Source organism: Streptomyces sp. NPDC021225 (genome assembly GCF_044332865.1).
Lineage (GTDB): Bacteria > Actinomycetota > Actinomycetes > Streptomycetales > Streptomycetaceae > Streptomyces.
In genome coordinates this window covers 1-115343 of the sequence record NZ_JBIRPV010000008.1, presented here as the reverse complement: position 1 = coordinate 115343, position 115343 = coordinate 1, and the positions used below count along the sequence as shown (strand labels likewise).

Here is a 115343-nt window from a genome sequence, read left to right as displayed (position 1 = left end):
GCCGGCAGCGCCGCCGTGTCGTCGTCGCCGTCCTCGCCGAGCAGTTCGGCCCATAGGTGGCCGGCGAGCGCCGCCGGGGTCGGGTGGTCGAAGGCGAGGGTGGTGGGCAGGGGCAGACCGGTGGCCTGAGTCAGTTGGTTGCGCAGGTCCACCGCGGTCAGCGAGTCGAATCCGAGGTCCGAGAAGGCCCGGTCGGCCTCGATCGCCTCGGCACCCGTGTGCCCCAGCACCTCGGCGACCTGGCCGCGGACCAGATCCAGCAGGACATGGGAGCGCTGAACTGCGGGCAGGCCCAGCAGCCGTGTCCGCAGTTCGGCCGCCGTGCCCGTGGCGCCGGCAACGGTGTCCCGGCCGGCCGCCGCGGCCTCCAGCGCCGTACGGGCCTCGGGCAGCGCGGCGAACAGCGCGCTCGGGCGTACGGCGGCGAACGCCGGGGCGAACCGGTCCCAGGCCACGTCCGCGAGCGTCACGGCGTCCTGTTCGCCGTCCACCGCCCGGCCCAGCGCGGCCACGGCCAGCCGTGGTGGCAGGGCGGGCAGTCCGCTGAGTCGCAGATGAGCCGCCATCCCGTCGGTCGGAGCGGCAGGAGTGGCCCAGGCGCTCCACGCCACCGAGGTGGCCGCGGCCCCGCGCGCCCGGCGCCGGTCGGCCAGCGCTTCGAGGGCGGCGTCGGCGGCCGCGTCGGTGGCCCGTCCCGTCACGCCCCACACCCCCGCGACCGAGGTGAGCAGCACAAAGGCGTCCAGGGGCCGGTCGCCCAGCAGTTCGTCGAGGTGTGCCGCCTGCGCGATCCGGTCCGCCAGCGCCGCGGCCGGCTCCTCGGTCGCAATCGCGTCGATCCGGTCGGTGGCGCCGGGCGGGGCGGGCGACAGGTCGGGCTGTCCGGCGTGCACCACCGCGTCCGGCGGGAACTCGTCGAGCAGCGCCGCCAGGGCGCCGCGGTCGGCCGGGTCATACGCCCGCGCGGTCACCCGGACGCCCGACTCGGTGAGTTCGGCGAGCAGTTCGGCGGTGGCGGGCGCGTCGGGGTCCTGCGGGCCGGTCAGCACCAGATGCTCGGCCCCCTCCCCGACCAGCCACCGGGCGAGCTGTCCGGCCGTAGCGCCCGTGCCACCGGTCACCCAGACCGTGCCCCGCGGCCGCCACCGCCCGTCGGCGACCGGCGCCGCGGCCCGCACCAGCCGGCGGCCGAAGACCCCGGTGGCGCGCACCGCCACCTGGTCCTCGGCGGGGTCGCCCGCGCCACCGGCCAGGACGGCCGCGAGCCGGGCACGGGCCCGTTGGTCGAGGGAGCCGGGCAGGTCGACGAGACCGCCCCAGCGCTCCGGGTGTTCCAGCGCGGCCACCCGGCCCAGGCCCCACACCGCGGCCTGCCCCGGATCCGCGGCGGCGTCGCCGCGGCCCACGCGGACCGCGCCCAGGGTGGCGCACCACAGCGGTGCCTCGATACCCGCGTCGCCCAACGCCTGGATCAAGGCGAAGGTCGGCGCGGTGGATTCGGGCCCGGTCCGCCCGAGGGCGAGCAGGGACAGCACACCCGCGAACCGCTCCCGCATCTCCCCGAGCCGCCCGGCCAGGACGGCCCGGTCGGCGTCCGCCACCTCGATGCTTACGGTGTCCGGCCCCATCGCCTCGGCGACGGCCGCCACCCATTCCTCATCGACCGTCCTGGCCCCGTCGATGCCGGGGACGACCAGCAGCCAGGTCCCCTCCGGGGCGCCGGTCGGCGTTCCGGCGAAGGCCGGCCCGGTCAGCGGCGTCCAGCTCACCCGGTAGCGCCAGCCGTCCACGACGGACTCGTCGTGGCGGGACCGGCGCCACGACGAGAGCGCGGGCAGTACCGCGGTCAGCGAGTCTCCGTCCACCTCCAACGTGGCCGACAGCGACTCCAGGTCCTCCCGCTCCACGGCCGACCAGAACTCAGCGTCCACCGGGTCGGCCGCCACGGGCCCCGCCGTGTCCGGCGCGAACTCGGGCCAGAACCGCTCGTGCTGGAAGGCGTACGTCGGCAGGGTGGTCCGGCGCGCACCGGACCCGCTGAAGTACGCGGCCCAGTCCACCGGCACGCCGTGCACATGCAGCGCGCCCAGCGCCGCCGTGATCTCGGGTTCCTCGTCGCGGTCCGCGCGCAGCAGCGGCACCACCAGCGGTTCGGGCCCCTCGTCGGTCAGCGTGTGCCGGGCCATCGCGGCCAGCACCCGGTCAGGGCCCAGCTCGACGAAGGCGGTCGCGCCCGCGTCCCGCAGGGTGCGCACTCCGTCGCCGAACCGCACCGGCTCCCGCACCTGGCGCACCCAGTAGCCGGGGGAACACAGCTCCTCGGCCGTGGCCTGTCGGCCGGTCAGGTTGGAGACGACGGGGATCCGCGGCTCCTGGTACGCCAGTTGTCCGGCCACTGCGGCGAACGCGTCGAGCATCGGTTCCATCAGCGGCGAGTGGAAGGCGTGCGAGACCCGCAGCCGCCTGGTCCTGCGCCCTCGGGACTCGAGTTGCCCGGCGATCCGCGCCACCGCCTCCTCGTCACCGGCGATCACCACCGCGGTGGGGCCGTTGACCGCCGCGACGGAGACCAGAGCTTCGTGTCCGGCCAGCAGCGGGGCGACCTCGTCCTCGGTGGCCTCCAGCGAGACCATCGCGCCACCGGCGGGCAACGCGTCCATCAGCCGTGCCCGCGCCGCCACCAGCCGGCACGCGTCGGCGAGCGAGAACACCCCGGCGGCGTGGGCCGCCGCCAGTTCCCCGATGGAGTGCCCGGCGAGCAGGTCCGGGCGTACGCCCCACGACTCCAGCAGCCGGAACAGGGCCACTTCGACGGCGAACAGGGCGGGCTGGGTGTATCCCGTACGGTCCAGCAGCTCCGCCGCGGCCGTCCCGGCGTCGGCGAACATCACCTCGCGCAGCGGACGGTCCAGCTCCGTGTCCAGATGGGCCAGCACGTCGTCCAGCGCCTCGGCGAAGGCGGGGAAGCGGTCGTAGAGCCGCCGCCCCATGCCGGGCCGCTGGCTGCCCTGGCCCGAGAAGAGGAACGCCGTCCTGCCACCGGGGGCGCGTACCACCCCGCGCGCCGCCTCCGTTACCCGGTCGGCGGTGGCCAGCAGCAGCGCGCGGTGGTCGAACGCCGGGCGGCCGAGGGCCAGTGTGTACCCCACGTCCATGGGGGACGGCCGCGGGGCGCTCATGTCAACGAAGGAGGTGAGCCGGTCGAGCTGCGCGTTCAGCGCCGCCTGGCCACGGCCCGAGACGAGCCACGGCACCACGGCCGGGATCGGCCCGGGCTCGTGCGGCCCGGAGGGTTCGGCCACGGGCGCCTGCTCGACGATCACATGGGCGTTGGTGCCGCTGACGCCGAAGGCCGATACACCGGCCCGCCACGGCCGGTCCGTCCGCGGCCACGGCGTGGCCTCGCGCACCAGCGACACCGCGCCCGACGCCCAGTCGACGTGGGAGGACGGCGTGTCCACATGCAGTGTCCGGGGCAGCACACCCTGCCGCATCGCCATGACCATCTTGATCACACCGGCCACACCGGCCGCGGCCTGCGTATGGCCGATGTTGGACTTCACGGTGCCCAGCAGCAGCGGTTCCCGGCGCTCCCGGCCGTAGGTGGCGAGCAGGGCGTGCGCCTCGATGGGGTCGCCCAGGGTGGTGCCGGTGCCGTGTGCCTCGACCGCGTCGACGTCACCCGGCGTCAACCGCGCGTCGGACAGGGCCTGCCGGATCACCCGCTGCTGCGCGGGGCCGTTGGGCGCCGTCAGCCCGTTGGACGCGCCGTCCTGGTTGACCGCGGTGCCGCGTACCACGCCCCAGACCTCGTGTCCGTTGCGTACGGCGTCCGAGAGCCGCTCCAGGACCAGCACCCCGACGCCCTCGGACCAGGCGGTGCCGTCGGCGGCGTCGGCGAAGGCCTTGCACCGGCCGTCCGGGGCAAGTCCGCCCTGCACGCTGAACTCGGTGAAGGAGTCCGGGCTCGACATCACGGAGACGCCGCCGGCCAGGACGAGCGAGCACTCGCCGCGCCGCAGCGCCTGGGCCGCCCAGTGCAGCGACACCAGCGAGGACGAGCAGGCGGTGTCGACGGTGACGGCCGGTCCTTCGAGCCCCAGGGTGTACGACAGCCGGCCCGACATCACGCTGGCCGTGTTGCCGGTGGCCACGTGTCCGCGCACATCGGCGGTGGCCTTGCGCAGCACGCCCGCGTAGTCCTGTCCGTTGGTGCCCACGAAGACGCCGGTGTCGCTGCCCCGAAGCGTGGCGGGGTCGATCCCGGCCCGTTCCAGCGCCTCCCACGAGGTTTCCAGCAGCAGCCGCTGCTGCGGGTCCATGGCGAGGGCCTCGCGCGGGGAGATGCCGAAGAACGCGGCGTCGAAGTCGCCCACGTCGGGCAGGAAGCCGCCCTCCCGCGTGGCGGAGGCTCCGTCCGTGAGCGCGTCGAGGTCCCATCCCCGGTCGGTGGGGAACGGGGAGATGCCGTCCCCGCCGTCGGCGAGCAGCCGCCACAGGTCCTCCGGCGACGCCACGCCGCCGGGGAACCGGCAGCTGATGCCGACGATGGCCACCGGGTCGTCGTCCACGGGCGGTGTCGCCGAGTGCGCCGGGGGCGCGGAGCTGTCAGCCGCCGCGCCGAGCACCTCGGCGAGCAGGAAGTCCGCCAGCGCGTACGGCGTGGGGTAGTCGTAGACCAGGGAGGACGGCAGGGTCAGCCCGGTCTGCGCCGACAGCGCGTTGCGCAGCTCGACCGTGGTGAGCGAGTCGAAGCCCAGGTCCCGGAACGCCTGGTCGGGGGCGATGGCCGCGGTGTCGCCGTGGCCGAGTACGGCGGCCACCCGGCCGCGCAGCAGGTCGAGCACGTACGCGCCCCGCTCGGTCTCGGGCAGGCTCGTCAGCCGGCCGCGCAGCGTCGGCTGGTCCGACGGCGTGCCGCCCCGGCCGGTGTCCGTTGTCTCCCGGGCGCGCCGTACCTCCGGCAGGTCGGCCACCAGGGGCGCGGGCCGTGCCGTGGCGAAGGCGTCGAGGAAGCGGTCCCAGTCGATGTCGGCGACGGTCAGCACCCGCTCGTCGCGTTCGATCGCCTGCCGGAGCGCGGCGACGGCCAGCCGCGGGGGCATCGGGGTGAAGCCGCCCCGGCGTACGCGGCCCTCCAGCGCCGCGCCGTCGGCCACCATCCCGGCCTCGGCCCACGGCCCCCAGGCGAGGGACGTGGCGGCCGGACCGCGGTCCCGGCGGCGCTGGGCCAGGGCGTCCAGATAGGCGTTGGCCGCGGCGTAGTTGCCCTGCCCGGGGGCGCCTATGGTGCCCGCGACCGAGGAGAACAGGACGAACGCGGCGAGATCGTGGCCCTCGGTCAGCTCGTCGAGGTTGCGGGCGGCCTGTGCCTTCGACCGCATCACGGCGGTGAACCGGTCCGGGGTGAGTGCGTCCACCACCCCGTCGTCCAGCACACCGGCGGTGTGGAACACGGCCGTCAGCGGGGTGTCGGCGGGGATCGCGTCCAGCACGGCCGCCAGGGCCTCGCGGTCCGCGGCGTCGCAGGCCGCGACGGTGACCCGGGCGCCGAGCTCGGTCAGCTCCTGGACGAGCGCCTCCGCGCCCGGCGCGCGCGGCCCCCGGCGGCTGAGGAGCACCAGATGCGCGGCGCCCTCGGCGGCCAGCCAGCGGGCGAGGTGCCCGCCGAGCGCGCCGGTGCCACCGGTGATCAGCACGGTGCCGGTCGGGGTGAACTCTCCTGCCTCGGCGGCCGGTTCGGCCGGGTCGTGGGTCAGCCGCCGTACGTAGGTGCCGGAGGCGCGCACCGCCACCTGGTCCTCGTCGGCGCCCCGGCCCAGCACCCCGGCGAGTCGGCGTACCGCCTTGGGGTCGGGCTCGGCGGGCAGGTCGACGAGGCCGCCCCAGCGCTCCGGGTGTTCCAGCGCGGCCACCCGGCCGAGACCCCACACCGCGGCCTGCGCCGGGGCATGGACCGGCTCCGAGCGGCCGATGGACACCGCACCCCGGGTGAGACACCACAGCGGGGCCTCGATGCCCGCGTCGCCCAGGGCCTGGACCACCGTGGCGGCGTGGGCCGCGGCGGTGGCCGGATCCCCGTCGTCCCCGGGCGTGTTGTGCGCGGGCAGCGCCAGGACTCCGGCGAACCCCGCCTCTTCGCTGTCCGCCCGCCGCAGCAGCAGTTCGGCCAGCGTGGCCCGGTCCCCGTCCGCGGGCTCGACCAGCACGGTCGGTACGCCGAGGCCGTCGAGGACGGAGCGCGTCCAGCCGTCCTCGGCAGCTCCGGGCGGCGCCACGACCAGCCAGCGTCCCGAGAGCGCGGGCGCCCGGGTGGCGTCGCCGGTGACGGGCTTCCAGGTGACGCGGTAGCGCCAGCTGTCGGTGGCCGAGCGGTCGCGGCGCTGCCTGCGCCAGGTCGACAGCGCGGGCACCATCGCCGTCAGGACGCCGTCGTCCAGGTCGAGGACCGAGGCCAGCGACTCCAGGTCGGCCCGCTCCACGGCCGACCAGAACTCGGCGTCCTCGGCCCCCGCCGCGTCCGGCGCGCCGTCGCCGTCCGCTCCGACCGCGGTCTCGGGCCAGAAGCGGCGCCGCTGGAACGCGTAGGTGGGCAGGTCGATCCGGTGTGCCCCGGACCCGGCGAAGAACGCCGTCCAGTCCACGGCGACGCCGTGGGTGTGCAGCCGTGCCAGCGCCGAGACGATCGCGGACACCTCGGCACGGCCCTTGCGCAGCACCGGGAGCAGCGCCGTCCGCGGCCGGTCCGCGAGGCTCTCCTGGGCCATCGCGGTCAGCACCCCGTCGGGGCCCAGCTCCAGGAAGGCGGTGACGCCCTGCCCGGCCAGCCACTCCACGCCGTCGGCGAACCGCACGGTGCGGCGCACATGCTCCACCCAGTAGTCCGGCGAGCACACCTGCTCGGCCGAGACCGGCCCGCCGGTCAGGTTCGACACCAGGGCGATGCGCGGGGCCTGGTACGAAAGCCCCTCCGCCACCCGCCGGAACTCGGCCAGCATCGGCTCCATCAGCGGCGAGTGGAAGGCGTGGCTGACGGTCAGCCGCCGGGTCTTGCGGCCCTCGTCCGCGAACCGCGCGGCGATCCGCTCGACCGCGGACTCGTCGCCGGCCACCACCACCGAACGCGGCCCGTTCACCGCCGCGATCGACACCCCCTCGGCCAACTCGGGGACGACCTCGTCCTCCGCCGCCTCGACCGCCACCATGCACCCGCCCGGGGGCAGCTCCTGCATCAGCCGGGCCCGCGCCGCCACCAGTGCGCACGCGTCCGCCCGCGACAGCACCCCCGCCACATGCGCGGCCGCGATCTCGCCGATCGAATGACCCGCCAGGTAGTCCGCCGTGATCCCCCAGGATTCGACGAGCCGGTACAGCGCCACCTCGACGGCGAACAGGGCGGGCTGGGTCCAGCCCGTACGGTCCAGAAGCTCCGCGTCCGCCGAGCCCTCCTCGGCGAACAGCACCTCGAGCAGCGGCCGTTCGAGGTGGCCGTCCAGGTGTGCGCATACCTCGTCCAGGGCCTCCGCGAACACCGGGAAGGCCTCGTACAGCTCCCGGCCCATCCCGGCCCGCTGGCTGCCCTGGCCCGAGAAGAGGAAGGCGGTCCGGCCGCCGGCCGCGCCTCCCTGGACGAGGGAGCCGTGCGGGGCGCCGTCGCGCAGCGCGGCGAGGCCGCTCAGCAGCTCCGTGCGGTCCGCCGCCACGACCGTGGCGCGGCGCTCCAGCGCGGAGCGGGAGGTGGCCAGGGAGAAGGCCACATCCGACAGGGGCAGTTCGGGCCCCGCCTCCAGCAGCGACAGCAGCCGGGCCGCCTGGACGCGCAGGGCCTCGTCGCCACGGGCGGAGAGGGTGACGGGCACCGGGGTACCGGGGGTGTGTTGCTCGACGGGCTCCGCGTTCTCTGTCGCCTCGGGGGCCTGTTCGAGCACGGTGTGGGCGTTGGTGCCGCTGAGGCCGAAGGAGGAGACGGCCGCCCGCCGGGGACGCCCGGTGGCGGGCCACTCGACCGGTTCGGTGAGCAGCTCGATGGCACCGGCCGACCAGTCCACATGGGAGGAGGGCCGGTCGACGTGCAGGGTGGGGGGCAGCAGTCCCCGGCGCATCGCCATGACCATCTTGATCACGCCGGCCACGCCGGAGGCCATCTGGGTGTGGCCGATGTTGGACTTGACCGACCCGAGCAGCAGCGGGCGTTCGCGGTCCTGCCCGTAGGTGGCCAGCAGCGCCTGGGCCTCGATCGGGTCGCCGAGCGCGGTGCCCGTGCCATGGCCCTCGATCGCGTCGACCTCTCCCGCGGTCAGCCGGGCGTTGGCCAGGGCCTGCTGGATCACGCGCTGCTGCGCCGGGCCGTTGGGGGCGGTCAGCCCGTTCGACGCGCCGTCCTGGTTGACCGCGGAGCCACGGACGAGCGCGAGGACCGGGTGGCCGTTGCGCCGGGCGTCGGACAGCCGCTCGATCAGGACGAGGCCGACGCCCTCGGCCAGGCTCATGCCGTCGGCCGCGTCGGAGTATGCCTTGCACCGGCCGTCGGTGGCCATGGCTCGCTGCCTGCTGAAGCCGACGAAGGCGCTGGGGGTGGCCATGACGCTGACGCCGCCCGCCAGGGCGAGGGAGCTCTCCCCGTCGCGCAGCGACTGGCAGGCCAGATGCAGCGCCACCAGCGAGGAGGAGCACGCCGTGTCGAGGGTGACCGCGGGGCCTTCGAGTCCGAACACATAGGACACCCGGCCGGACAGCACGCTGGACAGGGTGCCGGTGATCATGTGGCCCTCGGAGCCCTCGGCGGCCCCCCGCACACCCGTGGTGTAGTCCTGGTAACTGGCCCCGATGAACGTCCCGGTGTCGCTGCCGCGCAGCGTGGCCGGGTCGACGCCGGCGCGTTCGAACGCCTCCCAGGCGGTCTCCAGCAGCAGCCGCTGCTGGGGGTCCATCGCCACGGCCTCGCGCGGCGAGATCCCGAAGAACGCGGCGTCGAAGTCGGCCACGTCGTGCAGGAAGCCGCCCTGGGTGGAGTACGTCCTGCCCTTGCGGTCCGGGTCCGGGTCGTAGAGGGCCTCGGCGTCCCAGCCTCGGTCCACCGGGAAACCGGTGATGGCGTCCCCGCCGCCGACGACGAGATCCCACAGCTCCTCGGGGGATCCGATGGAACCCGGGTACCGGCAGCTCATGCCGATGATGGCGATGGGCTCGTCGGGCGCGGCGGCCGCGACGGCGGGCGCGGACCCGGCCGGGGTGTCCTGGTCGGTGGCGATCCGGGCGCGCAGATACGCGGCCAGGGCGGCCGGGCTCGGGTGGTCGAAGACCAGGGTGGTCGGCAGCGTCAGCGCGGTGGCGGCGGCGAGCCGGTTGCGCAGGTCCACCGCGGTCAGCGAGTCGAACCCGATGTCGCGGAAGGCCCGTTCCTCCGTGAGGGCCTCCGGCGACTGGTGTCCCAGGACCGCGGCGGCCTCGGTGCGGACCAGGTCCAGCAGCTGCCGGTCCCGCTCGGCGTCGGGCAGGGCCAGCAGCCGCGCGGCGAACTCACCGCCGGCACCACCTGTCGGCTCGGCGGTCTCCGCCCGCCGCCGTGCCTCGGGCACCTCGTCGAACAGGTGCGTCGGCCGCACCGAGGTGTAGACCGGGTAGTAGCGCTCCCAGTCGACGTCCGCCACGACCAGCGCGGTCTCGTCGTCGTCCAGGGCCTGCCGCAGTCCGGCCAGGGCCGGTTCGGGGTCCATGAAGACCAGGCCGCTGCGGCGGATCTGCTCCGGGTCGACCCGGCCCAGCCGGGTGTCGTCGGACCAGATGCCCCAGGCCAGTGCCGTGGCGGGCAGCCCTCGGGCGCGGCGGTGGTCGGCCAGCGCGCCGAGGAAGGCGTTGCCGGCCACATAGGCGGCGTGCCGGCCGCTGCCCCAGGTCCCGGCGGTGGACGAGTACAGGACGAGCGCGTCGAGTTCCTCGTCGTCGAGCAGCTCGTCCAGGTGCCGGGCGCCGACCACCTTGGCGCCGACGACCTCGGCGAACTCGGCCATGGTGGTCTCGTCCAGGCTGTGCAGCGCGATGGTCGCGGCCGTGTGCACGGCGGTACGGACCGTGCGTCCGTCGGCCTTGAGCCGCGCCAGCACAGCGGCGAGCGCCTCGCGGTCCGTGACATCGCACGCCACGACCTCGGCCTCGGCGCCCAGCTCGGCCAGTTCGGCCACCAGGGCGGGCGCGCCGGGCGCGGCCATGCCCCGCCTGCTGGTCAGCACGATGTGCTCGGCGCCCTGCCCGGCCAGCCAGCGGGCCAGATGCGGCGCCAGGGTCCCGGTGCCGCCGGTGACCAGCACGGTCCCGCGCGGGGTCCAGGGCGTGTCCGGTTCCGTGTCGCCCGCGGGCGCGCGTACGACACGCCGGGCCAGCACACCGGAGGAGCGGACCGCCAGTTGGTCCTCGCCGGTGGCCCCTGCCAGGACCGCGGCCAGCCGCCGGGCGGCGCGCCGGTCGAGGGTCTCGGGCAGATCGACCAGGCCGCCCCAGCGGTCGGGGTGTTCGAGCGCGGCGGTCCAGCCGACGCCGTGCACCTGGGCCTGGACGGGGTTCGCCACTCGGTCGGAGCGCCCGGTGGACACCGCCCCCCGGGTGAGGCACCACAGCGGCGCCTCGATGCCGGTGTCGCCGAGGGCCTGGATCAGGGCGACGGTCAGGGCGAGGCCGGCCGCCAGCGCGGGGTGGCGGCTGTGCGGCTCCTCGGCTGCCGCGAGCAGGGACACGACCCCGGCGAAGCCCGGGGAGCCGTCCTCAGGGGGCGAGTTGACGTCGTCGAGGCGCGCCGCCAGCACGGCACGGTCGGCGCAGGATTCATCCAGCGCCAGCCGTCGTACGGCAGCCCCGTGTTCGCCGAGCGCGGCCGTAACGGCGTCGGTGGCGGCCTCGGACGCACCGTCGGCGGTGACGACCAGCCAGGTGCCGGACAGGGACGCGGTGGGGACGCCGCGCAGCGGGCGCCAGGCGACCCGGTACCGCCAGCCGTCCACGGTGGCCCGGTCCTGGCGCCGCCTGCGCCAGGACGACAGCGCGGGCAACACCGCGGCCAGCGAGGTCTCGTCGATGTGCAGGGCGGAGGTCAGTGAGGCGAGGTCCTCCCGCTCGACCGCGGTCCAGAAACGGGTGTCCTCCGGGCCCGCCCGGCCTTCCGGGTCCGGCCCGGCGGGCAGCGCCCAGAAGTGCTCCCGCTGGAACGCGTAGGTGGGCAGCTCGACCCGGTGTGCTCCGTGGTCCGCGAACATTCCCGGCCAGCCGACCGGCACACCGCGCACGAACGCCTGGGCCAGCGAGGTGAGGAAGCGGTCGAGACCGCCGTGGTCGCGGCGCAGCGTGCCGCAGACGACGGCGGGGCAGCCGACGGCATCCACCGTCTCCTGTATCCCGACGGCGAGCACGGGGTGGGCGCTGATCTCGATGAACGCCCGGTGTTCCGCGGCCAGGAGGGCACGGATGGCCGGTTCGAAGCACACGGTCCGGCGCAGGTTGCGGTACCAGTAGTCGGCGTCCATGCCCGTGGTGTCGAGCCAGTCACCGGTCACGGTGGAGAAGAACGGCACGTCGCAGGCGCGCGGGCGCAGCGTCGCCAGCCGCTCCAGCAGCTCCTCGTGGAGCTCCTCCACATGGGCGGAGTGCGAGGCGTAGTCCACGGCGATCCGCCGCACCCGCACGTCCTCGCCCGTCACCTCCTCGACCAGGCCGTCCAGCGCCTCCCGGTCGCCGGACACCACGACCGACCGGGGACCGTTGACCGCGGCAATCGACACCCGGCCGTCCCACCGCTCCAGCCGGGCCTCCACCTCGCCGACCGGCAACGGCACCGACGCCATGCCCCCCGCACCGGCAAGCCGCCGTGCGATCGCCTGACTCCGTAGCGCCACGACCTGGGCACCGTCCTCCAGGGACAGCGCACCCGCCACACACGCGGCGGCGATCTCGCCCTGGGAATGGCCGACCACCGCGTCCGGCTCCACACCGCAAGAGCGCCACATCGCCGCGAGCGACACCATCACCGCCCACGACACCGGCTGCACCACATCCACCCGCTCCAACGACGGCGCGCCTTCGACCTGCCGCACCACATCCATCAGCGACCAGTCGATGAACGGTGTCAGGGCAGCGGCGCACTCCCCCAGCCGCTCCGCGAACACCACGGACTCGGCCAACAGCCGGGCCCCCATCCCCGCCCACTGTGAACCCTGCCCGGGGAAGACGAACACCGACTTCCCCTCCACATCGGCAACGCCCCGCACCACGGCGGCCGACGAGGCGCCCTCGGCGAGCGTCTCCAGTTCCCGCCGGAGATCCTCGGTGCGCTCGCCGACGACCACGGCCCGGTGTTCGAAGAGGGACCGCGACGTGACCAGCGAATACGCGATGTCGGCGGACGCCGTGTCGGGGTGGCCGTCCAGGTGGGAGAGCAGGCCTGCGGCCTGCTCCTTCAGCGCGGCGGCACCGCGGGCCGACAGCACCCACGGGAGGGCCCCGACGTCCCGTCGCGGCTCCTCGGCGGGGGTCGGCGGCGGCTCGGTCGCGGGCGCCTGCTCCAGCACGGCGTGCGCGTTGGTGCCGCTCACCCCGAACGAGGAGACGGCACAGCGGCGCGGCGCCCCGGTGTCCGGCCAGGCGACGGGGTCGGTCAGCAGCGCCACCGTGCCGGGCGACCAGTCGATGTGCGACGACGGTCGCTCGGCGTGCAGGGTTTCGGGCAGCAGCCCGTGGCGCATCGCCATGACCATCTTGATCACGCTCGCCACCCCGGCCGCGGACTGGGTGTGCCCGATGTTGGACTTCACCGAGCCGAGCAGCAGCGGCCGGTCCGGGGCGCGCTCCTCGCCGTAGACCGCCTGGAGCGCCTGGACCTCGATCGGGTCGCCCAGCGATGTGCCGGTGCCGTGCGCGTCGATGGCGTCCACGTCACTCGCGGACAGCCGCGCGTTGGCCAGGGCCTGCCGGATGACCCGTTGCTGGGACGGCCCGTTGGGCGCGGTGAGGCCGTTGGACGCGCCGTCCTGGTTCACCGCCGAGCCGCGGACCAGCGCCAGCACCGGGTGTCCGTGGCGCCGGGCGTCGGAGAGCCGTTCGACCAGCAGGATGCCGACGCCCTCGGCGAGGGTCATTCCGTCGGCGGCGTCGGAGAACGCCTTGCACCGGCCGTCCGCGGCCAGCGCCCGCTGACGGCTGAAGGCGAGGTACGGAGCGGGCGTGGCCATCACGGTCGCGCCGCCGACCAGGGCGAGTGAGCTCTCTCCCTCGCGCAGCGACCGGCACGCCAGGTGCAGGGCCACCAGCGACGACGAACACGCGGTGTCCACGGTGACGGCGGGGCCTTCGAGGCCGAACACATAGGACAGCCGGCCGGAGAGCACGCTGGGGCTGCTCCCGGTGACCATGTGGCCCTCGGTGCCGTCCGCCACCCCGGTGCCGTAGTCCTGGTAGGTCGATCCGATGAAGGTGCCGGTGAGGCTCGAGCGCAGCGACCTCGGGTCGATGCCCGCCCGTTCGAAGCTCTCCCAGGCCGTCTCCAGCAGCAGTCGCTGCTGTGGATCCATGGACAGCGCCTCACGTGGCGAGATGCCGAAGAACGCCGGGTCGAACTCGCCAGCGTCGTGCAGGAAACCGCCCAGTGTCGAGTACGTCCTGCCCGCCCGGTCGGGGTCGGGGTCGTACAGCGCGGCCGCGTCCCAGCCGCGGTCGGTGGGGAACTCCGAGATGGCGTCCGTCCCCTCGGCCACGAGCCGCCACAGCTGCTCGGGGGAGCGCACGCCGCCGGGGAAGCGGCAGCTCATCCCGATGATGGCGATCGGCTCGTCGCCATGGGCCGAGGAGAGCGCCACGGGCCCGGTGACGGCGGCCCCGGTGCCGAGGAGCAGGGTGCGCAGATGCCGCGCCAGCGCCACGGGGCTCGGGTAGTCGAAGGCCGTGGTGCTCGGCAGGCTCAGCCCGGTCAGGGTGACCAGCCGCTTGCGCAGCTCCACCGCGGTCAGCGAGTCGAACCCCAGGTCGCGGAAGGCACGCTCTTCGGGTACGCCGTCGGCGGAGGCATGCCCGAGCACGGCGGCAGCCTCGGCGCGGACCAGGCTGGTCAGCAGCCGTTCCTGCTCGGCCTCGGCGCGCCCGCGCAGCCGCCGGGCCAGCTCCGATCCGCCGTCCGCGTCCGAGGCCGCGGACCGCTCGCCCGCCTGCGCCCGCGCCTGCTCCCGGGCCTCGGGCAGGTCGCGGAGCAGCGGGCTCGGCCGTACGGAGGTGAAAACGGGCAGATACCGGTCCCAGTCGACGTCGGCGACGGTCACGGTCGCGTCGCCCTGCACCACGGCGCGGCGCAGTTCGGCGATGGCCCGCTCGGGCGCCAGGAACCGCAGACCGTGCCGCTTGAGCCGGTCCGCCATCGCCTCGTGGGTGGCCATACCGGACTCGGCCCAGGGGCCCCAGGCCACGGAGGTGGCCGCGAGTCCGCGGGCGCGGCGGTGTTCCGCCAGCGCGTCCAGGTAGGCGTTCGCCGCGCCGTAGGCGCTCTGGCCGCCGCTTCCCCACACGCCGGCGAGGGAGCCGAACAGCACGAACAGATCCAGGTCACGGTCGCCCAGCAGGGCGTCCAAGTGGGCGGCCCCGGCCAGCTTCGCGGCGACCGCCTCCTCGAACTCCGCGCGCCCCATGCCCTCCAGCGGTGCTGCCGAGGCGACACCCGCGGTGTGTACGACCCCGGTGAGCGGGGAGTCGGCGGGAAGGTCGGCGAGAGCGGCGGCCAGCGCGTCGCGGTCGGCGGCGTCGCAGGCCACGATGCGCACCCCGGCGCCCAGGGCCTCGAGTTCGGCGCGCAGTTCGTCCGCGCCGGGGGCCTGGGCGCCCCGGCGGCTGGTCAGCACCAGGTGTTCGGCGCCGGCGCGCGCCAGCCACCGGGCGACCTCGGCTCCCAGGGCGCCGGTGCCGCCGGTGACCAGGACGGTGCCACGGGCGGTGAAGTCGCGGGGGGCGGGCAGGCCGTCCACCGCGCGATGGGCCAGCCTGCGGGCGGACACTCCGGTGGCGCGGATCGCCACCTGGTCCTCGGCGCGGTGGTCGGAGGCGGGCGCGGCGGGTCCGGCCAGCACGCTCACGAGCCGCTGGGCGGCGGGTCGGTCGAGTACCTCGGGGAGGTCGACCAGTCCGCCCCACCGCTCCGGGTGTTCCAGGGCGGCGGCCCGCCCCAGGCCCCAGATCGCCGCCTGGAGCGGGCTGGTGACCGGGTCGGACGGCCCGGTGGACACGGCGCCCCGCGTGGCGTTCCACAGCGGGGCCGTGACACCGAGGTCGCCGAGCGCCTGCACCAGGGCGACGGTGAGCGCCAGGCCGACGGGCAGCGCCGGATGGGCGGGGTCGGGGCGCTCGGCGACGGCGAGCAGTGAGAGCACGCCTGACACCTCACCGAAGCGCACACCGTCGGTGGTGCCGTCCGCTCCCCGAACGTCTCCCTGAGCGTCCGCGAGCCGCGCGGCCAGGACGGCTCGGTCGGCGCACGCTTCGTCCAGGACCACCCGGTGGACGCGGGCGCCGTGCTCGCGCAGCGCGTCCGCCACGCCGTCCTCGAACCGATCGTCGTGCGTATCGTCCGCCGTGACGACCAGCCAGGTGCCGGCCGGCACCGGTGGCGCGGACACGCGCAGCGTCTTCCACTCCACCTGGTATCGCCAGGAGTCCAGCACGGCCTTCTCATGCCTGTTCTGACGCCACGAGGACAGCGCGGGCAGGAGGGCGTAGAGCGACGCGTGGTGTTCGTCCTCCAGTCCGAGTACGGTGGCCAGTTCCTCGGCGTCCCTGCGTTCGACCGCGCTCCACAGCCGCTCGTCCGCCGGATCCGCGACCGCCTCCGGGCTGGTGCGCGCGGCGGTGTCGGGCCAGTAGAAGTCGTGCTGGAAGGCGTACGTCGGCAGGTCGACACGGCGCGCGCCGCGGCCGGCGAAGTACCTGGGCCAGTCCACGCGCACCCCGCGGACGTGCAGCCTGGCCAGGGCCGTCGCGACGGTCAGGTCCTCGGCGCGGTCGGCCCGCAGCGCGGGCACCGCCTCGGCCGCGGAGTCATCGCCGAGTGTGTCCTCGGCCATCGCGGACAGGACGCCGTCCGGGCCGAGTTCGAGGAGGGTGGTCGCGCCCGCGTCGCGGAGGGTGCGCACGCCGTCGGCGAAGCGAACCGTCCCGCGCACGTGCTCCACCCAGTAGTCCGGGGAGCAGATCTGTTCCTCGCCGACGAACTCGCCGGTCACATTGGACACCATCGGGATGGTCGGCGCGGCGTAGGCCAGGCCGCGCGCCACCTCGCGGAAGCCGTCGAGCATGGCGTCCATGCGGGGCGAGTGGAAGGCGTGGCTGACCCGCAGCCGCTTGGTCTTGCGGCCCAGGTCGAAGAAGTGGGAGGCGACCTCGAGCACGGCCGCCTCGTCACCGGAGAGGACCAGCGCGGTCGGGCCGTTCACCGCGGCCACCGCGATCTCGTGGCCCCGGCCGGCCAGCAGCGGCGCCACCTCGTCCTCGTCGGCCTGCACGGACACCATCGCCCCGCCCGCGGGCAGGGCCTGCATCAGCCGGGCCCGCGCGGCCACCAGGGCGCAGGCGTCCGGGAGGGTCAGCACACCGGCGGCGTGGGCCGCGGCCAGCTCGCCGATCGAGTGGCCCGCGACACAGCCGGGTTCGACGCCCCAGGAGAGCATCAACCGGAAGAGCGCCACCTCGATGGCGAACACGGCGGGTTGCGTCCAGCCGGTCCGGTCGAGCAGTTCGGCTTCGGGCGTGCCCTCGTCGGCGAACAACACCTCGCGCAGGGGGCGGTCCAGGTACGGGTCCAGCTCGGCGCAGACCTCGTCCAGCGCCCGGGCGAACACCGGGAACCCCGCGTACAGTTCCCGGCCCGCTCCCGGCCGCTGGCTGCCCTGGCCGGAGAAGAGCAGCGCCGGCCGGTCCGCGCCTCCCGCCTCGCCCTCGACCACGGCGGGGTCGGGGCGGCCCTCGGCGAGCGCGGCCAGCGCGCGCAGCAGCCCGGACCGGTCCTGCGCGACCACGGCGGCGCGCTGCTCGAAGACCGTGCGGGTGGTGGCGAGCGAGAGCGCCACATCGGTGGCGTCCAACGCGGCGTCGGCCTCCACGCGGGACGCCAGACGGGCGGCCTGGGCCCGCAGCGCCGCGCGGCCGCGGCCGGACAGCAGCCAGGGAACGGCGCCGCGGCCGTCGGTCGGCTGCATGGGCTCGCCGGGCTCGGGGCTCGACGGCGCGGGCTGTTCGACGATCAGGTGGGCGTTGGTGCCGCTGATGCCGAACGAGGACACGCCCGCCCGGCGCACCCGGTCCGTCGACGGCCACTCCACCGCCTGAGTGAGCAGTTCGACCGCGCCCGCTTCCCAGTCCACATGCGACGACGGCGCGTCCACGTGCAGTGTGCCCGGAAGCACACCGTGCCGCATCGCCATCACCATCTTGATCACACCGGCCACGCCCGCCGCGGCCTGGGTGTGCCCGATGTTCGACTTCACCGACCCGAGCCACAGGGGCAGTTCCCGATCCTGCCCGTACGTGGCCAGCAGCGCCTGCGCCTCGATCGGGTCGCCCAGCGTGGTGCCCGTGCCGTGCGCCTCCACCGCGTCCACATCCGAGACGGACAGCCCCCCGCTCGCCAGCGCCTGACGGATCACCCGCTGCTGGGACGGACCGTTCGGAGCGGTCAGGCCGTTGGACGCGCCGTCCTGGTTGACCGCGGAACCCCGGACCACGGCGAGCACCTCGTGCCCGTTGCGCCGCGCGTCCGACAGCCGCTCCAGCACGACCACGCCCACGCCCTCGGACCAGCCCACGCCGTCGGCCGAGTCCGAGAACGCCCTGCACCGCCCGTCCGGCGACAGCCCCCGCTGCCGCGAGAACTCGATCAGCGACGCCGGTGTCGACATGACCGTGGCGCCGCCGGCGAGCGCGAGCGAGCATTCGCCCTCCCGCAGCGCCTGCGCCGCCAGGTGGATGGCCACCAGCGATGACGAACACGCGGTGTCCACGGTCACCGCCGGGCCCTCCAGGCCCAGCGTGTACGACACCCGGCCCGAGGCCACGCTCGGGGAGGTTCCGCTGCCCAGGAAGCCCTCGAAGCCGCCGCCGCCCGCGAGGACGGTGCCGTAGTCGTTGTACATCACCCCGGTGAACACACCGGTCCGGCTGGAGCGCAGCGACACCGGGTCGATCCCGGCCCGCTCCACGGCCTCCCAGGAGGTCTCCAGCAGCAGCCGCTGCTGGGTGTCGGTGGCCAGCGCCTCGCGCGGGCTCATGTTGAAGAAGGCGGCGTCGAACTCGCCCGCGTCGTACAGGAATCCGCCGCCACGCGTGTAGGTGGTGCCGTGGTGGTCGGGGTCCGGGTCGTAGAGCGTCTCCAGGTCCCAGCCGCGGTTGACGGGGAGCCCGGAGATCGCGTCGGTGCCTTCGCTGACCAGCCGCCACAGCTCCTCGGGGGAGCTGACGCCGCCCGGATAGCGGCAGCCCATTCCCACGATGACGACGGGGTCCTCGGCAGCCGCGGCGGAATTCGGCCGTGCCGGGTCGGGGTCAGCCGCGGCACGGCTGCCGAGGAGTTCGTCGAGTACGTGGCGGGCGAGCGCGGTGACCGTGGGGTAGTCGAAGACGGCGGTGGCGGAGGTGCGCAGCCCGGTGGCCGCGCTGAGCCGGTTGCGCAGCTCGATCGCGGTCAGCGAGTCGAACCCCAGGTCCTGGAAGGCGCGGGCCGGATCGACGGCCTCGGGTCCCGAGTGTCCGAGCACGGCGGCGACCTGGGCCCGGACCAGCTCCACCACGGTCCGGGTGCGCTGGTCACCGTCCAGCCGGGCCAGCCGCTGCGCCAGCCCGGAGGCGGTGCCCGACCCCGCCACCACCGATCGGCGGTGGGGCCTGCGGATCAGCCCGCGCAGCAGATGCGGTGGGTCGGCGAGGGCGCGGAGCGCGGCCAGGTCGAGCCGTACCGGCAGCAGGACGGGGTGGCCGCTCGTGACCGCGGTGTCGAACAGGGCCAGGCCCTGCTCGGGCGAGAGGGCGGGGGTGCCCATGCGGGCCAGTCGCCGCAGGTCCGCCTCGGTGAGCGAGCCGGTCATCCCGTCCGAGAGGGCCCACGGCCCCCAGGCGAGGGACTGGGCCGGCAGGCCCTGGGACCGCCGGTGGCGGACGAGCGCGTCGAGGAACGCGTTGGCCGCCGCGTAGTTGCCCTGGCCCGCGGTGCCGACGGTGCCGGCCAGCGACGAGAAGACGATGAACGCGGCCGGCTCCGGCCCGCCGGTCGCCCGGTGCAGGGCCCAGGCCGCGTCGACCTTGGGCCGCAGCACGGTGTCCATGCGCTCGGCCGTCAGCGAGCCGATCATGCCGTCGTCGAGTACTCCGGCCGCGTGGACGACCGCGGTCAGCGGATGCTCGGCGGGGACGCGCGCCAAGACGGCGGCCAGCGCGGCGGGGTCGGCCGCGTCGCAGGCCACGACGGTCGCGTCCGCGCCGAGATCGGCGAGATCCGCGACCAGGTCGGCCACGCCCTCGGCCGCGCCGCCGCGGCGGCTGAGCAGCAGCAGATGGCGTACGCCGCGCTCGGCGGCCAGATGGCGGGCGACCAGGGCACCCAACCCGCCCGTGCCGCCGGTGATCAGGACCGTGCCCTCGGGGTTCCAGCCGGGCGCCGGGTCGGCCGCGGCTCGCGTGGCCGCGGTGTCCGGCGCGGGCGCGGTGACCCGGGCGAGCCGCGGCGCCAGCATGGTGCCTTGGCGGACGGCCAGTTGGGGTTCGTCTGCCGTCAACGCGCTCAGGGGCAGGGCGGCCGAGGAGTCCTCGGGGTCCAAATCCACCAGGGTGAAGCGGCCGGGCGCCTCGGCCTGCGCGGAGCGCACCAGGCCCCAGACGGCCGCTGCCGCGAGGTCGAGGGCCGCATCGCCGCCTTCGCCGTGAGCCTGCCCGGGCGCGGCCTCGTCGCGGTCGGCGGCCACCGCCCCGCGGGTCACGAACACCAGCCGGGTCCCCGCGCGCTCCTCCTCGGCCGACCAGGCGCGCAGCAGGTCCAGCACACGTGACGTCAGCGCGCGGACCGCGTCGGCCATCTCGGCGGCGGCGTCGCCCACGAGCGGGACCAGCACCGTACCGGGCAGCGGGGCGCCGGATCCGGTCGGGGCGGCCGGGTCGTCATGGACCTCCGCCTCGGTGCCGGAGTTCCGAAGGGCCTCGGCGAGCCCCAGGTCGTCGGGGCCGAGGACCACCACGGGCCCGGGTGCGGCCCCCGCCGGCGTCCCGTCCGTCGCCGGGGCGGGCAACGGTGTCCAGGCCACGCGGAACAGCGAGTCCCGCCCGGCCGCGGCGCCGTCACCCGGGCGGCCGGCCGGCAGGGCGCGCAGCGTCAGCGCCTCGACCGAGGCGACGGGTTGGCCGGTGGGATCCGCGACCGCGATCGACAGGCTGTCATCATCGGCCCGGGACATCCGTACCCGTACCTCGGACGCGCCGGTCGCGTGCAGGGACACGCCCTCCCAGGAGAACGGCAGGGCGGTGCCCCGGCCGTCGGGGTCCGGGTCCCGGCCGGGGGCGGCGAGCATCGCGTGGAGGGCGGCGTCCAGCAGGGCGGGGTGCAGCCCGAACGAGCCGTCCGGGCCCTGCGCGGAGGGCGGCAGCGCCACTTCGGCGAAGGTCTCCTCGCCGCGTGTCCAGGCGGCGCGCAGCCCCCGGAAGAGCGGCCCGTAGGCGAGGCCGTCCGCCCCCAGCCGGTCATAGAGGCCGTCCAGCGCGAGGGGCCGCGCGTCGGCCGGGGGCCACTGGACGGCGTCGAAGGCGATCCGGTTGGCGCCGCTGGTGAGCACACCGGTCGCGTGCCGGGTCCAGGGCAGCTCGTCGCCGCCGTCGCCGTCGCTGTCGCCGTCGCCGTCGCCGTCGCCGTCGGGCCGGGAGTAGAGGTTGAGGGTCCGCCGGCCGGACTCGTCCGGGCCGCCGATCCACATCTGCACCTGGACGCCGCCGTGTTCGGGCAGGGCCAGGGGCGCGGCGAGGGTGAGGTCCTCGACCCGGTCGCAGCCGACCTCGTCACCGGCGCGGATGGCCAGCTCCAGGAACGCGGTCGCGGGCAGGATGACGGTGCCGTGCACGGCGTGGTCGGCCAGCCAGGGGTGGGACCGCAGGGAGAGCCTGCCGGTGAGCAGGAAGCCGTCGGAGTCCGCCAGGGACACGGCGGCGGCCAGCAGGGGGTGGTGCGCTGCGCCCATGCCCGCGGCCCGCACATCGCCCGCCGGGGTGAGGACGCCCTTGGGCCAGTACCGGCGGCGCTGGAACGGGTAGGTCGGCAGGTCCACCCGGCGGACACCGGTCCCGGCGAAGTAGCGGTCCCAGTGGACCGGGACGCCGCGTACGTACAGCTCGGCCAGGGCGGTGGTGAGCGTCGCGGGCTCGGGGCGGCCCGGCCGCAGCAGCGGGACGGCGGCGCCGGGCTCGCCCGCGGCCCCGTCGGTGGCGGTGTTCTCGAGGCAGGTCCGGGTCAGCGCGGACAGGACGCCGTCGGGGCCCAGCTCCAGATAGGTGTCGACGCCGTGTCCGTGCAGCCAGCCGATGCCGTCGGCGAACCGCACCGCCTGGCGTACGTGGTCCACCCAGTAGTCGGCGGACGTCAGCTGTCGCACGGTCGCCTGGACACCGGTCAGGTTCGACACGACCGGCACGACCGGTGCCTGCGGCGACAGCCCCGCGACCACGGCGCGGAACTCCGCGAGCATCGGTTCCATGCGGGGCGAGTGGAAGGCGTGGCTGACCCGCAGCCGCTTGGTCTTGCGGCCCTCGCCCGCGAAGTGCGCCTCGATCTCGGCCACCGCGTCCTCGTCGCCCGCCACCACGACGGCCGAGGGACCGTTGACCGCCGCGAGGGAGACGTGGTCGGTCCGCCCGGTCAGCAGTGGCGCCACCTCGGACTCGGTGGCCTGTACGGACACCATCGCGCCGCCGGCCGGGAGCTCCTCCATCAGCCGGCCGCGCGCCACGACCAGGCGCGCCGCGTCGGCCAGGGAGAACACCCCGGCCGCGTGGGCGGCCGCGATCTCCCCGATGGAGTGTCCGGCCAGGAAGTCGGGGGTGATGCCCCAGGACTCGACCAGGCGGAACAGGGCGACCTCGACGGCGAACAGGGCGGGCTGGGCGTATGCGGTGCGGTCCAGCAGGGCGGCTTCGGGGGTGTCCTCGGCCGCGAAGAGGACCTCGCGCAGCGGGCGGTCGAGCTCGGCGTCCAGGGCGGTGACGGCGGTGTCCAGCGCCTGGGCGAACACCGGGAAGCGCTCGGCCAGTTCGCGTCCCATGCCCAGCCGCTGGCTGCCCTGCCCGGCGAACAGGAACGCCAGCTTTCGAGTGGCGCGCGCGGTGCCCCTGACCAGGCCGGCGGGGGCGTCGTCGGAGGCCAGCGCGGACAGTGCGGCGGCCGCGGTGGCCCGCTCGCCCGCGGTGATGACGGCCCGGTGCTCGAAGCCCGCCCGGGTGGTGGCCAGCGAGAAGGCGAGGTCGGCGAGGTCGGCCCCGGGGGCCGTGTCGAGGAGGGTACGGATCCGGGTGGCCTGCTCCCGCAGCGCCTCGGGGGTCCGGCCCGACACCGGGAGCGGCACCATGCCCGGGTCGAGCGTCGCGACGGGTTCGGGTGTCTCGGCGGCGTGCGGGTCCTCCCCGGCCGCCGTGTCGCCGGGGCCGGTCGGCTCGTCCTCCCCGTCCCCGTCCGGCGCCGCGGCGGGGGCCTGTTCGATGATGGTGTGGGCGTTGGTGCCGCTGATGCCGAACGAGGAGACCCCGGCCCGGCGCGGCTCGCCCGTCGCCGGCCAGGGGGTCGGCTCGGTCAGCAGTTCCACGGCGCCGGACGCCCAGTCCACATGGGTCGAGGGCCGGTCGATGTGCAGGGTGCGCGGCAGCACCCCGTGCCGCATCGCCATGACCATCTTGATGATGCCCGCGACGCCCGCCGCGGCCTGGGTGTGCCCGAGGTTCGACTTGACCGACCCGAGCAGCAACGGGCTCCGGTCGCCGCGGTTCTGGCCGTAGGTGGCCAGCAGGGCCTGGGCCTCGACCGGGTCGCCCAGCGTCGTGCCGGTGCCGTGTGCCTCCACCGCGTCGATCTGGTCGGCGGACAGCCGGGCGTTGATCAGCGCCTGCTCGATCACGCGCTGCTGGGAGGGGCCGTTGGGCGCGGTCAGCCCGTTGGACGCGCCGTCCTGGTTGACGGCCGTGCCCCGCACCACGGCCAGCACCTCGTGGCCGTTGCGCCGGGCGTCCGACAGCCGTTCCAGGACGAGCACGCCGACGCCCTCGGCCCAGCCGGTGCCGTCCGCGGAGTCGGCGAACGAGCGGCAGCGGCCGTCGGCCGACAGACCGCCCTGGCGGCCGAACTCGATGAAGGTGGCCGGGCTCGACATGATGGTGATGCCGCCCGCGAGCGCCAGCGAGCACTCCCCCGCGCGCAGCGACTGGGTGGCCAGATGCAGGGCCACCAGCGAAGACGAACACGCCGTGTCCACGGTGACGGCCGGTCCGACGACACCGAAGGTGTAGGAGAGCCTGCCGGACATCACGCTGGTGGTGTTGCCGGTGAGCTGGAAGCCCTCCACGCCGTCGGCCGGGCCCACCCGGTAGTCCTGCGCCATCGCGCCCACGAACATCCCGGTCCGGCTGGAGCGCAGGGTGCCCGGTTCGATTCCGGCCCGCTCGAACGCCTCCCAGGCCGCTTCCAGCAGCACCCGCTGCTGCGGGTCCATCGCCAGCGCCTCGCGCGGGGAGATGCCGAAGAAGTCCGCGTCGAACTCGGGAGCGTCGTGCAGGAAACCACCGGAGACGGCCGTCCCGGCCAGCTCGCCGAGGTCCCAGCCCCGGTCGGCCGGCAGACCGGAGATGCCGTCCTCACCGGACTCGACCATGCGCCAGAGGTCCTCGGGGCCGGTCACCCCGCCCGGGTAGCGGCAGCTCATCCCGACGATGGCGATGGGCTCCTGTGCCGCGGCCTCGATCTCGCCCAGCCGGCGGCGAGTCCGCCGGAGATCGGCGCTCGCCCGCTTGAGATAGTCCCTGAGCTTCTGTTCGTTGTCCATCTCACTCAACCCGTCTCGACGCAGGCGGCAGGCAAACCGCAGGGCAGGGGAGCGGATTCGGCGCGGCCGAACCCACCGGACACACGCGGCCGGGGCCGGGGCCACCAAGGGCGGGTCCGCGGCCGCCCGGCTTCCCCCCACATGGGAAGCGGCGGCCGCGGCCCCTCGGTGGTGGCCATGAGCGATGGCGAACCAGGCTCCCGCAGCCCAGTGTCATCACGGGCCGGCGAGGAAACCCCTAGTCATCCGGGACCGGTGTCCAGGGAACACGACGGTGCCCGGTGGCGCTCGGCGCGCCACCGGGCAACTTATGCGGAGGTGTTCACCAGCTCGTGGCCGACAGCAGATCTCCGTAGTCGCGTTCGCGGGAGGCCTGGCTGAGGTCGGACTCCACCATCATGGCCATCAGTTCACGGAAGTCCACGGCCGGCTCCCAGCCCAGCTCGGTGCGGGCCCGTGTGCTGTCGGCACACAGCGTCTCCACCTCGGCGGGGCGGACCAGGGTCGGGTCGATGGCCACGTAGTCCTCCCAGTCGAGGTCCACGCACTCGAAGGCGATGCGCACGGCGTCGCCCACCGAGTGGATGCGGCCGGTTCCCACCACATAGTCGGACGGCTCGTCCTGCTGAAGCATCAGGTGCATCGCGCGGACGTAGTCCCCCGCGAAGCCCCAGTCGCGCACCGCGTCCAGGTTGCCCAGGAAGAGCTTGTCCTGGAGCCCGAGCTTGATCTGGGCCACCGCCAGCGAGATCTTCCTGGTCACGAACTCCGCGCCACGGCGCGGCGATTCATGGTTGAACAGCATGCCGGACACGGCGTACATCCCGAAGGACTCGCGGTAGTTGCGGGTGATGAAGTGCCCGTACGCCTTGGCCGCACCGTACGGGCTGCGGGGGTGGAAGATCGTCGTCTCCCGCTGCGGTGTCTCGGTGACCTTCCCGAACATCTCCGAGGACGACGCCTGATAGAAGCGGATCCCGCCGCCACCGCCGCCGCGGGACTTGTCCAGCCCGCTCACCATGCGGATCGCCTCGAGCATCCGCAGCACGCCCATGGCGTTGACCTCGGTGACGAGTTCGGACTGCTGCCAGGACATCGGCACGAACGAGATGGCGCCGAGGTTGTACACCTCGTCCGGCTGAACCGCGTCGACGGCCGCGACCAGGCTCGCCTGGTCCATCAGATCGCCGTCTATAAAGGTGACGTCCGAGGCCAGTCGGCTGATCCTCAGCTTTCTTGGATTCGCCTGGCCCCTGATCAGTCCCCAGACCTGATAGCCCTGAGCGATCAGGTGCTCGGCCAGATAAGATCCATCCTGGCCGGTTATTCCGGTGATCAGCGCACGCTTGGACATAAAGGACCCCTTCCACGACCGCGGAAACACCGTCGAGTGGTTTTTTCGCGCAGTGGGCGGCACAGGGAATTCGACGCATTCCACTGCTTGAGGCACACCCGCAATGGCCATGGGTCGGTTGCCCGGTTCCGAATGCGAGGTTGTCTAGCCCAACCTTCACAGCCGCTCAGGAATCATGTCAAGGAACCGGCTGTACGCTAGGGGATTTCCGAGACTTGAAGCGCCTCTCCAGGTTCACCATTTCTCATGTTCTCGCAGGTAGCAAGGGGATACTGACCAGTTTCGGCCCGCCGATGATCGTATTCCGTTTCCACCCACCGAGACTCCTTCACACCGCGGCCGCGCCCCCGCTCTTACACTGCCCGCCCCGCACACAACCGGTGACCGACGCGGGCACTCGGGCAAGAACGGTCACCACAAGGCGACATACGGGCAGCGGGTCGGAGCAGGGTTCGGATATACACTTAGAACTGCGCCTAACACCCGTCACTCGATCCCCTAGCGATATCACCAGTTGACCTTCGCGGGGGTAGCGCGAAACATATCCGCCGTTTCCTCGATCCGCTCGGGGAAACGGATCACTGAAAGCAAACTTAAAGCATGGTCAATTGACGTCGCCGAGGCCGCACATCAGGTCCGCGCCCTGAGCATTTCATGGGCAAGGTCCCTCGCGTCGTCGCTGAAACGACCGAAAGAGGTGACTCCTCTTGACCCTCTCCAACACCATTCCGGTGACACACCCGGCACCCGGTCAGAGAGACGCAGGGAACCGGGCCCGAGTGTCCACGGGCGAGTACGGCACGGGCATGGCCACTCTGGATCCGGACCTCCGGGTCCAGGCGGGAAACGACGACTTCTTCCGCTACTTCGCCGGATCCTCGGCGGAGCTGTGCGGCCGGAACCTGTTCGAGTTGCTGCGTCCCAGCTCGCCCTCCGTCCTCCGCGAACACTTCCTGCGGCTGCACGACGGCCGGCGCACCCGGTTCACCGAACGGGTCGTGGGATACCGCTCCACTGGGCACCCGTTCTCGGGGGTGCTGACCGCGACCGCCGTCCAGGGCTCCTCGGACGGGCTGTCGGCCATCGTCGTGCTGGTCAAGCCGGACAACCAGTCGCCGGAGGACGAGCCCCGCGCCCAGCGCCGTCTGCTGCTCTCACCGCTGGAGGCCCGGATCCTGGAGGGGGTGGCCACCGGCGCGTCGACCGTGCAGATGGCCTCCAAGCTCTATCTCAGCAGGCAGGGCGTCGAATACCACGTGGGCTCGATGCTCCGGAAGATGAAGGCCCCGAACCGCGCCGCCCTGATATCCCGGGCGTACTCGGCGGGCATGCTCACCGTGGGCACCTGGCCGGCCCGGGTCGTCTCGGACTTCGTGAAGTAGGCCGGCCGTCCCTCTTGTCACCCGGCGGCGGACAGCCGCTCACGCCACCAGTCCACGGTCGCCTCGACCTGCTCGTCGAGTGGGGTGGCCCGTCCTGCGAACTCTGCTTCGTAAGCGCTCGAATCGACCACGAACGGCCGGTCGAACTGATAGCGGATCTCCTTCAGTTCGCGGAGCAGCGGGGAGAAGACCGATGCGAGACCCAGTACGGCCGGCGACAGCCCGCGCACCGCGACCGGCCCCGTTCCCGACCGCGCGGCGAGGAGACCGACCATCTCCCGGACGGACAGCGCGGGCTCCGTCGGCACGTGCCAGGCCCGCCCCCAGGCCCGTTCGTCCCCCGCGACCTCGACCAGGGCCCGGGCCACATCGGGGAGATAGCTCCAGCTGTGCGGGGCGTCCGGGTCCCCGAGCGTGGAGACCGGTTTGCCGCGCAGCAGTCGAGGCATGACACGGGCCGCCAGGTGTCCGCCGTCGGTCACGCCGGGCCCGAAGAAGTCCGAGGGCCGCACCTCGACCGCCTTGATACGGCCCTGCTCGTGCAGTGCCAGCGCCTGCTCCCAGACGGCGGCGCGCACGCGCCCCTTGGGACCGGTCGCGGCGAGCGGCAGCGCCTCGGTCATGGGGCCGTCCACCGGGCCGTAGCCGTAGAGGTTGCCCAGCATGACCAGCACGGCCCCGGTCTCCTCGGCCGCCGCGCAGACCGACGCGGCCAGCGGCGGCCAGTCACGCGTCCAGCGGTGGTAGGGCGGTGCGGCACAGCTGTGGATCGCGGCCGCGCCCCGCGCGGCCGCGATCAGTCGCTCCGTGTCCGCCGCGTCCAGCGCCACGTGCTCGATGCCCGGCTCCGGGCTTCGGCCGGACCTGGTGACGACCCGTACCGAATGACCCTGTTCGACCAGCAGCCGGGCGGTGGCGGCTCCGGCGGGCCCGAATCCCATCACGACATGAAGGCTCACACACGCACACTAGCGCGAGCGCGTGTTGCCTTCGCGCCCGCGTCAGCCGGGAAGCGGGGGCGTGGTCGCACGGCCGGGGCGTACCACGTTGGTGAGCGGACTCCCCTGTTCCAGGCGGGTGATGTTGGCCGCGATCTCCGTGGCCCGGGAGGCGAAGGTCTCCTCGGTATGGCCGGAGTTGTGCGGTGTCATCACCACGTTGGGCAGGGTGTGGAACGGCAGGCGGCTCGGCGCGTGCGGAGGGCCCGCCCACCACACGTCAAGGGCCGCGCCGGCGATGGTGCCGGCCGACAGCGCCTCGTACAGGGCCTCCTCCTGGACCACGGGGCCGCGGGCGACATTGACGAGGAGGGAGTGGCGGCCCATCGCGGCCAGTTCGGCCGGTCCGATCAGTCCGCGGGTCGCGGGGCCCAGCGGAACGGTGACCACGACGACGTCGGACTCGGCCAGCAGTTCCGGGAGCCGGTCCGTGCCGCCCACCCAGTCGGGTCGCAGATCCGCCGGCAGGGGGGCCGATGGATCGCGGCGCACGGCCCGCACGCCCAGGCCGACCGCCTGGCACAGCCGGGCGATCTCCGTCCCCGTCTCCCCGAAGCCGATGACGCCGACGCGCCGCCCCCGCAGGGTGTCCCCGAAGGGCAGCGTGGGGTCGACGGCGACGTTCCGCCACCGCCCGGCGCGCAGCTCCCGATCGGCGGTGAGCACGCGCCGGGACAGCATCAGCACGCACATCAGGACGTGTTCGGCGATCGATCTGCCGTGGTGGTGGGTGTTGGCCACGGTCACCTCCGGCCCCAGCGCCTCCAGGGGGATGCCGTCGTAGCCCGCACCGACCACGTGGACGAGACGGAGCCGTCGGGCCCGCCGCGCGTCGTCCTCGCCGAGCTGTGAGCCGACGTACACGTCGACGTCGGCGATCGCGCCGGCGATCCGCTCCGGGTCCCAGTCGGAGGCCTCGAGCCACTCGTGCCGGCCGTCGGTCAGTGCCCTCAGCCGCTCGGTGAACCTGCTCAGGATGCGGTGGTTGAGCATGATGCGCATGGCGCGGTCACCACCGGGGCGTCTTGGGCTCGAAGGCGGGGTCGAAGCGGCGCATGTAGCCGGTGTCGTCGCGGTCGCGCAGCCCGCAGTCGAGGTACTGCTGGTGCAGCCGGGCGAGCGCGTCCCGGTCCAGCTCCACGCCGAGCCCCGGGGCGGTGGGCGCCTCGACCCGCCCTTCGGTGAACCGCAGGACTCCTGGGGCGATCACGTCCTCGTCCGGCTGCTTCCACGGCCAGTGTGTGTCGCAGGCGTAGGTCAGCCGTGGCGTGGCGGCGGCCAGATGGGTCATCGCGGCGAGACTGATGCCCAGGTGGGAGTTGGAGTGCATGGACAGGCCGAGGCCGAAGGTCTCGCAGATCGCGGCGAGCTGTGCGCAGCGTCGCAGCCCGCCCCAGAAATGGTGGTCGGACAGCACGATGCCCACCGCGCCCTGGGCGACGGCGGGGGCGAGGTCGTCGAAGGAGACGACGCACATGTTGGTCGCCAGGGGGGTGTCGGTCTGCCCGGCCACGGCCGCCATGTTGGCGATGGACTCGGTCGGGTCCTCCAGGTACTGGAGGGTGCCGTCGAGTTCGCGCGCGACGTGCAGCGAGGTTTCCACGCTCCACGCGGCGTTCGGGTCCAGCCGCAGCGGCAAGTCGGGGAAGGCCGCCCGCAGGGCGCGTATCGCGGCGATCTCCTCGTCAGGGGGGAAGACGCCGCCCTTGAGCTTGATGGACGAGAAGCCGTACTGGTCGATCATGCGACGGGCCTGTTCGACCAGTCCCTCCGGGTCCAGCGCGGCGCCCCAGTCGTCGTCCGGCTGGTCCGGGTGTCCCGCCCACTTGTAGAAGAGGTAGGCGCTGTACGGCACGCTGGGGCGCACGGCGCCGCCGAGGAGGTCGCTGACCGGCCGTCCCACCAGCTTGCCCTGGATGTCCAGGCAGGCCACGTCGAACGGGGAGACGACCCGGTCCACCGTGCTGCTGCCGGTGACCATGCCGGACATGCCGTCCCCTCCGGAGGTGTCCGAACCGAGCGCGCGACGGGTGCGCAGCAGCAGGTCGTTCAGGCTCCAGACGTCCATGCCGACGACATCCTCGGCGGTCCGGCGCAGCCGCTCCAGGTGCACGGTTCCGCCGTAGGTCTCGCCGACGCCGGTGACGCCGCCCTCGGTGGTGACTTCCACGATGGAGCGCAGCGCGTACGGCTCGTGCACTCCCACCGTGTTGAGCAGGGGGTAGTCCCGGAACGCCACCGGGGTGACGGTGACGTCGGCGATGCGTTCAGCCGGCCTGGCCATAACACCATCCTCATATGTAGCTGGTGTCTTCATTTGTAAACAGGTGGCGATATGGCTGTCAATGCGTCGGTACCGGCGTGACAAGCGTGCCCTCGGTCATGAAGTGATGCAGATTGCGGAACGTGAGCTCGCCCATGGCCTCACGTGTCTCGTGTGTCGCACTGGCGATATGCGGCAGCAGCACGACCGTGTCGAGGTCCAGCAGGGCCTTGGGAACGTGGGGCTCGTCCACGAACACATCGAGCGCCGCGCCCGCTATTCCGCCGTTCACCAGGGCGTCCACCAGTGCCGGCTCGTCGATGACACTGCCCCGCGAGACATTCACCAGGTAGCCCCGAGGGCCGAGCGCCTCGAGCACCTCCGCCGAGACCAGGCCCTGGGTGGCGCCGCCCCCGGCGACCGCCACGACCAGCGCGTCGCATTCCGCGGCAAGCTCGGTGGGCGAGGACACCCGGCGATAGCGCACATCCTCGACGGGCGTGCGCGAGAAATAGAGGAGCTCCACGCCGAAGCCCTCCAGCCGCCGCGCGATGGCACGGCCGATCCTGCCGAGCCCGAGGACGCCCACGCGTTTCCCGCTCACCTTGGCCGCGAGGGGGAAGGCGTCCGAGGCCCATGCGCCGCGGCGGACGAAGCGGTCGGCGGCCGACAGGCGGCGCATCACATCGATCAGGGCGCCGACGGCGAGGTCGGCCACGCAGTCGGTGAGCACGTCCGGGGTGTTGCTGACATCGATGCCACGCGCGCGGGCCCGGGAGACGTCCGTGGTCTCGTAGCCGACCCCGAAGTGGACGATCGCGCGGAGCGCGGGCAGGGCGTCCATCAGGTCGTTCGACACTCCGATCCGCGCGCTGGTCACGGCGGCCACCACCTCGCCGGCATGGTCACGCAGATAGGCGGCGGGGTCGGGCAGATCCGCGAGTTTCACGGTGTGATGGTGCTCGGCCAGCGCGGTCTCCAGGGACGGCAGCAGCGGACACACCTGAAGAACAGTGCCGTCAGTGCCGTCGTTGCCAGTTGAGGACATGGGGCCACTCCCGTTCTTGTGGAATGGCCGGGAGCGTATGGCCGATTTCGATGCCTGTCTAAGACTCAAAGTGTATTGATCAATACCTTCTCCGCATCATGTGAGCAGCTGGGGGCCTCGTCCCGACCTGGTCAGCGTTGTCAAACGTCGCTTTGGTCAGATCTCTTGACGCCCCCGCACCTCAGCCTTAGCTTCGGCGTTTACAAATGCAGACCGGGTACGCATGTATGGACAGCCATGTCGACAATCGCGTCTCGGGCGGCACCACTTCAGCCCCTTCGGAGATACGCCGACGATGAAGTCCTCCGTACGCTCCATCCCGCGCCGAGGACCGGGCCGGGTTCGCCCGGTCCTCACCCTCCTGACCTCGGGCGCGATGCTGCTGACCAGCGCGTGCGCCGTGGCGAACAGCGACGCCGCGGGTGACGCCGGCAGCGCGGACGGCCGCACCCTACGTGTGGTACTCACCCAGGAACCCCCGACCCTGGAGCCCTGCGAGTCATCGACAACCGCGACCGGTGTCGTGGTCCGCTCCAACATCACTGAACCGCTGATCGAACGGGACCCCACCTCGGGCAAGCTGGAACCCCTGCTGTCGACCGGCTGGCGGCAGACGAAGCCCACGACATGGACCTTCGACATCCGCTCCGGTGTGACCTTCCAGAACGGGCAGCCGTTCACGGCGAAAGACGCCGCCTTCTCCATCGACCGCGCCGTCAACTCCGACCTCGCCTGCAATGTGGACGGCTATGTCTTCGGCGACGAGAAGCTCGTTGTGCGCGCCGTCTCCCCCACCCGGCTGACCGTCACCACCAAGAAGGCCGATCCCATCCTCCCGCTGCGGCTCAGCTTCATCGAGATCGTGCCGCGCACCACCGACTCCAGGGCCAAGGTGCGCATACCGATCGGCACCGGTCCCTACGCCGTCAAGGAGTGGCAGACCGGTGTCTCGATCTCCCTGGCCCGCTACGACAAGTACTGGGGGAAGGCCCCCGCCTACCCCCGGGCCACGTATGTCTGGCGCAGCGATGCCAGTGTCCGAGCCGCCATGATCAACAAGGGCGAGGCCGACATCACCACCTCGCTGGACCCCATGGACGCGACCAAGGAGAACTCGGTCGCCTACCCCAACAACGAGACGACCGCCCTGCGTCTTGACGGCCGCGAGGCACCGCTCGATGACATCCGGGTGCGCAAGGCGATCGGCATGGCCATCGACCGCGACGGCATCATCGATGCCCTACTCGATGGGAAGGCCAAGCCCGCCGCGCAACTCGTCCCACCCGGTGTGGTGGGCCACAACGACGACCTCGTCCCGCCCTCGTACGACGCGGCCAAGGCCCGTGCGCTGGTCAAGGAGGCGGCCGCCGACGGCGTCCCCGTCAAACGGCGGATCACCCTCGTCGCACGCAACGGCCAGTTCGCCGGAATCGCGGAGACGGCCGAGGCCCTCCAGTACGAGATGGCACAGATAGGGCTGAACGTAAGGATTCGCATGGCGGACACGGCCACCAGTCTTCAGTACCAGTTGCGTCCGCTGCCCCGCGGTGTGGGGCCGATCGCGATGCTGGTCCAGCACGGCAACCAGGCCGGGGACGCGGCCTTCACCACCAGCCAGTACCTGCTGAGCGACGGCCCCCAGTCCACGTTCGGCACCAAGGAGCTGGACCGGCGCATCGACGCGGCGAACGCGCTGTCCGGCAAGGCCCGTGAGAAGGCCTTCGCCGATCTGCTCGCCTATCAGAACAAGGAAGTGGCGCAGTTCGCCTACCTGGCCCACATGCGCGGACTGCTGGGTCTGTCGCCGTCGGTCCAGTACCGGCCCAACTCCGCCACCGGAGACGAGATGCGGCTGGCCGAGGTCAGCCCTGCGAAGGCGGGGAAGCACTGATATGACCTCCTTCCTGGGCAAGCGCATCATCTCCAGCGCGATTCCCCTGGTGTTCGTGGTGCTGGGCGTGTTCTGCCTGGCGCGCCTGACCGGCAACCCGGTCGACCTCTACCTGCCGCTGAGCGCCACCCCGCAGCAGCGCGCCGATTTCTCCGCCGCGCACGGCTTCGACGACTCCATCCCGGTGCAGCTGTGGGACTACCTCACCCAGGCCGTGCAGTTCGACTTCGGCACGTCCCTGCGCACCGGGCAGTCGGCCGCCACCATGGTGCTCGACGCGTTCCCCGTCACCCTCCAACTCGCCGGCATGACCATGCTGCTGGCGATCCTCGGCGCGCTGCTGATCGGCAGCCTCGCCGCCTACCGGCCCAACTCGCTCATCGACCGGATCGCCGGTCTGCTGTCGATGATCGCGGCCAGCATCCCCGACTTCTGGTTCGCGATCATGGGTGTGCTCGTCTTCGGGGTGGGCCTGGGCTGGCTGCCGACCTCCGGCACCCTGGGCGGCCCCGAGGTGTGGGTGCTGCCGATCGCCACCCTGCTGATCCGCCCGTTCGGCGTGCTGGTGCAGGTGGTCCGCGGCAGCATGGTCGGCGCGCTCTCCGCGCCCTATGTCAAGGTCGCCCGCAGCAAGGGGGCCGGCGCCGGGCGCGTCGTGTTCGGGCACGCCCTGCGCAACGCCGTCACGCCCGTGCTGACCGTCGCCGGGGATCTCACCGTCGGTCTGGTCAACGGCGCGGTGATCGTGGAAACGATCTTCGGTTGGCCGGGGATCGGCAAACTCATGATCGACTCGATTCTCCAGCGCGACTTCGCCGTGCTCCAGGCCGCCGTCCTGATCACCGCGGTGACGATCTTCGCGCTGAACATCCTCGTCGACGTCTGCCACGCCTTGATCGACCCCCGAGTGCGCCAGGCGGTGCCGGCGTGAGCGAAGGAGCCACCATGACCGACCCCGTCGACCGTCCCGCCGACGCTGTTGACCGTCCCGCCGGGGAGACCCCCGCGCCGCGCACCCGTCCGCCCCGCTGGTGGCTGCTGCTCGGCAGGGACCGGGGCGCGGCCGTCGCCGCCGTCATCCTCTCCCTGGTGTTCCTGGTGGCGCTGTTCGGCCGGCTGTTCATCGGCGACCGGGCGACCCGCCAGGACCTCCGCGCCTCGCTGCGCCCGCCGTCCCTCGACCACGGCTTCTACGGGCTGCTCGGCACGGACGTGCTGGGCCGCAGCGTGGTGGCCCGGCTCATCGAGGCCGCCGGGACGACGCTGTACGTCGCGGTGCCCGCGGTGCTGTGCTCGCTGCTGATCGGCTCCACGCTGGGGATGTGGGCCGGCTACCACGGGGGCTGGCGCGAGAACATCGCGATGCGCGTCGCCGATGTCATCCTCAGCTTCCCGTCCCTGCTGATCGCGGTGGTCGTGCTCTACGTCTTCGCGCCCAGCGCGCTGAACATCGTGCTGATCCTCGCCGTCGCCCGCATCCCCGTCTATCTGCGCACCGCCCGCGCGGAGTCGGCCGAGCTGAGAAGCCGCCTGTTCGTCGACGCGGCCCGGACCTTCGGCACCCCGAGTTGGCAGATCATCTACCGGCACATTCTGCCGATCGCGCTGCCGACGCTGCTGACGGTGGCCACGCTCGACTTCTGTTTCGTCATGCTGACCGAGTCCAGCTTGAGTTTCCTGGGCATCGGGATCCAGCCCCCCGATGTGAGCTGGGGGCTGATGGTGGCCCAGGGGCGCCAGTACCTTCAGACCGCCTGGTGGATCGCCGTACTGCCGGGCATCGCGATCGTACTCACCACGGTGTCGGCCACGGTGCTCGCCGCGTGGGTGCGCCTGGCCACGGATCCCGCCCAGCGCTGGCGTCTGACGCTGCCCAAGAAGCGGCGCGGGGCCCGGGCCACTGTTCCCTCGGAGGTCATCGCATGAAGCCGTCAACCCTGTCCGCGCCCACCGCGGCCGGTCATGCCGCGCTCGAGGTCGAGGGGCTCCGCGTCGAGCTGCGCACCCCCTCCGGCACGGTCCGCGCCGTCGACGACGTCAGCTTCAGCGTGCACAAGGGGCGCACGCTGGCGCTGCTCGGCGAGTCCGGCTGCGGGAAGTCCATGACCGCGCTGTCCATCGTCGGACTGCTCGACCCGGTGGCCGAGGTGACGGACGGTTCCGTGCGGGTGTCCGGCACCGATGTGCTGCGGCTGAGCCGGGCGGGCCGCAGAAAGCTCGCCGGACCCGGTCTTTCGATCGTCTTCCAGGACGCGCTGACCGCGCTCAACCCCGTGCAGCCGGTCGGCAGGCAGCTCGCCGAGCCGTTCCGCATCCACCGCGGGATGTCGCGGCGCGAGGCCGGGGAGAAGGCGATCGAGCTGATGACCCGGGTCGGGATCCCCGAGCCGCGACTGCGGGCCCGCTCGTACCCGCATCAGTTCTCCGGGGGGATGCGCCAGCGGCTGCTGATCGCGATGGCCGTGGCCCTCGACCCCGATGTGCTGATCGCCGACGAGCCCACGACCGCGCTCGACGTCACCGTGCAGGCGCAGATCATGCGGCTGCTGCGGGACCTCCAGACCGAGCGGGACATGGCGATCGTCCTGATCACCCACGACCTGGCGGTGGTCGCCCAGCGCGCCGACGACGTGGTGGTCATGTACGCGGGCAACGTGGTGGAGACCGGCCCGGTGCGGGAGGTGTTCGCCCGCCCCCGCCACCCCTACACCAAGGGGTTGCTCGACTCCGTTCCCGAACACGCCGTGAGGGGCCGCCCGCTGCCCGCCGTACCGGGCAGCCCGCCCGAGCTCAGCGCGGTCCCGCCCGGCTGCGTCTTCCAGGCCAGATGCCCGCTGGCCAGGGAACGCTGTGCCGAGGAACGTCCTCAGCTGGTGTCCGTCGGCGCCTCACGCTCGGCCGCCTGCCACTTCTCCGAGGAGCTCGACCGTGACTGATACATCGGGGATCCACGTCACCGAAACCACCGCCACACACCCACGGGGTCCGGCCGGCTCCCCACCCCTGCTCGAGGTCAAGGGCGTCACCAAGTCGTTCGGCCACGGGCGCCGGCGCCTGACCGCGCTGGACGGAGTCGACGTACGGCTCGAGCGCGGCGAGACCCTGGGCCTGGTGGGCGAGTCCGGATGCGGCAAGTCGACCCTGGCCAGGGTGGTGCTCGGGCTGGAGCGGCCCGACTCGGGCACGGTGCGCTTCAACGGCACCGATCCGTTCACCCTCAAGGGCAAGGAGCTGCTGGCCTGGCGCCGCCGGGTACAGATGGTGTTCCAGGACCCGTTCGCCTCGCTCAACGCCCGGATGTCCGCGGCCGACCTCATCGGTGAGCCGTGGCGCACCCATCGCGACATCGTGCCCACGGCAAAGGACCGGGAACGACGGGTGCGTGAGCTGCTGTCCCTGGTCGGACTGCGGGAGAGCGACGCCCACCGCTACCCGAACGAGTTCTCCGGCGGGCAGCGGCAGCGCATCGGCATCGCGCGGGCGCTCGCGCTCGACCCCGACCTCATCGTGTGCGACGAACCCGTGTCCGCGCTGGACCTGTCGGTGCAGGCCCAGGTGCTCAATGTGCTCTCCGAGCTGCGCGAACGGCTCGGCGTCTCCTATGTGTTCATCTCCCATGACCTGTCCGTGGTCAAGCACGTCTCCGACCGGGTGACGGTGATGTACCTGGGCAAGGTCATCGAACACGGCCGCACCGAAGACGTCTTCGACCGGCCCCTGCACCCCTACACCGCCGCCCTGATGTCGGCCGCGCCCACGCTCGACGTCTCCGGGCAGACCCGCGACGAGGAGATCCAGCTGCGCGGGGAGATCCCCTCCCCGTTCGACATTCCGTCGGGCTGCCGCTTCCGCACCCGCTGCTGGAAGAGCGAGGCCCGGTGCGGCGACCACGCTCCCCTGGCGGTCACCCGCGAAGGAGCGGCGGACACCGGGCCGGAGGCGCACGAGGCCCTGTGCCACTTCCCGCTGGGCATCGGGACGACGGGAGCATGAGCCTGCCGGAGTTCACCCTGCTCTTCATCACCGTGGCGATCGGGTCGCTGCTCCAGGTCGCCATCGGCTTCGGCCTCGGCCTGCTCGCCGCCCCGGTGATCGCGATACTGGACCCCTCGCTCACCCCGGTGGTGGTCCTGCTGCTGGCCACCGGGGTCACGGCCGCGGTCGTGGCGCTGGAAGGCGGACACGCGGACATACGAGGAGCGGGGTGGGCGCTGGTCGGCCGGGTGCCGGGCGTCGTGGGCGGCGCGGCGCTGGTCGCCGTGCTGCCCGCCCGGCACCTCGCGTTCCTCGTCGCCGGCGTCGTCCTCCTGGGCGTCGCGGTGAGTCTGCGCGGCTTCGTACCGCGACCGGGACGGCGGTCCGTGCTGCTGGCCGGCCTGGTGTCGGGGGTGATGGGCACGGCCACCTCCATCGGAGGGCCACCGATGGCCATGGTGTGGCAGCGCTTGAGCGGCCCGAAGCTGCGCTCCACGATGAGCGGTTTCTTCCTGGCCGGCTCCGCGATGAGCCTGGCCTCGCTGGCGGCGACGGGAGCCGTGCACAAGGACAGCCTGCGGTACACCGCCCTGCTGGCCCCGGCCGCGGTGATCGGTGTGCTGCTCGCCCGCCCGCTGTCCGGCAGACTCGACATGCGGCGCACCAGGGCCGCCGCCATGGGGCTCGCGGTGGCGAGCGCGACCGTCCTGGTGATCCAGCAGTTCCTCTGACCCCCACGCGGGCGCCGGCGTGACACGCGCGGGCGCCCGCCGCGTTCTGGCCTCAGGACGCGGTGGCGGCCGCCGCCGCGCGTCCTGTCTGCCGGCCGGAGAACAGACAGCCGCCGAGGAAGGTGCCCTCCAGGGAGCGGTAGCCGTGGACGCCGCCTCCGCCGAATCCCGCGACCTCCCCGGCCGCGTAGAGACCGGGTATGGGGGTTCCGGTGCTGTCCAGGACACGGCCCGAGAGGTCGGTCTGGAGGCCGCCGAGCGTTTTGCGGGTGAGGACGTTGAGGCGCACGGCGATCAGCGGCCCGGCGCCGGAATCCAGGATCTTGTGGGCCGGGGCGGTGCGGCTGAGCGAGTCGCCGGGGTAGCTGAGCGCGTTGCGGATGCCCATGACCTGGATGTCCTTGGTGTACGGGTTGTCGATCTCCCGGTCCCGGGCGTCGATCTGCCGTTTGAGGTCGGCCAGGTCGATGAGGCCGTCCCCGGTGAGCCTGTTCATGCCCGCGACGAGTTCGGGGAGCGTGGAGGCGACGACGAAGTCGGCCCCCCTCTCCTTGAACTTCTCGATCGGCTCCGGGGTCTGCCAGATCCGCGACAGCAGCTTCCAGATGTTCTTCTCGGTGAGGTCCGGGTTCTGCTCGGAGCCGGAGAGCGCGAACTCCTTGGCGATGATCTTCTGGGTGGTGACGAACCAGGAGTAGTCATGGCCGGAGTCGGTGATCGACTTGAGGGTGTGCAGGGTGTCGTACCCGGGGATGTCGGGCGTGTTGAAGCGCTTGCCGGTGGCGTCGAACCACATGGACGACGGGCCGGGCAGGATGCGGATGCCGTGGCCGGGCCAGATGGGGTCGTAGTTTCTGAGGCCCTCGGTGTAGTGCCACATGCGGTCGGGGTTGACGATCCGTCCGCCCGCCTTCTCGGTGATGGCGAGCATGCGGCCGTCCACATGCGCGGGCACGCCGGTGACCATGAACTTCGGCGGGGTGCCGAGTCGGGCCGGCCAGTTCTGCCGTACGAGGTCGTGGTTGGCGCCGATGCCGCCGGAGGTGACGATCACGACAGGGGCGCGGAGTTCGAACTCGCCCACCACGGTGCGGGAGCTGGGTTTGCCGCGCGCGGCGTCGCTCGGCTCCAGGACCGCGCCGCGTACGCCGGTGACGGCGCCGCCGGTCGTCACGATGCCGTCGACGCGATGCCGGAACTTGAAGGTCACCTTGGAGCCCGCCGCCGCGTCCCGCACCTTCTTCTCGAACGGCTCGACGACGGCCGGTCCGGTGCCCCAGGTGACATGGAAGCGGGGCACCGAGTTGCCGTGCCCGTCCGCGAGTCCACCACCGCGCTCGGCCCAGCCGACGATCGGGAACCAGCGCACGCCCAGGCCGTACAGCCAGGACCGCTTCTCGCCGGCGGCGAAGTCCACATACGCCTCGGCCCACTTGTACGCCCAGTGGTCCTGGCCGGCCGGGTCGTCGATCCCCCGGTCGAAGCCGGCCGTGCCCAGCCAGTCCTGCCAGGCCAGTTCACGCGAGTCCTTGATGCCCATCAGCCGCTGCTCGTCGGAGTCCACGAAGAACAGGCCGCCGAAGGACCAGAACGCCTGCCCGCCCAGATTGCTCTCCGGCTCCTGGTCCAGGAGCAGCACCTTGCGTCCCGCAGCGGCCAGCTCGGCTGTCGCGACCAGCCCGGCCAGCCCGTGGCCCACCACGATCGCGTCCGCGTCCGCCGACGCCGCGGGCGCGGCGAAGGCCGGGACCGCCGCCTGGGCGAGCGCCGCGCCGGCGAGCACGCCGCCCGCCACCGTCAGGGCATGGCGGCGGGTGAGTCCGGCGGGGGGCTCCGAGCCGGGCCCGTGCTGCGCTGCGGAGCTTGCTCTGAGGTTCTCCATGGGCTGCCTTCCGGAAGGGGTGCCGAGGGCGCGGGAGATGTGCGTGGGACTACCGAGGCGGCAGGGTGTTACCGACGGTAGCCCAGGGGGTGTCCGGCCGCCAGAGTGCTGCGTCACGCACCGGCCGCCACAGCGGACGGTGACCTGTCCGTCGCGCTCCGTCGACGGAAAGGCGGGGATTCCGGCCACCGCGGCAGGAGCAGTGTGACGCCAAACAAAAGGGGTACCTCGACCTAAAAGCCCTTTATGGGCTCCCCTTGTCGATACGCCATGAGGTAGGCCTTATGTCGGGACGTGGCCGGAACGATGCGGGTGAGCGGGGGGCGCCGGGTGACTGGGCGCCGATGTCGCAGGGGCGCCCGGACGGGCTGCTCACCTGCGCCGGATGGGACGGTTCCGTCCAGTGGCGGAACGGCGACCGGCTTGAGCGGTTGTTCGAGGAGCGCTGCGACCGGATGCGCGCGCAGGGGGACGGGGACCGGCTCGCGGTGGACGCCGGTGAGGTGGCCCTGACCTACGCGCAACTGGACGCCGAAGCCAACCGGCTCGCCCGTTTCCTGATGGCCGAGGGCATACGGCCGGGCGACCGGATCGGGCTGCTGCTCGACGAGGCGGTGGACGCCTACACCGGGATGCTGGCCGTGCTGAAGGCGCACGCCGTGTATGTGCCCCTCGACGTCGGGTTTCCGCCGGATCGTCTGTCGTACATCGCTTCCGACGCCTCCCTGCGCATGGTCCTGTCGCTCTCCCGGCTCGCCGAACGGGCGGAACGTCTCGCGGACGGCGTCGGGCTGCTGTGTCTGGACCGGGCGCGGGCGGGGATCGCGGCGCAGTCCCCCGAGCGCCTCGATCCACTGTCTGTCGGGGACCCGGCCGACGACCTCTGCTACGTCATCTACACCTCCGGATCCACCGGCCGCCCGAAGGGGGTGGCCATCGGACACCCCGCGGTGTGCAACTTCGTGTCGGTGGCCTCGGAGGTCTATGGCATCAGGTCCGAGGACCGGGTCTACCAGGGGATGACCATCGCGTTCGACTTCTCGGTCGAGGAGACATGGGTGCCCTGGATGGCCGGTGCCACCGTGGTGCCCAGGCCCCAGGGGCCGAGCCTGCTCGGTGCCGAGCTGGACGCCTTTCTGCGCGAACGGCGGATCTCGGCCCTGTGCTGCGTTCCCACCTTGCTGGCCACGCTGGACGAGAACACCTCAACGCTGCGGTTTCTGCTGGTCTCCGGGGAATCCTGCCCGCAGGACCTCGTCACCCGCTGGTGCCGGCCCGACCGTCGCTTCCTCAACGTCTACGGCCCGACCGAGGCGACCGTCACGGCCACCTGGACCCTGCTGGCCGCCGGCCGGCCGGTGACGATCGGTGTCCCGCTGCCGACGTACTCGATCGCCGTCCTCGATCCGGAGCGGGACACGGCCCTGCCACCGGGCACGATGGGCGAGATCGCGATCGGCGGCATCGGGCTGGCCGGCGGCTATCTCAACCGGCCCGAGGTGACGGAACACGCCTTCGTGCCGGACTTTCTCGATATCCCCGGCAACCCCTCCGGCAGGATCTACCGCACCGGGGACCTGGGCAGGATCAACACACACGGCGAGATCGAGCACCACGGCCGGATCGACACCCAGGTCAAGATCCGTGGATATCGCGTCGAGCCGACCGAGATCGAGTCGGTGCTGCTGCGCATGCCCGGAATCGCCCAAGCGGTGGTCAGCGGCCAGGAAACCACCCCGGGGAACATGGAGCTGTGCGCCTACTACACCACCTGCGAGGGCATGGCCGTGGACCCCGAGCAGGCCGTGGCGCACCTGCGGGAACGGCTGCCCGGCTATATGGTCCCCGCCTATCTCGAACACCTCGCCTCGATACCGACGCTGCCCGGTGGCAAGGCCGATCGCCAACACTTGCCGAAGCCGACCGGCCCGCGCCGGCTCACCGCGCAGGGCGACTACACGGCGCCGCGCACCGCTGCCGAACGGGCGCTGGCCGAGCTGCTGGCCGGGGTCCTCCAGGTCGAGCGGGTCTCCGTGGACAGCCACTTCTTCGACGACCTCGGGGCCAACTCCCTGCTGATGGCACGCTTCAACGCGGCCGTCCGCGAGCGTCCGGACCTGCCCGGTGTGTCGATGAAGGACGTCTATCTGCATCCCACGGTGCGCGGTCTCGCCACCGCCCTGAGAGATGTGCCACCCCCCGCCCGGACCGTGCCGGACCGGGTACCGCGGCAGCCGGACGCTCCGGCCGTGGGCACACCCCGGTACATGCTGTGCGCGATCCTTCAGGGCCTGGTGTTCCTGGGGTACGCGTGCCTGGCCGCGGTGGCGCTGGACGTGGGAACCGGCTGGATGGCGCGGGGGCAGGGGTGGTTCGGTGTCTACGAGCGCGCGGTCGCCCTCGGGGCCGCGGCGCTGGTCTGCGCGGCGCTGCTGCCGATCGCCGCCAAGTGGACTCTCATCGGGCGGTGGAAACCGACGCGCATCCGGCTGTGGAGCATGGCCTACTTCCGCTTCTGGTGTGTCAGAACCCTGGTCGGCGCCAACCCGGTGGCCCGACTGGCCGTCGGAACGCCGCTGTTCACGCTGTATCTGCGGGCGCTCGGGGCCAAGATCGGCCCACGCACCCTGATCTTCACCCGGTGGGTGCCGGTCTGCACCGACCTGCTGACCGTCGGGGCCGACACCGTGATCCGCAAGGACACCTTCCTCAACGGTTACCGGGCACGCGACGGGGTCATCGAGACCGGCCCGGTGTCCATCGGCCGCGCCGCCTTCGTCGGCGAGCGCAGCACGCTCGACATCGGCACCCGCCTCGGCGACGGAGCCCAGCTCGGCCATGCCTCCTCGCTGCACGAAGGCCAGTCGGTACCGGCCGGGCAGTGCTGGTACGGCTCGCCCGCCCAGCCCGCGCCGGACGGGTGCGACTACCTCACCGTTCCGCCGGGGCGCTGCGGCCGGCTGCGGCGCGTGTGCCACTGCCTCGTACTGCTGCTGGTGCTGTCGACCACCGTGGGCGTGGCGGACGTGGCCGTCGCCGCGCTGCTGGATTCACGGCCCGCGCTGATCCACACGGTCACCGGAGCGGTCGGCCCGGGACACTGGGCGTACTACGCCGAGGGGCTGGAGATCGCGGCGGCCACGGTCTTCGGCCTCGCCCTCCTGGGGTCGGTCCTCATCCCGGCCCTCTCGCGCATGCTGTCCCTTCCCCTCAGGCCGGACACGGTCTACCCGCTGTACGGGGCGCGGTTCGCACTTCAGCGCACCGTCGCCCGGCTGGCCAATATCCGCTTCCACATCGCCCTGTTCGGCGACAGCTCGGCGATCGTGCACTACCTCAAGGCCCTCGGCTACCGTCTGGCACCGGTCCAGCAGACGGGGACCAACTTCGGCGCGATGCTCAAACACGAGGTGCCCACGCTCAGCCGCGTCGGCACCGGGAGCATGGTCTCCGACGGGCTGTCCATCGCGAACGCCGAGTTCTCCAGCACCTCCTTCCGCACCGCACCGGCCGTCATCGGCAACCACAACTACCTGGGCAACAAAATCGTCTATCCGGCCGGCGGCAGGACCGGCGACAACTGTCTGCTGGCCACCAAGGTCATGGTCCCGGTCAGCGGTCCGCTCAGGGAGAACACCGGGCTGCTCGGCTCGCCCCCCATCGAGATTCCTCGCTCCGTCGAGCGCGACCGCCGCTTCGACCACCTCACCACGGGACCTGAGCTCCGGCGCCGCCTCGCCGCCAAGAACCGCCACAACGCCGTGACCATGGCCCTGTTCCTGGCCGTGCGATGCCTCTACATCTATGGCCTGCTGCTGATCGCCATGCTCCCGCTGGCCAACAGCAAAGGGCTGTACTGGCTGGAGACATTCGGCACGATCCTGCTCGAGCTCGTCTTCACGGTCGCCTTCTTCGTCGCGGTCGAACGGGCCCTGCTGGGCTTCGGCCAGCTGCGGCCACGGTTCTGTTCCGTCTACGAGCGGCCCTTCTGGCGACACGAGCGGTACTGGAAGGTGCCGACCATCCACTACCTCGCCCTCTTCAACGGCACCCCCTTCAAGCCCGCCATCTGGCGGCTGCTCGGCGTCCGCATGGGACACCGGGTCTTCGACGACGGCTGCCGGATCCTGGAGCGGACCCTCACCCGGGTGGGCGACGACTGCGTCCTCAACGCGGGCAGCATCATCCAGGCACACTCCCTCGAAGAAGGTGTCTTCAAGTCCGACCACGTCGTCGTCGGCAACCGCTGCACGATCGGCACCAGCGCCTTCCTGCACTACGGCGTCGTCATCGGCGACGACGCCCGCATCGACGCCGACTCCTTCCTGATGAAGGGCGAACACGTACCGGCGCACGCCGAGTGGCGCGGCAACCCGGCGGTCGAGAGCGCCCTCCCGCCGGGGGGACAGGGGCCGTGAACCGGCCTCGTCCTCCCGGGCGGGAAGGCGTCTCCCGCAAACCCGCTGGTCAGCTGCCGCGCAGCACCGTCGAGACCTTGTTGCCCGCGTAGTCCTCCAGTACGGCGACGACCTTACTGGTGGAGCTGGACATGGTCACCGTCATCGCCGCACGGGTGGTGCGGCCGCGGACGATATACGGCTTGCCGCCCGACCCGTACGTCGTGGCGAACGACTTCGGCTGCCCGTCCTCCAGGACGGTCAGCGTGTGCCAGTCCGGAAGGGTCGGGCGGGAGAAGGTGAAGGTGTTCCCCGCGATCTTCACGGCTGAGGCGGGGTAAGCGCCGACCTCGGCGTCGGCGAACGTGCCGCGCACGCCGGTCGCCGTGCCGTCTTCGGTCTTCACGGTGAGAAGGTACTCGTCCCCGTTGACGGGTACGCCGGTCAGGGTCGCGCCCGTCTGCTTGCCCGGCACCGTGACCTTCTTGGTGAAGGGCTTGGACGAATCGAGGCCGCGGACCTCCACGGTGAGGGGCTGACCGGTCTGCCTCGGGGTCCACGCCGCCTTCAGCGTGCCGTCGGCCGCCGCCTTGGCGGTCACGCCGGACGGGGCCGTGGACAGGTCGAAGGACACCGTCGCGGGCTTGCTCCGGGACCCGTCGGGGCCGACCGCGACCAGCTTGAGCTTCCCCGATGTGGCGGTGAATCGCTTGACGTAGAACACGTCGTCGTAGATGCCGCCGAGGTAGGTGTCGTCCAGGTAGACGTCGTAGCGGCGCACCGTGTCGTAGTCGCTTCGCTGCCAGGACAGGAACAGCTCGTCGCTGTCGGGCAGCAGCTGGTCGATGCGCAGCTTCTCGGGCTTGGCCGGGGTGCGGTCCACGCCGTCGTGCAGCGCGAGGGCGCCCAGGTTGACCTGGTAGTTCTCGATCGGCTGCGCGCCCGCGGCCACGACGAGGCCGAGGGAGGCGATGCGCTCGCCGGCGTAGTCCGACAGGTCGGCGGAGACGGTGCTCCAGCCGTCGGTGCGCTTGCCGGTGCCGGTCAGCGGCACCTGCACCACCTTGTCGGGGTCGGAGGCCAGCACCAGAGCGAGCCGGAGCTGGGAGTCGTCGTCCGCCGAGGGCTTGTTGTAGGTCAGGGAAAGTGTCGACTCCGCCTTGACGCTCAGGTCGGTCTTGTACAGGCGCACGGTGTTGTCGCTGTCGAGCTTGCCGCTGAGGACCAGGGAGCTGCCGCCGTTGTAGGCGCCGATCTTCTGGTACGAGAAGCGGCCGGCGGGCGTGTACTCGGGGCCGTAGTCGAAGTCGGCCTTGAGCGGCGAGCTCGCGGCGTCGACCCACCACTGCCAGGTCACCGGGATGTCCTGGAGGTTGATGTTGCCCCATTCGGCGTCATTGGAGAGCTTGCCGTCGCTCCAGGTCGACAGGCCGTGTCCGGTGTTGAAGGACGTCGCGAAGGTGCTGCCCTTGATGACCGAGCGTTCGGCGATGTACTTCGATATGCCCTTCCAGCTGCCCTCCGGCGTGGTGGACCCCTGGGACGACCCGGTCCACCAGCGGCGTTCCCGGTCGAAGACCGTCGACTGGGCCTTGTCGTCGGTCTTGTTGGCGTAGTCGGAGGAGACGAAGTCGGCTCCCAGCGTGGCGATGGCGTTCATGGGACTGCCGTCGGCGCCGAGGTTGTTGTCGAGGTTGTACGGCTGGTCGAACTGGTACATGCCGGCCTCGACACCGGCGAACACGCTCTTGCGGGGGTCGAGACCCACGCTCTCGGCGTAGCTCTTGGACCGGGTGAGCTTGGACTTGTCCCACCAGTAGTTGAGGAAGACGGAGTCGGACACGTCCCCCACGGCCTTGTCCCGGACGAAGGGAGCGTTCACCGAGTTGAACTCGTTCTGGTACGAGACCCGGCCCGTGGAGTTGTCGATCGAGTCGTACCACTGCACATACATGCCGCCGTCGCGCAGCTGCTTGAGGAACTGCTTGAAGGCGGGGATGTCGGCCGGGGCGACCGAGTCCTCCTGGTTGAAGAAGTAGCCGTCGAAGCCGTAGTACTTGGCGACCTCGACGAGCTTCGCGGCGGCCGGGAAGCCGCCGTCGGCGTCCCGGACGAGCAGTTCGGAGTACGCCTGGTCGCCGCGGTCGTTCGGGGAGAAGAAGATGCAGCCCAGCGACCGCACGCCGTTCGCGTGCGCGGCGTTGGTGTAGCCGGGGTTGGGCAGGTTGACCGCCCCGAACTCGAACCACTTCTCCTTCCAGTCGAGATTGGGGTCGTAGTAGTTCACGGGCACGCCCTCGGTGGGCATGCCGTGCCAGGAGGCGTACACGTCGGAGTACTGCCAGTAGTTGAAGAGGTACTGGCTGAACTCGTTGGTGTACGGGTGGCTCTCGAAGAAGGCGTTGCCGTAGTCGCCCGCGAGGGTGAGCTGCTGGGTGCCGGCGGGCAGCGCCGGGTTGCGCTGGGTCTTGGCGTTGGGGGCGATCCGGGTCTGGAGCGGCACCTTGGCGCGCAGCAGCTCGGCGTCGGTGTCGTCCGCCGGGTTCCACCGCAGCAGATCGGTGGAGGAGTAGCCGTGCTGGTAGGGCTGGTTGGCTCCGACGGCGCTCTCTCCCGGCCAGGGGAGGGTGTCACTGGCCAGGGCGGTGCCGGCGCCCAGGGTCAGGGCCAGTGCCGCTGCCAGGACACTGGTACGTGCACGGGCCGAGGCCCGTCTTCTGGTGTCGTGTGGTCGTGCCATGCCTTTCCTCGCTTTCCCTAGTGTGGTCCGGCCTGGGTTGCAGGGCCGACAACCTGGGTGGTGTCGGCCAGGGGGGTGGCGTACGGGCGGATCGTGGTGCCCAGATCCATCACGTACAGGTCGGTGCGGGCCTGGGCGGCGGTCGCGCCCTCGGCGAAGCAGCGCTCGGCGGGCAGGTCCCAGGCGACGGTGACGCGGGTGCGCGGCGGGACGGTGACCCGGCGGAAGGCGAGCAGTTCGCGTCGCCGGGGCAGCACCGCCCCGCCGGTGCGGTGACCGAACAGCGGCGTGATGACCTCGGCTTCGGTGGGGGCGGGGTTGGTGACGTCCACCTCGACGCGCACCGATCGCCCGGACACCTCGGCGGTGAGGCGGTCGAATCCGACGCTGGTGTAGCGCAGCCCGAACCCGAAGGAGAACAGCACGGGGTCGGGCGCGTCCCGGTAGACGCCGGCGGCTGAGTGACGGTCGTTGTAGCGCACCGGCACCGCGCCGGGGTGGCGGGGCGCGGTGAACGGCAGCAGGCCCACCGGTTCACAGCCGCCGAGCAGCGCGTCGCTGATGACCTCGGCGCCGTGCGGGCCGGGGTAGCCGGCCCACAGCACGGCATCGGCATGGTCCGTCACGGCGGTGAGCACATGCGGCCGGCCCGCGATGACCACCGCGACGACGGGGCAGTCGGACCGGGCGCGCACGGCGGCCACCAGGTCGTCCTGGCCGCCTGGCAGGGACACGTCCGCGAGGTCGACACCCTCTCCGGCGGTCGCCACGGAGGCGGGGCCCGAGACGGCCCCGTTGGCGGCGAAGCCGTCGTCGTAGGCGCGGTGGCTGGTGCCGCCGAGGGCGAGGATCACGACATCGGCGCCGCTCAGGTCGGCCTGCGAGGGCAGGCCGGGCGGGCACACGAGCTCGGCGTGGGGCAGCGCCTGACGCAGCGCGTGCTCCAGCGGTACGGCCGACCGCTCGGGGAGTGGCGGCACGTAGTCGCCCAGCATCGCGGTGACCTCGCGGGCATTGGGGCCGGCGAGCACCACCTTGGTGAGGGAGCGCGGGGCCAGCGGCAGCAGCCGGTCCGGGTTGTGCAGCAGGACCAGGGACTGCCGGGCCAGGCGCCGGGACAGCCGGTCCGTCGTACGGAAGGCCGGCTCGAGCCGCTCCCGCCCGGCCGGCGGGGCCTGTCCTTCGGCGCCGTTCGCCTCCTCCGGCAGGAGGCCCAGGCGGTGTTTGAGGGTGAGCACCCGGCGGCAGGCGGCGTCCACCAGCTCGGCCACCCGGGTGTCCTCGGCGGCGGCCGACTCCAGCAGCGCGAAGGACTCGTCCCACAGCGAGAGATCCACGCCCGCCTCGAGGGCGGCCACGGCCGCGGCCGTCGGGCTTCCGGCCATCGCGACCAGCCGGTCCACGGCGAGGCCGTCCGCCATGACGATGCCGTCGAACCCGCACTCGGCGCGCAGGAAGCCGGTGAGCAGCTCGCGGTTGGCGCAGCAGGGCACGCCGTCGATGTCGTTGTAGGCGGCCATGAAGCCCAGCGCCCCCGCCTCCACCGCCGCCCGGACGCTCGGCAGATGCAGTTCGTGCAGGTCGCGGCGGCCGATGACGGCGGACTGGCCGTTGCGCCCGCCGACCGCCTCGCCCTGGGCCGCCAGGTGTTTGAGCACCACGGCGACGCCGCCGGCGCCCCGCGGGCCGCCCGGCCCGCCCTGCATTCCCGTCACCACGGCGCGGGTGAGTTCGGCGGCCAGCAGCGGGTCTTCGCCGAAGCACTCCTCCGCCCGCCCCCAGCGCGGGTCGCGCAGCAGGTCGAGCGCCGAGACCAGGGCCAGATGCACGCCGCTCGCCGCGAGTTCCGCGGCCACCGCCGCCGCGGCCTCGGTCAGCGAGTCGGGGTCCCAGCCCGCGGCGACGGCCAGGTTCGTGGGCAACAGCGTCCCGCCGAGGGCCTGGTGGCCGTGGGGTGCCTCTTCCGAGAGCAGCACCCCGATCCGGTGGCGGCCGACCCGGGCCACCTCGTTCTGGACCAGGGCCGCGACCTCGGCGCGCTCCTCGGGGCGGATGCCGTCGGCCCACGAGCGGCCCGACCAGGCATCGGCGCGGAACAGCCCGTACAGCGCCCCGAGGCCGCCCCATCGGTCGATCTCGGCGCGGGCCCGGTCGGTGAGCCGGAAGCCGCCCCGGGGGGCGCGCTCGACGGCCTGCCAGCCGTACAGCCGCTGGTTGAGCTGGCCGACCTTCTCCCGCGGGGACAGCTGGGTGAGGACGCGTTCGACGGCGGCGGGCGCGGGGGCGCCCGCGTGTTCAGTGTTCGGCATGCGTGTGAGTCCGGTTGAGTACTTCCGCGTCGCTGACCGAGCTGTAGAAGGTGCGCCCGGTCGGCTCGGCGTGGACGAGGGATTCGATTCCGCGCGCGCTGAGGGCGCCCGGGTCGGCGGCGGTGGCGGAGGTGACCAGGGCGGGGCGCGCCCCGGCGCGGGCACGTCGCATCCACGCCTCGAACACACCGCCGCCCGGGGACAGTTCGGCGCGGGAGACGGGGACGTCCTCGCCGTCGACCGGGACCACGACGGCCTCTCGGCGAGGCGCGGGGCGGGGCCGGTCCCGGAGCTCCTCGGCGAGTGCGGCGAAGCGCCGTCCGATCGGCTTCACCCGGCCATCGGCGTCGATGAGGCCCAGGCTGTGCTCCAGATCCGGGAAGTCCCCGAGCCTGCGTTCCACGTCGTGCGAGCACCACCAGGTGACTCCCCACAGCGCCTCGCTGTCGGCCGCCGCCCGTACCGTCTGCTCGCAGAAGTCGGGCGCCTGGTCCTCGGTGAGGTGGTTGAGCGGGGCCCCGACCTCCTGGAGCCACACCGGGCGGGCGGGGTCGAGGGCGAAGGCGCGTGACAGCTCGACCAGATACGCGGCGTGGTGGACGCTCTCGTGGGACATGGGGCCATAGCCCTGCGCGGTCCCGTTGAAGATCCACGAGTGCACCACGCTCATCTGGCCGTGCCGGCTGGAGTGGGCCGGGACGAAGGCGTGGTCGTCGGCGTACCAGACGGCGTCGTATTCGGCGTTGAGCCGGAAGTGGCGGGGGTCGCGCGGCCCGGTGCCGTGCAGGGCGTCCAGCCAGGACGTCACCTGCTGTGTCGTGGCGGACATCCGGTTGGGGTGCACCGCCGAGGTGAACTGGTTGACCTCGTTCCCCAGGGTCAGTCCGAGGAAGTTGGGCAGGTCGTGCAGGTGCTCCTCGAACGCCTCGACCAGCAGGGCCTGGGCGGCGATGGCATCGGGGTCGCTGAACATGCTGCGCCGGTGCCAGTTCGCCAGCCAGCTCGGTACGAAGTCGAAGCCGGACAGGTGTCCTTGCAGCACATCGACACTGGCGTCGAGACCGGCCTCTCCGGCGATCTCCACGGACTCGCGGATGTCCTGGAGTGCGCGGCGGCGGATCAGGGTCCGGTTCGGCTGCACCACGGGCCACAGCGGCAGGATGCGTACATGGTCGATGCCCAGGCCGGCCAGGGCCTTCATATCGCGGCGGGTGACCTCCCGGTCGGGGGCCAGCCAGGAGTAGAACCAGTCCTGAGAAGGCGTGTAGTTGACTCCAAACCTCAGCATTTCAACCTTTCAGGCCGCCGGCTTCCAGCCCGCGGAAGAAGTAGCGCTGCAAGACGGCGAAGAACACCACGATGGGAACCAGGGCGATGATGGTGCCGGCCGCGATGAGGCGCGGGTCGTCGTAGAAGGTGCCGCGCAACCGGTTCAGGCCGACGGTGAGGGTGTAGTTCTGTTCGTCCGACAGGACGATCAGAGGCCAGAGGAAGTCATTCCACGAGCCGACGAAGGCGAAGATCGCCACCACGGTGATCACGCCCTTGACCTGGGGCACGGAAACCCGGATGAACCGCTGCCAGGCGTTGGCACCGTCGACGATGGCGGCCTCTTCGAACTCCGAAGGGAGGTTGCGGAAGGCGTTGCGCATCAGCAGCACGTTCAGTGCCGCCACCAGGGTCGGCAGGGCGACCCCGATCAGCGTGTTCACCAGCCCGGCGGTCCTGATCGTGAGGAACTGCGCGATCAGGACGGTCTCCGAGGGGACCAGCAGGGCGGCCACGACGACCGCGGTCGCCAGGCCCCTGCCGCGGAAGCGCAGCTTGCCCAGCGCATAGCCGGCACAGGTGGCCCCGACAACGTTGCCAACCACGGCCATGGCCGCCACCGCCAGGGAGTTCAGCAGATAGCGCGGCACAGGAACGCGGTCGAGCACCGTGGCGAAGTGGTCGAGCGTGGGGTGTTGGGGGATCAGCTCGGGCGGCCGGGTGTACAGCGGTTCGCCGGCGCCTTTGAGGGACAGCGAGAGCTGCCACACCAGCGGTCCCGCCAGGAGCACGGCCATGAGCAGGAGGACGAGGTAGCGCGCCACGGAGCCCGGCCGGGCCCTGCGCCGCCGGGCGGCCGTGGTGTGCGAGCGGGGAGAGGTCTGAGCCATCAGGAACTCCTCCGCTTCCGCTGCATGACGAGTTGCACCAGCAGCAGCGCGCCGAGGATCACGAACATGAAGAGACTGATCGCGCCCGCATAGCCGGTGCGCGCCTGGAGCCCCGTACCCTCGCGCTGGATCAGCATGGTCATGGTGAGATCGCCTCCGCCCACTCCCCCGGTGCCGCCGGTGAGGACATAGATCTCACCGAACACCCGGAAGGCCGCCACGGAGGACAGCACGGCGATGAGTGACATGGTCGAGCGCACCCCGGGAACCGTGACGTTGAGGAAGGTGCGCACCACACCGGCGCCGTCCATCGCCGCCGCGTCGTACAGGCTCTGGTCGATGTTGGCCAGGGCCGCGAGGTAGATGACCATGTAGTAGCCGAGGCCGGTCCACACGGTCACGAACATCGCGCTGAAGAGCAGCAGCCACCGGTCGCTGAGGAAGGGCACCGGCTCGGCGACCATGTGGAGCGTGCTGAACAGCGCGTTCACCAGGCCCCGCTTGTCGAGCATGTTCGTCCAGATCAGCCCGACGACCACCGGCGACATGATGACCGGCAGATACATGGTGGTGCGGAAGAATCCCGAAAGCCGTCCCGCCCCGCTCACCAGCGTGGCGAGGATGAGCGGGAGCACCACCATGCAGGGCACCACGCACACGGTGTAGAGCGTGGAGTTCAGCAGGGCGATGGTGAAGCGCTCGTCGTCGAACATCCGCTGGAAGTTCTCCCAGCCGACGAACTGCCCCTGCCGCAGCAGGGTCGAGTCCGTGAAGGCCAGGCCCAGGGTGTTCGCGAACGGCACCATGACCATGAGCACGATGACGGTCAGCCCGGGCAGCAGAAACAGCCACGGGGTCAGGATCCAGCGATGCGTTGCCAGGACGGTCCCCCTGCGGCGAGGCGGGCGGCCGCCTCGCTTCAGGGAGGTCCCACGCTGAACGGAGACGGTCACTTGTTGGCGTCCAGGCGCTCGTTGGAGTAGCGGACGGACTCGTCCAGCGCCTTCTTCACCGACTTCTTGCCCAGCAGCGCCTGGGCTATCTGCTCACGCAGCGTCTGGCTGTCGGCCGCCCCGGAGAACGCCGGCGGCCACCACACGACCGCCTTCTTCACCTGGTCGGTGCTCTCCAGCCGCACCTTGGTGGCCGGGTCCCCGTCGTCCTTGGTGAAGTACGGGTCGTCCAGTGTCCCGGCCGACGAGGGGAACACCGACGCCTTCTTGGCGAAGGCGAGCTGATTGGCGGAGTTGGTCACATACTTGGCGAAGGCGACGGCCAGCGACTGGTTCTTGCTGCCCGCGTTGACGACCAGGGACTCGATGTACATGTTGGGAGCGCTGTTGCTGATCCGCGGCCCGATGCCCAGGTTCTTGTAGATGTCGGGCGCGGTGGCCTTGAGGTCGCCCAGCGTGTAGGAGCTGCCGGGCAGATAGGCCAGGCGGCCCGCCTTGAACTCCTCGACCTCCTTCGTCTGGAGGTTGTTCAGCGCCTCCTCGTCCATGCCCTTCTTGTCGTACAGCTTGCGGAACCGCTCGACGTACTCCACGCCCTTGGCGTCGTTGTAGGTGAACTTCTCGCCGCGCTCGTCCATGAGCGGCACGCCGTACTCGCCGAAGGTCTCGATGGCGGGCATCCTGGCAATCATCATGGTGTCCGAGCACTTCTCGGCCATGGTTTCCGCCTGGTCGAACAGCTCGTCGTAGTTCGCGGGCAGCTTGTCGGGGTTCAGCCCGCACTTCTTGAACAGGGCCTTGTTGAAGAACGACGGCCCCGTGTTCAGGTACCACGGGTAGCCGTACGTGCCGCCGCCCAGGCCCTTGAACGTCATGGCTTCCCAGGCCTTGCCCAGGTACTTGCCTTTGGCCTTCGCGTCGGCCTTGTTGAGGTCGAGCAGGACGCCCGCCTGCGCCAGGGTGTACGCGGCCTCCGGCCCCATGTCGACGACGTCGGGGAGGGAGCCCGCCGCGGCGTCCGCCGACAGCTTGTCCTGGTAGCCCTCGGCGGGCTGGTCCACCCACGTGATGTCGGTGCCCGGGTGGGCCTTCTCGAAAGCGGCGATGAGGTCGTTGAAGTACGAGGTGAACTTGTCGTTCTTCAGGTTCCAGGTCTGGAAGGTGATCTTGCCGGACAGCTTTCCGTCCGATGACTTGCCCGTCGAGTCGCCGCCGCCACCGCCGGTGACGCAGGCGGACAGCATCAACGATCCGACAGCGAGCCCCGCGGTGAACACGGCCCGTCTTCTCACTGACTTCATGGGTCTTCTCCTCATATGGGGTGTCTGGTGGCGCCTTCGTGTCAGGTGGCGATCCGCAGGGTCGCCACCTGGAAGGGGCCGAGATTCAGGGCCGCGCCGTCGGCGGGACGGCGGGTGCCGGCCGGCGTCCGGGGCAGCGCCGTGGGCAGGCCGTCCTCGACGGCGCCATCGGCGTCGTTCGCGGTCGGGAGCTCTCGCTCCAGCAGGTCGGTCTCCCATACGACGGCGTCCGCGCCGAGCTCCGCGCAGGGACGGAGCAGGGCCTGTGCCCGGCTTCCCTGCGTCTCGTAGACGCGCACCACGAGATCGCCCGAGCCGTCGTCGGCGAGTTTGACCCAGTCGACGATCGCGTGGCCGGCCAGCGGCTCGAGCGCCACGAGGGGTTCCAGCGGCGGGAGCGCCGCGATGTCGGGCGCGTTGAACGACGAGGCGGCCTCCACCGTGGCGGGCACGTCGGCACCGGGGAGCAGCGCCCAGCGGAAGTGGTGGCGGCCCGCGTCGGCGTCCGGGTCGGGGAAGCGGCTGCCGCGCAGCAGCGAGAGCCGGACCACGGTGGAGTCGCGGTCGGCGCGCGTGTCGGCGCCGTACATGGTGTCGTTGAGGACGGCCACGCCGTAGTCGGCGTCGGCCACCTGGATGTAGCGGTGCATGGCGGCCTCGAACATCGCGTCCTCCGCCGCGGTGTTCACCAGAAGCGGCCGCTCGACGTATCCGTACTGCGTCTCGAACCGTGCCGTTCGGGCCATGACGTGGACCGGCAGAGCGACCTTGAGCAGCCGCTCACGCTCCTGCCAGTCGACCTCGCACTCCGTCTCGAACCGCCCGGTGCCCGCCCTCAGCCACATCGTCAGCGTGACCGTCGACGCGCCGAACCGCCGGACGACCTCGACGCCGGCATCGGGCCCGTCCTGGACCACCGTCCGGCTGGTGACATCGTCGACCACCTGGAAGTTCCGCAGGGCGTGGCGGTCCACGTCCCACGCGTCCCACCGCACCGGCTCGTCGCGGAACAGCTGAAGTACGCCCACGCGCCCGCCGGGCGGCACCACCTCCCGGCGACCGCGCAGGTCGCGCAGCGAGGTGACGTGGCCGTCGGCGTCGACGACGACCCGCAGCAGGCCGTCGTCCAGAACGGTGGCACCGGCCTCGCCGTCGGAGACCCGGGCGGGTTGCGGCTCCCCCGCCGGGTCGGCGGCGCGCGCGCACACGAACGGAGGGAGCGGCCCCGCCGTCTGCCCTGCCGTCGGAGTGCCGAGCGCCTCGGTGGCCTGGTCGATGAGCTCGCGCAGTCGGGCCTCGGTGGCCTCGTAGGTGTCCCGGGCCTCGCGGTGCACCCAGCTGATCGAGGTCCCCGGGAGGATGTCGTGGAACTGGTGCAGGAGCACGCTCTGCCAGATCTCGTCGAGGCTCTCCTGCGGATAGGGCGCTCCCCGCAGGACCGCGGCCGCGGCGCCGAGGTACTCGGCCGCCCGGAGCAGCGACTCGCAAGTCCGGTTGTGCCGCTTCATCGCCACCTGGGACGTCAGGGTGCCCCGGTGCAGCTCCAGGTACAGCTCTCCCCGGTGGACGGGGGCCAGCGGCCGCGCGGCCGACTCGACCTCGCGCAGTTCCGCCTCGGCGTCCTCGAAGAACTCCGCGGGAGTCCGGGACACCACGCGCGGCGCGCCTTCCAGGTCGGCGAAGCGGCGCAGCCGTTCGGCCATCTCCCGGGTGGGGCCGCCACCGCCGTCGCCGTAGCCGTAGGGCAGCAGCGAGTGGGAGGCGATCGCCTTGTCCTTGAAGTTGGTGACCGCGTGGCGCAGTTCGCGGGCCGTGACCTCGGCGGCATAGGTCTCCGCGGGCGGGAAGTGGGTGAAGATCCGGGTGCCGTCGATGCCCTCCCACCAGAAGGAGTGGTGCGGGAAGGTCGTGGTGTCGTTCCAGGAGATCTTCTGGGTCAGGAACCAGCGGGCCCCGGCCCGGCGCGCCAACTGCGGCAGCGCGCCCGAGTAGCCGAACGAGTCGGGCAGCCACACCTCGCGCGCCTCGATGCCGAAGCGGCTGAGGAAGTACCTCTTCCCATAGGTCAGTTGGCGCACCATGGACTCGCCGGTGGGTATGACGCCGTCCGGCTCCACCCACATGCCGCCGACGGGCACCACCCGCCCCCGCTCGACATGGTCCCGCAGCCGCGCGAAGAGTTCCGGGTAGTGCTCTTCGAGCCAGGCGAAGTGCTGTGCCGCCGACATGGTGTAGACGAGGTCCGGGTCGGCGTCCAGCAGGGCGAGGGCGTTCGAGACGGTCCGGGCGAGCTTGCGCACCGTCTCACGCAGCGGCCACAGCCACGCCGAGTCCATGTGCGCGTGCCCCACCGCGGTGATCCGGTGGGCGGTGGAGTGCGCGGGGGCGGCCAGAAGCGGGGCCAGCACGGCGCGCGCCCGGCGGGCACCGGCTTCGGCCTCCGCCTCGTCGTAGACGTCGAGGGCCTGCTCGATCCCGCGGAGCAGCCGCCAGTGGCGCGGCTCGTCCTCGGTGAGTTCGGCGGCCAGGCCGCCGAGCACGTCCAGGTCGGACAGCAGGGCGTGCACCTCCGGCGAGAACGCGGCGGTCTCCGCGCGCCGCAGCCGGAACTGGTCGAACGGCTCCCGCGCGCCCTTCTCGCCGTGCTCGGTGACGACGAAGGGCGGCAGGCCCAGCAGGAGCGGGTTCGCCGCGGCCTCCACGTAGAGCACGAAGCGGCCGTCCGGGTCGAGCAGCCCGGGGGCGGCATCGCCTCCGGCGAGCCGGATCGCCGTCTGCCGCGGGTGCAGGCCCTTGACGATGGTGCCGTCCGGGGTGAAGACCAGGCCCTCGCAGTGACCTCCGACGGAGTGGTCGAACCACCCCAGGTCGAGCAGCAGGTCGACCGGTCCGGGCGTCCCGGGCCCGACCTGGCCGCGGACGCGGAACCAGGTCGTGGACCACGCCGGCCCCCATGCGTCGCCCAGGGCGAAGGGGCGGTAGTCGGGGCGGCTGCGGCCGGGCTCCGACGCCAGCCCGAGGGCGTGGCGGGGGCTCACCGGCTCGCCGTCGTCCCCGACCGCCCATGCCTCGATCTCGACGTCCCCCAGGTGGCTGTGGACCTGCGGAAGGATCCGTTCCCGGCGCACGCGGTCGAGCCGCTCAAGCGTCCTGCTGAAGTGATTGTGCATGCGTTGTTCTCTCCACGGAGGAGCGGCGACAGGCCATGTAATACGTTTTAGTAGTGGTGCGAGTGGCGGCAGACTAATACGTTTTAGAAGCGCGGTCACCGCGGCGCATCATCACGTTTATGTAAAGTCCACGTGGGCCACGATGGAGGATCCATGCCAGCGAAGAACCACCCCACGCCAGGAGCGGGGGCAGACTCGGGCTCCCCCGGCCGCCCGCACACCGGGGAACCGCCGCCCCGGCTGCGCAGCACCGACATCGCCCGGCTCGCGGGGGTCTCCGTCTCGGCGGTGTCCATCGCGATCAACGGTCGCCCCGGCCTCAGCGACGCGACCCGCAAGCGCATCCTCGACGTCGCCGATGAGCTCAACTGGCGCCCGCACCTGGCCGCACGCGCGCTCAAGGGCGCGACCAACGACGTGGTCGGCATCGTCATCGCCCGCCCCGCACGCACACTCGGCGTCGAGCCCTTCTTCGCCCAGTTCCTCTCCGGTCTCCAGTCCTGCCTGTCCAACCGGGGGATCGCCACCCAGCTGCTCATCGTCGAGGACACCGAGGCCCAGATGGCGGTCTATCGGCGCTGGGCCGCCGAGAACCGGGTCGACGGGGTCGTCCTGCTCGACCTCGCGGTCGACGACGTCCGGCCACAGCTCGTCGCCGACCTGGGCATCCCCGCGGTGGTGCTGGGAAGCCACGGGAACCCCATGCCGATGACCAGCGTCTGGGTGGACGACCACGCCGCGGCGGTCAGCATCCTGGACCACCTGGTCGGCCTCGGACACCGGCGTATCGCCCACGTCAGCGGCACCGTGTCCTACCAGCACACACAGCGCCGCCTCCAGGCCATCGCCGAAGTGCGCGAATCCGTCGGCATCGACGTGACCTCCATCGCCACCGACTACTCCGACGCCCAGGGCGCGTCGGCGACCCGCCGTCTGCTGGAAGCGGACCCCCGCTACACGGCGATCGTCTACGACAACGACGTCATGGCGGTCGCCGGGCTCGGCGTGGCCACCGAGATGGGCATCGCCGTTCCCGACGAGGTCTCGGTGGTGTCCTTCGACGACTCCGTCCTCACCACCATGGCGCGGCCCACGCTCACCGCGCTCACCCGCGACACCTTCGCGCTCGGCACCCTCACGGCCACCGAACTGCTCCGCGTGATGGCCGAGCGACCCGAACCCCGCGCCGTGCAGGCCCCCACCCCGCAGCTCGTCGTACGGCAGAGCACCGCCTCTCCCGCCGAGGGGGCAGCGCCCCGGTAGGCCGGCCGCCGCAGCTGGTCCGCCCCGTCTGCGGCGACGGCGAGAAGCGGCTTCACCCTCCGCCTCGGGTCACTTCGCCCCGGCCTTCCACCGCCGGTCGTCGCCGCCTCGGTCCGGCAGCAGGAACAGCCCGTCGCCCCAGTACGGTGTCACCACGTGGCCCGGGGCGATCTCCGGGCGGACCACACCGCGGGAATCGACGGCGAAGCGCAGGTTCCGGCCATTGCGGCTGTGGACCGCGGAACACTCCCAGATGCCGACGCCCTTGTCCGTGGCACCCCGGCTGTCCAGGCAGAAGCCGGGGTCGGCGAGCGACTGGACGACACCGCGCGCGGTGTCCACGCGCCAGCGCTGAGTGGCGGACGAGGTGCAGGGCGCGGTGATGACATCCGTGCCCAGGTCCATCACACCGTCGCGGATGTCGAGGCACCGGCCCGAGCCGACGTTCACCATCTGGGCATACGTGCCGTTCGGGGGATGTGCCGCGGGCGGCTTGGCCGTCGGCTTCGGCTTCGGTTTCCGCGTCGGCTCGGACGCGGTCCTCGTTTTCGGGGGCGCCGGTCGTGCCGTCTTCGACGAGGACGGCTTCGGGGTCCGAGTCGGGCGCGGCGACTTCGTCTTCGACGTCGGGGAGGGGGACGGCGTCTCCGAGACCATCACCTCGGCGGCCGTCGGCGAGGGCGGCGGCGTGTGGACGCCGCTCGCGGCTCGCACTTCCTCCGAACCGCCCGAGATCAGCAGGTAGACCAGCAGCGGTACCGCCGCCGCCCCCAGGGCCGTCGCGCCCAGCGCGACCCGCCGGGAGGGCCACCAGCTCGAGAGTCCGTCGGCGCCGACCCCGGCCCGCTCGCCCGTGTCCGCCCGGACGTACGCCGCGCCACCCCACAGGAGCAGTCCCTCCGCCAGCGCCGTACGGGGAGTGTCACGCAACTGCGACTGCTCCTCGTACGCGGCGGCGCAGTGCCCGCAGTGGACCATGTGGTTGTGCAGATCCGCGCTCTGGCGCCGGGTGCTGGGTCGCACCGACTGCTCGATCAGCCGCTGGAAACCCTGACAGCGCTGATCGCCGGAGGCGGCCAGCCGGGCTTCCAGCAGGGACTGGCGCAGTCGCCATAACGCCGGTTCGATGCCGTATGCCACGTCCTGCGCGGACAGGCCCAGCAGATGGGCCGCGCGCTCCTGGGGCTCCTGCTCGACGACGCAGTGCCAGACCAGGCCCTGCCCGCGGACCGGAAGTTCCTGGAACGCCGCGAGCATCGGTGGCTGCGGGACCTCGGGAGCCGCCCCGCACGCATACGTGACCAGGTCGGTGTCGAGACGGGCGGCGCGTTCGTCCGCGGCCCAGGCGGCGGCCACGCGACCGGTCAGCAGCAGGAGTTGGTGGCGCCAGGGGCCGTCCGGTTCCTCGCCGCGGACCGTGTCGCGGGCCGCGAGCGCGAACGCCTGGGCGGCGAGCTGCCGGGCCGCGTTCTCGTCGGCCGTGCACACGCGCGCATAGGCGAGGACCGCGGAACGGTGACGTGTGCGCAACTCGCGCAGGGCCGGATAGGCGGCCGGGGAGCCCGTCCGCAGCCACTTGGTGAGCTGGACATCGGACATCTCGCCGAGGCCATCCTCGTCGGCCTCGATGTCGCCGTCGTCCCGCGCCGCCCGGGTCATCCCGTGCCTCCCTCGAACCCTCTGCCACTGCCCGGCGGGCACGTCTGAGAGTTGAGAGGTACCGGCCGGCTAGGGGTGAACCATAGCGGTGCGAAACATCGCGCAGGAAAGGGGTACCGCTGGGTAACCGGAATCAACCGACGGACCATCAGCTCTCGCTCATCCGGGTGAACTTTCCGGGTGCGGCATGACCACCACGGACCGCCCCTATCGGACATCCCGCGAAGAAACCGCGCTCGTCACAGCCCGGGCGGCAACCGAAACGTGATCATCACCAGCGGCGGAAGCGGAGTTCTCATCTAATAGACTCCCAGGGTCAGTTGATCTTCCTGACACCCCCGTACCCTTCCCCATCTCCCCTCAGGAGAGCCCCCTATGCTGGCTGACGCCGTCGACAACCGGCTGGCCCGAAATCCCGTCGCGATCGTGGGGCTGGCGGGACTCTTCCCCCGGGCGATGAACGTGCGGGAGTTCTGGAACAACATCGTGGCCGGCACCGACTGCACCGAGGAGGTCCCGGCCACCCGGTTCAGCGTCGCCGACTACTTCGACCCCGACCCCTTCGCCGAGGACAAGACCTACTGCCGGCGCGGCGGTTTCCTGCCCCCGTTCCGCTTCGACCCGCGCGAGTTCGGCATCCCGCCGAACACGCTGGACGCCACCGGGCTGATCCAGCTGCTCAGCCTCCATGTGGCCAGGGATGTGCTGCGGGACGCCGGCTGCGACACCTCCGCCTGGTACAACCCGGCGCGGACCGGGGTGGTGCTGGGAGTGTGCGGCGGGAGCTCGAGCATGATGCCCCTGGCGGCGCGGCTCCAGACACCCGCGCTCAAGGCGGCGGTCCTGAGCTGCGGTCTGAGCGAGCGGGACGCCGAGGAGATCGCGCGCCGGTACACGGCGGCCTTCCCGCCCTGGACGGAGAACTCCTTCCCCGGCTTCCTCGGCAACGTCGTCTCCGGCCGGGTGGCGAACCGCCTCAACCTCGGCGCGTTCAACGGCACGGTGGACGCCGCCTGCGCCAGCTCCCTGGCCGCGCTGCGGATGGCCGTCAGCGAGCTGGTCGGGCACCGCGCCGACCTCATGATCACCGGCGGGGCCGACGCGGACAACACCATCTTCTCCTTCATGTGCTTCAGCAAGACCCCTGCGCTCTCGCCGAGCGGCGAGATCCGCCCCTTCGACGAGGACGCCGACGGCACCCTCGTCGGGGAGGGCATCGGGATGCTGGCGCTCAAGCGGCTGGCCGACGCCGAGCGCGACGGAGACCGGATCTACGCCGTCATCCGCGGCCTGGGCACCTCGAGCGACGGCCGGTCCCAGAGCATCTTCGCGCCCTGCGGAGACGGCCAGCTCACCGCGTTGCGCCGGGCCTACGAGGACGCCGACTGCGCGCCGTCCTCGGTCGGTCTGATCGAGGCCCACGGCACCGGCACCTCCACCGGTGACGAAGTGGAACTCGGCGCGCTCAACGCGCTGATGGCAACGCCCGATGACCGGCGGTACGCGGCCGTCGGCAGCGTGAAGTCCCAGATCGGGCACACCAAGGCGGCGGCCGGCGCGGCCGGGCTGATCAAGGCGGCCCTCGCCCTCCACCACAAGGTGCTGCCCGCCACCATCAACGTCCGTACCCCCAGCGCCGCGGCCCGGCAGGAGGACGCGGCGCTGTACGTCAACACCACCACCCGCCCGTGGATCCGCGACCCGCGGCGCCCGGTGCGCCGGGCGGGAGTGTCCGCGTTCGGCTTCGGCGGGGTCAATGTGCACGCCGTGCTGGAGGAACACCAGCCCTTCAGCGATACGCCGCGCACGCTCCACACCACCCCGCGTGCCCATCTCTGGCACGCCCCGACCCCCGAGGCGCTGCGCGAACTGCTCGAACACGGCGAACAGCCCCCCACCCCCGGCGAGATTCCCGCCGACCACGCCCGGCTGGGCTTCGCCGCCACCGACGACACCTACCCCGACATGCTCGCCAAGGCCGTGGCGCAGTTCGACGCGCACCCGGGCCTCGCGAGCTGGACCCACGCGGACGGCATCTGGTACCGGGCCGCCGCGCTCCCCTCGGGCGGCAAGGTGGCGGCGCTCTTCGCCGGCCAGGGCAGCCAGTACGTCAACATGGGCCGCGAGGCGCTTCTCTCCGTCCCGCCGGTGCGTGCCGCCTTCGACGCCGCCAACGCGCTGTACGCGGACGGGGGTCCGCATCACGAGCTGCTGTCCGACGTCGTCTACCCGGCCCCGGGGCGGGACGGGAAGGATCTGCGGCGCGCCTCCGAGCGGCTGCGCCGCACCACCTACGCCCAGCCCGCCATCGGCGCGTTGTCGATGGGGCAGTTCCGCTACCTCTCGGAACTCGGCTTCGCGCCGGACGGCGTGCTCGGCCACAGCTTCGGCGAGCTGACCGCCCTGTGGGCCGCCGGCTGCCTCGACGACGCGGGTTTCCTCGCCGCCACGGCGGCCCGCGCCCGGACGATGGCCCCGCCCGCCGACGCCGCCGGGCACGACCCGGGCGCCATGGCCAGTGTGCGCATCCCGAACGCTCAACTCATCGCGTTGATGGGCGAGTTCCCCGAGCTGCACGTCTGCAACCGCAACGCGCCCGAGGTGGTCGTGGTCGGCGGTCCCACGGCCACCGTCGAGCGGTTCACCGCCACGTGCGGCGAGCGACGCATCCCGGCGCAGCGGCTGCCTGTCGGGGCGGCGTTCCACACCCCGCACGTCCAGCACGCCGTCTCCTCCTTCGCGCGCGGGATCGCCGACATCCCGCTCCACGCCCCACGGGTTCCGGTGTACGCGAACACGCCGGGGGCGGGCTACGGCGACGACCCCGAGGCGAACCGCGGGATCCTGACCCGGCAGATCATCAACACCGTCGACTTCCAGGCCAGGCTGCGGGAGATGTACGCGGACGGCTTCCGGGTCTTCGTGGAGTTCGGGCCCAAGCGCACGCTCTCCCAGTTCGTCGAGCAGACGCTCGGCGAACACGGGGTGGACATCGTCTGGACGGACATCGGCACCGGTGGCGACAGCGCCCTCGCCCTGAAGCAGGCCGCCGTCCAACTGGCCGTTCTGGGCCTGCCGCTGCGCGGCATCGACCGGCACGACGAGCCGGTGCCGCCGCCCCCCGTCGCGTCCGCGGTGGCCCGGGTCCTCGACGGCCCGCAGTTCGCCACGTTCGCCCGCCAGGAGGAGTACCAGCGCGTCCTCGGCACGCCCTACCGGTCGGCCGAGCCCGTCGTCCGGGAGCCCGAGCCCGTTGCCGAGCCGCAGCCCATTGCCGCCGCTCACGACGATCCGCTGGGGCGCGCCGCGGCCGAGCACCTCTCCATGCACACCCGCTATCTCGACGGGCAGCTTCGGACCGCCGACCAGCTGGTGAGCCTGCTGAACGAGGGCGTCGGCAGCGGCTCGCCCGAAGCGGTCCTCGCCGGGATCACCGCCGTCCGCGACCACAGCGTGGCGCTCGGCGAGGCCCACGCCCGCGCCAGCGAGGTGCTGACCGATCTGCTGCGCCTTCCCGGGGGCGGGACACCGACGGGGTATACGCCCCATGGCACGCGCAACGGCACGTCCGAGGGACACGCGCTCGGCACACCGCCGCACGCCGACCGGCTCCCCTCGATGGACGGGCCGCCGGAGATCCCGGCCCCGGTCGAACCCGTCGAGGCCGGCAAAGCCGTCATCACCGGTGAACTGGTCGAAGCCGCCGCGCCGAACAACAAGTCCGCGCTCGAGATGCTGCGCGACACCGACTTCGACGCCGCGATCGACCCCGAGCTCCGCGCCGAGCTGGCCAACCTTGATCCCCTGGAGATCGAGCAGGTGATGCGCGAGGTGGTGGCCGAGAAGACCGGCTACTCGATCGACATGATCGATTCCGACATCGACCTCCAGACGGAGCTCGGCATCGACTCCCTCAAGCAGTTGGAGATCGCCTCCGAGCTCTGGCGCCGCTACCCGGTGTTCTCCCGTGAGGAGATCTTCCGCTTCACGGCGGCCCGAACGGTCAGGGACTTCGCCACGCTGATCCCCGAGGTGCTGAAGAACCCCACCACCAATCTCCGCGTCGCCACCTCCGTACCGCTGGGCCGGGCGCACATCGGCTGGCGCCCGCTGCCCGAGCCGGACCTGCTGCTCGGCGCCTATGGCCAGGAGCCCTGCGCGGTACTGGTCGACGACGGCGGGGAGTTGGGCGGCTGGGTGGCCACGGCGCTCCGGTCGCGCGGCTGGCGGGTCGCCCGGCTGGCGCTGCCCGGGACCCCGGCCGCGTCGGGAGAGACCGAACCGGACACCTGGCACCTGGCCGACTGGGGCGAGGAGAGCCTGGCCGAGCAGGTCGGCCTTCTCGGTGTCGCGGTGCCACGCGTCGACCTGTGTCTGCTCCCCTTCAGCCACGACCCCGAGGTCGACCGCGAGGACGCGGTGCGCCGCCTGGCCCACGCCGTCCTGGTCGCCAAGCATCTGCGTCAGCCCCTCACCGGGGCCTCGGCCGACGGCAGCCGCGCCGGGTTCGTCGCTATCACCCGGCTCGACGGCGCGCTCGGCTACGCCGGGTCGGGCGGCGCGCCCGAGCGGGCGCTGGCCGGCGGCGTGACCGGGCTGGTCAAGTCGCTGGCGCTGGAGGCGCCCGAGCTCTTCTGCCGGACGGTCGACCTGGCTCCCGAGCTGACCGAGGAGCAGGTCGGCGCCTGCCTCGCGGGCGAGATCGCCGACGCCGCCGTCGACCTGCACGAGGTGGCCGCCGGGCCGGCCGGGCGCCGCACGCCGGCCCTGGTCGCCGAGCCGGTCCCGCTGATCGGCGCGGCAGCACCGGACGGCCGGGACGGGGCCGTCGAGCCGCCCGCGGAGCTGACCACCGGCGATGTTCTCCTGGTCACCGGCGGAGCGCGGGGCATCACCGCCTGGTGCGCCATCGCCCTGGCGCGGCAGGTGGCCTGCGGCTACCTGCTGCTCGGCAGCACACCGCCGGCCGACGAGCCGGACTGGGCGGCCGGGCTCGACGGCCGGGAGGAGCTGACGGCGGCCGCCGCCGACCAGCTGCGCGCCACCGGCCAGGACCCGGAGGAGCCGGCCACCGCCGAGCTGATCGCCCGGCAGGTACGCGGGATCACCGCGGGGCGCGAGATCCGCGCCACCCTGGCCGCCCTGCGTGAGGCCGGAGCCGAGGCCGAGTACGTGGCCGTGGATCTGACCGACGCCGCGGCGGTGCGCGCGGCGCTGCGCCCGCACGCCGACCGGGTCACCGGCGTCGTCCACGGGGCGGGCGTCCTCGCCGACCAGTTCCTCGCCGACAAGGACCCGGAGTCTGTCGGGCGGGTGCTGGCCACCAAGCTGACCGGCCTCGGCAACGTACTGGACGCGCTCGACGCCGAACGCCTCCGTCACCTGGTCGCCTTCACCTCCGTCTCCGGCATCTACGGAAACCTCCGGCAGGCCGACTACTCCCTGGCCAACGAGGCGCTGAGCCGGTTCGTCTGCGCCTGGAAGGCCAGGCACCCCGGCCGCCACGCCACCGCCCTGGCCTGGGGGCCGTGGGCCGGCGGCATGGCCACCCCCGGCGTCCAGAAGCTCTTCATGCAGCACGGGGTGCCGATGCTCGCCCGGGACACCGGTACCGGCTACTTCACCGAGCAGATGAGCCCCGAGCACGCCGCGGACCTGGTGACGGTCATCGGCCCGCTGGAGCCCATGTACCGGCGGGGCGAGACGCTGCCGGACGGTGGCGTGGTCGTGGAGCGGCGGATGGCGGCGCTCGCCGACGAGCCGCTGCTCGCCGACCACCGCATCCACGGCTGGCCGGTGCTGCCCCTGACGGCCGCGGTCGGCTGGGGCGTGCGCGTCGTGGAGGCGATGCACGGCGGGCAGCCGGTGATGGAGTGCCGCGACTTCCAGATCAGCAAGGGGCTGGTCTTCGACGGCACGGCGGAGGACGACCGCTTCCTGCTGACGGTCTCGCCGCCCGAGGGCGGGGACTCGAACGCCATCGGCGTCCGGCTCCAGAGCGAGCGGGAGGGCGCCGCGCCGGTGCTCCGCTTCGCGGGAGGCTTCCTGCTCGAGAAACGGGCCGCCCAGCCGCAGGACATCGAGCTGCCGCCCTACGAGCTCCCCGACTTCGACCCTCAGACCCACGAGGCGTACGACGGCTTCCTCTTCCACGGGCCGACCCTGCGCGGCCTCGGCCCGACACTGGAGGAGCAGCCGGGCAGGCTGGTCCTCGCCGCCCGGATGGCCGACCCCGTCTTCGGGCAGGGCGCCTTCGCCGGGGCCAGGTACAGCCCGGCCCTCACCGATCTGCTGCTCCAGGCGGCGGCGCTGCTCGGCCGCCAGCGCCTCGGCCTGCTCTGTCTGCCGGTATCGGTGGAGCGGGTTGAGCTCTTCGCGCCGCTGCCCGCGGACGCGCCGTTCGTCCTCGTGGCCGAATCCGTCGAGGAGAGCCCGCTGCACCTGATCTGTACGGTCACCGCCTGCACGCCGGAGGGCAAGGTGCTCCAGCGGTGGGGCCGGATCGGCATGATCTTCACCTCGCCGGAGATGAAGGACAGCGGCATCTTCCTGCCCGCGGAGCGCGGGGGGCGGCATGGCTGACACCGGCACTCCCGACGGCACCGACGGCGGCACGACCGTCGCCGTCGCCGTCACCGTCGAGGAATCGGGCTTCGGAGGCGTCGAGGAACTGGGCTTCGAAGGTGAGCCGTTCCTCGTTCCCGTCCCGTCCGCACCGTCCGTACCATCCACTCCGCCCGCCCCGCACACCTCACCGCGGGCCCTCGGCGACCTGAGCCACCTCGCGCGCGACATCGCCGACCGGGTCGGCCGCGCGCACGCCGCGGTGCTGGAGGCCCACGAGGCCGTCCAGCGCCACCTTCTCGCGCGCTGCGCGCCGGGCGCGCGGCCTCCGGCGGCGCCCGCGCCGCAACCCACGGGACGCATGGACGGCCCGGCGCGCGTCGAGCTGGTCCGGACGGTCCCGGCGGACGCGGCCTACAGCGTGTCGGGCCAGGCCGATCCGGCGTGGATCCTCGACACCGCCGCGGCGGCCTTGCCACTGCTCGGGGAGCGCGGTCTCGCCCCGGCCGGAACCGTCCACCGGCCCGGTCGTACCGTCCTCACCTGGCACCGGGGGCTACCGGAGGCCGGAGCGGAGCTCCTGGTACGGGCGGGCGCCGAGACCGTCCACCGCGACGAGCGCGGCATCCGCTTCACCTTCGACTGGCAGGTCCACGCCGAGGGGAACCTCCTGGTGGAAGCCACCGGCACGGGCGGCTTCCTGACGCCCGAGCACGCCGCCGAGCCGCTGCCGGACGAAACCCCGTGGCCGGAGCGTCAAGTTCCGCGCTACCCGAGGCAGTTCCGCCCGCTCGCGGTCACCGGGCGGTCCCGGCTGACCTGGCAGGAGCTGCGGGCCCTGGCCAGCGGATTCCTCGCGGAGGTCCTCGGCCCCGACTTCGAGGGAGAGGGCAGCGGCCCGCGGCTGCCAGGACCCGCTCCGCGGCTGATCGGCAGCGTCACGGAGGCGACCTGCGAGGGCGGCCGGTACGGGCAGGGCAGGATGACCGCCCAGCTCACCTTCCACGGCGGCGGGCCGGCGCGCGGAGCGGACGCCAGCGCGCTGCTGGCCGAGGCCGTCTCCGGCGCCCTCCAGGTGTACGCGCTCCGCTGCGGGCTGCATCTGTGCCTGCCCGACGCGCGCTTCCAGCCCTGGGACGGCGGCCCGGCCGCCATCGAGGTGATCGACCCGACCGCGCTCGGCGCCGCCCTGCGCTGCGAGGTCGATGTGGCCGAGGTGGGGCTCGTACCCCGCCCGCACGTCGTCGCCGACGCCGTGGTGTTCGCCGGCGACCGGCCGGTGGCCCGTCTGCACGGCATCGGCGTCGCCCTCCACGAGCCGCCGGGCACCGAACTCGGCGCCCTGACGATCTGGGAGGCGCGGGACTCCTCCGCCGCCCACGATTCGCTGCGGCAGCGCGGCGCGCCTCAGCGGATGCTGCTCGCCCACTCGTCCGAGGGCGACCTGTCGGCCGTCACCGGAGAGATCGAGGCATCCTCGGTGACCGTACGGCCCCGGCTGCCGCGCGGCGACCTGCTGATGGTCGACCGGGCCCTCGACTACGACGCCGAGCCTCTGGACTTCCGGTCGGGTGCCACCCTCACCAGCGAGTACGGCGTCCACCCCGACCCCTGGTTCTGCCGGGAGAACGGCTCCGGCGCCGTGCCCAATCTGCTGTACATGGAGTCAAGCCTTCAGGCCGCCGCCCAGTTGAGCGCCATCCAGGGCATCCTTCACCAGCACCGCGACAGCGCCTTCGTCTGCCGGAACCTGGAGGGGCGCGCCACCCTGCTCCGGCACGCCGACCCGCGCGGTCTCGCCCTGCGGCACCGCATCACGCTGGCCGACCACTCGAAGCTGCCCGGGGCGATCCTCCACCGCTACACCTATCAACTCAGCCTTCCCGACGGGCCGGTCTACTCGGGTGAGTCGGTCCATGGCTTCCTCACCAAGGAGGTCCTGGACAACCAGCAGGGGCTCGACGGCGGACAGTACGTTCCGCCCTGGCTGGACCGCCTTCCGACGCGGCCCGCGGGGCTCCGCCGGCTCGATCTCTCCCATGACACCCGGCTCGGCCGCGGACGGTTCGCGCTGCTGCGCGAGGCCGACCTGGTGCCGGACGGCGGTGAACACGGCGCCGGATACCTCCTGTGGGAGCGGACGGTGCCGGAGGACGACTGGTTCATGGCGCACCACTTCCGCTTCGACCCGGTGATGCCCGGTTCGGTGGGCGTCGAGGCGCTGTTCCAGTCCGTCGCGGCATACGCGCTGCACACCGGCCTCGCCGACTCCCTGCCGGACCCGGCCGCGCGGCCCGCGGCCCATGTGGAGCTGGCCTGGAAGTACCGAGGGCAGATCACGCCCGGTCACCGCCGGATGCGCGGCGAAGTGCACATCCGCCGGGTGCGGCGTCAGGGCGATGGTCTGCTCCTGGTCGCCGACGGCAGCGTGTGGCGCGACGACCTGCGGATCTACCAGGTGGACAACATCGGCGTCGAGATCCTGCCGAAGACCGGTGGGACCGTGGACGAGAAGGTGCGGCCATGACGGTGCGATACGACCCGGACGGGGTGTACGCCGTCCTCGCCGACCTCGACGCCCCCTGCTATGTCGTCCGTAACGGGGATCGGGTCGGCGCGAGCGCCGAACCACCCGCGGCGGGCGGCCCGTTGGCCCTGCTGGCCGCCGCCGGGCCGATGCCGTCCACGCGGCTCGGCGAGTCCGGCTTCCGGCGCCGTCACGGCGTGTCCCACGCGTATCTCGCCGGTTCCATGGCCGCCGGCATCGCCTCCGAGGAGCTGGTGGCGGCGCTGGCCCGCGCCGGTTTCCTCGCCTCCTACGGCGCCGCGGGCCTGCCCCCCGAGCGGGTCGAGCGGGCCCTGACACGGCTCGCCCGGGAGATCCCCGGCCTGCCGCACGCCGCCAACCTCATCCACGCGCCGCACGCCCCCCAACTGGAGCGTGCGCTTGTCGACCTCTACCTGGGGTACCGGCTGCGCTGTGTCGAGGCCTCGGCGTTCGTCCAGCTCACCCCCGACCTGGTCCGCTACCGGGTGGCGGGGCTGCGCACCGGCCCCGGTGGCGGGGCGTACGCCGAGAACCGGCTGATCGCCAAGGTGTCCCGCGCCGAGGTGGCCGAGCGGTTCCTGCGTCCGGCCCCCGAGCCGATGGTCCGCGCCCTCTTCGAGCGCGGCGAGATCACGGCCGAGCAGGTCACGCTGGCGCGGCTCGTCCCGATGGCGGACGACCTGACCGTCGAGGCGGACTCCGCGGGACACACCGACCGCCGCCCGCTGGTCACCGCGCTGCCCGCGATGCTGCGGCTGCGGGACCGCGTCGCCCGCGAGCTGGGCCACGCGGTGCCGCCGGTACGCATCGGCGCGGGCGGCGGCATCGGCACCCCGGAGGCGGCGCTGGCCGCCTTCAGCCTGGGCGCCGCCTACGTCGTCACCGGCTCGGTCAACCAGGCCTGCCTGGAGGCGGGCACCTCGCCGGCGGTCAAGGCCCTGCTCGCCGCGGCCGGGCCCGCCGACTACGCGATGGCCCCGGCCGCCGACATGTTCGAGGGGGGCGCCGAGGTCCAGGTCCTCCGCAGCGGCAGCCTCTTCGCCGGCCGGGCGCGCAAGCTGCACGAGCTCTACCGCGCCCACGCCGGCCTGGACGAGATCCCCGCCCCGGACCGCCGGCGCCTGGAGGCGAAGGTGTTCCGGCGCCCGCTGTCCGAGGTCTGGCAGGAGACCGCGGACTATCTCGCCGAACACCACCCCGAACAGCTCCTCCGCGCCGAGATCGACCCCAGGCACCGGATGGCCCTGGTCTTCCGCTGGTACCTGGCCCAGTCGTCCCGCTGGGCCGTCACCGGCGCCGAGCGCGCCGCCGACTACCAGGTCTGGTGCGGGCCGGCGATGGGCGCGTTCAACGAGTGGGCCGCCGGCTCCGTCCTGGCCGATCCCGGCCGGCGCCGGGTCGCCGAGGTGGCGCGCCATCTGCTGCACGGCGCCGCGTTCCACCGCCGCCTCGCCCACCTTCGCTTCAGCGGGGTGCGGATCCCGGCGGCGTGCGCCTCCTATCGCCTGCCACCGGCGTCCTCGGCGGTGTCCGTCACATCTTGACCCGGCACTCGCCCGAAAACGGCGTGCATTCACACCACGGACGTCAATTCGGGTGCTCTGTGGCGGTTTTGATGGGGTGACTATTCAGCCGCGTCAAACGTGATTAGTCTATCTCCGCATCGGAGGGTGTTCCCGGCACTTCCGCGCTCTCCACCTGGGATGACGTGCGGCTTTTTCCCGCGGACGGACGCCTGGCCGGTGGGTCGTCGCTGTCGTGCTAAGGACATGGTTCATGGATTCGCAACTGCCTCCCGATTCGGACACCTCTGCCGCCCCCTCGGACCTGTACTCCCTCACCTCTGTGGAACCCCTGATGACCAGGGAATTCGAGACGCGGCCCGCGCAGGTGTACGAGCGGTTGCGCAACCGGTACGGCCAGGTGGCGCCGGTGGATGTGTTCGGTGCCCGCGCATGGCTGATTCTCGGCTTCAACGAGGTCCGGGAGGTGATGCGCGACGAGAGCCACTGGAAGAAGGACATGGAGAACTGGCGCGCGCTGCGCGAGGGCCGGGTGGCGTCCGACTGGCCACTGATGGCGTCGCAGGGGTTCGGCCACATGCTGCTGCGCGACGATGAGCGGCACAAGACGACACGCCAGGCCGTGGACATGGCGCTCAAGCCGTTTCAGGACCCGGGCGAGCCGCAGGCCTTTGCGCTGAACCAGGCCGTGTCCCGGCACATGGACGAGCTGATCACGTTCTTCGCGGAGGGCGCCACCAGCGGGTGGGTGGATCTGTGCGCCCAGGTCGCGCGGCCGCTCCCGCTGATGGTCCTCAACCGGCTGTTCGGCTTCCCCGTCGAGCAGGGCGACGACATCTTCATGGACTCCTGGCGGATGGTGGACGCCGGCCCTGACGCCGCCGCGGCGGCCGAGCGGCTGGTGAAGGCGACCACCGAGCTGGCCGCCTACAAGCAGTCCCATCCCGGTGACGACCTGACCACGCGGCTGCTGGCGGCCGACCCGCCGCTGTCGGTGGAACAGGTCGGTATCGAGCTGTACGCGATCCTTGTGATCATGTCCGAGCTCGTGGGCCACTCGATCACCAACAGTGTGCTGGAGGTGCTCACCGGAAATTCCGGGGTGCGGACCAGCCTCACGACCGGCCATGCCGACGAGTTGGTCAACCGGGTGCACATCGCCTCGCCACCGTGGACCAACTGCACCTTCCGTTTCCCCGTCGCCGACACGGACCTGGGGAACTTCCGGCTGGCGGCCGGCGACGCGGTCATGGCGTCGATCGCGGCGGCGCACGGGGACCCGCAGTTCCTGAGCGCGATGGACCACGAGGCGTCCAAGAGCTCGCGTGCCCATCTGGCGTGGGGTACCGGCGTACACGCGTGCCCGGGGCGCGGGCTCGCCGACATGATGGTGACCACGGCGGTCAGCCGGCTGTTCGAGCGGTGTGACTTCGAGCTGGGCCTTTCGGTCGACCAGTTGCCCTGGCGCTCCTCCACCTATGTGCGTGGCCTGCGGTCGTTCCCGGTCCGCTTCCGGATGCGGGAGGCGAAGAACACCACCGCGCGGAGCGCCCCGGCCGCCGGTGCGGCGGGCGATTCCACGGCGCAGGAACCCGTGGCGGCCGCCACCTCCGCGGAGCAGGACCGGCCCCGCTCCGCGTTGTGGCGCTTCCTCGCGAGCCTGCGACGTGGCGGCCAGCCCTGACCGTGCTTCGCGGCGACGCCGTGGCCGGGTGGCCTCCGGTGGCCGAGTGGCGACCCCGCCCGGCCGCCGGAGAGCGTGCGTCAGTCATTAATTATGAATACATCTTGACAGGGTTTCGGGCCCCACCCACGATGAACGCACTTCACTGAGCCTTCGTCGCAGGAGCCGCCTGTCATGTTGTCTCTGCACGCCCAAGAACCCCCCACGCCGCTGACCGGCCATCTGCCCATGGGCAGTTCCGCTTCCGCTCCCCGCTCGGTGACGGTCGACAGCCAGAGCCTGATCAGGGACGGCCGCCCGTGGATCCCGGTGATGGGCGAGTTCCACTTCAGCCGCTGCCCGGCGGCCTGGTGGCGCGAGGAACTCCTCAAGATCAAGGCGGGTGGTGTGGACCTGCTGGCCACCTATCTGTTCTGGAACCAGCACGAGAACGAGCGCGGCACACTGCGCTTCGACGGCGATCTGGACCTGCGCCGTTTTGTGACCCTGTGCGGTGAGCTCGGCCTGGCTGTGGCGGTGCGGATCGGCCCCTGGTCCCACGGCGAGTGCCGCAACGGCGGCTTCCCGGACTGGCTGACGGAGACGGGCTGCACCCCGCGCACCGACGACGCGGCCTATCTCGCGCTGGTCGAGCCCTACTACCGCCGCGTCGCCCACGAGTTGCGCGGTCTCTTCCATGACGACGGCGGCCCGATCGTGGCGGTCCAGGTCGAGAACGAGCTCTACGACCAGCCCGGGCATCTGGCCACCCTGCGGCGCATGGCCGAGGACTCCGGCATGCGCGCACCCTTGTGGACCGCGACCGGGTGGGGCGCGGCGGACATTCCGCGCGACACGTTGCTGCCGCTGTACGGCGGCTACCCGGAAGCGTTCTGGGAGGACGCGTACGACGGGTGGACGCGGGAGATGCGCCGCCACTACTTCTTCACGCCGATCCGCGACGATCACGCGATCGGTGCCGACCTGCGCTCCACCGCCCCGGTCGGCACCGGCCCCGACCCCCGCCGTTATCCCTACGCCACCTGCGAGTTGGGCGGCGGCATGGCGATCGCCTACCACCGCCGGCCCCTGGTGCCGGCCGAGGACATCACCTCACTGGCGCTGGCCAAGCTCGGCAGCGGCTCGGTCTGGCAGGGCTACTACCTGTATCACGGCTGCTCGCAGCGGCTGGACCTCAAGGAGCCCAACCAGGAGAGCCACGACACCGGCTATCCCAACGACCTGCCGACGGTCAACTACGACTTCCAGGCTCCCCTTGGCGCGTACGGACAGGTCAGGCCCTCCTTCCACGCGCTGCGTCTGCAACACCTGTTCCTGCGCGGCTACGGCGCCGAACTGGCGCGGATGCCGCTGTGGCTGCCCGACGCCCGCCCCGCCTCGCTCGACGACCGCACCACGCTGCGCTGGGCCGTTCGCTCGGCGGGCGAGCGGGGCTTTCTGTTCGTCAACAACCACCAGCCGCACGAGACGCTGCCCGACCACCACGGCGTCCGCTTCCGCGTCCACCTCGACGGCGGACGCACCGTCACCCTGCCCGCGCGGCCCGTCTCCGTGCCCTCCGGCGCGCACTTCGTATGGCCGATCGGGCTGGATCTCGGCGCCGGGCTGCACCTGGACTGGGCCACCGCCCAGCCCGTCACCCGGCTCGAGTCGGACGGCGCCACGCTGACCGTACTGGCGGCCGTCGACGGCATCCCCGCTTCGCTGTCCCTGCCCGCGGACGTCCGGGTGGAGGGGCCGGCGCGGGTGGAGCGCGGCGCCGACGGCACCCTCGTCACGGTCACCGAGCCGGGCACCGGGGCACTGCTGACCTTGACCGCCCCGTCCGGCGGCGCCCGGGTCCTGGTGCTCCCCCACCGCGAGGCGCTGCGGCTGAGCCGACTACGTGTCTTCGGCCGGGACCGGCTGGTACTCAGCGACGACCTGGTGGTCGCCGACGGAGACGAACTGCATCTACACCTCGCCTCCTCGTCCCCGTCCATCGCCCTGCTGCCCGCGCCGACCGCCTTGCGGGGAGCGGGCGTCGGGCTTCCCGCACCGTACGGCATCTTCACCCGCTGGCCGCTGAACCCCGCACCGCGGCTGCCGCAGCCCGCGCTGGAATGCCGTCACGCGCAGGCCGTCGCCGCCCCGGCCCGCACCGGCGGCTCCCATCGGCGCGCCTCCGCGCCGCGCGAGGAGGACTTCGACAAGGCCGCCGTGTACCGCCTCACCATCCCGGCGTCGGCCCTGGACGGAGAGGGGGAGGTGCTGCTGCGGCTGCGCTACACCGGGGATGCCGCCCGTGCGTACATCGGCGGGACACTCGTCGCGGACCACTTCTGGTATGGGCCCGACTGGGAGATCGGGCTGCGCCGCTTCGCCGACGCCGCCGTGCGGCACGGCGTGGAGATCCGCGTCCTGCCGCTGCACCCCGCCGCGCGCGTCCATGTCGACGCCTCGGTGCGCGAGGGCCTGGACGCCGCCCGCACCCGGGCCGCGGTCGAGGCCGCCGAGCTGGTGGCCATCGCGCGCGCCACCCTCGTCGGCTCCACCGGCACGGCGCTGCCCGCGCCGAACGCCTACCGCATGGCCTGACGGCACGCCCGGGGTGCGGTCACCATTCCGCGAACGACCCGTCGTCGTGTCGCCACACGGGGCTGCGCCAGTCCCGCGCGCTGCCGTCGGCACGGCGCACCGCCTGCTCGTCGACCTCGATGCCCAGGCCCGGGCCGAGCGGGCGGCGGAGGTGTCCCTCGTCGAGCCGGAACACCTCGGGGTCGATGACGTAGTCCAGGAGTTCGGCCCCCTTGTTGTAATGGATGCCGATGCTCTGCTCCTGAATGAGGAAGTTCGGGGTGCTGAAGGCCACTTGGAGACTCGCGGCCAGCGAGATCGGCCCCAGCGGGCAGTGCGGGGCGAGCAGCACGTCGAACGTCTCCGCCAGCGACGCGAGGCGCCGCACCTCGGAGATGCCTCCCGCGTGCGACAGGTCCGGCTGGAGTACCGCGATGCCCGCCTGGAGCGCGGGGAGGGCCTCGGTGCGCGAGTAGATCCGCTCGCCGGTGGCGATCGGGATCGCGGAGGCCGAGACCACGTCGCCGAGCCGGTGGGCGTACTCGGGCAGGACGGGTTCCTCGACGAACAGCGGGTGCAGCGGTGCGAGATGCGGCAGGATCCGGCGCGCGTTGGCGGCGCTGAACCGCCCATGGAAGTCGATCGCGAAGTCCCGCTCGGGCCCCAGCGCGTCGCGGGCAGTGGCGGCCCGTTCCACCACGGCGGCGATGTCGGCGGCGGTGGCCAGCCGGTTCATCCGACCGCAGGCGTTCATCTTGACGGCGGTGAAGCCCGCCTCCACCTGTGCCCTCACGGCTTCCGCGACCTCGCCGGGCTCGTCGCCGCCCACCCAGCTGTAGGCCCGCACCCGTTCGCGCACCGGACCGCCCAACAGCACATGGACCGGCACCCCGAGCGTCTTGCCGGCGATGTCCCACAGCGCCTGGTCGATTCCGGCGACGGCGCTGGAAAGCACCGGGCCGCCGCGATAGAACGACCCCTTCGTCATCACCTGCCAGTGATCCTCGATCCGCATCGGATCCCGGCCGGCCAGATACTCGGCGAGTTCGTGAACGGCGGTGCGGACCGTGGCCGCCCGCCCCTCCACGACCGGCTCGCCCCACCCCACCGCTCCTTCGTCGGTCTCGATGCGGCAGAACAGCCAACGGGGCGGAACGGCGAACGTTTCGACCTGGGTGATTCTCAAGAGTGTCGCTCCAAAGGCAGGCATGGGAGGACCGGACAGGGCGTGGTCGCCCCGGGGCTCACGAGGAGTTCTTCAGCACGCTCCAGCCGCCGTCGACGACGAGCGAGGCCCCGGTCACGAACGAGGCGTCGGCACTGGTCAGGAAGGCGACCGCCGCGGCGACCTCCTCCGGCCGGCCGAGGCGTCCCACGGCGGTCTCCCGAGCCGCTGCCCGCCGGTCCGCCTCGCCGATGCCGTCCCAGGCCCTGGTCAGGACCGGTCCCGGCAGCACGCTGTTCACCCGGATCCGGCCGCTGTACTCGACGGCCAACTGCCGGGCCAGCCCCGTGAGCCCGGCCTTCGCCGCGGCGTACGCGGGCCGCCCGGGCAGTCCCACCAGGGCGTGCACCGAGGAGACGAGCACCACGCTGCCGCCCGTCGAGATCAGATCGTCCAGGCAGGCGCGCACCCCGAGGAACGACCCGGTGAGGCTCACGGCCAGCTGCCGGTTCCACTCGGCCTCACTGGTCTCGTGGGCCGCCGCGACACGGACCGCGTAGGCATTGCTCACCAGCGCGTGCACGGGCCCGAAGGCCTCGCGGGCCGACCGCACGGCCTGGGTCCATGACGCCTCGTCCGAGACATCGCAGCGCTGGAACCGCGCGCTGCCTCCGGCGTCCCGTATGGCCGCGGCCACCGCCGCGCCTCCCGGCTCGTCGATGTCGGCGACGACCACGCGGGCTCCCTCGGCGGCCAGCCGGTGAGCCGTGGCGGCGCCGATACCGGAGGCCGCACCGGTGACCAGCGCGCACTGCCCGGCGAGGCGGTCCGGGCACGGGGTGGGGGTGGGATGCACGGAAGGACTCCTGCGGGTGGCGGCAGCAACTCACCGCATTAAATATGAATTAATGCGATGTGCCAAGAGGTGACGCAAACGTCGAGGCCGCAGCGCACAGCGCTGCGGCCTCGTCAACGCCCTGCGGCGTCGCGGTACCTAGGGGTGGATCCCGGGGAACATGAGGACGTCCCGCTGCTGTTCCGCGAAGGCGGCGTAGGTCGTCCGGCGCAGTTGCTCGTCCCGCTCGTGCCGCTGCCGCGGGTCCTCCAGCTGCTCCTGTTCGCTCAGCGCGCGGGAGGCGTTGACCATGAGCCGGGTGCGCTCGCGGCGTTGGTCCTCATAGCTGCGCAGTCCGGCGGTGAGATCGCCGGACCCGGCCAGTGTCCCGGCCAGGACGACGGCGTCCTCGATGGCCATCCCGGCCCCCTGGGCGAGGCTGGTGAGCATGGGATGCGCGGCGTCTCCGAGGAGGGTGACCCGGCCGTCGCCCCAGTGCTCCAGGAAGGCGCGGTCGCGGGCCGGGATGGCGATGATGTCCTCTTCGGGCGTCGCGCGGATGGCGGCCTGGACCTCGTCCGCCCAGCCGGCGTACGCCTGGACGATCTCGTCCTTCGTGCCCCGCCAGTCGGCGGCCCGCTCGACGGACATGTTCTTGGTGCCGAACCAGTAGGTCTGTCCGTGGCCCACGTCCAGCAGTCCGAAGCGCTGTCCGCTCCCCCAGTAGTGCAGGACCGAGCCCGTCTCGAAGCTGGGGTGGCTGAACGGGACGATGGCGAGCCAGCACACATATCCGGCCTCGTAGACCGGTTCCGGGCCGGTGATCTGGCGGCGGATGGCGGAGTTGATCCCGTCGGCCCCGACCACGATGTCGCCGTGGGCCCGGCTGCCGTCGGCGAAGCGCACGGTCGCTCCGTCCGGTCCGTTCTCATAGCCCACGGCGGCGGCGCCGAGGGTGATGGGGGTGTCTCCCACCGCCTCCAGGAGGCCCTGTTGCAGGGCGCTGCGGCTGATGACCACGGTGGGCGGCAGCCCCAGCTCCTCGCTGAGCTCCGGAATGGGATACCAGGTGATGTGGTTGCCCTCCGCGTCGTTGATGCCGAAGCGCTGGAGGACCTGCCCGCGTTTTTCCAAGCCGATGTCGATGCCGAGGGCGTCCAGCGCGGCGCCGCCGTTGCTCAGCACACCCAGGCCGGAACCGGCGGCTCTTAATTCGGTGGCGCGCTCGTACACCTCGACGTCGATGTCGACCTGGCGCAGAGCGGCGGCCAGTGTGAGGCCGCCGATCCCCGCCCCGATGACCACTGCTTTGGGCCGGTGGGATGTCATGAGGCTCAGGTGTCCCTTCGGAGATGGGTTGAGGGGTGCAGGATGTCGGCGACCGTCTTGGCCACGTGGGCGACGCCGGGCTCCTCGATCATGGAGAGGTGATCGCCGGGGATGCCGATCACCTGGATGAGGCCGGTGGTCATCCGCCGCCAGCCGTTGGTCGGCTCGTAGTGCAGGCTGCCCGCGGCGCCGTGCATGGCCTCGAGGATCGCGGGCAGCGGTTCGTCTGCCCGCAGGAGGACGATGTCCTGGTCGACGGTGTCCGGCCGGTAGTCCAGGGTGGCCAGCCAGTTCGCCCGGTAGAGGCGGAACAGGCGCCTGATGACGGTTCCGGAACTGTCGGCGGGCAATACGCCCAGGTCGACGGCGCACCGCGCGATGTGTGCGAACTTCGCGTCCAGCGTGGTGGCGTGCTCGGGCATCTCCTCCAGTGGCGAGGCGCCGCCGCGTACGGGCCAGAGCAGTTCCCAGAAGAACCAGCCGAGCAGCGCGTCCTCGGTGTACAGCTCGCGCAGTTGTGGGTTGAGGGCGACGGTGTCCAGGATCAGCACCTCGGCCCGCTCACCCGCCGCGCGGAGTTGGCAGGCCATTTCGAAGGCGACGAAACCACCGAAGGAGTAGCCGCTGATCTTGTACGGGCCTTCGGGCTGGATCCGTCTGACCGCGGTGAGGTAGCTGCGGGCCATGTCGGCGATGGTGTCCAGCGGTTCGGTGCCGGGGTCGGCGCCGGTTGCCTGGAGGGCGTACAGCGGCTGCTCGGGGTCGAGGTGTCTGGAGAAGGGCAGGAAGCACAGCACATTGCCGCCCATGGGATGGACCAGGAACAGCGGGGTCCGCGAACCCGCCGGGTTGAGCGGCACGATCGGGTCGAAGCGGGCCGGTGCCGTCGCGCCCGAGCGCAGCCGGGTGGCCATGGCGGCCACGGTCGGCGCGGCGATGAACTCCGACAGCGGGATGACGGTGCCGAAGCGCTGTTCCAGCGTGGCGATGAGCCGCATCGCGGTCAGTGAGGTGCCGCCCAGGTCGAACATGCTGTCGTGGATGCCGACTTCGGGCAGATGCAGCAGGTCCGCGAGGATCTCCGCGAGGGCCTTTTCGAGCGGGGTGCGCGGCGGGGTGGTGTCGTGGTCGGCGGGTGCCTCGAGCGGTATGGCCCGCAGGGCGGCGTCGTCCCGTTTCCCGCTGGGGGTGGACGGCATGGCGGGGAGCCACTGGACGTAGGACGGCACCATGTAGTCGGGCAGCGTCTCCCGCAGCCTGCCGCGCAGCGCGCCGGTGTCCACCGTCGAGCGATCGCCGGTCAGGAAGGCCACCAGGACCGTGTCCGTGCCGGGGCGGCGGTGGGCGACGACGGCGGCTTCCGCGATGCCGGGATGGCGGGGGACGAGGTCGCGGATGGCCAGCTCCACCTCGGCCGTCTCGACCCGGAATCCGCGGACCTTGACCTGGGTGTCGGCGCGGCCGGTGCACACGATCTCGCCGCTCGGCAGCGCGAAGCCGAGGTCGCCGGAGCGGTAGAAGCGGCCGGGTGTGCCGGGCAGCGTGACGAAGCGTTCCTTGGTCAGGTCGTCGCGGCCCAGATAGCCGCGCGCGACCGAGGCGCCCCCGAGGTACAACTCGCCCGTCACACCCGGCGGCACGGGGCGCAGCCGCGGGTCCACCACGACGACCTGGGCGCCGTCGACGGCGGTGCCCACCGGGGGAAGGTCCGGGAAGTCGGCCGGCGGCCCGGTCAGGGTGTGGCGGGTCACCACATGGGTCTCGGTGGGGCCGTACTGGTTCTCCAGCACCACTCCGGGCAGGGCCGAGCACAGACGCCGGATCTCGTCGGTGATCCTCAGCTGTTCGCCGCTCGAGACGATGACGCGCAGCGCGGCCGGTGCGATGCCCAGCGCCTCGGAGGCGAGCGCCAGTTGCTGGAGGGCGATGTAGGGCAGGAAGATCCGCTCGACCCCTTCCTGGTGCATCAGGCGGACCAGGGCCGGCATGTCCCTGCGGATGTCCTCCGGCACCAGGCGGAGTGTGCCGCCCGCGCACAGGGTGGAGAAGATCTCCTGGAGGGAGACGTCGAAACTCAGCGGAGCGTACTGGAGGGTGATGCCCTGCGAGGCGCTGCGGGCGCGATTCTGCCAGGACACGAGGCCCGCCAGCGTGCGGTGGGGGATGTCGACCCCCTTGGGCCGCCCCGTGGAGCCCGAGGTGAACAGGACGCAGGCGGTGCTGTCCGGGGTGAGCGCCGGGAGGGGTGCGGCGGGCGCGTCATCGGTGGGCGGCTCGGCGATCTGCTCGAACCGTACGGTCGGCGCGTCCTGGTCGGGGAAGGCATCGTGCCGGCCGGCGACGACAAGGAAGGGGTCGGCCTCCTCGATCATGCGGGAGAGCCGTTTCGCGGGGTATCCGGTGTCCAGGGGCATGACCGCCGCCCCGGCCCGCATGATGCCGAGGATGGCGGCGATCACCTCGGGTGACCGGTCCGCGGCGACACCGACGACGGCGCCGGGCCGCACGCCCAGGGCGATCAGGTTGCGGGCCACGGTCGCGGTCACCCGGTCGAGCCGCGCGTAGGTCCATCGCTCGTCGTGCGTCGTCAGGGCGAGGGCGTGCGGGGTGCGCGCGGCCTGTTCCGCGAAGCGGTCCACCGCGCTCCGTGCCACGTCCGTGGCGGGCGGAAGCGGCTGCGGCACGGGCGTGAGGAAGTCCCAGCCGGGCTGTTCCAGGGGATGGTGGATCAGGTGGCCGAGGATGCGCGTGTAGGAGTCGGCGAAGAGCCTGACCTGATCGTGGGTGACCGTCTGTCCGTCGTTGTCGATGCGCAGCCAGATGTTCTGGTCGACGGGGTCCGTCACGGCGTTGACGAGGAGCGTGAAGTTGGTCTCCTCCACGGTGCGGAAGTCCATCAGCTCCAGCCCCGGCTCCCCCAGTGCGTCCGTGAGCTGCTGGAACCGTACATAGTTGAAGACGGTGTCGAAAAGCGGTCCAGTGCCGCGTTCCTCCTGGATGGCGCTCATGGGGTAGTGGCGGTGGGGATACGCGCCCTGCTCGCGCCGGAACGCCTCCCGTACCGCCTCGAGCCAGCTGGCCTGGGCCGTGTTCACCCTCATGGGCAGGGTGTTGAGGAACAGGCCGACCATGCGCTCGGCGTGGGGGTGTTCCGGCCGGCTGTGCGCGATGAGCCCGGTCATGATGTCCTCGCGGCCGGACAACAGTCGCAGTGTCATGCAGTGGGCGGCGAACAGCACCGACTTGACCGGCAGCGCCTGCTCGCGGGCGAACGTCCGGACGTCGTCGCCGAGCCGGGCCGGCAGGTTGAAGCGGTGCGACGCGCGTCCACTCGCGGACGACGGGGGCTGGTGCGGGCGGAACGTGCCGATCGAGACGGGCTCGCTTCCGGCGAGCTCCGCCCGCCAGTACCGGCGGTCGGCCTCCGACGCCAGGGCCCGGCGCTCGGCCAGCAGGTGTGCGGCGGGCGAGGGCAGCCGGACCTCGGGCGCCGGGGTCGGGTGCAGGCCCAGGGCGTGCCCGTAGTCGCGCAGCAGCTCGCCGATGAGGTTGGCGACGCTCGCACCGTCCAACAGGGCGTGGTGGAAGCTCAGGACCAGGTCGATCGCGGAGCGGCGGATGTGGACGCGCAGCGAGTACAGGGGCGCGGTGTCGAAGGCGTACTCGTGGTGGCGGCGTTCTTCGATGTGCCGCAGCACCTCCGTTTCCGCGTCGTCGCCGTCACGGGACCGCAGATCGACGACTTCGAGGCCGTCCTCCATGGGAGGGTGCACCAGTTGGAGCGGTTCGGTGAACCCGGCCAGGCCGAAGCTGGTGCGCAGCGCCGGATGGCGCCGTACGAGCCCGCCGAAGGCCGCGCGGAAGTGCTGCTCGTCCCAGTCGCACCGCAGTGTGTAGCGGAACACGTCCTTGTAGAGGGAGGATCGACGCTGCTGACGGCTGTGGTAGATCAGGCCGAGTTGCATGCGAGTGAGCGGGTAGGCGTCCGAGGCCGAGCCCAGCCGTGCCCGGTCGATACCGGAGACCGTCTCGAAGGGGAGCGGTCCGCACTCGGCCACGTCGGTGGGGGATCCGTCGTGGTGGGCCCGCGCGGCCAGGCCGGCGACGGTGGAGTGCCGTACCAGGTCGGCCAGTGAGAAGCGCAGGCCGCGCTGCTCTGCCAGGGCGCGGATGCGCAGCATTTGCAGCGAGTCGCCGCCGAGCGCGTAGTAGTCGTCCTCGGCGCCCACCGGTCCGCACCGCAGCACCTCCTGCCACACGTCCGCCACGATCTCTTCGGCGGAGGTCAGCGGGCGTGAGACCGGGGCGCCGCCGCGGGCCACCGGTTCCGGCAGCGCCCGGCGATCCGCCTTGCCGTTGGGCGTCAGCGGAATGCGGTCGAGTGGCACCAGCAGTGCCGGCATCATGAACTCCGGCAGCGTGTCGGCGAGATGGCGGCGGATGTCCGCGGCGGCGATCCCGTCCTCCGCGACGTAGTAGCCGACCAGGTGGACACCCCGCTCGTCATCGGTGCGGTCCACCACCAGGGCGTCCCGGACCCCGGGCACGGCGATCAGGGCCCTGCCGACCTCGCCCGGCTCCACGCGGTTCCCACGGATCTTCACCTGGTCGTCGAGGCGGCCGAGGTATTCGAGCGTGCCGTCGGCGAGCCATCGCACGAGGTCACCGGTGCGGTACAGACTGCCTTCGCCGGTGAACGGGTCGGCGATGAACCGCTCCCCGGTCAGGGCGGGCCGGTTCAGATATCCCGCGGCCACCCCGGCGCCGCCGATCCACAGCTCGCCCGGGACCCCCTTGGGCTGCGGCTGCCCGTTCCGCCCCACCACATACAGACAGGTGTTGTCGATCGGCCGTCCGATGGGCACACGGCCGACGGGGCGGCCGGGCTCCCCGGGGCAGTCGTGGAACGTCACGTCGACGGTGGCCTCGGTCGGGCCGTACAGGTTCACCAGGGCCGGCGTGGCCCCCTCGGCGTCGTGGAAGAGCCGGTTGAACCGGTCGACACGGGCGGCCGGCAGCGCCTCTCCGCTACAGAAGACCCGGCGCAGCGTCCGTGTTCCGGCGTGTACGTCCGGGCTCTGTTCGACGGCGTCGAGGAAGGCCCCGAGCATGGACGGCACGAAGTGGGCGACGGTGACGCCCTGGTCGCGGATGGTCCGGCCGATCACGCGGGGGTCCTTCTCACCGCCCGGCGGCAGCAGGGCCACGCTGGCCCCCTCGATGGCCCACCAGAACAGCTCCCACACGGACACGTCGAAGGACACGGGTGTCTTCTGGAGCAGTACGTCGCCCTCGCCGATGGGGTACGCGCGCTGCATCCAGGCCAGCCGGTTGACCACCGAGTGGTGGCGGACCAGCACGCCCTTGGGCCTGCCGGTGGAACCGGAGGTGTAGATCACATACGCGAGGTCCGAGCCGTCGGCCGACGGCTCCGGCGGGGAGTCGTCGCCGTGCAGCAGGTCCGGGACGCGGTGCACGGGCACGCCCGCCGCCGTCGAGATCCGTGGCCCGCTCTCGTCCGAGGTCAGGATGGCAGCCGGGCGGCTGTCGTCGAGCAGGAAGCCGATGCGCTCGCGCGGATATCCCGGGTCCACCGGGACATAGGCACCGCCCGCCTTGCCCACGCCCATCAGCGCGACGAGCAGGTCCGGGCCGCGCTCCATCATGACGGCGACCCGGTCGCCCGGGCCCACGCCGTCCGCCCGCAGCGCCCGGGCGACCTGGTTGGCGCGCGCGTCCAGTTCGGCGTAGGTCAGGACGTCGTCGGGGCCCGGGCCCACCACGGCGATCCGCGCCGGGGCGCGGGCGGCCTGCCGCTCGAAGAGCCCGGAGAGGGTGGCGTCCCGTGGATACGCGACGCTCTCTCCCCTGCCGTGCCGGATCAGCTCCGCCCGCTCCGCGGCCGGGAGCATCGGCACCGCGGATATCGGCCCGTCCGCCATGTCCACAGCCGCTGCGAGGAGGTTTTTGAAGTGCTCCGCCATCCCTTCGACCGGGAAGTCGTCGTCGAAGACATCCGTGGCGTAATCCAGGTCGAAGCGGATTTCCGGGGAGTTGTCGAAGTCGAGCACCACCACCGAGAGGACATCCTGCTCATGGCAGGGCGATTCCATCGCCGTCTCGACATCGATGCCCGGGCCGGGGTCCGGGCGGCCGGTCCGGAGGTAGGACAAGGTGACGTCGAAAAGCTGCCGGTTTCCGCCGTGGGAATCGCGTAATCGGCGCACCACGTCCCCCAGCGCCGCCCGCTCGTGCACGCGCAGCGCGCGGGTGGCGGTCCGCGTCCGGTTGACGATGTCGCGCAGCGGCATCCCATGGTGGGGGGGCAGGCGCAAGGGCAGGGTGTTTGCGAAATGCCCCACCGTATCCATGAATTCCCGCGGCCGGTTCAGCACCGGAACGCCCAGGGTCACCTCTTCGGCGCGGTGTACCCGCGACAGATACGCGCCCAGCACGGTGGCGATATAGGGAAACAGCGGCAACTGGGCCTTGCGGACGCGGGCCGCCCACGAACGGTCCAGGCTGAAGGAATAACGCGCGGCTTCGCGGGGGGCGCTCGTCGGCTTCCTGGGGAACAGCGCGGGGACCGCGCCGGCGAGGGCGGAACAGTGGGCGGCCAGGTCCGCGGTGTTCTCCTCGGATCCCTGGTACGCGGCATCCCGCTCGGAGAACAAGCGGTACGACGGCGCGCTGTTCTCCGCGGCGGTGGCGCCCGCCGTCATCGACGCACAGCCGTCGAGGATCTCGGCGCTCACCTGTTTGAGCGCCCAGCCGTCCATCACCAGGTGGTGCGCGACCAGCTGGAGGTGCGTCACGCGGGCGCTCTCCACCAGGAGCGCCGCCCGGACCATGGGCTGATCGCGCAGCGGCATCGGACGCTGCTGGAATGCGCGCACCCAGCGGCGGCAGGCCGCCGCCGGGTCGCCTTCCCGTGACAGGTCGGCCGTCTCCACGACGGGGATCCGGGGCTCGACCCACTGAAGAGGTGTCCCGTCCCGCTCGTCGAATCGCAGACGCAGCGCGTCATGACGCCGCAGGACCTGCTCGACGCATTGGCGGAGGACGTCGAGATTCACGTTCCCGGTGAGCTTCTCGTACAGCGAGACGTTGTACTGCGGTGATTCCTCGGATTGTGCGGCGGAGACCCATATGTCGAGTTGATATCGCGTTAAAGGGAAGGGCTCGGGCGAAGTCATTGTCACGATCTCCGGGTGAGACGATGAGGGTCGGCTACCGGTCGAACGAAAGAATGAGAAGACCGAGGTGAGGGCGCGCCAGAAGGCACCCACGGCGTTTCCCGGACGGGAAACGGTGAGCGGCCCGCGCTTCCGCGTCGGCGTAAGGGAAATCCAGTTCGTCGATGGCCGGGAAGCGCGTACGGCGGTCCCGGGTCAGGGAAGGAGAACAGGGAACTGCACTGTTCCTTGAATTTCTTCTTATCGACAGTCGGCGGACCTGCGCGGAAAGGGCGGCTCGGCGAACGTAGCTTAGCCTGCGCCAGAGAAAGCGGCCACTGTGACGTGCGCCACTTTATCCTTGCGATGAACGGTGGCTGATACTCCGTTTTCAATCCCCGTCGCTTCAAACCGTGAATTCTCCCATATTTTCCGGGTGAGTTGCCGCGCATACGGGAAAACCTCCGGACGAGCACCGGGCCATTACTCGTCCGGAGGTGACCGGGGAGGTGGCGGGATTACAGGCCCACGTCGCGGCTGCGGATGTCGTCGAGGGACTCGCGGCGGACGAGGAGCCGGGCGCGGCCGACGTGCACCGCGACCACGGGTGGACGGCCGACCAGGTTGTAGCCGGAGGCCATGGACAGGTGGTAGGCGCCCGCGACCGGGACTGCGAGCAGATCTCCGGGGCGCAGGTCGGCGGGGAGGTCGATGTCGGCGGCCACGATGTCCCCCGCCTCGCAGTGCCTGCCGACGACGGTCACCCGGGCCAGGTCGGCGCTGCCCTCCCTGCCGACCAGGCGCGGTGCGTACCGCACGCCGTACAGCGCGGGCCGGGGGTTGTCGCTCATGCCGCCGTCCACCGCGACGAAGGTGTGGTCGCCGGTGTGCTTCACCGTGAGCACGCGGTACAGGGCGATGCCGGCGGGGCCCACGACGGCCCGACCAGGTTCGATCATCAGGCGGGGCACGGAAAGACCGGCCGCCGCGCACGCCTGTGTCAGCTCCGCATGGACCCTGCACGCCAGCGCGGTCAGGTCCAGACGCCTCTCACCGGGACGGTAGGCGATTCCGTGGCCGCCGCCGAGGTCGAGTTCGGGCAGGACGAGGCCGTGCTGCTCGTGCAGCCGGGCCATGAGGCCGACCATGCGCCGTACAGCGGTCAGATACGGCTTCACGCTGGTGATCTGCGAGCCCAGATGGCAGTGCAGGCCGGTCAGTTCGAGCTGCGGCTGATCGAGGATCCGGGCGATGGCGTGCTGGGCGTAGCCGTCGGAGACGGACACACCGAACTTCTGGTCCTCGGTGCCGGTGCGGATCTTCTGGTGGCCGCCCGCGCCGATACCGGGCACCACGCGGACCATCACCTTCTGGTGGCCCTCCGGCCCTACCGCGGCGGCGAGCCGGGCGATCTCCGACGGGCTGTCGATGACGATGCGGCCCACGCCGAGGCGCAGTGCCAGCTCCAGATCGTGCGGCGTCTTGGCGTTGCCGTGCAGGACCATGCGCTCGGGCGGGAAGCCGCTGGTGACGGCGAGTTCCAGCTCTCCTGCGGAACACACGTCGAGGCCGAGGCCCTCCTCGTCCACCCAGTGGATCATGGCCCGGCACAGAAACGCCTTGGCCGCGTACAGCACTTCGGCGTCGGGAAAGGCATGCCGGTAGGTGCGGCAGCGTTCGCGCACCTCGGCCTCGTCGAGGACGTAGACCGGGGTGCCGAAGTGTTCCGCCACTTCGGCGAGGGGCACCCCGCCGACGGTCAGGTCACCGGGCCGGGGCTCGGTGGCAGAGGCCGGCCACACCGACAGGGCGTCGGCGCTCGCGGTGGTGGTGACGTGCGGCTCGTGAACCGTGGTCATGGTGTGCTCCTCGCTCAGCCGAGCCACAGCGACAGCGCCGACACGAGGGCGGCGGCGCCGGTCACCCGCAGCGCGCCGACGGCCCGCGGATCCCAGGTGTCCGGGCGCGAACCGCGCGCGGCAGGCCGATCCGGACTGTGGACCGCCTCGCCACCGGGGATCGGCGCCGGGGCGCTGAACTGCGGGTCCACGGTCACGGTGGTGACCCCGAGCGGTGCGGTCAGCGCCCGCAGGGCGGGCTCGGAGAGCCTGATCCACGGCTGGTCCGCGCCGAGCGTGGCCAACAGCGCGCGCTCGGAGGTGAAGCCGACAGCCGTACGGTCGCCGAGGGGGGTGCGGAACAGCCGGGTCACGCACCCCCTCGGGCCCGGCCGGACAGGAACGTGCAGCAGTCCGGCCGGGAAACGATCGGCGGGCTCAGGGTCTTCGTCGTACTGGATGTCCGTCACGGAATGCCTCCTGGAGGATCCGAGGTGGTTGAACGGAATGAGCTGGGTCGGCCCCGGACGCGGGGAGGCCGACCGGGGCTCACCCACGACGCTACGCCCGGCCGCCCCCTCCCCCGGACGCCTCCTGACGGGATGCTGACGGAGTTCGGGGAATCGCTGACGGAACGCTGACGCCCCGGGTGGGCGCCCCGGGTACGGCCATCAGAAGCATGCCAAGGAATGGTCCGCGGGCTGTCGCGGAGCCCCGTCCTGGAGTGGGATGGCCACGGTCGCATGGTGAATCGCCCGCGGAGACCGTCCGTGGGCCGTGAGGAACGGTGACGTGATGTCGGAGTCCGACGCGCCCTGGCCCGCTCGTGTGGTGGTAGGGGTGAGCGGCTCGCTGGGGAGTCACACCGCGCTGTGCCGGGCCGCCCGCGAGGCCCGGCGCCGGAACGCCGAACTGTGGCCGGTCCTCGCCTGGGAACCGCCCGGCGGGGAGCTCGGGGCGCGCCGGACGGCGGCCGCTTCCCCCTGCACCGTCGACTGGCAGCGCCTCGCCCGGGAGCGGCTGCTCGCCGCACTCGACGACGTGTTCGACGCCGCTGGTCCCGGAGTGGCTCTCCACCCCCTCGTCGCCCGTGGCGCCCCTGGCCGGGCGCTGGTGGAGATCGCCGACCGCGAGGACGACGTCCTGGTCGTCGGCGCCGGACGGCGTGGCCGCCTGCGCCGAGCGCTGAGCCGCTCGGTCAGCCGCTACTGTCTCGCGCACGCGACCTGTTCCGTCCTCGCGGTGCCGCCGTCGCCGCTGGCGGCCCAGCTGGCGTCCGTCCATCGCCGCAACGCCTGGCGGTGGCGCCTGGACACACGGCGGCTGGAGGGCCCGGCCGAAGCCCTGCCGCCCGACGCCTGAGGCCTCTCTTGCCCACCAGGTGGGCCAGGCAGTCGGCGTGCGGGATCTGCTCCAGGCCGCGCAGCATGTTCTCGTTTCCGTTGAACAGTTTGGTGATACGCCGTAGGGAGCCGACGATTCCGGAACGTGTCCGGGCCGTCGGCTCCCTCCGCCGTTCGACTGAGCGCGTCAGCTCTTCGCCACGAGGCCCTTGAGGGCGATGTTCAGCTCGAGCACGTTCACCCGGGGCTCGCCGATGAAGCCGAGGGTGCGGCCCTCGGTGTGCTCATCGACCAGCTTCCGCACCTGGGAGACGGACAGGCCGTTCCTCTCGGCGACGCGGTGGACCTGGAGGTCGGCGTAGTCCCGGGAGATGTCCGGGTCCAGGCCCGAGCCGGATGAGGTCACCGCCTCGGCGGGCACATCGGACGGCTCGACCCTGTGGCCGGGCACCGAGTTGTCCTTGACGACTGCGGCCTTGGCGTCCTTCACCCACTGGATGAGCTCCTCGTTGTCCGCGGAGCGGTTGGTGGCGCCGGAGAGGATGAGCTTGTACTGGGTGTTGACGCTGTTGCTGCCGAGGCCGTTCTGCGGGCGGCCCTGGAACCACTTGAGGTCGGGCTCCGGCGTTTCCTGGCCCTTCTTCAGCGGCAGGTTGTAGGACTGCCCGATCAGCGACGAGCCGACGACCTTCCCGTCCGCCGTGATCTCGGAGCCGTTCGCCTTGTCGCTGAACAGCCCCTGGGCGATGCCGGTGATGACCAGCGGATAGATGACGCCCGTCACCAGGGTCAGCATGAGGAGGGCGCGCAGGCCCGCGCCCAGCAGCCGGGCGGTGTTCTTCAGGGAGTTGTTCATGTCCTTCAGCCGATCCCGGGGATGAGCGAGATGAGCAGGTCGATGAGTTTGATGCCGATGAAGGGCGCGACGAGCCCGCCGAGGCCGTAGATGGTGAGGTTGCGGCGGAGCATCTTGTCGGCGCTGACCGGGCGGTACTGGACTCCGCGCAGAGCCAGCGGCACCAGCGCGATGATGATCAGCGCGTTGAAGATGACCGCGGACAGGATCGCGGAGTCAGGCGAGGACAGGCCCATGATGTTGAGCTTGTCCAGCCCCGGATAGACCGCCGCGAACAGGGCCGGGATGATCGCGAAGTACTTGGCGACGTCGTTGGCTATGGAGAACGTCGTCAGGGCGCCCCGGGTGATCAGGAGTTGCTTGCCGATCTCGACGATCTCGATGAGCTTGGTCGGGTTGGAGTCGAGGTCGACCATGTTGCCGGCCTCTTTGGCCGCCGAGGTGCCGGTGTTCATCGCCACGCCGACGTCCGCCTGCGCCAGCGCGGGCGCGTCGTTCGTACCGTCACCGGTCATCGCGACCAGCTTGCCGCCCGCCTGCTCGCGCTTGATGAGGGCCATCTTGTCCTCGGGGGTGGCCTCGGCGAGGAAGTCGTCGACGCCTGCCTCCTCGGCGATCGCCTTGGCCGTCAGCGGGTTGTCACCGGTGATCATGACGGTCTTGATGCCCATGCGGCGCAGTTCCTCGAACCGCTCGCGCATGCCCTCCTTGACGACGTCCTTGAGGTGGATGACACCGAGGATCCGGGCGCCCTGATCGTCTCGGACCGCGACCAGCAGGGGCGTACCGCCCGCCTCCGAGATCCGGTTGGCGATCTCGTCCGCGTCCTTCGCGACCGTGCCGCCCTGCTTCTGGACCCAGGCGACGACCGAACCGGCGGCGCCCTTGCGGACCTTCCTGCCGTCGACGTCGACGCCCGACATACGGGTCTGGGCGGTGAAGGCGACCCACTCGGCATCGGTCAGCTCGCCCTGGTGCCGCTCGCGCAGCCCGTACTTCTCCTTCGCGAGGACGACGATGGAACGGCCCTCGGGTGTCTCGTCGGCCAGCGACGACAGCTGCGCGGCGTCCGCGACCTCGGCCTCCGTGGTGCCGCGCACCGGCACGAACTCCGCTGCCTGGCGGTTGCCGAGGGTGATGGTGCCGGTCTTGTCGAGCAGCAGGGTGGACACATCACCGGCGGCCTCGACGGCCCGGCCGGACATGGCGAGCACATTGCGCTGGACCAGCCGGTCCATGCCGGCGATGCCGATCGCGGACAGCAGCGCGCCGATCGTGGTGGGAATGAGGCAGACCAGCAGGGCCACCAGCACGACCATGGTCAGGTCCTTGCCCGCGTAGTCGGCGAACGGCGGCAACGTGGCGCACGCGAGAAGGAACACGATCGTCAGGGACGCGAGCAGGATGTTCAGCGCGATCTCGTTGGGCGTCTTCTGCCGGGCCGCGCCCTCGACGAGATTGATCATCCGGTCGATGAAGGTCTCGCCCGGCTTCGTCGTGATCTTGATGACGATGCGGTCGGAGAGCACCTTCGTTCCGCCGGTGACGGCGCTGCGATCGCCGCCCGACTCTCGGATGACGGGCGCCGACTCGCCGGTGATGGCCGACTCGTCCACCGAGGCGACGCCCTCGGCGACGTCGCCGTCGCCGGGGATGATGTCGCCCGCCTCGCACACGACCAGGTCGCCTATTCTCAGCTCGGTGCCCGGCACCCGCTCTTCCGTGGCACCGCTGAGCCGGCGTGCGACCGTGTCGGTCTTCGCCTTGCGCAGGGTGTCGGCCTGCGCCTTGCCGCGCCCCTCGGCGACCGCCTCCGCGAGGTTCGCGAAGACCACGGTCAGCCACAGCCAGGCGCTGATCGCCCAGCCGAACCAGTCGGTCGGGTCCTGACACGAGAACACCGTCGTCAGGACCGAGCCGACCAGCACCACGAACATCACGGGCGACTTGACCATCACCCGCGGGTCGAGCTTGCGGAAGGCGTCCGGCAGCGACCTGACGAGCTGCCCGGGGTCGAACAGGCCCGCGCCGACACGGCCCTCGGCGGGCCTGTGCCCGGTGGGTACATCGCTGTGCGGCGCCCGGGTCGGAGTGGCTGTGGACATCGGGTCCTCGTGCTTCTTGGTATCGGTGGTCATGCCGCCATCCCCTCGGCGAGCGGGCCCAGCGCGAGCGCCGGGAAGTACGTCAGCCCGGTGATGATCAGGATCGCGCCCACCAACAGGCCGGTGAACAGCGGCTTCTCGGTCCGCAGGGTGCCCGCGGTGGCCGGAACGGGCTTCTGCTCCGCGAGCGAGCCCGCCAGCGCCAACACGAACACCATCGGTATGAACCGGCCGAGCAGCATCGCCAGGCCGATCGTGGTGTTGAACCACTGCGTGTCCGCGTTCAGGCCGGCGAAGGCGGAACCGTTGTTGTTGGCCCCGGATGTGTAGGCGTAGAGGATCTCGGAGAACCCGTGCGCCCCGCTGTTCGTCATGGAGTTGCCCGGGGTCGGCAGGGCCATCGCCGCGGCCGTGAAGACGAGCACCAGGGTGGGGGTCACCAGGATGTACAGGGCGGCCAGCTTGATCTCGCGGGTGCCGATCTTCTTGCCCAGGTACTCGGGCGTGCGGCCGACCATCAGTCCCGCGATGAACACCGCGATGATCGCCATGATCAGCATGCCGTAGAGGCCGGAGCCCACACCGCCGGGCGCGATCTCGCCCAGCATCATGCCGAGCATGGTGATGCCGCCGCCCAGGCCGGTGAACGAGGAGTGGAAGGAGTCCACCGCGCCGGTCGAGGTGAGCGTGGTCGCCACCGCGAAGATCGACGAGCCGCCGACACCGAAGCGGACCTCCTTGCCCTCCATCGCCCCGCCCGCGATCTCGAGCGCCGGGCCGCGGTGGGCGAACTCCGTCCACATCATCAGCGCCGTGAAGCCGATCCAGATGGTGACCATCGTCGCGAGGATCGCGTACCCCTGCTTCACCGAGCCGACCAGGACGCCGAACGTCCGGGTCAGCGAGAACGGGATCACCAGGATCAGGAAGATCTCGAAGAGGTTGGTGAACGGGGTGGGGTTCTCGAACGGGTGGGCGCTGTTGGCGTTGAAGATGCCGCCGCCGTTGGTGCCCACCTCCTTGATGGCCTCCGTCGAGGCGACCGCGCCCCCGTTCCACTGCTGTGAGCCGCCCATGAACTGGCCGACCTCGTGGATGCCGGAGAAGTTCTGGATCGCGCCGCACGCCACCAGGACGACAGCCGCGATCGCGGCGACCGGCACCAGGATGCGGACCGTGCCGCGCACCAGGTCGGCCCAGAAGTTGCCCAGCTCACCGGTGCGCGAACGGGCGAAGCCGCGCACCAGCGCCACGGCCACCGCCATGCCCACCGCGGCCGAGACGAAGTTCTGCACGGCCAGACCGGCGGTCTGTACGACATGGCCCATGGCCTGCTCGCCGTAGTACGACTGCCAGTTGGTGTTGGTCACGAACGACGCGGCCGTGTTGAACGCCTGGTCCGGGTCGATCGAGGCGAAGCCGAGCGAGCCGGGCAGCACACCCTGAAGCCGCTGGAGCAGATACAGAAACAGCACACCGGCCGCGGAGAACGCCAGCACACCGCGCAGATACGCGTGCCAGCGCATCTCGGTGTCGGGGTTGGCACCGATCCCCTTGTAGATCCACTTCTCGACCCGCAGGTGCTTGTCGGAGGAGTAGACCCGGGCCATGTAGTTGCCGAGGGGGATGTGGACGAGCGCCAGCGCCGCTACGAGCGCGATCAGCTGGAGCACGCCGGCGAGAACGGGACTCATGACGGGGCTCAGAACCTCTCCGGGAAGATCAGGGCGAGGACGAGATAGCCCAGCAGGGCGACGGCCACGACGAGGCCGACCACATTTTCGGCGGTCACAGCTTCGTCACCCCCTTGGCGACGAGAGCCACGAGCGCGAACACCGCGATCGTGGTGACGACGAAGGCCACGTCGGCCATCGCGAGCTCCTAGTGAGATTCGAACGAGAATGACAAGCACGGACGAATCGAGGAAAGCGCCTTTGTGGCTGGTTTCGGCCGTCGTTGACGGCGCTCTTACGGCCGCCCGCGCAGCCTTGACGCGTCCCTTACGGCCGCCGCTTCGGGCCCCGACCGCCGCTTTGACGCATCCCTGACGCGCGTGTGGCGCACACCACCGGGATGGGGGCGGCCAGGCGGCCACGGAGCTACCGGGAGTACGCCGCCCGCTCCGCGAACGGCAGGGAGAGCACCATCGTCAGGCCGCCGCCGGGGGTGTCTTCGGGGACGAGCGTGCCGTCCATCGCCTCGGTCAGGCCCTTGGACAGAGCCAGCCCCAGGCCGAGTCCGGTGGTGTTGTCGGTGTCGCCCAGCCGCTGGAACGGTTCGAAGATCCGGTCCCGGCCGGTCCGCGGCAGGCCGGGACCGCGGTCGACGACACGCAGCTCGACCCGGCCCGCGTGGGCGCCGGCGGTCAGGACGACCTTGCCGCCGGGCGGGGTGTGGCGGGCGGCGTTTTCGACCAGGTTGGCGATCACGCGCTCCAGCAGGGGCGGGTCGGCCAGGACGGCGGGGATCTCTTCCAGCTCCCCCACCTCGACGTCCGGGGTGTCGGCCAGCACCGCCGGGAGAACCTCTTCGAGCATGGTGCCGCGCAGTTCGAGGGTGAGAACGCCGGCCTGGAGACGGCTGAGGTCCAGCAGGTTCTCCACGAGCCGGCTGAGCTTGGCGAGGGACTCGTCGGCAGTGGCGAGCAGCTCCTGGCGGTCCTCGTCCGAGAACTCCACATCCCGGCCGCGCAGCGAGGTCACGGCAGCCCGGCCCGCGGCGAGCGGCGTGCGCAGATCGTGCCCGACGGCCCGCAGCAGTGCCGTACGCATCCGGTCGGCGGCCTTGATCGGCTCTATCTCGGCCGCGGCCTCGGCGAGCCGGGCCCGCTCGACGGCGGAGCCGACATGCGCGGCGAACGCGGCCAGCACGCGCCGTTCGGAGGACGGGAGGGGACGGCCGCGCAGCACGAGGAAGGCTCCGGGGCCCGCGGGCACGGCTGTCACGCCCTCCCCGTCGGGCGGCTGCTCCTGGACGAGGTCCGCCGACTCCATGCCGAAGGTCTCCCGCGTACGCTCCAGCAGCGCCGGAATGGTCGCCCCGCCCCGCACGATCGTCCCGGCCAGGGACGACATGGTCTCCGCCGCCGCGGTGGCGCGGGCCGAGCGTCGCGAGAGCCGCAGGGAGCGGTCGACCACGCCCGCGACGGTGGCGGCGACGATCGCGAACACGGCGAGCGCCGGCATGGCGTCGGGGTTGTCAAGGGTGAAGGCACCGATCGGCGGGATGAACCAGTAGTTCAGCAGCAGGGACGCCGTCACCGACGCGATCACCGCCGAGGCCACCCCGCCGATGCACGCCACGCCCACCACCGTGAGCAGGAACAGCAGCGTCTCACTGGTGAGGTTGAACGTGTCGCGCACCTGGTCGAGGAAGACGGTGAGCAGCACGGGCAGGACCAGGCCGGCCAGCGGACCCGCGACCCGACGGGGCCCGCCGAGCGTCCTGCGCCGGGACGGCAGCAGCATGCCGCGTCCGGCCCGCTCATGAGCGACCGTGTGGACGTCGATGTCCCCGGACAGCCCGACCACCGTCTCGCCGGTGCCACGCCCGCCGAGGAACCGCTCGATCCGTCCGCGCCGACTCGTGCCCAGCACCAGCTGGGTGGCGTGTTCGGCCCGGGCGAACTCGACCAGGGCGGTGGCCACATCGTCCCCGACCACCGAGTGATAGCTGCCGCCGAGCTCCTCCACCAGCCGGCGCTGCCGGGCGAGCGAGGCGTGCGAGGCACCGGCGGCGAGCCCGTCGCTGCGGGTGATGTGCACGGCGAGCAGATCGCCGCCCGCGGACCGGTCGGCGATCCGGGCCGCCCGCCGGATCAGGGTGTCCCCCTCGGGCCCGCCGGTGAGCCCGACGACCACCCGCTCCCGGGTCTCCCGCACCCTGCCTGTGGCGTCCTCGGCGCGGTACGTCCGAAGCGCCTCGTCGACCCGGTCGGCCACCCACAGCAGGGCGAGTTGCCGCAGGGCGGTCAAGTTTCCGGGCCGGAAGCGGTTGGCCATGGCGGCGTCGATCTCCTCGGGGGCGTAGATGTTGCCGTGCGCCATGCGACGGCGCAGCCCCTCGGGCTCCATGTCCACCAGCTCGATCTGCCGGGCCCGCCGGACGACCTCATCGGGGACGGTCTCGCCCTGCGGCGCCCTGGTGATCCTCTCGACGACATCGTTGAGGGACGCCAGATGCTGGATGTCGACCGCGGTGATGACGTCGATGCCCGCGGCGAGCAGTTCCTCGACGTCCTGCCAGCGCTTGGCGTTGCGACCGCCGGGCACGTTGCTGTGCGCGAACTCGTCCACGATCGCGACCTGGGGGCGGCGCGCGAGCACCGCGGCGAGGTCCATCTCCGCAAAGTCCCGGCCACGGTGGACGCGCGGCACGACCTCCAGGCCGTCGAGCATCGCCTCCGTACGGGGCCGCCCGTGGCACTCCACGAACCCGACCACCACGTCGGCGCCGCGCGACGCCCGGCTGCGGCCCTCCTCGAGCATGCGGCAGGTCTTGCCCACGCCGGGGGCCGCCCCGAGATAGACCTTGAGCCGTCCAGCCCGTACGTCACTCATCAGCCCTCAGCAAAGCGTCGGTTCGCGCCCCGGCCGTGGATCTTGACGCTTCTCTTGCGCTGCGCGCGGAGAGATTGACACCGCCTTGACGAGGCCCGGTCGGCCATGTCCGGCGGATCTCTCTACTCCAGCCCGGAGGCCCTGAACACGTCCCGGGCCGTTCCCCCGTCGATGCGCTCGCCCAGTTGCCACAGGGTGCTCACGCCGTACCGCAGGGTGCCGCGCTCGCGCGAGCGGCGGGCCCCGGCGTCCAGCCGGTGCCACAGCAGCGAATTGGCGACCAGGATCTCGGGGTCGAGGGCCACCGAGCCGCCGTACGCGTCCCGCAGGACGAGGCGGGTGGCGATGGCGCCGTCCCGCCGCACCGAAACCAGGGCGTCGGTGCACACCCTGCGCTCGCGTACGAGGCCACGCACCGCGAGCCACCCGTCGCCCGCGCTCACCCGTGGCGGCCGCAGCGCGATGAGCACCAGCACCCCCAGCACGGCCCACAGATCGGCGCGCGCCACGGTGAGCCCGCCCGAGCCCCAGTCGAGCAGGAGCGTCAGCCCGGCGAACCCCAGTGCGCAGAATCCCGCGCACCGGGCGTCCGGCCGCCAGTGGCAGTCACCGGTCGTGCCGTCGGGCCTGGCTCCCCTCTCCATGCGGTTCACGTGAGGCACGGTGCGCGGCAGTGCGCCCGGCCGGGCACCGAGACTGACGCCGCCCTGACGCCGTGGCGCCCATCCTTGACACCGCTCTGACGCCCGACCCGCACGATGTGTTCGGGGGCGTCAGAGCGCCGTCAATGTTGGCCGCCGCGAGCGTTATCAAGTCGTCAGAGTTGCCGAACGGCGTCGGCGAGCGCCGTCGGCGCTGCGTAGCGTGTTCCGCCATGACCATGAGATCGAGGGGGGACGGCGCATATGTCGTTCGATGACGAATGGCAGCGGGCCAAGGCCCTGGTGGCCGGGCGGGACGACTTGGGGCGGGTGGGTCACGCCGCGTACCGATTGCACGGCGGGCTGCGCGCCGCCGGTCGGCACGCGAAGGTCAACAGCGAGGCCGCGGGGGCCGAACTCGCCAAGGACCACTTCGCGACCGGCTCCGCGCTCACCAGGCTCGCGGACACCTGGCAGACGCAGGTGGACACGCTGCTGGAGGCGTGTGCCCATATCTCCAACCACCTGGACCACTCCGCCACGCGCTACCGCGAAGAGGACGCCAAGATCGAGACCGGGATGCACGACGCGCGCAGGCGGCTGATGACCCCGTCCCGGATCGCCGAGTACTACCGCTAGAGCGACGAGAGGCACGAGGGACACGGGGATGACCGAGCTGACGTTCGAGCACGTCCTGCACGCGCGTCTGAGCAGGCTCAATGACGCGGTCGAGGACTGGTCGGCCATGATCACCAAGCTGGAGGAGCTGGCCGACGAGGCCCGGAGCGGGCTGAAGGCCCGGTCGGACACGGCCCGCTGGGAGGGCGCGAACGCCGCAGTGACCAGGCCGTTCGTCGACAAGACCGCCCAAGAGTTCGAGGACGCGCTCACCCAGGCCACCAGCATCCGCAACGTCCTGCGCGACGCGCTGGCCGCCTTCACCGCCGCCAAGGAGGCGCTGCGGCAGATCGCGGACCACCCTCCCACCGGGGTGACGATCTGGCCCGACGGTGTCGTCGTACGCTCCCTGCACCCCGACCGGCGTGGCACGGGCAACACCGACCCCGGCCCGTCCGCCGAGACCGTGGACGCCGTACGGGACCGGATCAAGCACGCCGTCGACCAGGCAGCCGAGGCCGACGAGACGGTGGCACGAGCGCTCGACGACATCCTGGCCGGGCACCCGTACGACTTCGGCAGCGACCACTACACCTCCCTCGAGGACTACCGGCGGCAGGACCGCGAGCAGGCGGCCAGGGACGCCGACGCCGCCCTCGCACTGGCCGCCCAGGGCGCCTCGCTGACCGACGCGCGGTTGGCCCGGCTCGACTCGCTGCTCGCGGCCAACAGGGACGACCCCGTCTTCGCCGAGCGCTTCGCCACCGGTCTGGGCGCCCGGTCCACGCTCGACTTCTACGCGGCCCTCACCGACCCGCGCCGGTCCCCGCGTCCCGGCGGCGCACGTGTGAAGGAGCTCGGCGAGATACAGAAACACCTCGGGCTGGTGCTGGCCCAGGCGTCGCACAGCGACAGCCCGCGGATGCGCGCGTGGAAGAGGGAGGTCATCGATCTCGGCCCGCGGGTGCTCGACCTGCCCGACCACCAGAGCGCGTACGGCTTCCAGGTCATGAGCAACCTGATGCGCGACGGCGTGTACGACAAGCGCTTCCTCAGCGACTACGGCAACGCCCTGGTCGGAACGGACCGGGCCATGAAGGTGCCGCGCAACTTCTGGAACGGGCCGCTCGTCCAGAACAACCATCTCAACTTCGGCGCCGGCACCGACTTCGGCCGCGACCCCATGACCGGCTTCCTCAAAGCGCTCGGCCACCACCCCGCGGCCGCCACGGAGTTCTTCGCCACCACCGCGCCGCGGGACAACGCCCAGTACCTCCTCCGGGACCGCCCCGCCTTCCCCGACGGCCCGCCCGGCGACCCCGTCGCGAGCCGGGACGCCACCGGCGCGGCGCTCTTCGCCGCGGTCACGGGCCTGGACCCGGACGACAGGAACGCGCCCTTCGTGGAACACACCACCGACCACCGAAGGGTCCTGGAGCGCTCACTCGGCTATCTCGCGCAGACGGGAGACGGCTTCCCACCGGAGATGCGGGACGACATGGCGAAGGTCCTCGCCAACCACGGCGGCGAGGTGCATCGCGCCGCCGGCGCCCTCGACCCCGGATCCAGCCCGCTGGACCGCGCACAGCTGCTGGAGGTGGCCAAGCAGATCTCGCGGGACCAGGACGCGTACGGCGTTCTCAACGAGGGCCTCAACCGCGAGATGGTCCGCGACATCCACGCGGACGGCACCGGCGGCACGGGCGATCCGCGGGAGACGCTGCTGCGGGCCGGGCACACGGTCGGCTTCCTGGAGGAGGCCCGCTGTCTGGCGCTGGAGACCGGCAAAGAAGACCCCTCGTGGAAGGCGAAATGGGGCTACCACCTCGTCGGCGGAGCGGCCAACTTCATCCCCGGCGTCGGCGACATCGCCCAGCGCGGCGTCGACGCGGTCGCGTACGCCTGGCAGCAGGAGGAGCAGCGGCGGATCCACGAGAAGCTGAGCGCCGACAACAGCGAGACCTTCACGGTGCGGGAGGGGCTGCTGGCGGCGCTGGCCGACGAGTGGGCCAAGGCCAACCCGGGCCACCCGGACGCGGACGCCCCCTACATCCTGAGGAACGACATCGGCGGCGCGGCGTACGACGGCAACGGCCGGGCGAAGGGCCTGGCGGGTGTCCGGTGACGCCGCCGACCGCGTTCCGAGCCCCGGACCGCCCTCGGCGGCCGGCGCGCGCCTACACCTCGATGCGCGAGCCCATGATGACCGTGCGGTCGCGGGGAAGGCCGAAGTACTCGGCGGCGTCGGCCGTGATGTAGGAGGTGGCGATGAACAGCCGCTTGCGCCAGGGCGCCATCGTTGTGGCCGTCCCGCGCCGGAGCTCGATCTTCGACAGGAAGTAGGACGCCTCGTCGAGCCGCAACCGCCCCTCGGTCCGGGCCGGATCGAGCATCGCCAGCGTGCCGGGCGCGTCCGGCGTCTCCATGTAGCCGAACCGGGCGGCGACATAGACGATCCCGTCGTCGGCGTAGCCGAGGTCGTCGATGACGGTCCGCTCGTCGGCGGGGACGCGGGGCACGGGCTCGGTCTCGATGGACAGGATCACGACGTGGTCGTGGCGCACGTGGTTGTGCTGAACGTTGGCCCGCAGGGCCAGTGGCGCGGTCTGCCTGCCCCGGTTGAGGAAGACCGCCGTGCCGGGGACCCGGAGCAGCGTCGCTCTCCCGCCGCGGAGCTGTTCGATGAACTCGCTCAGCGAGCCCTCGAGCCGTACCCGCTCCGCGGTGACGAGCTCACGGCCGCGCTGCCAGGTCGTCATGATGGTGAACACCGTGAGGCCGATCAGCAGCGGCAGCCATGCGCCGTGGACGAGCTTGGTCAGGTTGGCCGCCACGAACAGCAGGTCCACGAGGAGCAGCGCGGTCGCGCCGATGGTGAGCAGCCAGACGGGCGTGCCCCACTTGGCGCGGGCGACGTGGAAGAACAGCAGGGTGGTGATGGTGATGGTGCCGGTGACCGCCATGCCGAACGCGAAGGCCAGCGCCGTGGAACTGCGGAAGGCGAAGATCAGGGTGAGGACCGAGACCATCAGCAGCCAGTTGACCCAGGGGACATAGACCTGGCCCATGGTGGACTCGGAGGTGTACGCGATCCGCAGCCTCGGCAGATAGCCGAGCTGGGCGGCCTGTGAGGCCACCGAGTACGCGCCGGTGATCACCGCCTGGGAGGCGATCACCGTCGCCGCCGTGGCCAGCAGGACCATAGGCAGCCGTCCCCAGTCGGGTGTGAGCAGGAAGAACGGGCTGCTGATGTTGCGCGGATCGGCGAGGATCAGGGCGCCCTGGCCGAGGTAGCTCAGCACGCACGCCGGGAAGACGAGGACCAGCCAGGCGCGGGTGATCGACCGGCGGCCGAAGTGGCCCATGTCGGCGTAGAGCGCCTCGGCGCCGGTGACCGCGAGCACGACCGCGGCCAGGGCGAAGAAGGCGGTGCCGAAATGGCCGTACAGAAAGCCCAGGGCGTACGTCGGCGACAGCGCCCTGAGGATCTCCGGGTGGTCGGCGATGCCGAGGACACCGCATGCGCCGATGGCCAGGAACCAGGCGATCATCACCGGCCCGAACACCCGGCCCACCGCCGCGGTTCCCCTGCGCTGCACCACGAACAGGACCACGATGATCGCCGCTGTGATCGGCACGACCGCGCTTTCCAGCGACGACTCGACGACCTTGAGCCCCTCGACCGCGGACAGCACCGAGATCGCCGGGGTGATCATGCTGTCGCCGAAGAACAGCGACGCGCCGAGGATGCCCAGCGCGGCCAGTGCGGCGGTGGCGCGCCGGCCCTGCTGTGAGTTCCACCGTCGCAGCAGCGTGATCAGCGCCATGATGCCGCCCTCGCCGTCGTTGTCGGCGCGCATCGCCAGCAGCACATAGGTGACCATCACGATGATCACCACCGACCAGAACACGAGCGACACCACCCCGTACACGTTCTCCGTGGTGACCGGGACGGGGTGTGGGTCGCTCGGGTTGAACACGGTCTGGAGGGTGTAGATCGGGCTGGTTCCGATGTCGCCGAAGACCACCCCGAGCGCGCCGACCACCAGCCCGAGACGCGCCGTGTCGTACGCGCTCGGCCGACGAGCCTCCGGCGGCAGCGCCGCGGAACCGCGATCGACCATCGTGTTCCTCCTCCGCGTGGGCTGCCGCGCCGCGGGCCTGGTGCCTTGGAGCGGACGATACCGATCCCACCGCGCGACGGGTCGGATGCCGTGCTGTGCGTCGCGCGCGGCTCAGCCGGAGGTTCGCGATCAAACTAAGGTAAGGTTTACCTAATCAAAGGGGGCGCTGAGTGGGGGATCCCATGTTCCGCAGGGCGATGAAACCACTCCGGATTCAACGGAGTTGCCCGTCGGAGACCACGCGGTGAGGCGAGGCGAGAGAGCCCGTCCCCTGCTGCTCATGACGCTGCTGGTCGTGGCGCTGGGGATGATCTGTCTGCTGTCCCTGACCCTCGGCGCGGCCAGTGTCCCGCCGGACCAGGTGGTGCGGGCGCTGTTCGGCGACCCGCCGAGCCGGCTGGTGGACAACGTCGTCTGGTCGGCCCGGGTGCCGCGTACCGCGCTCGGCCTCACGGCGGGCGCCGCGCTCGGCCTGTCCGGCGCCGTCATGCAGGCCCTGACCCGCAATCCGCTCGCGGACCCCGGGGTGCTGGGGGTCAGCGCGGGCGCGTCGTTCGCCATCGTGCTGGCGGCGGGGGTCTTCGGGCTCGGCTCGTTCCACGGGTACATCTGGTTCGCCTTCGCCGGCGCGCTCGCCGCGAGCGTCCTGGTCTATCTCCTCGGCGGGCTCGGGCGCTCCGGCCCGTCACCGGTCAAGCTGGCCCTCGCCGGCATCTCGGTGACCTCGCTGCTCTCGTCGCTCACCAGCGCCGTCGTGCTGACCGACCCCGACGCGCTGGACCGCTTCCGCTTCTGGTCGGCCGGTTCGATGGCGGACCAGGACGGTGCCACGGTGCTGCGTATGCTGCCCTTCCTTCTCGCGGGCGCCGCCCTGGCCCTCGCCTGCGCACCGGCCCTCAACAGCCTGGCCCTCGGCGACGACGTGGCGACCTCGCTGGGGCGGCGGCTGGGCCTGGTCCGGCTCCAGGGGGTCGCCGCGATCACCCTGCTGACCGGCGCGGCGGTCGCGGCCATCGGGCCGGTCGTCTTCATCGGCCTGGTGGTCCCTCACCTCGCCCGCGTCCTCGCCCAGTCGGCGGGGCTCGGCCCGGACCACCGCTGGCTGCTGCCGCTGTCCGCCGTGCTCGCTGCCGGTCTGCTGCTCGCCGCGGACATCGTCGGCCGGATGATCGCCCGGCCCACCGAGGTGCAGGCCGGGGTCATCGTCGCCTTCATCGGCGGGCCGTTCTTCATCGCCCTGGTCCGCCGGCGCAGGCTGGCGGAGGTGTGACGATGGCCGTCTTCCGCTCCACGCCCCGGCCGCCGAGGAGCCCGGCCGCCGAAGGACGTCCGCCCCTAGGGTCCTTCCGCGGCTACCGGCTCACCGTACCGCCCGTGTCCGGGATTCTCCGGCCCCGGCTGGTGGCGCTGTGCGCGCTGCTCGCCGCCGCCGTCTTCCTCCTGTTCTGCTGGGGACTGTCGATCGGCGACTACCCGATCGCCTTCACCGATGTCGTACGCGCCCTGACCGGCTCCGGCGACCCGGCCACCGTCCTGGTGGTCCGGGAGCTCCGGCTGCCGCGGGCCCTGGTCGGCCTGCTGGCCGGGATCGCCTTCGGCGTCTCCGGTGGCCTCTTCCAGACCATGACCCGCAATCCGCTCGCCAGCCCGGACATGATCGGCCTCACCCAGGGCGCGGGCACCGCCGTGGTGGCGGGCATCGTGCTGGGCTGGGACGGCGGGCTCGGCACCCAGACGCTCGGACTGCTCGGCGCGCTCGTCACCGCGGTGGCCGTGTACGCGCTCGCCTGGCGGCGCGGCGCCACCGGCTACCGGATCATTCTGGTGGGCATCGGGGTGGCCTGGATCTGCACCAGCGCCACCGACTACCTGATGGCCAAGGGCGGCCGCTTCCAGGCGCAGGCCGCCCTCGGCTGGCTGGTGGGCAACCTCAACGGCCGGACGTGGTCCCAGACCGTGCCGCTCGTCGCCGCCCTGGCGGTGCTGCTGCCGACGGCGCTGCTGCTGGGCCGGCTGCTGCGCACCCTGCAACTCGGTGACGACGTCGCCACCGGCCTCGGCACCCGGGTGCAGCCGGTGCGGCTCGCCGTCCTGCTCACCGGCGTGGGGCTGATCGCCTTCGCCACTGCGGCGGCCGGCCCGGTCGCGTTCGTGGCGCTCGCCGCACCGCAGATCGCCCAGCGGCTGGCGGGCACCGCCTGGCCGCCCACGGTCGCCTCGGGGCTGGCCGGGGCGCTGATGGTGCTCGGCGGCGACCTCATCGCCCGCACCCTGATCTCCGGCACGGAGCTGCCGGTGGGAATCGTCACCGGCGTGCTCGGCGCGCCCGTCCTGCTCTGGCTGCTCGTCCGCGCCAACCGCGCGGGCTCAGGAGGTTGATCCATGTCGGCTGATCCCCTGTCGGCGCCCGACCCGGACCTGCGGGCGAGTGGTCTGCGCCTGGCCTACGACAACCGGCCGGTGGTGGACGGCCTCGACCTGGCCGTACCCCCCGGCCGGATCACGGCCATCGTCGGCGCCAACGCCTGCGGCAAGTCCACCCTGCTGCGCGCCCTGGCCCGGCTGCTCGCGCCGCGCGGGGGCGCCGTCCACCTCGACGGCCGGGATCTGCGCTCCATCCCGACCAGGGAGCTGGCCCAGCGGCTGGGCATCCTGCCCCAGAGCCCGGCCGCGCCGGACGGGCTGACCGTCATCGACCTGGTGGGGCGCGGCCGTTCACCGCACCAGACGTGGTGGCGGCAGTGGTCGAGCGCCGACGAGCAGGCCGTTCACCGGGCGCTGGCCGCCACCGGCATGGCCGAGCTGGCGGACCGGCCGCTGGACGAACTGTCCGGCGGCCAGCGCCAGCGCGCCTGGATCGCCATGGCGGTGGCCCAGGGCACCGCGGCGCTGCTGCTGGACGAGCCGACGACCTATCTGGACCTGGCGCACCAGATCGATGTCCTGGACCTGGTCACCGACCTCAACCGGCGGGAGAGCCGCACCGTGGTGATGGTGCTGCACGACCTCAACCAGGCCTGCCGCTACGCCGACCACGTGGTGGCCATGAAGGCGGGGCGGATCGTCGCCGAGGGCGCCCCCGCCGAGGTCATCACCGCCGAGACGGTCGAGGACGTCTTCGCCCTCAGCTGTCAGGTCGCCCCGGACCCGGTCAGCGGCACCCCGATGGTCATCCCGATGGGGCGCCACCACCGGGAGCGCCGGATATCGACTTAGCGCCGGCCTGGTGGCTGGGGACCGAGTCCGCCTCCTGGGGTGGGCCACCGAGTGCGCGGCCCGCGGCCGCACACCCACCACGCACCGTCACGGCACCGACCCGACCGACCCGACCATGAAGGACCACTGATGCGCGGCTCTTTGAGAGGCACCCGGCTCGCCGCGGTACTCGCCTCCGTACTGCTCCTGTTCGGCACCGCCACCGCCTGCGGCTCCGGGGAGGACTCCGGGACCGACGACGGGAAGCCGGCCGCCTCGGGCGGCGCCTTTCCGGTGACCATCGCGCACAAGTACGGCAGCGCCACCGTCAAGAGCGAGCCCAAGCGGATCGTCACGGTCGGGCTGACCGACCAGGACGCCGTGCTCGCCCTGGGCAGGGTTCCGGTCGGTACCACCGAGTGGAACGGCGGATACAAGGGCGCCATCGGCCCCTGGGCCCGGGACGAACTGGGCGACGCGGAGACGCCGACCGTGCTCAAGGACACCGGCACGGGGCCGCAGACGGAGAAGATCGCCGCGCTCCGGCCGGACCTGATCCTCGCGGTCTACGGCGGCCTCACCAAGGAGCAGTACGAGACCCTGTCGAAATTCGCGCCCGTGGTCGCCCAGCCCAAGGAGTACAACGACTTCGGCGTTCCGTGGCAGCGGCAGACCGAGATCATCGGTACCGCGCTCGGGCAGCAGACCAAGGCGAAGGAGCTGGTCAAGGGCGTCCAGGCCGATTTCAAGGCCGCGACCGCCGAGCACCCGGCCTTCGCGGGGGCGGACGCGGTGATGGCCACCCCCTACGACGGCATCTTCGTCTTCGGCAGCCAGGACCCCCGCTCCCGTGTCCTCACCGATCTCGGCTTCACCCTCCCCGCCGACCTGGACAAGGTGATCGGTGACGAGTTCGGCGCCAACATCAGCAAGGAACGCACCGATCTGCTGGACACCGACGCGATCGTGTGGATCGTCGCCGACCCGGCCGAGGACGAGGCCAAGCTCGGCAAGAACCCCCTCTACGCCGATCTCAAGGTGGCCGAACAGGACCGCGAGGTGTTCGTCAAGGAGTCCAGCGACTACGGGAACGCCATCTCCTTCGTGACAGTCCTGAGCCTGCCGTACACGCTCGACCGGCTGGTCCCGCAACTGGCCGCCGCGGTCGACGGCAAGCCCGCCACCAAGGTGACACAGCCCGCGTCCTGACCGCGACGGGCGCCTGCCCGGCCTCGTCGGGGCGAGGCCGGGCAGGGTTCCCGGGGGTCCGGGCGGATCACCGAACGGCGTCCGCGTGCTCCTCGGCCCGGTCCGCTTCCGCCACCGGCCCCTCCTCGCGGTGCTTTCCCGCGGCCTTTCGGGCGGGCAGGACCGCGACGACGATCAGGGTTCCTACGGCCATGATGGCGGCGCCGATGAGGCTGGTGTGGGCGACGGCGTGGGCGAAGGACTCATGGACCGCGTCGACCAGGGCCTGGGCCTGCTGGGGCCCGCCGCCGGGGTTCTTCGCGACCTGCTCGGCGACGGCGAGGCCGCCACCCGCCGAGTCCTTGGCGATGTCCAGCGCGGCGGCCGGGAGGTGGCCGCCGACCAGGTCGGTCAGCTTGTCGCGGTAGGCGGTGCCCAGCAGCGAGCCGAGGATCGCGATGCCCAGGGAGCCCCCGAGTTCCAGCGCGGTGTCGTTGGCACCGCCGCCGACGCCCAACTCCGACTCGGGGAAGGAGCCCATGACGGTGTCGGTGGCCGGGGCCAGGCTCAGGCCGATGGCGAAGCCGAGCAGCAGCAGCGGCGCCAGGAAGTCGGTGTACGTCGAGCCCGACTCGATCCGCGTGAGCAGGAAGACGCCCGCCGTGCCGATCGCCATGCCGGTCCCGACCACCGGCTTCACGCCCAGCTTCGGGGCCAGCCGGCCGGTCACCGCGGCGCCGGCGAAGACGGCTCCGGCCAGCGGCAACAGTCGGATGCCGGTCTCCAGCGCGTCGTAGCCGAGGATGAACTGGAGGAACTGGGTGGCGTAGTAGATCGAGCCGAAGGTGCCGAAGAAGAAGAACAGCACCGCGAGCATCGAGCCGCTGAAGGCGCGCTCCTTGAACTTGCGCACGTTCAGCATGGGGTGCGGGTGGCGCAGCTCCCAGGCGGCGAAGGCAAGCAGGCCGACGCCGGCGACCACGGCCGCGGTGACCGGGCCGACGCCCCACCCGAAGTGCGGACCCTCGATGGTCGCGTAGACCAGGCTGCCGACGGAGACGATCGAGAGCAGACCGCCGACGTAGTCGATCCGGCCCATCTTCTCCGCCTTGGACGGCGGCACCAGGAGCAGCGCGCCGACGACGCCGAGGACCGCGACGGGGACGTTCATCAGGAAGGTGGAGCCCCAGGCGTGGCTCTCCAGAAGCCATCCGGCAGCCAGCGGGCCGGCGGCGATGGCGAGGCCGGAGGTGGCGCTCCAGGCCGTGATGGCCTTGGCGCGCTCCGCCCTCGGGAAGATCGCGACGAGCAGGGAGAGGGTGGCCGGCATCACGACGGCGGCGCCCACACCCATGATCGCGCGGGCGGTGATGACCAGGTTGGTCTCGTCGACCAGGCCGCCCATCACCGAGCCGCCCGTGAAGATCAGCAGGCCCAGGATCAGCGCACCGCGGCGGCTGTACTTGTCCCCGATCGAACCCAGTACGAGCATCAACGCGGCGTACGGGACCGTGTAGCCGTCGATGACCCACTGAAGGTCACTGCTGGACAGGCCGAGATCCCGGGTCATGTCGGGCGCCGCCACGATCAGTGACGTGTTCGCCATGACGACGATCAGCAGGCTCAGGCACAGCACCAGCAGGGCCCACCAGCGCCGTGGATAGGGCGCCGTCATCTTCTCGGCCGGTGTGTTGACGAAGAACGGCATCGGAGCTCCTCAGTGCGTAGCGGCGGCTACGGGTACGCGCGGATCGGCGGGAGCAGTGCGAGCACGGCCACGGCACCGCGGGCAGTTATTTGCTCATCGATGTGCAGACTAGTTTGTTGCCCATCGACGTGCAAATATTGAGCCGCCCTCTCCCGTCGACCGGAGGTCCGACATGACCAGCACGCATGTCACGGGGGGCGAGCGCCGCCGGACGCGGCACACCCGGGCCCGCATCCTCGAGGCGGCACGGCAGGAGCTCGGCCGCGATCCCGACAGCAGCCTCACCGACATCGCCGAGGCCGCCGGCGTGGTGCGCCGCACCGTTTACGACCACTTCGCCGGCCGGCCGGCGCTGATCGAAGGGCTCGCCGCGGACGCCGCTGAGGCGCTGAGACGCGCCCTCGCGGGTGTGGCGGCCCCGGACCCCGACCCCGTCACCGCCATGGCGCGCTTCGTCCTGGCCCTGTGGCCCGTCGGCGACCGCTATCGCATGCTGCTGAGGCTCGCGCCCCAGGACCTGGGGACGGAACGCGCGAACGAAATCCTCTCCCCCGCCCGCGACATGGCGACGGCGATCATCGAGCGCGGGCAGCAGCAGGGCGTCTTCCGGACCGGCGTCCCGCCCGCGCCGCTGAGCAGAGCACTCGAGAGGCTTCTGCTGGCACTCCTGGAGTGCGTGAACACCGGGACCTTGAACGACGACGGCACACGCACCGCGACGGCCGCCCTGATCGCGGTGGGCGCGGACGGCCGCCTCGCCGTCGCCCGGGTCCAGGGACTCGGCCGTACGGAGCCCGTCGGCGCCTAGGTCAGCCGTCGGAGGCTTCGGCTCGCAGCTCCGACGCCATGTCCTCGACGATCGCGGTCGCCGACTGATCGGACACACCCGCCGCGACCAGCGTGGCCACCGCGGTGCGCGTCCCGTCGTCCTCCCACGTCCCCGCGTTGACGCTCTCCAGCAGCGAGAGGGTCAGGGCCTCCAGGGCGGCGCTCAGCACCGCCGCGGGCAGGTGGTCGTGGAACACGCCCGCCCCCTGACCTCGCTCCAGGATGGCGGTGGCCTCGTCGCGGGCCGGGGCGAGGATCTCGGACACCCGTTCCGTGCCCAGGTCCTGGCGGGCGAGCGCGAGAAGCAGCCGGTAGCGGTCGCCGACGGGCCAGATCGACAGCACGAACCGGGCCAGGGCCCGCTGGGGCGTCTCCTCGGCGCCGGGCGCCCGGGTCACGACGCCGCGCAGAGCCTCGGACGCCTCCTCGGCGAGGGCGTCCAGCAGGGCCGCGCGCCCCGGAAAGTGCCCGAAGAGCGTACGGCGGACCACCCCGGCGGCCCGCGCGATCTCCTCCAGGGTCACATCGGGGTTCCGGCCGAGCTCCTCCCGGGCGGCGGCCAGGATGCGGGCCCGGTTGGAGCGCGAGTTGCGCCGCATCGGTTCGCGGACGGTGGCGCGGACGGCAGGCTTGGGCAAGGCACTCATCCCTCGTCAGTCGAGCTCGGGCAGCGGGCGCCGAGCGACGTCGCGGGCGCCCCCCGGCGGGACGCCCGGCATGTGCGGCAGCATCTCGGCGGGGTTCGACGCGGCCTCGTCACCGTCGAGTTCCGGGGAGGCGAACCGCAGCTCCACCAGCGCCGGCAGGGAGCCGCCCAGGGGGCAGCGCCACGGTCGGGTCGGCGACGGTGAACCGGCCGGAGGCGACACCGGCCTCCAGGTCACGCAAGGCGCGCGGGACGCCGCTCGAAACGGTTGCGGGACGGTGCTGACGTCGGCATACGTGTGAGTCTAGCAACGCGGGCTTCGACGTCACAGTTCTGGTGATTTCATCACCTTTCCCTGTTTTCCGGCGCCGCTGAGGGCCGGAACGGTCTTCTCCGGGCGGGCGAGGGAGCGGGCCGCGAGGCGGAACTGGGCGAGTTTGTCGACGATGGTCCGGCCGGCCGGGGTGTGGCCCCAGACGCTGATGCCCTGGTGCGTGCTGGGCTCCCAGGTGCTCTCGTCGATCACGAGGGGGTTCCAGCCGACCTCCCACTCGAAGCCCGAGGGGGTGCGGGCGTAGTACGACAGCTCCTTGTCGTTGGTGTGCTGACCGACGGACAGGGCCATGTCGAAGCCCAGTTCATGCACCCGCTCATAGCTGCGAGCCAGGTCGTCGAGGCCGGCGGCCTGGATGTTGAGGTGCTGGACGCGGGTGTGGACCGGGTCGATCGGCAGACCGCGGACGGCGGCGATCGCGAGGGAGTGGTGGCGCTCGTTGACGCGCAGGAAGCGGATCCTGAGCTTGACGCCGCTGATGGTCTCGTCGATGCAGTCGGTGAGACGGGCGTCGAAGACGGTGCTGAAGTAGCCGCGCATCAGGGCCGGTCTGGCCGAGGTGATCGCGACATGGCCCATGCCCGAGTCACCCGTGATCCATCCGGACGCGAGCATCCGCAGGGGTTCCGGCGAGACGACCGGCGTGGTGTAGATCTCCTGGGTGAGGCCCTTGGGCCCGGGGAACCGCAGCAGGCGTTCGACTCCGCGTGTCCTCGCCTCCTCGGCACTGCCCTCCACGACGGGGACGCCATGGGCGCGTACCCGGGCCTCGATCCGCTCGAGGGTCGCGTGGTCGTCGAGGTGCCAGCCGGTGGCGACGACGTCCTCGGCAGGTCCGCACCGCAGCAGGAAACGGCATTCCTGGTCGTCGAGGCGGAAGCGCATCAGGCCGGCGTCGAGGTCGTCGTGGTGCATGCCGATGGCGTCGGTGCCGAAGCGGCGCCAGTCGGCGAAGCGGTTGGTCTCGATGACGAGGTAGCCGAGATGGACCGCGCCGAAGACGGACGGGGCGTCGTACGTGCTCACCGGCGGCCTGCCAGGAAGTCGGCGCACATCCGGTTGAACAGCTCGGCGTGCTCCCACTGCACCCAGTGGCCGGTGTTCGCGACCATGTACAGGTCGCAGTTGGGCATGCGCCCGGCCAGCATCCGGCCACCGCTGGACCGGTTGACCCTGTCCGCGGCACCCCACAGCACGAGGGTGGGCACGGACAGCCGGGCGAGCCGGGCATCTCGGGTGAAGTCCATCTTCCACAGGGTGCGCAGCGCCTTCGGGCCGGAGGGGCGACGCAGCGGCGGATTCGCGATGACCTCGGGGTCGATGCTGTCCCGGTAGCGGGCGTCGATGATCTCGTCGGGCACCTGGGCTGCGTTGAAGACGAGGTAATCGCGGATGAACTTCTCCAGTTTCAGCCGTGACGGCCCTTCGCCGGTGTAGTAGTTCAGCAGGCTGCTGAGGCCCGGCGTCGGCACGAACAGACGGGTGGTGCCGACGCCACCGGGGCCCATCAGCACCATGCGGCCGACCCGGTCGGGGGTGTCCAGGGCCAGGCGCAGCGCGCAGGCGCCGCCGTAGGAGTCGCCGACGAAGTGGGCCTTGTCCAGGCCGAGTCGGTCGAGCAGGCCGCGGACGTTGTCGGCGAGGTAGCCGAAGGGGTCGGTGCCGTCGACGCCCGTGGTGCTGCGTCCGTACCCGGGCAGGTCGGGCACGATGACCCGGTACTTCTGGGCCAACTCGGCGATGTTACGGCTGTAATTGGAGACGCCGGAGGCGCCGGGGCCGCCGCCGTGCAGCAGCAGGACGGGCGGGCCGTCACCGGTCTGCGCGACGAAGATCTTCTTGCCGGCGATGTCGAGCAGCGACTCCTGCATCGGCGGCGGTGCGGTGTGCGCGGTCATCGTGGTCGGTCCTTACGAGGTGGTCGAGACGGACGTGCGCGGTGCGAGGGCGAATCCGGCCGGGGGCGGCGGGAGCGGGGCGCCGGCGGGCGCGGCGGCTAGAGACTTCCGCGGCTTCTACTTCGACACCGCGCTCTCCTCCAGTCCCGCCGCCCTGCCCACGCTGTTCGCCTTCGCCCGCCCCGGCCATGTCCTGTTCGGCAGCGACTGGCCGTTCGCGCCCGCCGCCGCCGGCCAGTACTTCACCAACGGCCTCGACAGCGGCGTCGGCCCCGGCACCCTCTCGGCCGTCAACCGCACCAACGCCGAAGCGCTCTTCCCCCGCCTGGCCGGCGCCCCCACACCTGCTCCGGCCCGTCCGCTCCCGGTGCGCCTGCGCCAGTCCGCGCAGCGGGCCGGCGCCCGCCTCTTCTTCAAGCTCATCCAGCCCGGGACCAACTGAGAGCCCCTCACCACCGGCTACGGGGAGTTCACGCCCGTGGCGGCCTCCTGCTCCTCGTAGGCCGAGCCGTAGGCCGGGCCGGAGGCCGGACCTCAGGCCTCGGCCTTGATCTTCTTCATGGCGAGGTGGGATGTGATCCGCTGGACACCGGGCAGACCGGTCAGCTTCCCGGTCACAAAACCCTCGTAGGCCGCGTGGTCGGCAACGGCCACGCGGAGGAAGTAGTCGGGGCGGCCGAACATCCGGTGGAAGTCCACGACCTCGTCGTATCCGGCCACCGTGTCCTCGAACGTCTCGATGGTCTTCTGGTCGGTGGCGTACACCTCGACCTCCACCCACACCTGGAGGCCACGTCCGAGGGCGACGGGGTCGACGACCGCCCGATAGCCGACGATGACGCCGGCCTCCTCGAGACGCTTGACCCGGCGCAGACAGGGCGCCGGGGTCAGGCCGACCCGTTTCGCCAGCTCGAGATTGGTCAGCCGACCATCCTGCTGGAGTTGAAAGATAATTGCGCGATCGACAGCATCTAGTTGCGATTGATTGCCCATGATCGGATCCTAACGCCACTATTGGCAATCAAAATGCCCGATTTTCCTTCTATCATTTCTCATATGCGAGAACTGACTGTCGCAGAACACTCCACCCTCCCCCATCCCGCCCCGCCTCCCGGTGCCGCCTCCGACCTCCGGTCCGCTCTCAAGGACTCGGGCTCCGTGGGCCTGGGACTGGTGCCCCTGGGGCTCGCCTTCGGAGTGTGCGTGACCCAGTCCGGTCTCGACTGGTGGTGGGCGAGCGTGTTCACCAGCCTGATCTACGCCGGATCGTTCGAGTTCCTGCTGGTCGGCCTGCTGGGCGCGGCGGCGCCATTGACGACGATCGCCCTGACCGCCTCCCTGGTGAACGTCCGCCACGTCTTCTACGCGCTGTCCTTCCCCCTGGACCGTGTACGGGGCGGACTCGCCAAGGCCTACAGCACCTTCGCCCTCACCGACGAGGCCTACGCCCTGACCACCGGCGAGCGGGCACGTTCCTGGTCCGGGCGGCGCGTCATCTGGCTCCAGGGCTTTATGCACCTGTACTGGGTCGGTGGGGCCACCGCCGGCGCCCTGCTCGGTTCGCTCATCCCCGACGGTGTCACCGGGCTCGACTTCGCCATGACCGCCCTCTTCGCCGTGCTGGCCGTCGACGCGGTGCGCGAGCGGCGCGGCGATCTGCCCACCCCCCTCCTGGCGCTGCTGAGCGCACTGGTGGCGCGGCTGGTCCTGCCCGGTCAGCTGCTGTTGGGCGCCTTCGCCCTGTTCACCACCGCGCTTCTGGCGCGCCACGCCATCGCGCGCAAGGGGGCCTCACATGCCTGATCCCCTGTACGTCCTCCCGGCGGTCGCCCTCTCCGCCGCCGTCACCTGGGCGCTGCGCGCCCTCCCCTTCACCCTCCTGGCACCCCTGCACGCCAGCCGGACCATCCAGTACCTGAGCACCCGCATGCCGGCGGGGGTCATGGTGATCCTGCTCGTGTACTGCCTGCGGGACGTGCCGATGAGCGCGTCCGGCGCGGTGGCCCCACTGGTGGCGCTCACCGCCACGGTCGGCCTCCACCTGTGGCGCCGCAGCGCCCTGCTGAGCATCCTGACAGGCACGGCCGCCTACGTCGCCCTCACCAGCACTGTCTTCGCAAGCTGACGACTTCGCAGGCCGAACCATTGAAGCTCAGATCAGAGAAATTAAGCTTTACGCGTTGACGCCTTAAAAAACTCAAGATAAAAATGAATCAACAGCATGCCGCCGAGAACAGGGGAGCCGAGGGTGGACTGGCAGGAACTGACGGACCTGACGCAGGGGCAGCCGTTCGTGGTCGAGCGGATCCGGCTGGTCGGCAGCGGCGTCGCGGTCGAGGGTCAGTTCGAGCCGCCGCAGCTGGCACAGCTCGGCGTCGACGACCAAGTGTTCGTCGCCGCGTTCGTACGGTCGCACGGTTCGATCAAGGAGATGGAGCGGATCTTCGGGGTGAGCTACCCGACGATCAAGTCCCGGCTGAGACGGATCGCCGAGCACCTCGATTTCGTCGACACCGACCCGGCGCCCACCAGCGCCGACGTCATCGACCGCCTACAGCGGGGGGAGATCAGCGCCCAGGAGGCGCTGGCCGAGCTGGAGAGGTCCCGATGATCCCGCAGCTGGTCACGGTACGCCGTCGCCGTCCCGACGGCCGCTGGCGGCGGCTGTACGTCCCGGTCCTGCCGGTAGCGCTGGTGTTATCGCCGCTGCTGCTGCTCGCCGTGGTGGGCGGAGTGGTCGCATGCCTCGCGACCCAGGTGAGCCCGGTGGGCGCGCTGCGCGGCGCCGGGCAACTGCTGTGGGCGCTGCCCGGCACCCGGTTCGAGATCGACCAGGGCCGAACAGCCGTGCTGGTAAGCATCAGATGAGCCCGAGGGGAAGAGCAACGATGAACGAGCAGCGCCGCCAGATCCTGGAGATGCTGGCCGTGGGAAAGATCACCACGGACGAGGCCGAGCGGCTGATGGACGCCCTCGAACGAGAACAGCCCGAGTCGCCGCCGGGAGCCACGACCCGCCCCAAGCGCCGGCCCAAGTACCTGCGCGTGGTGGTGAGCTGGGCGGACTACGGCGACGGGCCGGGCCACATCAACGTCCAGGTGCCGCTACAACTGCTGCGCGCCGGGGTCCGGCTCACGAGCCTCATCCCTCCCCAGGCGGTCACCAAGGTCAACGCGGAGCTGCACAAGTCAGGGGTACCGATCGACCTCGCCGAGCTCAAGCCGCAGCACCTCGAGGAGCTCGTCGAGCACCTCGACGAGGTCACCGTCGATGTCGACGACCCCGGCGGAAAGGTGCAGGTGTTCTGCGAGTGACACCGCCGCGGTCTCGGCCGTCCTCGACATCCCCGCGAGACACGTCCGGTTCATCGCGGCCGACCGGGCCGACACCACGGTCGAGGTCCTGCCCGCGGACGCCCTGAAGGGCCGCGACGTGAAGGCGGTGGAGCAGACCACGATCGATACGGCGACGGCGTCCTGTGGATCGAGGCCTCACCGGCGAAGAACCGGATCCTCGGCAGCTCCGGATCCATGTGAGGTGACCATCCAGCTGCCCGCCGGCTCGGCGACCTCGCCTTCGAGGGCACGCAGGGGCTCGGTCAAGTTCTACGAGGCCGCGAGCGCCCGCCTCACTCTCCTCGCCGGCAACGTGTCGGTCGACCGCCGGGACGGCGGCCCCGCGGAGATCAACACCCCAAAAGGCGACATCCGGATCGCCGAAGCCGTGCGCGGCACGGTCGTACCGTGCACCCAGGCCGACGACGTGTCGGGCGACGCCGCCCGCGGAGTCTCCGCCTCCCTGGACGCCGTCACCACCGTTGGCCTGAATGTCCACGCGACCACCGCCCACGGCAACGTCGGCATCGTTCGCGCCCATACCTGAGCACCGGCCCCGCCAACTCACGCACTCCCCCCGTCACTTCTGCCTTCGAATAGGAGGGCCTCATGCCTTCTTCTGTCATGCCCACATCCAGTCGGGGCGATGGTCCCCAGTCGCCGGCCGCCATCTCCACCGTCGGCCTGCGCAAGTCCTACGGCGACAAGACCGTCCTCGACGGCATCGATCTGCACATCCCGGCCGGGTCCGTGTTCGCGCTGCTCGGGCCCAACGGCGCCGGCAAGACCACCGCCGTGAAGATCCTCTCCACGCTCATCTCAGCCGACGGCGGACAGGCGCAGGTCGCGGGGCACGACCTCGCCACGTCACCGGACGGGGTGCGTGCCGCGATCGGTGTCACCGGGCAGTTCTCCGCCGTCGACGGCCTGATCACCGGCGAGGAGAACATGCTCCTCATGGCAGACCTCCACCACCTCTCCAAGCGCGAGGGACGGCGGGGCGCCGCCGAACTCCTGGAGCGGTTCGACCTGGTCGAGGCCGCGAAGAAGCCCGCCTCCACCTACTCCGGCGGCATGAAACGCCGCCTCGACATCGCCATGACCCTGGTCGGCAACCCACGGATCATCTTCCTCGACGAACCCACCACCGGCCTCGACCCACGCTCCCGCCACAACATGTGGCAGATCATCCGCGAACTCGT

The 115343-nt window shown here is 71.9% G+C and carries 61 protein-coding genes and 3 pseudogenes (1 of these 64 running past the window's edge); 30 read left to right on the top strand and 34 right to left on the bottom strand.

The window, feature by feature from the left end:
* A protein-coding gene (locus tag ACH4S9_RS31695) for a type I polyketide synthase (RefSeq protein ID WP_398374968.1) crosses the window boundary here: on the bottom strand, window positions 1–24071 show its 5' portion. Its footprint begins 4777 nt before the window's first position; 24071 of the gene's 28848 nt are visible here — the first part of the coding sequence; its start codon is at window positions 24069–24071; the stop codon falls past the left edge of the window.
* Between the two features lie 322 nt (window positions 24072–24393).
* Window positions 24394–25425: a GDP-mannose 4,6-dehydratase gene (locus ACH4S9_RS31690; protein WP_311723956.1), complete on the bottom strand. Its 1032-nt coding sequence runs from the start codon at window positions 25423–25425 to the stop codon at window positions 24394–24396.
* Window positions 25426–26204: 779 nt separating this feature from the next.
* Here ACH4S9_RS31690 and ACH4S9_RS31685 point away from each other — a divergent pair.
* The gene (locus ACH4S9_RS31685) at window positions 26205–26807 is read left to right on the top strand and encodes a LuxR C-terminal-related transcriptional regulator (protein WP_385343645.1); all 603 of its coding nucleotides are present in this window, start codon (window positions 26205–26207) and stop codon (window positions 26805–26807) included.
* Window positions 26808–26824: 17 nt separating this feature from the next.
* Here ACH4S9_RS31685 and ACH4S9_RS31680 read toward each other — a convergent pair whose 3' ends face one another.
* The 4 genes from ACH4S9_RS31680 to ACH4S9_RS31665 are packed head-to-tail and all read right to left on the bottom strand — an operon-like array spanning window position 26825 to window position 31116.
* Window positions 26825–27766 (bottom strand): NAD-dependent epimerase/dehydratase family protein, encoded by a 942-nt coding sequence (locus ACH4S9_RS31680; protein WP_398374966.1) that lies wholly within the window; start codon window positions 27764–27766, stop codon window positions 26825–26827.
* Between the two features lie 42 nt (window positions 27767–27808).
* A complete protein-coding gene (locus tag ACH4S9_RS31675; RefSeq protein WP_358844744.1) occupies window positions 27809–28807 on the bottom strand; it encodes a 2-hydroxyacid dehydrogenase in 999 nt (332 codons plus the stop codon).
* Window positions 28808–28814: 7 nt separating this feature from the next.
* Entirely contained in the window at window positions 28815–30089 is a 1275-nt protein-coding gene (locus ACH4S9_RS31670; RefSeq protein ID WP_398374964.1) for a glucarate dehydratase family protein, read from the bottom strand.
* Between the two features lie 58 nt (window positions 30090–30147).
* Window positions 30148–31116: a 2-hydroxyacid dehydrogenase gene (locus ACH4S9_RS31665; RefSeq protein WP_398374962.1), complete on the bottom strand. Its 969-nt coding sequence runs from the start codon at window positions 31114–31116 to the stop codon at window positions 30148–30150.
* Window positions 31117–31411: 295 nt separating this feature from the next.
* Here ACH4S9_RS31665 and ACH4S9_RS31660 point away from each other — a divergent pair, with 295 nt between their 5' ends.
* The 6 genes from ACH4S9_RS31660 to ACH4S9_RS31635 are packed head-to-tail and all read left to right on the top strand — an operon-like array spanning window position 31412 to window position 37713.
* Window positions 31412–33007 carry an ABC transporter substrate-binding protein gene (locus ACH4S9_RS31660; RefSeq protein ID WP_398374960.1) on the top strand — a complete coding sequence of 532 codons (1596 nt, stop codon included), beginning with the start codon at window positions 31412–31414 and terminating at the stop codon, window positions 33005–33007.
* Between the two features lies 1 nt (window position 33008).
* On the top strand, window positions 33009–33938 hold the full coding sequence (locus tag ACH4S9_RS31655) for an ABC transporter permease (protein WP_358844748.1): 930 nt from the start codon (window positions 33009–33011) through the stop codon (window positions 33936–33938).
* Between the two features lie 14 nt (window positions 33939–33952).
* Window positions 33953–34933 carry an ABC transporter permease gene (locus ACH4S9_RS31650; protein ID WP_311723948.1) on the top strand — a complete coding sequence of 327 codons (981 nt, stop codon included), beginning with the start codon at window positions 33953–33955 and terminating at the stop codon, window positions 34931–34933.
* A complete protein-coding gene (locus tag ACH4S9_RS31645) occupies window positions 34930–35943 on the top strand; it encodes an ABC transporter ATP-binding protein (RefSeq protein WP_311723947.1) in 1014 nt (337 codons plus the stop codon). The genes ACH4S9_RS31650 and ACH4S9_RS31645 overlap by 4 nt, the downstream gene beginning before the upstream one ends.
* Window positions 35936–37000: an ABC transporter ATP-binding protein gene (locus ACH4S9_RS31640; protein ID WP_385343663.1), complete on the top strand. Its 1065-nt coding sequence runs from the start codon at window positions 35936–35938 to the stop codon at window positions 36998–37000. Before ACH4S9_RS31645 ends, ACH4S9_RS31640 begins: the two co-directional genes overlap by 8 nt.
* Window positions 36997–37713, top strand: a complete 717-nt coding sequence (locus ACH4S9_RS31635; protein ID WP_311723945.1) for a sulfite exporter TauE/SafE family protein — start codon at window positions 36997–36999, stop codon at window positions 37711–37713. Before ACH4S9_RS31640 ends, ACH4S9_RS31635 begins: the two co-directional genes overlap by 4 nt.
* Window positions 37714–37765: 52 nt before the next feature.
* Here the strand turns inward: ACH4S9_RS31635 and ACH4S9_RS31630 are convergent, their stop codons facing one another.
* Entirely contained in the window at window positions 37766–39595 is a 1830-nt protein-coding gene (locus ACH4S9_RS31630; protein WP_398374958.1) for an FAD-binding dehydrogenase, read from the bottom strand.
* A gap of 344 nt (window positions 39596–39939) precedes the next feature.
* Between ACH4S9_RS31630 and ACH4S9_RS31625 the strand changes: the two genes are divergently transcribed.
* Window positions 39940–44013 carry a Pls/PosA family non-ribosomal peptide synthetase gene (locus ACH4S9_RS31625; RefSeq protein ID WP_398374957.1) on the top strand — a complete coding sequence of 1358 codons (4074 nt, stop codon included), beginning with the start codon at window positions 39940–39942 and terminating at the stop codon, window positions 44011–44013.
* Between the two features lie 49 nt (window positions 44014–44062).
* Here ACH4S9_RS31625 and ACH4S9_RS31620 read toward each other — a convergent pair whose 3' ends face one another.
* The 7 genes from ACH4S9_RS31620 to ACH4S9_RS31590 are packed head-to-tail and all read right to left on the bottom strand — an operon-like array spanning window position 44063 to window position 56624.
* Window positions 44063–46732 carry an endo-beta-N-acetylglucosaminidase gene (locus ACH4S9_RS31620; protein WP_398374956.1) on the bottom strand — a complete coding sequence of 890 codons (2670 nt, stop codon included), beginning with the start codon at window positions 46730–46732 and terminating at the stop codon, window positions 44063–44065.
* Between the two features lie 17 nt (window positions 46733–46749).
* A complete protein-coding gene (locus ACH4S9_RS31615) occupies window positions 46750–49041 on the bottom strand; it encodes a glycoside hydrolase family 3 protein (RefSeq protein WP_398374954.1) in 2292 nt (763 codons plus the stop codon).
* Window positions 49028–50329: a glycosyl hydrolase gene (locus ACH4S9_RS31610; RefSeq protein ID WP_398374953.1), complete on the bottom strand. Its 1302-nt coding sequence runs from the start codon at window positions 50327–50329 to the stop codon at window positions 49028–49030. The genes ACH4S9_RS31615 and ACH4S9_RS31610 overlap by 14 nt, the downstream gene beginning before the upstream one ends.
* A gap of 1 nt (window position 50330) precedes the next feature.
* Window positions 50331–51200 carry a carbohydrate ABC transporter permease gene (locus ACH4S9_RS31605; RefSeq protein WP_311723939.1) on the bottom strand — a complete coding sequence of 290 codons (870 nt, stop codon included), beginning with the start codon at window positions 51198–51200 and terminating at the stop codon, window positions 50331–50333.
* Window positions 51200–52153 carry a carbohydrate ABC transporter permease gene (locus ACH4S9_RS31600; protein WP_398374952.1) on the bottom strand — a complete coding sequence of 318 codons (954 nt, stop codon included), beginning with the start codon at window positions 52151–52153 and terminating at the stop codon, window positions 51200–51202. The genes ACH4S9_RS31605 and ACH4S9_RS31600 overlap by 1 nt, the downstream gene beginning before the upstream one ends.
* A complete protein-coding gene (locus ACH4S9_RS31595; RefSeq protein ID WP_361186967.1) occupies window positions 52150–53454 on the bottom strand; it encodes a sugar ABC transporter substrate-binding protein in 1305 nt (434 codons plus the stop codon). The genes ACH4S9_RS31600 and ACH4S9_RS31595 overlap by 4 nt, the downstream gene beginning before the upstream one ends.
* A gap of 41 nt (window positions 53455–53495) precedes the next feature.
* Window positions 53496–56624: an alpha-mannosidase gene (locus ACH4S9_RS31590; protein WP_398374951.1), complete on the bottom strand. Its 3129-nt coding sequence runs from the start codon at window positions 56622–56624 to the stop codon at window positions 53496–53498.
* Between the two features lie 153 nt (window positions 56625–56777).
* Here ACH4S9_RS31590 and ACH4S9_RS31585 point away from each other — a divergent pair, with 153 nt between their 5' ends.
* On the top strand, window positions 56778–57887 hold the full coding sequence (locus ACH4S9_RS31585; RefSeq protein WP_311723935.1) for a LacI family DNA-binding transcriptional regulator: 1110 nt from the start codon (window positions 56778–56780) through the stop codon (window positions 57885–57887).
* 69 nt (window positions 57888–57956) lie between these two features.
* Here the strand turns inward: ACH4S9_RS31585 and ACH4S9_RS31580 are convergent, their stop codons facing one another.
* Window positions 57957–59546, bottom strand: a complete 1590-nt coding sequence (locus ACH4S9_RS31580; protein ID WP_398374949.1) for a ricin-type beta-trefoil lectin domain protein — start codon at window positions 59544–59546, stop codon at window positions 57957–57959.
* 375 nt (window positions 59547–59921) lie between these two features.
* On the opposite strand from ACH4S9_RS31580, the gene ACH4S9_RS31575 reads away from it, so the two are divergent.
* From ACH4S9_RS31575 to ACH4S9_RS31555, 5 genes are all read left to right on the top strand, one after another.
* Complete coding sequence (locus tag ACH4S9_RS31575; protein ID WP_398374947.1) at window positions 59922–66128, top strand: SDR family NAD(P)-dependent oxidoreductase; 6207 nt, start codon at window positions 59922–59924, stop codon at window positions 66126–66128.
* A complete protein-coding gene (locus tag ACH4S9_RS31570; protein WP_398374945.1) occupies window positions 66121–68637 on the top strand; it encodes a hypothetical protein in 2517 nt (838 codons plus the stop codon). Before ACH4S9_RS31575 ends, ACH4S9_RS31570 begins: the two co-directional genes overlap by 8 nt.
* The gene (locus ACH4S9_RS31565) at window positions 68634–70202 is read left to right on the top strand and encodes a PfaD family polyunsaturated fatty acid/polyketide biosynthesis protein (RefSeq protein ID WP_398374943.1); all 1569 of its coding nucleotides are present in this window, start codon (window positions 68634–68636) and stop codon (window positions 70200–70202) included. The genes ACH4S9_RS31570 and ACH4S9_RS31565 overlap by 4 nt, the downstream gene beginning before the upstream one ends.
* A 313-nt stretch (window positions 70203–70515) precedes the next feature.
* The gene (locus ACH4S9_RS31560; RefSeq protein ID WP_311723930.1) at window positions 70516–71865 is read left to right on the top strand and encodes a cytochrome P450; all 1350 of its coding nucleotides are present in this window, start codon (window positions 70516–70518) and stop codon (window positions 71863–71865) included.
* A 174-nt stretch (window positions 71866–72039) separates the two neighbouring features.
* Complete coding sequence (locus tag ACH4S9_RS31555) at window positions 72040–74442, top strand: beta-galactosidase (protein WP_398374941.1); 2403 nt, start codon at window positions 72040–72042, stop codon at window positions 74440–74442.
* 19 nt (window positions 74443–74461) lie between these two features.
* Here ACH4S9_RS31555 and dgoD read toward each other — a convergent pair whose 3' ends face one another.
* From dgoD to ACH4S9_RS31525, 6 genes are all read right to left on the bottom strand, one after another.
* On the bottom strand, window positions 74462–75607 hold the full coding sequence (gene dgoD / locus ACH4S9_RS31550; RefSeq protein WP_385343704.1) for a galactonate dehydratase: 1146 nt from the start codon (window positions 75605–75607) through the stop codon (window positions 74462–74464).
* A gap of 58 nt (window positions 75608–75665) precedes the next feature.
* The gene (locus tag ACH4S9_RS31545; RefSeq protein ID WP_311723927.1) at window positions 75666–76442 is read right to left on the bottom strand and encodes an SDR family NAD(P)-dependent oxidoreductase; all 777 of its coding nucleotides are present in this window, start codon (window positions 76440–76442) and stop codon (window positions 75666–75668) included.
* A gap of 138 nt (window positions 76443–76580) precedes the next feature.
* Window positions 76581–77750 carry an FAD-dependent monooxygenase gene (locus ACH4S9_RS31540; protein ID WP_398374939.1) on the bottom strand — a complete coding sequence of 390 codons (1170 nt, stop codon included), beginning with the start codon at window positions 77748–77750 and terminating at the stop codon, window positions 76581–76583.
* A 5-nt stretch (window positions 77751–77755) separates the two neighbouring features.
* Entirely contained in the window at window positions 77756–84946 is a 7191-nt protein-coding gene (locus tag ACH4S9_RS31535; RefSeq protein ID WP_398374937.1) for an amino acid adenylation domain-containing protein, read from the bottom strand.
* A 497-nt stretch (window positions 84947–85443) separates the two neighbouring features.
* On the bottom strand, window positions 85444–86784 hold the full coding sequence (lysA, locus tag ACH4S9_RS31530; RefSeq protein ID WP_311723924.1) for a diaminopimelate decarboxylase: 1341 nt from the start codon (window positions 86782–86784) through the stop codon (window positions 85444–85446).
* A gap of 14 nt (window positions 86785–86798) precedes the next feature.
* Complete coding sequence (locus ACH4S9_RS31525; protein WP_311723923.1) at window positions 86799–87233, bottom strand: SAV_915 family protein; 435 nt, start codon at window positions 87231–87233, stop codon at window positions 86799–86801.
* A gap of 325 nt (window positions 87234–87558) precedes the next feature.
* Between ACH4S9_RS31525 and ACH4S9_RS31520 the strand changes: the two genes are divergently transcribed.
* The gene (locus ACH4S9_RS31520; protein ID WP_398374935.1) at window positions 87559–88125 is read left to right on the top strand and encodes a universal stress protein; all 567 of its coding nucleotides are present in this window, start codon (window positions 87559–87561) and stop codon (window positions 88123–88125) included.
* A gap of 168 nt (window positions 88126–88293) precedes the next feature.
* On the opposite strand, the gene ACH4S9_RS31515 is transcribed toward ACH4S9_RS31520, so the two are convergent.
* From ACH4S9_RS31515 to ACH4S9_RS31490, 6 genes are all read right to left on the bottom strand, one after another.
* On the bottom strand, window positions 88294–88962 hold the full coding sequence (locus tag ACH4S9_RS31515) for a potassium-transporting ATPase subunit C (protein WP_311723921.1): 669 nt from the start codon (window positions 88960–88962) through the stop codon (window positions 88294–88296).
* Window positions 88963–88967: 5 nt separating this feature from the next.
* The gene (kdpB, locus tag ACH4S9_RS31510) at window positions 88968–91100 is read right to left on the bottom strand and encodes a potassium-transporting ATPase subunit KdpB (protein WP_311723920.1); all 2133 of its coding nucleotides are present in this window, start codon (window positions 91098–91100) and stop codon (window positions 88968–88970) included.
* A complete protein-coding gene (gene kdpA / locus ACH4S9_RS31505) occupies window positions 91097–92761 on the bottom strand; it encodes a potassium-transporting ATPase subunit KdpA (protein ID WP_311723919.1) in 1665 nt (554 codons plus the stop codon). Before kdpA ends, kdpB begins: the two co-directional genes overlap by 4 nt.
* A gap of 8 nt (window positions 92762–92769) precedes the next feature.
* A complete protein-coding gene (gene kdpF / locus ACH4S9_RS31500) occupies window positions 92770–92859 on the bottom strand; it encodes a K(+)-transporting ATPase subunit F (protein ID WP_009326374.1) in 90 nt (29 codons plus the stop codon).
* A 307-nt stretch (window positions 92860–93166) separates the two neighbouring features.
* A complete protein-coding gene (locus ACH4S9_RS31495) occupies window positions 93167–95626 on the bottom strand; it encodes an ATP-binding protein (RefSeq protein ID WP_398374932.1) in 2460 nt (819 codons plus the stop codon).
* A gap of 122 nt (window positions 95627–95748) precedes the next feature.
* Entirely contained in the window at window positions 95749–96270 is a 522-nt protein-coding gene (locus ACH4S9_RS31490) for a hypothetical protein (protein ID WP_398375210.1), read from the bottom strand.
* Window positions 96271–96531: 261 nt separating this feature from the next.
* Between ACH4S9_RS31490 and ACH4S9_RS31485 the strand changes: the two genes are divergently transcribed.
* Window positions 96532–96906: a hypothetical protein gene (locus ACH4S9_RS31485; RefSeq protein WP_311723917.1), complete on the top strand. Its 375-nt coding sequence runs from the start codon at window positions 96532–96534 to the stop codon at window positions 96904–96906.
* Between the two features lie 28 nt (window positions 96907–96934).
* On the top strand, window positions 96935–99010 hold the full coding sequence (locus ACH4S9_RS31480; protein WP_398374930.1) for a hypothetical protein: 2076 nt from the start codon (window positions 96935–96937) through the stop codon (window positions 99008–99010).
* Window positions 99011–99062: 52 nt separating this feature from the next.
* Here the strand turns inward: ACH4S9_RS31480 and ACH4S9_RS31475 are convergent, their stop codons facing one another.
* The gene (locus tag ACH4S9_RS31475; protein ID WP_311723913.1) at window positions 99063–101009 is read right to left on the bottom strand and encodes a KUP/HAK/KT family potassium transporter; all 1947 of its coding nucleotides are present in this window, start codon (window positions 101007–101009) and stop codon (window positions 99063–99065) included.
* A 280-nt stretch (window positions 101010–101289) separates the two neighbouring features.
* Here ACH4S9_RS31475 and ACH4S9_RS31470 point away from each other — a divergent pair, with 280 nt between their 5' ends.
* From ACH4S9_RS31470 to ACH4S9_RS31455, 4 genes are all read left to right on the top strand, one after another.
* On the top strand, window positions 101290–102279 hold the full coding sequence (locus tag ACH4S9_RS31470) for an iron chelate uptake ABC transporter family permease subunit (RefSeq protein WP_311723912.1): 990 nt from the start codon (window positions 101290–101292) through the stop codon (window positions 102277–102279).
* 2 nt (window positions 102280–102281) lie between these two features.
* On the top strand, window positions 102282–103388 hold the full coding sequence (locus ACH4S9_RS31465; RefSeq protein ID WP_398374929.1) for a FecCD family ABC transporter permease: 1107 nt from the start codon (window positions 102282–102284) through the stop codon (window positions 103386–103388).
* An 18-nt stretch (window positions 103389–103406) separates the two neighbouring features.
* Window positions 103407–104225: an ABC transporter ATP-binding protein gene (locus tag ACH4S9_RS31460; protein WP_394816745.1), complete on the top strand. Its 819-nt coding sequence runs from the start codon at window positions 103407–103409 to the stop codon at window positions 104223–104225.
* Between the two features lie 129 nt (window positions 104226–104354).
* Complete coding sequence (locus tag ACH4S9_RS31455; protein ID WP_398374927.1) at window positions 104355–105413, top strand: iron-siderophore ABC transporter substrate-binding protein; 1059 nt, start codon at window positions 104355–104357, stop codon at window positions 105411–105413.
* Between the two features lie 67 nt (window positions 105414–105480).
* On the opposite strand, the gene ACH4S9_RS31450 is transcribed toward ACH4S9_RS31455, so the two are convergent.
* Window positions 105481–107100 carry an MFS transporter gene (locus tag ACH4S9_RS31450; protein WP_398374926.1) on the bottom strand — a complete coding sequence of 540 codons (1620 nt, stop codon included), beginning with the start codon at window positions 107098–107100 and terminating at the stop codon, window positions 105481–105483.
* Window positions 107101–107272: 172 nt separating this feature from the next.
* Here ACH4S9_RS31450 and ACH4S9_RS31445 point away from each other — a divergent pair, with 172 nt between their 5' ends.
* Window positions 107273–107908 carry a TetR/AcrR family transcriptional regulator gene (locus ACH4S9_RS31445; RefSeq protein WP_398374924.1) on the top strand — a complete coding sequence of 212 codons (636 nt, stop codon included), beginning with the start codon at window positions 107273–107275 and terminating at the stop codon, window positions 107906–107908.
* Between the two features lies 1 nt (window position 107909).
* On the opposite strand, the gene ACH4S9_RS31440 is transcribed toward ACH4S9_RS31445, so the two are convergent.
* The 4 genes and pseudogenes from ACH4S9_RS31440 to ACH4S9_RS31425 form a co-directional block, all read right to left on the bottom strand.
* Window positions 107910–108575 carry a TetR/AcrR family transcriptional regulator gene (locus ACH4S9_RS31440; protein ID WP_398374923.1) on the bottom strand — a complete coding sequence of 222 codons (666 nt, stop codon included), beginning with the start codon at window positions 108573–108575 and terminating at the stop codon, window positions 107910–107912.
* Window positions 108576–108581: 6 nt separating this feature from the next.
* A pseudogene (locus tag ACH4S9_RS31435) lies at window positions 108582–108822 on the bottom strand (TetR/AcrR family transcriptional regulator); the annotation flags it as partial.
* A 77-nt stretch (window positions 108823–108899) separates the two neighbouring features.
* Window positions 108900–109934: a VOC family protein gene (locus ACH4S9_RS31430; RefSeq protein ID WP_398374921.1), complete on the bottom strand. Its 1035-nt coding sequence runs from the start codon at window positions 109932–109934 to the stop codon at window positions 108900–108902.
* Window positions 109931–110806 (bottom strand): alpha/beta fold hydrolase, encoded by an 876-nt coding sequence (locus ACH4S9_RS31425; RefSeq protein WP_398374919.1) that lies wholly within the window; start codon window positions 110804–110806, stop codon window positions 109931–109933. Before ACH4S9_RS31425 ends, ACH4S9_RS31430 begins: the two co-directional genes overlap by 4 nt.
* A 103-nt stretch (window positions 110807–110909) precedes the next feature.
* Here ACH4S9_RS31425 and ACH4S9_RS31420 point away from each other — a divergent pair.
* Window positions 110910–111248 (top strand): annotated as a pseudogene (locus tag ACH4S9_RS31420) (amidohydrolase family protein); the annotation flags it as partial.
* 92 nt (window positions 111249–111340) lie between these two features.
* On the opposite strand, the gene ACH4S9_RS31415 reads toward ACH4S9_RS31420, so the two are convergent.
* Window positions 111341–111799, bottom strand: a complete 459-nt coding sequence (locus ACH4S9_RS31415) for an Lrp/AsnC family transcriptional regulator (protein WP_311723903.1) — start codon at window positions 111797–111799, stop codon at window positions 111341–111343.
* 165 nt (window positions 111800–111964) lie between these two features.
* On the opposite strand from ACH4S9_RS31415, the gene ACH4S9_RS31410 reads away from it, so the two are divergent.
* The 7 genes and pseudogenes from ACH4S9_RS31410 to ACH4S9_RS31380 all read left to right on the top strand — a co-directional run.
* Complete coding sequence (locus ACH4S9_RS31410) at window positions 111965–112609, top strand: AzlC family ABC transporter permease (protein WP_398375208.1); 645 nt, start codon at window positions 111965–111967, stop codon at window positions 112607–112609.
* Window positions 112602–112931 (top strand): branched-chain amino acid transporter permease, encoded by a 330-nt coding sequence (locus ACH4S9_RS31405; RefSeq protein ID WP_398374917.1) that lies wholly within the window; start codon window positions 112602–112604, stop codon window positions 112929–112931. The genes ACH4S9_RS31410 and ACH4S9_RS31405 overlap by 8 nt, the downstream gene beginning before the upstream one ends.
* A gap of 123 nt (window positions 112932–113054) precedes the next feature.
* Window positions 113055–113417, top strand: a complete 363-nt coding sequence (locus ACH4S9_RS31400) for a DUF2089 domain-containing protein (protein WP_311723901.1) — start codon at window positions 113055–113057, stop codon at window positions 113415–113417.
* The gene (locus ACH4S9_RS31395; protein ID WP_311723900.1) at window positions 113414–113674 is read left to right on the top strand and encodes a hypothetical protein; all 261 of its coding nucleotides are present in this window, start codon (window positions 113414–113416) and stop codon (window positions 113672–113674) included. Before ACH4S9_RS31400 ends, ACH4S9_RS31395 begins: the two co-directional genes overlap by 4 nt.
* A gap of 20 nt (window positions 113675–113694) precedes the next feature.
* Window positions 113695–114120 carry an SHOCT-like domain-containing protein gene (locus tag ACH4S9_RS31390; protein ID WP_398374915.1) on the top strand — a complete coding sequence of 142 codons (426 nt, stop codon included), beginning with the start codon at window positions 113695–113697 and terminating at the stop codon, window positions 114118–114120.
* Window positions 114077–114688, top strand: a pseudogene (locus tag ACH4S9_RS31385) (hypothetical protein). Before ACH4S9_RS31390 ends, ACH4S9_RS31385 begins: the two are co-directional and overlap by 44 nt.
* Window positions 114689–114765: 77 nt before the next feature.
* The coding region (locus tag ACH4S9_RS31380; protein WP_398374913.1) for an ABC transporter ATP-binding protein at window positions 114766–115343 on the top strand (578 nt) is incomplete at its 3' end.

What these genes read in the sequence shown, in the direction of transcription:
- ACH4S9_RS31690 (WP_311723956.1), bottom strand. Translation starts at nt 25,425, where the DNA reads ATGTCCAAGCGTGCGCTGATCACCGGAATAACCGGCCAGGATGGATCT.
- ACH4S9_RS31675 (WP_358844744.1), bottom strand. Translation starts at nt 28,807, where the DNA reads ATGCGCATCATGCTCAACCACCGCATCCTGAGCAGGTTCACCGAGCGG.
- ACH4S9_RS31670 (WP_398374964.1), bottom strand. Translation starts at nt 30,089, where the DNA reads ATGGCCAGGCCGGCTGAACGCATCGCCGACGTCACCGTCACCCCGGTG.
- ACH4S9_RS31665 (WP_398374962.1), bottom strand. Translation starts at nt 31,116, where the DNA reads ATGTCCTCAACTGGCAACGACGGCACTGACGGCACTGTTCTTCAGGTG.
- ACH4S9_RS31660 (WP_398374960.1), top strand. Translation starts at nt 31,412, where the DNA reads ATGAAGTCCTCCGTACGCTCCATCCCGCGCCGAGGACCGGGCCGGGTT.
- ACH4S9_RS31655 (WP_358844748.1), top strand. Translation starts at nt 33,009, where the DNA reads ATGACCTCCTTCCTGGGCAAGCGCATCATCTCCAGCGCGATTCCCCTG.
- ACH4S9_RS31650 (WP_311723948.1), top strand. Translation starts at nt 33,953, where the DNA reads ATGACCGACCCCGTCGACCGTCCCGCCGACGCTGTTGACCGTCCCGCC.
- ACH4S9_RS31645 (WP_311723947.1), top strand. Translation starts at nt 34,930, where the DNA reads ATGAAGCCGTCAACCCTGTCCGCGCCCACCGCGGCCGGTCATGCCGCG.
- ACH4S9_RS31635 (WP_311723945.1), top strand. Translation starts at nt 36,997, where the DNA reads ATGAGCCTGCCGGAGTTCACCCTGCTCTTCATCACCGTGGCGATCGGG.
- ACH4S9_RS31630 (WP_398374958.1), bottom strand. Translation starts at nt 39,595, where the DNA reads ATGGAGAACCTCAGAGCAAGCTCCGCAGCGCAGCACGGGCCCGGCTCG.
- ACH4S9_RS31625 (WP_398374957.1), top strand. Translation starts at nt 39,940, where the DNA reads ATGTCGCAGGGGCGCCCGGACGGGCTGCTCACCTGCGCCGGATGGGAC.
- ACH4S9_RS31620 (WP_398374956.1), bottom strand. Translation starts at nt 46,732, where the DNA reads ATGGCACGACCACACGACACCAGAAGACGGGCCTCGGCCCGTGCACGT.
- ACH4S9_RS31615 (WP_398374954.1), bottom strand. Translation starts at nt 49,041, where the DNA reads ATGCCGAACACTGAACACGCGGGCGCCCCCGCGCCCGCCGCCGTCGAA.
- ACH4S9_RS31610 (WP_398374953.1), bottom strand. Translation starts at nt 50,329, where the DNA reads ATGCTGAGGTTTGGAGTCAACTACACGCCTTCTCAGGACTGGTTCTAC.
- ACH4S9_RS31605 (WP_311723939.1), bottom strand. Translation starts at nt 51,200, where the DNA reads ATGGCTCAGACCTCTCCCCGCTCGCACACCACGGCCGCCCGGCGGCGC.
- ACH4S9_RS31595 (WP_361186967.1), bottom strand. Translation starts at nt 53,454, where the DNA reads ATGAAGTCAGTGAGAAGACGGGCCGTGTTCACCGCGGGGCTCGCTGTC.
- ACH4S9_RS31590 (WP_398374951.1), bottom strand. Translation starts at nt 56,624, where the DNA reads ATGCACAATCACTTCAGCAGGACGCTTGAGCGGCTCGACCGCGTGCGC.
- ACH4S9_RS31585 (WP_311723935.1), top strand. Translation starts at nt 56,778, where the DNA reads ATGCCAGCGAAGAACCACCCCACGCCAGGAGCGGGGGCAGACTCGGGC.
- ACH4S9_RS31580 (WP_398374949.1), bottom strand. Translation starts at nt 59,546, where the DNA reads ATGACCCGGGCGGCGCGGGACGACGGCGACATCGAGGCCGACGAGGAT.
- ACH4S9_RS31575 (WP_398374947.1), top strand. Translation starts at nt 59,922, where the DNA reads ATGCTGGCTGACGCCGTCGACAACCGGCTGGCCCGAAATCCCGTCGCG.
- ACH4S9_RS31570 (WP_398374945.1), top strand. Translation starts at nt 66,121, where the DNA reads ATGGCTGACACCGGCACTCCCGACGGCACCGACGGCGGCACGACCGTC.
- ACH4S9_RS31565 (WP_398374943.1), top strand. Translation starts at nt 68,634, where the DNA reads ATGACGGTGCGATACGACCCGGACGGGGTGTACGCCGTCCTCGCCGAC.
- ACH4S9_RS31560 (WP_311723930.1), top strand. Translation starts at nt 70,516, where the DNA reads ATGACCAGGGAATTCGAGACGCGGCCCGCGCAGGTGTACGAGCGGTTG.
- ACH4S9_RS31555 (WP_398374941.1), top strand. Translation starts at nt 72,040, where the DNA reads ATGTTGTCTCTGCACGCCCAAGAACCCCCCACGCCGCTGACCGGCCAT.
- ACH4S9_RS31540 (WP_398374939.1), bottom strand. Translation starts at nt 77,750, where the DNA reads ATGACATCCCACCGGCCCAAAGCAGTGGTCATCGGGGCGGGGATCGGC.
- ACH4S9_RS31535 (WP_398374937.1), bottom strand. Translation starts at nt 84,946, where the DNA reads ATGACTTCGCCCGAGCCCTTCCCTTTAACGCGATATCAACTCGACATA.
- lysA (WP_311723924.1), bottom strand. Translation starts at nt 86,784, where the DNA reads ATGACCACGGTTCACGAGCCGCACGTCACCACCACCGCGAGCGCCGAC.
- ACH4S9_RS31520 (WP_398374935.1), top strand. Translation starts at nt 87,559, where the DNA reads ATGTCGGAGTCCGACGCGCCCTGGCCCGCTCGTGTGGTGGTAGGGGTG.
- ACH4S9_RS31515 (WP_311723921.1), bottom strand. Translation starts at nt 88,962, where the DNA reads ATGAACAACTCCCTGAAGAACACCGCCCGGCTGCTGGGCGCGGGCCTG.
- kdpB (WP_311723920.1), bottom strand. Translation starts at nt 91,100, where the DNA reads ATGACCACCGATACCAAGAAGCACGAGGACCCGATGTCCACAGCCACT.
- kdpA (WP_311723919.1), bottom strand. Translation starts at nt 92,761, where the DNA reads ATGAGTCCCGTTCTCGCCGGCGTGCTCCAGCTGATCGCGCTCGTAGCG.
- ACH4S9_RS31495 (WP_398374932.1), bottom strand. Translation starts at nt 95,626, where the DNA reads ATGAGTGACGTACGGGCTGGACGGCTCAAGGTCTATCTCGGGGCGGCC.
- ACH4S9_RS31490 (WP_398375210.1), bottom strand. Translation starts at nt 96,270, where the DNA reads ATGGAGAGGGGAGCCAGGCCCGACGGCACGACCGGTGACTGCCACTGG.
- ACH4S9_RS31485 (WP_311723917.1), top strand. Translation starts at nt 96,532, where the DNA reads ATGTCGTTCGATGACGAATGGCAGCGGGCCAAGGCCCTGGTGGCCGGG.
- ACH4S9_RS31480 (WP_398374930.1), top strand. Translation starts at nt 96,935, where the DNA reads ATGACCGAGCTGACGTTCGAGCACGTCCTGCACGCGCGTCTGAGCAGG.
- ACH4S9_RS31475 (WP_311723913.1), bottom strand. Translation starts at nt 101,009, where the DNA reads ATGGTCGATCGCGGTTCCGCGGCGCTGCCGCCGGAGGCTCGTCGGCCG.
- ACH4S9_RS31470 (WP_311723912.1), top strand. Translation starts at nt 101,290, where the DNA reads ATGACGCTGCTGGTCGTGGCGCTGGGGATGATCTGTCTGCTGTCCCTG.
- ACH4S9_RS31465 (WP_398374929.1), top strand. Translation starts at nt 102,282, where the DNA reads ATGGCCGTCTTCCGCTCCACGCCCCGGCCGCCGAGGAGCCCGGCCGCC.
- ACH4S9_RS31455 (WP_398374927.1), top strand. Translation starts at nt 104,355, where the DNA reads ATGCGCGGCTCTTTGAGAGGCACCCGGCTCGCCGCGGTACTCGCCTCC.
- ACH4S9_RS31450 (WP_398374926.1), bottom strand. Translation starts at nt 107,100, where the DNA reads ATGCCGTTCTTCGTCAACACACCGGCCGAGAAGATGACGGCGCCCTAT.
- ACH4S9_RS31445 (WP_398374924.1), top strand. Translation starts at nt 107,273, where the DNA reads ATGACCAGCACGCATGTCACGGGGGGCGAGCGCCGCCGGACGCGGCAC.
- ACH4S9_RS31440 (WP_398374923.1), bottom strand. Translation starts at nt 108,575, where the DNA reads ATGAGTGCCTTGCCCAAGCCTGCCGTCCGCGCCACCGTCCGCGAACCG.
- ACH4S9_RS31425 (WP_398374919.1), bottom strand. Translation starts at nt 110,806, where the DNA reads ATGACCGCGCACACCGCACCGCCGCCGATGCAGGAGTCGCTGCTCGAC.
- ACH4S9_RS31415 (WP_311723903.1), bottom strand. Translation starts at nt 111,799, where the DNA reads ATGGGCAATCAATCGCAACTAGATGCTGTCGATCGCGCAATTATCTTT.
- ACH4S9_RS31405 (WP_398374917.1), top strand. Translation starts at nt 112,602, where the DNA reads ATGCCTGATCCCCTGTACGTCCTCCCGGCGGTCGCCCTCTCCGCCGCC.
- ACH4S9_RS31395 (WP_311723900.1), top strand. Translation starts at nt 113,414, where the DNA reads ATGATCCCGCAGCTGGTCACGGTACGCCGTCGCCGTCCCGACGGCCGC.
- ACH4S9_RS31390 (WP_398374915.1), top strand. Translation starts at nt 113,695, where the DNA reads ATGAACGAGCAGCGCCGCCAGATCCTGGAGATGCTGGCCGTGGGAAAG.